Source organism: Chryseobacterium sp. SORGH_AS_0447 (assembly GCF_030818695.1).
Classification (GTDB): Bacteria; Bacteroidota; Bacteroidia; order Flavobacteriales; family Weeksellaceae; genus Chryseobacterium.
Window position 1 is genome coordinate 3,515,390 of record NZ_JAUTAR010000001.1, and the last position, 115,343, is coordinate 3,630,732.

The window sequence follows — 115,343 nt, forward strand, 5'->3', positions numbered from 1 at the left end:
AATTGTCGTAGTAATTCGTCTGGCTTCCGGCATAGCTGCCCCAATCTGAATCGGTAGCTGTACTGTTCCATGCGTAATTGTTCCATGCGTCATATTTTCCTTCTCTGGAATTCATTTCTGCATTCTGAACCACATTGGTATCATCCTGATAATAGTTATAATCTTCCCCTACCCTGTTTCCTCTGTCATTGATAATTACGCCTTCAGGAAGCGTGTCTTTATTCGGGTCGTAGTAAACGCCGTCGGTCTCGCTGTAGCCTCCCATCTGGGCGCCGCAGGACATGAGAATCAATCCGCCGGCAATGCTAAGAATCCCTTTGGATTTTAGCACGCCAAGCAAATTTTTATGTATATTTTTTTTCATGATAACGTAAAGATTTTTAATTTAAATTATATTTGCAATCTGTACCAAAAATGTACCATGAGCACCGGTACAAAAATCTATCAAAAATAGATTTTTATTTTTAGATAACAATAATTGGAATAAGTTAAAAATATTAAAAAAAAATTAATGGCAAAATTAACCTCAAGAAGCGAAGATTACAGCAAATGGTATAATGAGTTGGTGGTAAAAGCCGACTTAGCTGAAAACTCAGGAGTGCGAGGGTGTATGGTGATTAAACCGTACGGCTATGCAATCTGGGAGAAAATGCGTGACGAAATGGATAAGAAATTCAAAGAAACAGGTCACGTAAATGCTTATTTCCCGCTGTTTGTGCCCAAAAGCTTGTTTGAGGCTGAAGAAAAAAATGCAGAAGGTTTTGCCAAAGAATGCGCCGTAGTTACCCACTACCGTTTAAAAACCGACCCGGATAATCCGTCTAAATTAATCGTGGACCCGGATGCAAAACTGGAGGAGGAACTTATTGTACGTCCTACTTCTGAAGCGATCATCTGGAATACCTATAAAAACTGGATTCAATCATACAGGGATCTTCCCATCCTGATCAACCAATGGGCCAATGTGGTGCGTTGGGAAATGAGGACCCGTCTTTTCCTGAGAACTGCAGAATTTTTATGGCAGGAAGGCCATACGGCACACGCTACGAAGGATGAGGCCGTAGAAGAAGCCGAGAAGATGAATAAGGTATATGCCGATTTTGCCGAAAACTTTATGGCGATGCCGGTAATCCAGGGATTGAAAACCCCTTCGGAAAGATTTGCAGGAGCTGATGAAACATATTGTATTGAAGCTTTGATGCAGGACGGGAAAGCTTTACAGGCGGGAACTTCCCACTTCCTCGGACAGAATTTCGCAAAGGCCTTCGACGTTAAATTCACCAACAAAGAAGGAAAAATCGAGCATGCGTGGGCTACATCATGGGGAACCTCAACCCGTCTGATGGGGGCTTTGATTATGACCCATTCCGATGATTTTGGATTGGTACTTCCTCCAACGCTGGCTCCGATCCAGGTAGTGATTGTTCCTATTTTCAAAGGCGAAGAGCAGCTGGCACAGATCAGCGAGGTAGCACTGGATATCCAGGCCAAATTGAGAGCAAAAGGAATTTCCGTGAAATTTGATGACGACACCCAGAACAAACCGGGATGGAAGTTTGCAGAATATGAACTGAAAGGGGTACCGGTAAGAATTGCGATGGGTCCTAGAGACCTGGAGAACAAATCTGTGGAAATTGCCAGAAGGGATAATTTAACGAAAGAAGTACGCGCGATTGAAGGTATTGATTCCTATATTGAAGAATTACTTCAAACCATCCAGAAAGATATTTATACCAAAGCTTTTGAATTCAGAAAAAACAACATTACCAAAGTAGATACCTACGAAGAATTCAAAAAGGTACTGGAAGAAAAAGGCGGGTTTATCTATGCCCACTGGGACGGAACTGCTGAAGAAGAAGAGCAGATTAAAGATGAAACCAAAGCAACCATAAGATGTATCCCTCTGGATGATGATATTGAAGAAGGCATCTCCCTGATTTCCGGAAAGCCATCCCAGAGAAGGGTTTTGTTTGCAAAAGCTTACTAATAATAATGATTGATGATCGATAAATGATGATTGATAAATTATCATGACAAAAAAACCAGCGTTTACTAATTAAACTGCTTAAATAATGAATCTGCAAAAATTCCGGGAATTTTTGCAGATTTTTTTTGTGGGAGGTATTTGGACTATTTTTTGTTACCATTACTACCAACATTAATCTCAAAATATTTTATTATGTCTTTAAACGTTATTGATCTAATTAAAGGGCAGTTGGGCCCGGCACTGGTATCCCAGACGGCCGCTCAGCTCGGAGAAAGTGAAAGCTCAGTCTCCAAAGCAATCCAGGGTCTCTTACCGGCAGTAGTCGGCGGTTTGGCAAACAATGCCGATAATCCTGAAGTATTGGATACGATTTCAAATGCATCTTCCAGCGGGATCTTAGGAAACCTTTTGGGAGGCTCGTCCAACGATTCTGCTATTTCGCGGTTGTTATCGGTTCTTTTTGGCGACAGACTGAATGGACTGATCGAAACCATCGCCGGATATGCAGGAATCAGCAATAATTCATCCAGCTCACTGCTGAATATGGTTACCGGTGCTACGGTAGGATCTTTAGGAAAGTATGCCGCAGACAATAATCTCGATCATGCCGGAATTTCAAACTTGCTGAATGACCAGAAAGGAATTGTTTCCACCTTACTGCCTGCCGGTCTTTCTTTAGCCGCATTAAATGAAAGCGGAGACTGGGATGCCAGATATAAATTTGACAATGACAAAGATGCGATAAAGATGCCGGCTCAGGAAGAACCGAAATCCGTAGAACCTAAAATTGAGGTAACGAGAAGTACGGCTCCCGAAGGGACATTCCCGGACAGGCCAACCCATACCGACAGCGGTTCCATCTGGAAATGGCTGCTACCTCTTCTTCTTTTACTAGCTGTAGGGTTTTTCGTTTGGAAACAATGCGATAAAAAAGAAACCACTACCACAACCACAGTAAACGATTCAGGAAATGTCGTAACTGATACCACCGTTGCAACCACTGCAGTAACAACCGATACGGCAGGAATGGCAGCAACTACAAAGGTTGATGAAGACATTGACCTTAACGGTACTGCATTAAAAGGCTACAAAGGCGGAATGGAAGACCAGATGATTGCCTTCCTTAAATCCGGAGGCTATCAAAGTGCTGCAGATGATAATGCCCTGAAGAATCAATGGTATAATTTTGACCATGTGAATTTCAAATTGGGAAGCGCTACCGAATTGGAAGCCGGTTCAGAAGGTCAGCTGCAAAACCTGGTAGCTATTCTTAAAGCTTATCCTGAAGCAAAAATAAAGATCGGAGGTTATACCGACAAAACAGGAAATGAAGCAACAAATTTAAAATTATCTGCCGACCGGGCCAATTTTATCAAGTCATGGCTTGGGAAAAACGGTGTAGGTTCACAGGTAACCGGAGCGGATGGATACGGAAGCCAGTTTGCGACCGTAGATGCCAAAGCTTCGGATGCAGAAAGAGCAATCGACAGAAAAATGGCAGTAAGATTCTCAAAATAATCTCTTATTCAATATGATATAAAATCCCGGAATATTTCGGGATTTTCTTTTGTTCTTTGTAGTATTCATTAATTTAATTATATTTGTTAGTCATTCCTAACATTTTTATGAGCTCGAATTTAAAAAACGCCTGGCGAAAAGATAAAACATCCCATTCCCTGTCAGAAGCCTATTCTTCGGTAAAAATCCCCAAAAATGCGAGTTTCTGGCGGAAATACCTTGCTTTTGCAGGACCTGGTCTAATGGTGGCCGTAGGATATATGGATCCCGGAAACTGGGCAACGGATATTGCAGGAGGGGCACAATTCGGCTATACATTATTATCCGTTATCCTGATTTCCAACATTTTTGCAATGGTATTGCAGCATCTCTCCGTAAAATTAGGCATTGTAGCGGAAAGAGATCTGGCACAGGCCTGCAGGGACCATTTCAGTCCAACAACGAATTTTATCCTCTGGATATTTTGTGAGATTGCTATTGCAGCCTGCGACCTTGCGGAAGTCATCGGATCTGCCATTGCCCTGAATCTCCTTTTTCATATTCCGCTGACCTGGGGAATCGTGATTACCACAGTGGATGTACTGTTCATACTTCTTCTTCAGTCGAAAGGTTTCCGCTGGATCGAAAGTATTGTCGGCGGATTGATCTTTATTATTCTTGCCTGTTTCATTTATGAACTGGTCATTTCTAAACCGGCCATTAATGAAATTCTGGGAGGCCTAGTTCCGCAAAAAGAGATTATTCAGAATCCGGCAATGCTGTATATAGCCATTGGAATCCTGGGAGCTACGGTGATGCCCCATAATTTATACCTTCACAGCAGCATTGTCCAGACAAGGGATTATTCGCGTGATACGGAAGGAAAAAAAGAAGCCATTAAATTCGCTACTCTGGACAGTACCGTTTCTCTGATGCTGGCCTTTTTTATAAACGGAGCAATACTAATCCTGGCAGCCGCCACCTTTCACATTACCGGAAATAAACACGTTGCCGATATTCATGACGCTTACAAGATGCTGACGCCAATTTTGGGAGCCTCAATGGCAAGTATTGTATTCGCCGTGGCTTTGCTGGCTTCCGGACAGAATTCTACCCTTACCGGAACCCTTGCCGGACAGATCGTCATGGAAGGATTTTTAAATATTAAATTGAAACCCTGGCTCAGACGTTTGATTACCCGATTGATTGCGGTAATCCCGGCCTTGATTGTTTCAATTCTATATGGTGAAAATGGTACTACGGAACTGCTGGTTCTGAGCCAGGTTATTCTATCGATGCAGCTGAGCTTTGCGGTAGTTCCCCTGGTGATGTTTACAAGCGATAAAGCCAAAATGGGTGAATTCGTCAACAAGCCTTTTTTAAAAATCTGTGTCTGGATCATTTCATTTATTATCATTATTCTGAACCTTTATCTTTTGTATCAGACGTTTTTCGGGGAAGGAGTTTAATGAGGATTGATAACTGCTGGTTGATGGTTGATTGTTAATAGTTATTGGTTTATGGTTGTTAGATAATCATTGAGAGTTTTTGGTTGAATTTATTTTGTTGACAGTTTTAATTTTTTTGAAATTAAATGGTGGATGTCACGAATCAATCATGATATTATGATCTCTATAGGAGTATGAATAATTGTTGTTTCTTATGTATCAAACCCGTCTAAATTTCCTTCGAAAATTATCCATCTTTCCAAAGAAGAAAAGTTCAAGAGATTGAATTCATTAAATTATTTCACTACTCACTATTAACCATTAACTACAAGCCATCAACTAAAATCATCATCTACCACCCTCTTCACCATAATCTGACGAAATGTCACGCTTTTTTCTTTGGCAGAATGTTTGCGAATAAAAAGGAAAATAAAGATTGAATTATGGAAAACCAGGATATTAACGAAGAAAGCATCAACAATCAGGAAGATACGACTGTTCAGAATGAAGCGGCAAATGAAGAAAATGTGACAGCAAAACCGACGGCAGAGGAACTTTTGGCAGAAGAAAAAGACCGTTACATCAGATTGTACGCTGAATTCGAAAACTATAAAAAAAGAACATCCAAAGAAAAAATGGAGTTCTTCCAATACGCTAATCAGGACATGATGATCTCTATGCTGGGGGTTTTAGACGATTTCGAAAGAGCCATCAAGGAAATTGCAAAAAATGGGAATCCGGCAGATTTACAGGGCGTTGAACTGATCTACAACAAATTCAAAAACAAACTTACCGAAAAAGGACTGAAAGCGATGGAAGTAAAAGCCGGGGACAGCTTTAATGTGGATTTCCATGAAGCGATCACCCAGATTCCTGCGCCATCCGAAGACCTTAAGGGGAAAATCGTAGATGTTATCGAAACGGGATATACGTTAGGAGAGAAAGTGATCCGTTTCGCAAAAGTAGTAACCGGAAATTAAAACATAAGCAATAAGTAATGGGTAATAAGCAATTGAATATTACTCATTATTCATTACTAATTACTCATATATAAAGATGTCAAAAAGAGATTATTACGAGGTTCTTGAGATCAGCAAATCTGCCTCAGCCGACGAAATAAAAAAAGCATACCGTAAAATGGCGATTAAATATCACCCGGACAAGAACCCGGGAGATAAGGATGCCGAGGAAAAATTTAAAGAAGCTGCAGAAGCTTATGAAGTGCTGAGCGATGAGCAGAAGCGCGCAAGATACGACCAATTCGGCCACGCAGGGATGGGTGGAAACGGAGGATTCGGCGGCGGCGGTTTCGGCGGCGGAATGAATATGGAAGATATTTTCAGCCAGTTCGGCGATATCTTCGGTGGCGGTTTCGGAGGATTCGGAGGCGGTGGCGGCGGAGGCCGTCAGCAGATAAAAGGTTCCAACTTGAGAATCAGGATCAAGCTGAACCTTGAGGAAATGGTGAACGGTACCCAGAAAACCATTAAGGTAAAAAAAATGAAGCTGGCTGAAGGTGCCACTTCAAAAACCTGTCCTACCTGTAACGGTACCGGTGTTCAGCTGAAGGTAATGAACACCATGTTCGGCCAGATGCAAACGCAGACGACCTGCGGAACGTGCCAGGGAATCGGTAAAGTAGCAGATAAGATCCCTGCAGGAGCCAATGCACAGGGTCTTGTGAAAGATGAAGAGGAAGTAACCATTAATATTCCGGCAGGAGCCAGAGACGGCATCCAGCTAAATGTAAGAGGAAAAGGAAACGATGCACCTTTCGGGGGTATTCCGGGAGATCTATTGGTGATTATTGAAGAAGAAGTCGACAAAGTCATTAAAAGAGAAGGCGACAATCTTCATCAGGAACTGTATATTTCTTTTGCAGAGGCAGCGCTGGGAACAAAAAAAGAAGTCCCGACCGTCGGCGGAAAAGTAAAGATAACGATCGATGCAGGAACCCAATCGGGGAAAATCCTCCGACTGGCCGGAAAAGGGTTGCCAAGCATCGACAGCTATGGAAAAGGCGATATGTTTATCCACATCAATGTCTGGACGCCGCAGAAGCTTACCAAAGAACAGAAAGATTTCTTTGAGCAGCAGATGAATAGCGGTGAAATGGTCGCCGAACCGTCCGGAAAGGAGAAGACATTTTTCGATAAAGTAAAAGATTTATTCAATTAAGAAAAATTATTTGAAAGAGGCTTATTTTTTGTAGGTCTCTTTTTTCACATTATCTACTGAGTAACAATAAGACCCAATCATTAAATTAAAAATACATGCGTTTTATACGCTAATGCAAATTTCACATGAATTACAAGCTTCAACTCCGTACACCAGATTCAACTCCAAATCTTGTTTTTAACACGATTTTTTTCGATGCATTTAAGATAAATATCGTAGAGCGATATTTCGGCCGTGTGCCAAAATCATGTGAGGTTTTATTTAAAGTAAGAACCTTGGATGATGTACTTGTTCAGAGAAAAGACGGGAATACCAGAGTAAAAATTAAAGATGCAGATCTTGAAACGTATATGAGACTGATCAAAGTATTAGGATCATACGAATACCGTAACCATCTGATCAACCGTAATGAGGCAGAGCAGGATCTGGTTCACTTTATTCTGAGACTGGTGATTATGAATTATGATTTGAATTAATCATATATTGATAACAGGATTAAAAGAGGCTTAATATTAAGTCTCTTTTTGTTTTTATATAAGATTTTTAATTCTATACAGCCTATTTACAGGACGTATTTCAGCTTCCGGTTCAGGAATACCAAAAGAAGGCTCGCAGCCAGTAAAATACCGATAAAAATCACATCCTTAAAAGATGTAAAGTAGTTAGATTTATATACCAGTTCCATGACCAACGGATGAATAAGATAAATCGCCGTTGAAATGCTTGCCAGGATCTTGGAATCCGTTTTTACCTGTATACTTTTGCAGTACAGAAAAATCAGCGGACAGGCGATCAGCAGTGAAAACAGAAGGTCGATGCTTTCTTTTTTGTGCAGATGCAGTACTTTTTCATTTAGAAACGCTTCTGCCACTACCAATCCGGCAGAAAGGATGACTATCCAGAGCGGAGGTTTCCGCTTTACCTCTACTTCCAGTTTTTTTATTAAAAATCCTATTCCCAAAAACGGAAAGCAGACAAACAGGAAATTCCGGTACAGAGGGAAAAGATTCAGTATAACATCGGTTTCGCCTCTAAAATAATGCGCGTTGCCCAAATACTGAAGGACATACCCGCAGCCGAAACCTATCAGTAGAACAGCAAGTAGCTTCTTAGGAGAAAGATTTCTTAAACAATACAGAAGCAGCCCGGCAAAGAGGGTTCCAATAAGATACCATAAATGATGGTAGCCGAAAAGAATATTCAGCATATAGCGATCATCTTCCTTCCAAAACGGAATATAAATAACCGACCAGATAATGTACAACAGAAACAGCCTGAAAGACCATTTTTTAAGCCGTGAAAGATCATTCACAAAGAAAAAGAAATAGCCTGAGATCATCAGGAATACCGGGACACCGATCCTGAAAAGCCCATTCACCAACACATAGCTCAGGGAAGGATAAGAATCCCTTAGAAAGTGCATGTGCAGGCCAACTACAAAAAATGCCAGTACAATTTTTAAAATATCGATCGATAAACTTCTCATGAATGATCAAAAAAAGCTTACGGTGTTACTCATAAGCTTGATATTTTCAAAGGTAAGATTAAATTATTTACTTTTTACCAGCGATACGATTCCTTTTCCCATAGTAAAAAGAATTACCGCCAGGATTCCACCTGCAAGTCCGAGAATGACCTCTTTCAGAATGGTAAGAATTTCACTGGATGACCAGCCGGGTAAAAAGTGGTGAAAATAATCGATCCGGTGGGCAAAAATTCCTCCGGCTACCATAATCAGAGCAATGGTCCCGATAACGCCTAATGCTTTAATCACGATCGGCAATGCTTTTACAAGCAAGTGCCCAAGCGTTCCGAAAAATCCTTTATCGTTACTTTTTTTGATGAGTTTAAATCCGGCATCGTCCATTCTTACGATCAGGGCAACAATTCCATATACCCCAACCGTAGCAATAAATGCAACAAGGGTAGTTACCAGAATCTGGGTAATGAATGGATGGCTTTCTTCCAATACGGTGCCCAATGCAATGATAACAATCTCGATCGACAGGATAAAATCCGTGGTAACGGCCGATTTTATTTTTGCCTTCTCTACTTCTTCGGGGCTCTGTTCCTGAGTTGCCTCAATTTCCTCCTCTACTTCGTGCCCTTTCTTATCCCGGTGAAAAAGAAATTCTATAATTTTCTCTACACCTTCAAAAGCAAGGTAAAGCCCACCCAATATCAATACATAATTGATGGCCGGCGCGTACAGCCAGTTGAGCAGGAATACAACAGGCAGGATAATCAGCTTGTTGATGAAAGAACCTTTTGTAATCGCCCACAGCACGGGAAGTTCTCTTGAGGAAAGGAAGCCCGTTGCCTTTTCAGCATTTACTGCCAAATCGTCTCCCAGGATGCCCGCTGTCTTCTGAGTTGCTATTTTACTCGTCACTGCCACATCATCCATCAGTGCTCCGATATCGTCCAAAATCGCGAAAAAACCAGATGCCATAGTGTTTTAATATTTTTTTAATAATTGTTAAAGCGCAAAATTAATTATTTAATTCGGTTTTCCGTATGAGCCGGTATTAATTTCCTGCATAAAGTTTACAAAGAATACACCATTTATAAAGCAGTGTGGGTAAGTATAAAATTTATTCTGAAAAAGAAAGAATTTTTTCTGAAATCATTAGCGAAAATAGGCTAGATTTATATACCTTACATTATATCGAATATCGGCTTTTATTGAACAAAATATTTAAAATTAATTTCATTTTACAGGATAAAACTTATCTCTCAGCAATGCTTAATTTGCTTTAATTTCCATACCTTTATTCTATGAAAAAGCTGATTCTTAATTACCATTTCTTCGTTTTAGGACTGATTGGCTTGGTACTGAATTCATGCAACACGCGAAAATTTAAAGTCTGGGTGGGAACGGATAACGAACAAAAAATATATAATCTTAAGTACGGTGAGCACAAAAGGCAGAAAATGGATGTTTTTCTTCCGTCCGGTTACGCTTCAGGCAGTCCGGTTGTTTTGCTGATCCATGGCGGAGGCTGGACCTTGGGTAAAAAGGAGCACATGATCCAAATCCAGAAGATGCTTTTTAAGAATCATATTCCGACCATCAATATGAACTACAGGCTTGTTTCGAAGTCGAAAAAAATTACCTACCGGGAACAGCTGGAAGATATTGGGTCTGCCATTACAAAATTCAATTCACTGGCTGAAAAAGCAGAGCTTCAACCGGATAATTATATACTTCTCGGGGAAAGTGCAGGCGGCCATCTGGCATTGCTCTATGGTTATCAACATCCGGATCATGTGAAAAAGATTATTTCCTTGAGCGGACCTACCGATTTTTACTCCCCGGAATATCTGCATTCATTTTATTCAAAATATTCATCACCAACCATTCAGAAGGTGGTAGGTACGAAATTCGACCGAAAAAACCTATCTGAAGAATTCAGAAAAGCAAGTCCGATCGCCAATATTTCCCATGTTCCTACCCTTCTCTTTCAGGGAAACCAGGATTTTCTTGTCAACCAAAAACAGGGAATGGCACTGGATTCAGCACTGACGGCGCAAAATGTGCCCCATAAATTAATCTATATGGAAAGAACCGGACACGTTCCGAGATTTTTCAACAGACAAAAAAGAGACAGCCTGATCTACCCGAATATCCTGGAGTGGATCAAAGACTGATTTCTCCGGTTGGAATGAAATAGCAAAATAGATTACTGCAACATCAGGATAAACTCTACTTCTTCACTGTCGAAAAAAGCGGACTCAAGTCCGCTCGTGTTAAGTTTTGATGTCTATATATGTGTCTTACACCTAATATGCAGTATCAACATTTGATATAATTTCCGCTATAAAATCTTTTTGAATTTATAGCGGACTCTTATTACCTGATCCTCCCTGAAATCAAAAACAAGGTAATATTTCATTTTCTGACGGGTTTCTATATAATAACTCCAGCGACAGGCAAGAAGCTTCCCGGATTCATCCGCTCCGAAAAACGATTCTATTTCATATCTGCTTTTGCCCAGCCAGTTGTTGTTTTTGATCAGCTTATGAACGTAATATTTTCTTAATTTAGGATGATGTTTCCAATTGATATCCTGTAAGCTATTACGAAACAGAAACTTTATCATTTTAAATAGCAATATTAAAAATATGATTTCCTGATAAGAATGACTCAAATTAGAGAAAGAGCTTTTTCCACTTGGTTACGGTATTGCGGCTCAGTTTAAAATGTCCTGCCAGCTGGGTGTTGTTCAGCCTGTGCTTTTTTTGGTAGTCCAGAATCTGTAAAATCGTTCTCTTGTCATAGGATTTGAGCTTCTGGTTTTCCTGGCTTCTTTCCCTGTCCGGCTGCCCTGCAATAAGGGTATTGAGCCGGATAATGTCCAGAAAACCAATTTCGCTTTTGTCCAGAATCCGGCTGCAGACCGCTTCTTTGTCGGGATATTTGATCCGGATCATATCTCGGTATATTTTAAGGTAATCAGGCGTTCTCATATTCGTTCGGGTTTGCGGTCGTTTCTTTGGTGATCCATTTGTAAAGCGTTGTTTTGGGAATACGGTATTCGCGGATGATTTCCGCCTTTGTTTTTACTCCTTTATGCAGCAGGTCCATCATAAAATCAATGATTTCCTTGGTGTAGATGTTCTTGCGGAATACAGGAAGCTGGGATTTCTTTTCCGTTTCCTTATTGTGCTGATTCATGCTGCCGGGCGGGGCATAAAGGATCAGATGCTGGGTATAGAGCCTGAAAAAATCGTACTCAAGAAGTTTGCTCCACCGCAGGAGATGGTTGGTGGAAAGGTCATGAGATCGGTACATGATGTTCACCTGGTCTTCATTGCATTTCATAAAGTTGCAGATGCGGGAGATTTCGATCCCGCTTTCTGCTGCTTTTTTTTCAATGAGGCTTCCGATATGGATGTTTTTGAAATTCATGGGTAATGTAATGTTATTGAGAGTTCGTGTAACCAGTTTACATTTGAAAATAAAATAAATCGGATGCTAGCTATCAGTTTACCGGTAATCCATACATTTGGTTTTCTCCTGCATTACCTCCAAACTTGTAGATATCTCCTGTGTACCCGTTATTATCTACATCTCCGGCCCAGTAATAATAGGTTTTAGCATTGGATGATGTATTATTGATAGTTACAGTACCTGAAACAAGTGCATATTTTGCGGATGGGCACCATGATCCACTCATTAATGTTGACCCTACAATATCAGGCGATGTAGAAAATGATGTTGAGCTGTCAGAAAAAGAACTCCTCAACCAGATAGCCTGCCCGGTTGGCATAGCATTGTTATTAGCAGCTGTCATTAATTGAGTCGTATTAATAAGATATTTGCTGTTTGCAGGCAAAGTAATGTAAGTTCCGGTATAATTGAAATTTCCCCAATTGGAACTGGTAAGCGTAACCCCAGATGTGGAAAGAGTGGCAAGAATAACAGGTGCAGAAGCCGTAGGCAGGGCCTGTTTCCTGATTACCCCGTCATTATCTGCGGTAAGCATAACCGTCCCTCCTGATGAAGGAATAGTACGCAGCCGGGCAGTGCCGCTCACATCCAACTGCTGTGTTGGAGAGGAGGTGCCAATACCAATTCTGCTATTGTCTGCATCTACACTTAGGGTATTGCTGCCAAAGTTAATCGCATCCACACCAGAACCGGTAAATGTCAGTTTATTATTAGCTGATATACCCGAGATAGATGTGGTCTTGGTTATAGCTCCACCCAGTTGAATGTTATTGCCAGTTTTGGTAAGACCATTGTTAGCCGTCGCAGCAGCTATTCTCTGCCAAATGTTTCCATCAAAATAATAGTAGCCTTCCTCCGTGATAGCGGCTGTTTTGGTACTGGCTGAACCGACAGCAGCAGTAGCATAGATGACCGTACTTTTCTGATCGGAGGTGTACTGCAAATCGGCAGATTTAATCTGATCTCCCGTAAGACGCGGAATGATAATTCCCTCTGGTTTACTACCGTCTGTTGTTTTTGCCGTAATGTCTAAAGTGGCTTTAGGACTTTGGTTGTTGATACCCACCTGGGAATACATCACCGCTGAAAATAAGAGTAAAGCTGCGGCAGATAAGTGTTTTTCCATACCTGTAATTTTTTTGTATTTGTTAAATTAAATTAAGCCTGAAATTTTTTATTTCGGACTATCTTATCATATTAGTCTTTCATAGACTAATGTGAATTTTATTGATCTTTAAATGAATATTTTACAAAAAAAACTTTCTTACAAAATACATAACACTGACCCTACGTGAACACTTCTTATTATTTATATTTTCACCTATTTTATTTAACATAATATTGCAATTGATTAAAATGCAATATTTTACATATATATATTTGAACATTAAAAATTAAATATTATCTTTGCAACATTAGTCTATGAAAGACTAATATTTGAACTAATTTTGGGGGAAGTTTTAATCATTTTTAATCTCTCACCTATGACCTTATCATATATTTTATCCCATAAAACTTCTGGTTCTAAACATCAAATCTGTTTTATTCTTTCTTCGAATATTTTTGAAAAGCCGGTTAAAAAGTTCTGCCTGCCTTTTTTTATTTCTAAAGAAGACTGGGATTTTCAAAAAAATAGACCATTAAGTATTTACTGCAAACCATACAAAAAACTTAACACTATTTTGAATGCTATTAAAGTCAAAATCGCTGAAGTTATCGCAGAAAATCCTCATGTTTCTATAAAAGCCATTTCGGCAGTGATCAGAAAAACCTTTTCTGATGAAAGTCCGGCATTTGTTGAAGGCTCATTTCTTTCTCTGATGAAAGATTATCTAGAGGATAAAAAAAAGTTGGTTTGCCTCTCTACCTACCGCCGTTACCAGGTTTTTATGCGGCTGATGGAAAAGTTTGAAGGCTTTCTCTGTCGGCGCATTTTCCCGGAAGAGATCGACAGTACCTTTATTGCTGACTTTTACGCATTCGGAAGACAGGAAGAATATACCGAAAGCACCCTCAACCGATCGGCAGAATTCATCAAAACCATCCTGAATTTCGCCGAAAAAAAGGGAATACGAACCCAGGTGCGGCAACTGGAAATACCTAAATACAGGGAAGTACGAAAAGTAATGATCTTAGAGGAAAAGGAAATTAAAAAAATTAAAAAATCGAGGGTTCCCAAAGACTTACAACAGGCCAAAGACTGGCTGATTATCAGCTGCTATACCGGACAGCGCATCTCGGATTTCATGAGGTTCAATATCAATCAATTGCTTACCATAGACGGGAAACAATGTATTTCTTTTGTTCAGCAGAAAACAAGGAAAGAGATCGTTTTGCCGCTTCATCCTGTCGTGCTTAAAATCATGAACCGGTATGGGAATGCTTTTCCTGAACCGCTGGATCAGGGTCTCTACAACGAACAGATTAAAAAGATAGCAGCGCTTTCCAAAATCGATACTCCTGTAAAGATCAGAAAGAGAGTTGGATTCCGCGGCAAAGAGATGGATGCAGAGAAGTGGCAGAATATTAGCAGCCACATCGGGAGACGGAGCTTTGCTTCGAATTTTTACGGTAAAATCCCAACGCCTTTACTCATGCAGGCTACCGGGCACAGCACCGAGCAGATGTTTTTAAACTATATCAATCCGGTAAACCACGCACGGGTTATCAGCCTGGGAAATTATTTTGAAAAGATCTATGCGGAAGGTGCTTAATGATTTCGTGACGGCTTCATGCTGATGATTTTCTGGATGGCTAATGCATAGATCAGGTTTGGGCTAAATTCCCTATTGCTAAAAAAGTGGACCAAAGTCCGCTCCTATTGATCTGTTGTTACTTTGAACTGACAAACAGATGGGAGAAGGTAGGTCCAGAAATATTTATATTCAGAATTTCGATATCAGGTTTGTACGGTCAGCATGATCTGTGCGATATTATCTGTTGAAAATTTTAAATCCGCTCAAAAAAATAACCCGCTCAGATGAGCAGGTTATCCTGTATTTAAAAAGTAAATTCTTATTTTTCGTCGTCATCGAAATTATGGTTTTCATATTTCGAAAAATCCTGTTTTTTTCCGAACAGAAATTTAATGATAATCGGCACGGTTGTTATTAAAACAATCACGATGATAATCAGCTCCAGCTTTTTCTTCAGGTCGATGCCGAACTGATCGATGAACAGCTTATCCAGATAATGCCCGGCGAAAATCAATAAAAATGACCAGAGCACCGCACCAATAACGTTGTCTCTTAAAAAGTCTTTTTTATCCATCTTTACGATCCCGGCAACGATTGGGGTAAACGTTCTCACCACCGGTAAAAATCTTGCCATAATAATCGCCAATGCCCCATTTTTCTCAAAAAAATCGTGCGCCTGGTACAGGTATTTCTTTTTGAACAGCCAATTGTCCTGCTTCTTATACAAGGTAGAACCTGCTCTTCTTCCGAAATAGTAACCTACTTCATTACCGATAATTGCCGCAAAGGCTACCGATGAAGCCAGAATGAAAGTATCGAAAAAATCGCTTCCTGTAGAACCGAAAGTCGCCTGGATAATGTCTATCGAATAAATTCCCGAAACGAAAAGCAAAGAGTCTCCCGGTAAAAAAAATCCTACAAAAAGACCGGTCTCGGCAAAAATAATAAACAGGATCAACCAGAATCCGCCAAGCTTGATGTAGAACTCGGGATTTAGTAAATCTTTCCAGTTAGTGAAATCTTCCATACGTTTTGATAAGCAACAAAAATAGGATTAATAAACGTCAAAAGGAAATATATTATAAGATTTTAACGAAATTTAAAAATGACTTTTATAAGTCCATATCATCGTCCGAAACGGCCGTTCCATCCGCCATCAGAAAGGCTTTCAGGAATGGCGTGAGGTTTCCGTTCATTACAGAATCCACATCCGATGTTTCGTAGCCGGAACGTACATCTTTTACAAGCTTGTACGGGTGCATTACGTAGTTTCTGATCTGGCTGCCCCACTCGATTTTCATTTTGTTGGCTTCAATTTCGTTACGGGCTTTCATACGCTCCTCCAATTCCATTTCATACAATCTGGAACGAAGCAACTGCATGGCTTTCTCTTTATTCTGAAGCTGGGAACGGGATTCGGAGTTTTCAATGATGATTCCCGTTGGGGCGTGGCGCAGACGGACTGCCGTCTCCACCTTGTTTACGTTCTGCCCTCCTGCTCCGGAAGACCTCATCGTTTCAAATGAAATATCAGCCGGGTTGATGTTAATCTCAATAGTATCATCCACCAACGGATAAACATATACCGACACAAAACTCGTATGACGCTTGGCATTGGAATCGAAAGGAGAAATCCTTACCAGTCGGTGAACACCGTTCTCCCCTCTCAGATATCCGAAAGCAAATTCACCTTCAATTTCCAGGGTTACGGTTTTCACCCCGGCTACATCGCCTTCCTGAAAGTTCAGTTCGCGGATTTTGTAGCCCTGTTTTTCAGCCCACATGGTATACATCCTCATCAGCATCGAAGCCCAGTCGCAGCTCTCCGTTCCTCCGGCTCCGGCGGTAATCTGAAGCACTGCCGAAAGCTCGTCTCCTTCGTTGGAAAGCATATTTTTGAATTCCAGATCTTCAATCTTTTCTACCAGCTGGGGAAAAGAGGCATCCAGCTCTTTTTCGGAATCCGGGTCTTCCCTGGCAAATTCCACCAATACCTGAAGGTCTTCAAACTGGGTATTGATTTCATCATAAGCTTCCACCCACTTTTTCTTGGACCGGAGCTGTTTCAGGAATGCTTCCGCTGTTTTGGGATTGTCCCAGAATTCGGGAGCAGCTGTCTTTTCATCGTCATTGGCAATTTCAATCTTCTTTTTATCGATCTGAAGATATTTATGGAGGTCATCAATCCGTGATTGGATTTCTTTTATCTGGTCGTTGTTGATCACGATTTTTTATTTCTTGCAAAAATAAGAAATTTTTATTCCGTTATCGTTGGATCAAGTGTGTTTGAAGATTATCATAGATAAAATCCTTTATTTTTCTGATACCTTTTTTGCATCAAGGAGTTGCTCAAGAAATCTTTTCGACTTCTTAGTTTCTGCTTTGAAACTCAGAATGGCTGTAAGATAAGTAGCCAGCAACATCCCAAACGGAATAAGCACACTGGGATAGCTTCGATCTGAACTTGCTATATTAACGATTAGAAAAACTAAGACTGCAAAACACCAGAATGCTGAAAAACACAATATAAAAGTATTTAACTGCATTTTCACTTCGACCCTCGTTCCGGTAGCATGTTGCTGAACCGTTCCGATAATTTGAGGCTGAAAAGCATTTCTTTTAAAGATGATCCTGCTGATGTTAAAATGGTTACCATTAACTAAACCTCTGTATTCCTTTGTAGAACCGCTTCCGAAAACATGCACTTTTTGCCACTCAACGGAACCGGAAAGGTTAGCCATCACTTCTTCCTGAGAAAGATGCGATGTATAAATAATATACTCAAAAGGCAAATATTTCATTCACTTTAAATTTACTTAAATAAATACGTTTGACAAATTACCATTCACCATAAAAGCTATCCCTGGCTTCCCCCTTCTTCATTGTGATGGAAACCGATGATGCGGCGCGGTTCTTCTACGGCTTTGTAAGAATCCAGTTCTTTTTTCAGTTCTTTGATCCGGGTTTGAAACTGGTCGAAATTATTGACCACCACATCCTTTAAAAATACGGAAATCTGGTCCAGGTATTCTTCCGTCAGTTTTCCGGCCGCATCCCTTAAGGCTCCGTTCAGCAGATTCTGATCTATTTTCAGGTTTTCATTACGGGTTTTCTGATAAAGGTTTTTGATCCTCTTTTTTAAGCTTTGGGTAAAATCGATCAGCATGGTGTTGCTGAATACTTTCATTTTTGCCGAAACCCCGTTCCAGAAAGGAATTTTATCGGCTTTGTTATTTTTCAGGATTTTATAAAGCAGTGAATCTTTTTCCAGGTTTTTCGTCATGGCATACAGAATAATTTCGGAACGTTCTGCCAGGTTGGGCGGGAAAACAGGAATTACAACGTCAAATCTTCCGGGGGCGAGGATTTCTTCATCGATTTCGGAAACGGATTTTGCAGAACCTACCATCAGAACTTCTTCCTGCTCAAATCTGGAAATATGGTGAAGAATAATTTCCTGCGTCTCAAGGTTGCAGGAAGCCACATTGTTTTCCGCTTTCCTCGACATCATGATCTCGTCGAAATCATCCATAAACAGCAACATTTTGTCTTCTTTCATCATCGTAACCAGGAAATCGTTGAAGTTGGTCTGGCTGCCATCTACAAAAGAGGTACCCAGATAATGCTTTTTCACTTCCTTAAACTGGTAGCCGATAATTTCCGCAATTTTATTGGCCCAGAAAATTTTACCGCTTCCGGGAGGACCGTACAGGATAATGCCCGCCGGCTTATTGATACCCCAATCTTTGATCTGCTGTGGATTTAAAAATGGCTCTAAAATACCGGAAATGTAGAAGAAGAGATCCCGGTACCCAATGAAATCCCTTTTCTGAAGACTTGTTTTATGCCCGAAATAATCGTAGACAAACTGATAGTTTCCGCCTAACTGATTATCAATCCCATAGCTTGAAACGGACGATTTGAAAAACCCGTTGTCAAAAATATTGGGATCTTTATCTTTAATTGCCTTTTCTATTTTGTCTTTCGGTTGTCTGATGGTTTCAGCGATCTGCTCCAGGGTTTTGGTCTTATCCAGATCTTTTTCATAAAGCCTTAAAAACTCAGCATTTTCGCGGGCAAATTTTTCAAAATCTTTTTTTACTTCAAAATTGGTATGGATGCATTGTGTAAGCTCGAGATCAAAATCCTGAATAAACTGCTTGATCGCTTCGGCCGAAACATTAAGTTCTTTTGCCAGTTCAATTAACTTCATAATTACCGATTAATACTACCAAATGTAAGATTTTTTAGAATTAAATTTCAGTGATTTCCGATAATATTTGTAACAAATTATCAGTTCCATGTACTACTTAAGGGTAAAACAAATTACATGGAAAAAATTTTATCAGTAAAGAATCTGACGAAAAAATTCAAAAGAACAGTAGTGAACAATATTTCCTTTGATGTGGAAAGAGGAAATGTTTATGGATTGCTGGGTCCCAACGGAAGCGGAAAGTCCACAACCTTCGGGATGCTTCTTTCTACGATCAACCCGACCAGCGGAGAATGGTACTGGTTCGGAAAAAAAGGTACCGATCCGGATACATTGAAGAAAATCGGGGCCATTATCGAACAGCCGAATTTTTACCCTTACCTGAATGCAGAGACCAACCTGAAAATTGTTGCCGAGATTAAAGGAACTCCTTATTCGAGGATTGATGAAGTTTTGAAAACAGTTAAACTGCTGGAACGGAAAAAAGACCTGTTCCGTACCTATTCGCTGGGGATGAAGCAGCGTCTGGCTATTGCCTCCGCTATGCTGAACAATCCCGAAGTGATGATCCTGGATGAACCGACAAACGGGCTTGATCCGGAAGGAATTATCCAGATCCGTGAAATCATCAGCAACATTGCCAAACAGGGCATTACGATTATTATTGCCAGCCATTTGCTGGATGAAATCGAAAAGATATGCAGCCACGTGATCGTTCTTAAAGAAGGAACTTCGCTGTATTGCGGACGAGTGGATGAAATGACCGCTAACAATGGCTATTTTGAACTGAAGGCAGACAACAATGCATTGCTTTTGAATGCGTTAAACGAACTTCAGTGGTTTACAGCCATTAATCATGACGGCGACCTGCTGAAAGCACAGATCCGCGATGATGCATCGATTTCCGCTTCAGCACTGAACCAAAAGTTGGCCGAAAAAGGAATTTTTCTTTCACACCTTACGAAGAAAAAGCTGTCTCTTGAATCCCAATTCCTTGAACTTGTAAAAAATACAAAGTAACTATGACCAAATTATTAAAACTAGAATATTACAAAAACCTGAACTACCGACCGTTTAAGGTTTTTACCATCCTGTATTTCGCCATCCTGATCGCTTTGCTTTTTGTCGGACTGGTAGATTTCGACCTTTTTGGAGGAACAATAAATCTCAAGGAACAAGGCATCTATAATTTTCCGGAGATCTGGAATTTCACGACTTATATTGTTGGATTACTAAAGATTTTCCTGGGACTGATCATTGTATTTTCAATCTCACAGGAGTTCAGCAACCGCATGTTTAAGCAGAATACCATCGACGGGTTGAGCAGAAAAGAATTCATCACTTCAAAACTGTTAACCATCAGTGTTTTCACCATCGTTTCCACCGTTCTTGTATTTGCAATTACGATGTTTCTGGGCTATCAATATTCCAACACAACGGAATCGGCTAAAGTGTTCGAGGAAATATTTTTTATCGGCAATTATTTTGTGAAGCTGTTTACTTTTTTCTGCTTCCTGATGTTCCTTTCGGTACTGCTTAGAAAATCAATATTTGTTTTCCTTGCACTCTTTGTATTCTGGGTGGGCGAAGGTATTATATCAGCCGTTGAAGTATTTACGAAAGTGCGAGGACTGCAGGGTGAGCAGAGAAACCAAGTGCTGCAGAACGACTTTTTCGTTACCCATCTTTTACCGCTGGAAAGCATGTCGAGCCTGATCCCGAACCCGATGATGCGTCTGAATATGGCCAAAATGATGGGGATGAAATACGAATTCCACTATCCTACGGAAAGCCTTATCGCCTGTCTTTTCTGGTGTGCGATTTTTATTTTCGGATCCTACTGGATTCTTAGAAAAAGGGACTGGTAAGGAATACCATTCATTTTAAACATTCAACACAATATATTCAGATTATTTTTTAGCAGCCCGTTTTCCGGGCTGTTTTTTATTTCTATATCCTGAAATTTTTATTAAATTCCGGTCAAATTAACAGTCATGAAAAAAATATTCTATGTTCCGGGAATGATCAGTGCTTTGCTGATACCGGTTTTGGTTTGGTTTTACATCACTCCATATATTGATCAAACGGTTTATAATATAATAGATATTGGACTTCCCGCAAAAGTGGCAAAGAATAAAAGTAATATAAATTCTACTTTTGAGCCTTTCAGAAACTGGCATTATAAGAAAATAAATGTTTATCCTTCAACAGCCAAAAAAAATTCTTTGTCTTTTGTTTCGGAATTAAAATCCCTTCAGAAAAAAAATCAAAAAGAAACTGGAATTGAATTTGTTTTAGGTAAAAATAACACTTACGGAGATTTTATTTCTTTACTGAATGATATGGCCATTGCACAGCAAAACACTTACGCTTTAGACCTGGAAAAGACAGGCCATTTATTTGCTGTAGTTAACTATAGTGATCCGAAACGCGAAAAATTTGAATATGAATGTTTACTTTGTCATGACATAATTTATGAAGTCAGTGAACCTTCTTTCTGGGATAAATTTTCAGGTATGAGATATTATTATCAGACCGTCTTTGAGAATTTATCTAAACTTCCGAAAGGCGCATATTACATCATTTCCGGATTTTTATTATTTCTAAACATCTCGATGTTCAGCATTAAAGCAAATCTTCAAGTGAGAAGAAAAGTAGTTTAAAGATGCAAAAATAAGCTTTTGAAGCTTTAATTATTGACTTATTTAAAATTTAAAACAAAAAAAGGACTGCCTTACGGCAGCCCCTTACAATCACTTCTTCACTTTAAAACACTTTATTTTTTATCCAGCAGGGAGATATATTCTCCGTAGCCTTTTGCTTTCATTTCCGCTTTAGGGACAAACTTCAGCGAAGCACTGTTAATACAGTAACGAAGTCCTCCTTTATCTGCCGGCCCGTCATTGAAAACGTGCCCCAAATGCGCATTACCTGTTTTGCTTCTCACTTCTACCCTGGTCATCCCGTGGGAACGGTCCAGCTTTTCCTCGATCAGCTTTCTCGTAATCGGCTTCGAAAAGCTTGGCCAGCCGCATCCGGATTCAAATTTATCGGTAGAAATAAACAGTGGTTCTCCCGTTGTAATATCCACATAAATTCCTTCCCGGGTTTCGTCCCAATATTCATTCTGGAACGCCATTTCAGTACCATTTTCCTGGGTTACGTTATACTGTTCGGCAGTCAGTTTTTCTTTTAAAACCTTTCTGTCCTGTCTCTGGTACTGGTTTTCCTTTTTCGGCGGGTTGGCATTTCTCGCCATTTCAAACAATCCCGGTTCGATGTGGCAGTATCCTCCCGGATTTTTATCCAAATAATCCTGATGATAATCTTCCGCTCTGTAGAAATTTTTCAGAGGAATAGTTTCCACAACCACCGGCTTGCTGTAATTTTTTGCCAGTTTGGCCACCTCAGCTTTTATAATGGCTTCGGTTTCCTTATCTGTAGAATAAATTCCTGTCCGGTACTGGTTTCCTCTGTCATTTCCCTGCTGATCAATACTTGTAGGATCTATGGTTTTAAAATACAGATCGATCAACAATTTTACATCTACCACTTCAGGATCATACTTTACTTTTACGGTTTCCGCAAAACCTGTCGTATGGCTTACCACTTCTTCATAGGTTGGGTTTTTGGTATTTCCGTTGGCATATCCTACTTCTGTACCGGTTACCCCTCTTACCTGTTGAAAAAAATGTTCGGTTCCCCAGAAACATCCTCCTGCAAAATAAATTTCTTTTACATTTTTATTATCCATAATGGTCTCATTTTCTTTCTTGGCTTCTGTCGACTTTGGCTTGGCATCTCCACAGCTTGTCGCAAAAACCGCGATACCCAGAACAACGCTGAGCAATATTAATAGGTTCTTCATTTTTATTTTTATATCCATTTCAAATCTTTCTTTTCTTCATTAAAAATCGGCATATATTTAGTTGCAAATTTCGAACTAATTTTCATGTGATTTCAAAGATAATCTCTATCTCGATGATAGCACGTCTGCAAGATTTCCTTACACTATCATTTACGAAAAATATCAGTAAACGGATTTGATAATACGGAAAAATTATCTATTCAGCCGGATTTAAATTTATCTATTTTCTTAAAACGCGATGAGTTGCAAAGATGTTGTGGATATTGGTATATTTCTCGTTCGCAAAGGCGTTCCACTCAGCAAATGAACATTATTTCGTAAAGAGCTATCATATATACCTGTATGTAAAATTAATCTGAATCGGGTTAGCTTTTTATTTACACCAGGAAAATAAGAGATTGTTATTAATTTTACGAGGTAAAACAGTAAATTTGCATCTTATCAAAATTTGTAAAAAAGCAAAGCAATATAGATCATGACATCACAAGAGATCCGTCAGAAATTTTTAGATTATTTTAAAAGTAAAGACCACCTGATTGTTCCTTCTGCACCGATTGTGCTGAAAGACGACCCTACTTTAATGTTTTCCAATTCAGGGATGACGCAGTTCAAAGATTATTTTTTAGGCTATAAAGAGCCTAAAGCCCCGAGAATTGCCGATACCCAAAAATGTTTGAGGGTTTCCGGAAAACATAACGATCTGGATGATGTGGGAAGAGATACCTACCATCACACTATGTTTGAAATGTTGGGGAACTGGTCTTTCGGAAATTATTTTAAAAAGGATGCGATTGCTTTTGCCTGGGAATTACTAACGGAAGTTTACGGAATTCCGAAAGAAAACCTGTATGTAACGATTTTTGAAGGAGATGCTTCTGAAAACCTGGAAAGGGATCAGGATGCTTATGATTTCTGGAAATCCCACATTTCCGAAGACAGAATTATCAACGGAAACAAAAAAGACAACTTCTGGGAAATGGGTGAAAGCGGGCCGTGCGGGCCATGTTCCGAAATCCATGTCGATTTAAGAAGTGAGGAAGAAAAAGCCAGCGTTTCCGGATTGGAACTGGTAAACAACGATCATCCGCAGGTTGTGGAAGTATGGAACCTGGTTTTCATGGAATTCAACAGAAAAGCGGATAAGTCTCTGGAAAAGCTTCCTGCACAGCATGTGGATACAGGAATGGGCTTTGAACGTCTGTGTATGGCGCTTCAGGGAAAATCTTCCAATTATGATACGGATGTTTTCACTCCTTTAATTGCTAAGGTGGAGGAACTTTCCGGTAAAAAATACACCGGGATTTTAGAAGACGAAAAAGATATTGCCATCCGGGTGGTAGTAGATCATATCCGGGCGGTTTCTTTTGCAATCGCAGACGGGCAACTGCCTTCCAACGGAGGGGCAGGTTATGTGATCCGAAGAATTTTAAGAAGGGGGATTTCCTACTCTTACCGTTTTCTGGATATGAAAGAACCGTTCTTATTCCAACTGGTTGCTGTTCTTCAGGAGCAGATGGGCCCATTCTTCCCGGAACTGGAAAAGCAGGGAACGCTGGTAACCGAAGTGATTAAAAGTGAAGAGGAATCTTTCTTAAAAACCATTGAGAACGGACTGATCCGGGTAGAAAGATTAATTCAGCAGACGATTGCCAACAACCAGAAAGTATTGCCTACTGATGAAGTTTTTGAACTTTTCGATACCTATGGTTTTCCGGATGACCTTACGCGGATTATTGCGGAAGAAAAAGGACTGACCATTGATGAAGAAGGTTTTAAAGCAAAGAAAAAAGAACAGCAGGAACGTTCAAAAGCAGATTCCGCCCAGAAAGTTTACGATTGGGTAACGCTGGAAGAAAGAGACGAAAATTTCGTAGGTTACGATAAATTTGAATCTGAAACCTATATTACAAGATACCGAAAAATAGAAAACAAAGACGGCGAATTTTATCAGGTAGTTCTTAGCGAATCACCATTCTACCCGCAGGGTGGTGGCCAGGTAGGTGATAAAGGCGTCCTTGAAAATGCGACGGAAAGCTTTGAAGTGCTGCAGACCGAAAAAGAAAACGGACTGATCATTTCATTGATCAACGGTCTTCCAAAAGATGCCGGAGCGCTTTTCTACGCAAAAGTAAACGCGGGTGAAAGAAAAAATTCCCAGGCCAACCACTCGGTAACCCATTTGCTGCACGAGGCATTAAGAGAAGTACTCGGAACCCACGTGGAGCAGAAAGGTTCGTTTGTAGGACCGGACTATCTTCGTTTCGACTTTTCCCACTTCAATAAAATGACGGAGGAAGAACTGGAACTGGTAGAAAACAAAGTGAATGCAAAAATCAAAGAAAGCATCGCTTTACAGGAATTCAGGAACATCCCGATCCAGGAAGCTTTGGATAAGGGAGCTATGGCCCTGTTCGGCGAGAAATACGGCGACAGTGTACGAATGATCCAGTTCGGAAGCTCTAAGGAATTGTGCGGAGGAACCCACGTAAAAAACACCATTGAGATCGGCCATTTCAAAATTGTTTCCGAAAATTCGGCTGCGGCAGGAATCAGAAGAATTGAAGCCATTTCGGGAGATAAGGCGGAGGAATATTTCAAAAACCTTGAAAAACAGATTACTGAGCTTTCCCAGTTATTGAAATCCAAAGATGTCGTACGTTCTATTGAAAAGCTAATGGAAGAAAACGCATCGCTGAAATCGGAAATCGATGCCCTGAAAAAAGAAAAGGCAAAAGGAGAAATCGGCGAATGGAAAGGAGCTTATGAGCAAAAAGGTGATAAATTACTTCTGGTAAAGAGAACTTCTCTGGATGCAGGCTCGGTAAAAGATATTGTCTTCCAGCTGAAGAAAGAAATCCCGACTTCCATAACGGTTATTTTGTCCGACGCAGACGGAAAACCAATGATTACCGTGGGCGTTTCAGATGATTTGGCAGGAATTTACCAGGCTGGAGCGCTTATTAAGGAATTAGCGAAAGAAATCCAGGGCGGCGGCGGCGGAAATCCGGGCTTTGCCACAGCAGGAGGAAAAAACCTTGATGGACTGGAAAACGCCTATCAGAAAGCATTGAATCTTTAATCTGATCAAGAATAACTTTACAGCTTTGCAATAATCTGCAAAGACTTTATGATAAATAAATCCCGTTCAGTTTTTTGAACGGGATTCGTTTTGTGAACGAAATAATCCTCCCATTACTTTAGGTTATATTTTACAAATAGCCTTTATAAGTTTAAGACTTATCAATTAAAGTCCGTTCACAAGTTCTCAACACATCTTTCTCTACTATGCTGAAAAAATAATCAAACGAACAGAATGGATGCTTACACCTGATCAGAAGGAAAAAAATTATTAGATCGGTGTTTATTTATGATCATGTGGAACTCCATAAATCTGAAAATCTTCAGATTTTTTTTGGTTTAACTCCACTTTGGAACGATTCATGATTAGACAAAAAAAGATAAAATTAACTTTATCTAATATGTAAATTATTTTAAAATATAATATCATAACACAACTTAATGAATTAATATACAAAATATGTGGTACCAAAAACCACTTTTTATTGAAAAAATTATACTTACACACATTAATACAAACTACAAAAATTAACATTATGAAACCGACACATTTTCTTTCAAAAATTCAGATTGCCGTACTTACATTAATGACCAACTTTGCCGTAGTATGGGCAAACGCACAGGAAAAAGCAGCAGACTTAAAAGTTGATGTTGATATGGATAAAGGGGGCAGTTCAGATGGTTTGATGTCCAATCCTATAGTATGGGTTGCAATAGCGCTGATCCTGATCCTTATCGTTGCTTTGGCAGCAAGAGGAAACGGAAGCAGCAGAGCTTAAAATAGGCAGATCTTATTATTTTTCGCCAGCATCTTCTTGCAGCGTTGTAAAAATAACAGATCGATCGTCATTAATCAAATTAATTATAAAGAGGCTGTCTAAAATCTAGACAGCCTCATATTTTGAGTACTCGCCAGAAAATTATGCTGAGCCTGAATAAATTCTCTGTTCCCAAAACATACGTCATCAGACTTTCTTCTTCCAGATAGTGCATTTGATTCATATTTCAATCAAACTCTTGTCAGGGCGAAAACCATAAATTGTACTATTGGTAAAAACATCCGGCCTCCAGCTTTCCTCTTCCAGCCTGTTAAACTGATCTCTAACCCGGGTTTCTGCTATTTATTTTAACAAAAGATTATATTTTCTGCTATGGTATTGTAACCTTCTTATCAATAGTTTTGTCTTCTCTATAAAGCAAACTAATGACAAAATTCTTAACTCCATTATTTTTATTTTTTACGGTATTGTTTTTCGGGCAGAATCAGCTGAAAGTTTTCAGTAAGGCAGACAAACGCCCCATTTCCAATGCAGCAGTATATTGTGAGGATGAACTCCTGGGAAAAACCGATCTCAACGGTATTCTATCTTTTAAAACAAAATGTAAAAAGGTGGAAATCCTGGCCAGTAATTTTCAGGACATAACGGCCGACGTAAAAAAATCAATGGAAGTAATGATGCAGCCTCTATCTGAAAAAATGGGCAACATCGACAAAGTAATCATTCAGGATAAAAGCGATCCGAAAGCTTTGAGAATTTTGGATGAAGTCAACAAAAGGGCCAAAGAAAATTCACCTAAATCCCTGGATTCCTACAATTTTAAATCCTACGCCAAATTTTCCATTGATGTCGACAAAGATTCGGTGGAGATCTATAAAAATTTCCTGGCGGTAAGAAAAGATTCCCTTTCAAAAGTGGGTAAAAAAGATCTTAAGCAGACGAAAAAAGATGAAAAAGATTCTCTGACGGCAGAAGATTTTATCCAGGCTTCGTCTGAAGGACAGATGTTCCTATGGGAAAAGGCATCCGAGTACAAATATTCCAAAAGCTTTGGCGAAAAAACCAATATTATCGACAACCGGATGTCCGGTTTCAAAAATCCGATTTATGAGGCGCTGGCCATCAACATTTCCAACCTGGACCGCGTTCCGCGACAGCTGCGGCCCGAAAACAGGAAGCTTTATAATTTTTATCTTTCCGATACCTTACAGCTTGACGGAAGAAAAACCTATGTAATCAAATTCAAGGAAATCACCGACAAAAAGAAGCAGAATCCCCGAAAGTTCAACGGGAAAATCTATGTAGATTCCGAAACCTATGCGTTGAAAAAGTTTGAAAGCGCGAGTAAGAAGAAAAACGAAGGAGAAATCGTTTCGGTCTGGAAGCCCATTGGCGGAAAATGGTTTCTCGATCATGAAGACATAAAGGTTAAAATGGGAAACCAGAGTTTTGAAACCTCTAAGAAAGACAGCCTGAAACCGGGAGAAACGACAAAGTACAACGAAAAGGAATTCGGAAATTATCTCTATGTGAAAAACCGATTTTTTGATTTTGAGCTGAATAAAGAACAAAAAGCTTCCGACTTTAAAGGATATTCGCTCGAAGTGAAGAATTCCGACGGAAGCCTGCTGAACCAATACAGAACCGACAGCCTTACGGCGAGGGAACAAGCCACCTACACCAAAATCGACAGCTTCGTACAGAAATACGATTTTGAAAAAAAGCTGAATACTTTAACCCAGCTGGTCCGCGGAAACCTGCGGTATAAAATTATTGATTTTGACATTACCAGACTTTTCAACTATGATGAATACCAGGGAGTACGACTCGGAGCAGGCATCAAGCTGAACGAAAAATTCAGTAAAACCTTTTCACCGGACGGGTATTTCGGATACGGATTCAAGGATCACCGCTGGAAGTACGGGTTAGGGCTGGACGTAAAACTATCGCAGAAAAGAACTTCAGTCTTCCGGGTGGAATATATCGATGATGTTTTTGCCGCAGGAAGGTTCAGCAATAATATGTGGGATATGATGACGAAAATTTCAGATCTCCGTCTTGACCTTCACAATTCCACTTTTTATAAAAACCAAAAATGGGGCGCTTCTTTCCTTTATGATATTTCCAATTCGTTAAGTATGAAAATCGCACTGAATAAAGAGAAACAGCAGGCCCTTTTCGATTATCAATATAAAAATCTCGGCAATGCGTTCGACAATACCAGCGCTACCCTCTCCCTGAAATTTTCTCCTAATGATAAAAACATTATGACGCCGACCGGAAAATATACCTACGAAAAAGGCTACCCACAAATATTCATGAATTATGAACAGGGATTCCGGACGCTGGGAGGAGACTTGGATTACCATAGAATAGATGCTTTAATCATTCATCAGTTCAGGTCTAAACTCGGCTATACCAACATCAAACTTTTCGGAGGACTCTCTTCCGGAACCGCGCCGATCTGGAAAAACTTTGAAATTGCCGGACAAAGAGACTTGAATTCCAATCAGTGGAGCTCTGCGATCAGCACGCCAACCAATCTCGGATTTGCCACCATGCCCGCCGGAACTTTCTTTGCCGATAGATTCGCTGCCTTTAAAGTCTCACAATATCTGCCTTTCCGGTTCAAGACTTTAGGAAAAAGATATTCTAATATCGAGCTTGAATATCAGGCGGCCATCGGAAATCTGAAAAATCAGGAAGATCACCGATTCATATTCCGGGTGTTGGACCATTATTACCAGGAAGCCGGCGTGATGTGGAACAGCTTTTTGGGAAGCCGCTACAGTGTCGGGTTTTCCTACCGTCTCGGATATTACCAAACCTCAACATTTAAAGATAACTTCGGGATTAAGTTCAGGCTGAATTTGCTGAATTAATTTCATTATAGAACTTCATTGATGAAAAACAATTGTTTCGACCGAAGCGGACTTTTAGTCCGCTTTTTTTGTTTCCCGCAGATTTCATAGATAATGGCGCATACTTATAGTGTTTAAAACTTTCACATAATGACACAAAGCTTGTCTATCCCGTAGTGATCTAAACTAGTATTAGAGAATTGTCCGAGTTAAAAACTTAAATCTCATGTTTCTCATGGGTCGGATTTTTTTCAGTTTAAATTCCTTCAGATTAACCCCCATTATTTTGATCCATTCTAATTATTGAAACTCCCGTAACATTCCATTCCTTTTAATAAGGAAAATTTAATTTCCCTACCACAACTATTAAAATTCAGTTCATACCGGAATCCTAGTTTTGCACCATCGAAATAAAGCAATTATGAAAATCCACAAAACAATGGGAGTTCTGTTTTTAGCAGCAGCACTTTTCCAGAACTGTAATGATGAAACAACGGATCCTAATGAAAATCCGGTAAACCAGAACATCAAAATTGAGAACTTCTCTAAAGAACCAGCCTTCGCCTACGGAATGAGCGGTTTCGAAAACCTGAACATCACCACTTTACTTTCCAGCTCCGATGTGCTTGCCGGAAGCCCGAACTTCGTGTTTGCAGGACAGCCGGACGGAATGGGCATCATGAAAGATCCGAATTCAGAAGGATACCTGATGATCACTAACCATGAAATTACGAAATCCGTTTCACGAGTTTACCTGGATAAAACTTTCAAGCCGGTAAAAGGGGAATATATCCTGAACGGGATTGGAGGAATGACCAGATTATGTTCTGCAACATTGGCTACCGTAGCCGAGCACGGTTTCAGCGCTTTCCTTACAGCCGGGGAATCCGGGGAAGAAAGTATGGTGCACGCACTTAATCCGCTGGCGGCAGTTGCTCAGGCAGCAGACCAGTCAAGAGTGAAGCCGGCTTTGGGAAAAGCATCAATGGAAAATGCCGTTCCGCTTCCTAAAGATGTTTCCAACGGGAAAACCTATATCGTCATCGGTGAAGACCAGTCTTTCAGCTCTTCCCACCAGTCGGCTGGACAGCTGATCATGTACGTATCCGATACCCAGGGTGACCTGAATAACGGAAAATTATATGCATTGAAAAGAACCAACAACAATTATACGGAAACCAACATGACGAAAGGAAACCAGTATGATGTTGAATTCGTGGAAATCTCCAATGCGAAAAACCTTACCGGAGCACAGATCAACCAGAAGAATATCGATAACAACGCAATCCGTTTTTCCAGAGTTGAAGATGTAGATTACAGAAAAGGAGCCGGAAAAGGAAGAGAAATCTACTTTACCGCTACCGGAGAATCTTCAGATGGGGTAAATCCTAAGGCAGGACTTACGATGTGGGGAAGAGTATACAAGCTTGTCCTGAACGAAAGCAACATGCTTAGCGGAAAACTTGAAGTAGTAGCAGAAGGAGATTCCAGCCCGGGAAGCAACCTGATCAACCCGGATAACCTTTGTGTAACGGAAAATTTTGTATACATCCAGGAAGATGGTGATTCTTACTATCCTGCTGCGACTCACGATTCTTACATCTGGCAGCTGAACATCAGCACGAAGCAGTACAAGCCGTGGCTGAACATGAAGCATAACAGAAACGATGCAGCATGGCAGACGGCCTACAACCAATCGGGACAGCTTACGAAATGGGGATCTTGGGAATACGGTGCGATGATCGACATTTCAGACATCATCGGGGTTCCTAATACTTTTGCGGTAAATATCCACTCGCACACTTGGCAGAAAGATGCATTTGCCAACGCAGACGGTGCCGGAGTAAATACCAACAAAGAAGGCGGACAGACCCTGATCATCAGAAACGTTCAAAAATAATTTTACTAATCATTCTTAACCGGTATCAATAGGAGAAATTCTATTGATACTTTTTCATATCCCATGAAAATTATTCTTAAATATCCTTTCGTTGCTTTTCTTTTCATCACCTTCGCGGTATTCGGGGCTTTACAGTGTACCCAAAGCCACCAGCCATTGCAGGATGACCTTTCCGAAGTAAAAAAAGACCTGTTCATTACCAATACCGATTTTCTGAACCGGACCAATGAACTGATGAAAATGGTTTCCGGAGATCCGGAGCAGGCTGTTCTTCAGAGTAAATTTGAAGAGTTGAGAATTTCGTACAAAAAAATGGAATGGGCCGTGGAATATTTCCTTCCGCAGACCGCACGCTTCATCAATGGTCCTGCCCTGCCTGAAATCGAAATGCAGGAACACACGGAAATTGAACCGGAAGGCCTTCAGGTTTTAGAAGAAATGCTGTACCCTTACGATCCGGCCAATAAGGCGGAAGTGATCCGAATGCTTAAAAACCTGACCAATAAAAGCAATACGATTAAAACAAACTTCCAGGCCATCACCATTTCCCGAGACCAGGTCTTTGATGCGCTGAGACAGGAAGTTTTCCGGATTTCCAGCTTAGGGATTGCCGGATTCGACACGCCGGTTTCAGGAACCTCCCTGAAGGAAATCCCATATGCTTTAGGTGCTGTTCAGAAGGCACTTCAAAAGATCGCCACCGAAAAATCACAAGAGAACGCTCTTGCAAAAATTAATACGGCAATTAAAGCTTCCAGGGCGTACCTGAAAAAGAATACAAACAAAAACACATTCGATTACATCCAATTTATTCCTGAACATCTGAACACCATCACTTCCCTGATGATCGATTTTCAGAAGCAGGAGGAAATTCCGGCCGTAGAAGTAACTTCGGCCCTTAATAAAAACGTCCGGACATTCTATTCCAAAAATGCCTTCAACCCAAATGCCTTTGTTCCGGGCAAACAGTTTGAGATGTCACCGGAAAAAGTAAAGCTCGGGAAACAGCTTTTTAACGATAATATTTTATCCGACAACAATTCCAGAAGCTGTGCCACCTGCCATGTCGCGGAAAAAGCATTTACTGACGGAAGAGAAAAATCCATGTCGCTTACCGACTCGCCTTTGCAGAGAAACACACCTTCTCTGAGTTATTCGGCTTTCCAGCACGGCCAGTTTTGGGATATGCGGAAGGACGACCTTGAAGGGCAGAGTTCTGCAGTGATTACCAATAAGGAGGAAATGCACGGCGACCTCAGCAAAATTATTGCGAAGATCAATACGAATCCGGAATACCGTATGGCATTCAGGAATATCTACAAAGGAAAAAATGCCGAAATCTGGCAGCTGCAGAATGTTCTGGCCAGCTACATCCGTTCACTGGCTTCTTTCAGTTCGGACTTTGATGATTATATGAGAGGAAATAAAAAGGCCATGACGGAAAGTCAGAAAAACGGCTTTAACCTGTTTATGGGAAAAGCCCAGTGTGCCATCTGCCACTTTTTACCGCTTTTCAACGGTACGGTACCGCCAAACTATACGAAAACCGAACAGGAAGTGCTGGGAATCGCAGAGAATTCATCCAACCGGACGGCAGATAAAGATCCGGGGAGAGGGAAATTCCACGAAACGGTAGCCTTTCTACAGCATTCCTTTAAAACCCCTACTCTTCGGAATATTGCTAAAACTGCACCTTATATGCACAATGGCGGATATAAAACGCTGATGGAAGTCATGGAATTCTACAACATAGGCGGAGGAAAAGGACTCGGACTGAAAGCCGATAACCAGACCCTCTCCGATGCTCCGCTGAACTTATCGGAAAAGGAAATGAATGAAATTATCGATTTTCTAAATGCGCTAAACGATCATTAAACCACAGTCCCGGAAATTCCGGGATTTTTTTTCCTTTACCATTAAGAAATTAAGGTATTTTTAGCTTAAAAAAAATATTGGTTATTCAACGTCTATCGAGCTTGTCAGGCTGAATGCTTAATCGTAATAAAGTGAAGTTTAAACGAAGTTTATTTTAATTCAGAAAATGAAGAGCGATCGCGGAAAACTTCTATAAACATCAGCGGCTTGTGAAATATATAAAGCATTTATTAATCCTCCCGATTTCAATGGAGTTTATATTTCAATGAAGGCTACTGATCGTCAATTAATTCTCATTAAATATAAATTTTGTTAACAGATTAAAACCAGGCGCTAAAAACTTTTCTGTGCGGAGAAATATTATTAATTTTGAAAGGTTTTTATGAAAAGGATTTTATTGTTTTTAGGTCTTTTACTCTGGAGTTTTGGTTTTTCACAATCGAAAGTCACCGCTATTGAAGGAGTCACCATCGAAGACAAAAGTGATCCCAGAGCACTGGAAATCCTGAAAAACGTGAACCGGATGTTTACCGAGAATTCTCCGAAAACACTGGATTCCTATTCTTATAAATCTTACGAAAAAATTTCCCTTGATATTGATGAAGACAGCATTTCGCAGTACAATAAATTTTTCGAGGAAACCGGAATGTTCCGGGAAAAACGAAGAAAAGATTCATTAAACAACATTTCCGCAAGAAAAATATTTTCGAAAAGCAAGCTGTTTCTCTGGGAAAGGGCGCAGGAATTTTTATACTCCAGGCAATACGGTGAAAAGATCAATATCCTGGACAACAGGATCTCCGGACTGAAGCAGCCGATCTATGAAATGATTGCTCTCCAGCAGAGCAACCGTGACAAGCTTCCCGATCAGCTGAAGCAGGAAAATAGAGGATTGTACCGGTTTTTCCTCACCGACACCATTGAAATGGACGGCCGGAAAAACTTCGTCATCCGTTTCCGGGAAGTCAATTACAAAAATCCCGACAAGAAACGGAAATATAACGGGGCCATTTATGTGGATACCGAAACCTACGGCGTAAAGAAAATCGAAAATTTCAGCAAAAATAAAAACGACGGAATTATTACCAGCACCTGGATTTTATTTCACAACAAATGGTTCCTGGCTCACGAAACCGTTAAACTGAAGATGAGCAACATGCAGATGGAAGAGGAAGACCCGCAGCATCCCGATGAAACCCCGGAAAGAAAAAAGAAGCAGACCTTCGGAACCTATGCTTTCCTGACGTCCCGGTACTTCGATTTTAAATCCCCGGCCGACAACAGTGCGGAAGATTTCAAAGGATATACGTTTTCGGTGAAAAATATCTATGGCAAAACCCTGGACCAATACCGCACCGATCCCCTTACGGAACGGGAAAAAAATACCTACAAAATTATCGACAGCCTCGGGCGGAAATACAACATCGACAACAAAGCGCAGATTTTGAGCGGTCTGCTAAACGGGCAGATCCGGGTTGGTGTGGTGGATTTCGCGGTAGATGAAATCGTCAATTACAACTTGTATGAAGGATTCCGGGTCGGACTGAAAGCCAAGCTGAATGAAAATTTCAGTCCTTATTTTTCGCCGGATTACACTTTTGCATATGGCTTTAAAGATGACAAATGGAAGTACCGGATCGGGCTGGACATGAAGACGACCCTTCAGAAAGACTCCTATTTCCGGGTGGAATATTATGATGATGTAACGGCTTCCGGGGAATTTTACCGAAGGCTGTGGAACTTTAAGATGCGTATGGCCAATTATGGAAACAACCTCAACAACGACCGGTATTACCATTACAGAGGGGCTTCCGTTTCTTATTTAAATGATATCACCAATGGCCTGACGCTGGTTTTCGCAGCGAGAAGAAACCTGGAGGAAGCTCTGTTTGATTACTCTTTCAGAGGACAAGGTTCCTCTTTTGAAAATTTCAATACGCTGTTTACGCTCAAGTATTCCCCAAACTCCACGAATATCATGACACCGCAGGGAAAATCCCTGATCGACCAGAAATACCCGGAACTGTATTTCAACTATGAGCAGAGCTATAAAATCTTTGGCGGCGATCTGAGTTACATCCGCTTTGATGCCCTTTTTGTTCACAATTTCAAAACGATGCTCGGAACCACGGGTTTCAGGCTGTACGGAGGAATGGTGTTCGGTGGTGCCCCAATCTGGAAGAATTTTACGATGAACGGGTTGGCTTCGCCGAGAAGGGATTTTAATTTTAACCTTACTTCTTTCCTCGGTTTTGCGACACTGGAAGGTGGAAAATATTACAATGACCGGTTTGTGGCCTATTATTTTACGCACAAGCTGCCGTGGTACTTTAAGAGCTTTGGGCAGAACATTTCGAGCTTCGATTTTGTATTGCGTGGAACGATCGGAGATATGGAAAAAGCCGAATACCACCAGTTCAGATTCCGGCCGCTGAACCACCTCTACCAGGAAGTCGGCCTGGAATGGAACAATTTCCTATCCACTTATTTCAATCTGGGATTGTTTTACCGGGTCGGATATTATACCACCAGAAACTTCAAGCAGAACTTTGCCGTTCAGTTCAAATTAAAATTATTAGAATTCTAAAATATGCCGGATCATTAAGTTTTGAGAGAAATTTAAATAAACGGTTAAAAAAATAAACAAGAAATTACCATGCAGAAAATCGAAATAAAAGCAGACCAGTTTTTCGAATTATTAAAATTAAAAGACACTTCCATATGGGAAATTTTTGCCCAGATGATCGACGGAAACGAAAAGGAAATCATCTTCCTGGATCATGAGGAAAAAATCCTATTCAACTATATCCTTCCTTCCAATCAGGAAAAACTGGAAGAAGACCGGGCTGAATTTTCAAAGCAGTTTTCGGATAAGCTGGCGAATTTGACTTGAGGATGTTTGAGGGTTTTTAGGGTATGGGGTTTGAGGGCATGAGAGTCTGAGTGTTTGAGAGTTTGAGAGTTTGAGAGAGGGAGTATTGTTGTGGTTAAAAAGTATAAGAGTGGGTGATATAAAGGATATTTTATTGAAAACCGCTGATCTATCTATGTAATAAGATTGAAATTGGGAATGTTTGAGGGTTTGAGAGTGGGTTGTAGTGGTTAAAAGTATAAGAGTTGGTGACGTAAAAGATATTTTATTGAAAACCGCTGATCTATCTATGTAATAAGATTGAAATTGGGAATGTTTGAGGGTTTGAGAGAGTGGGTGTTGTAGTGGTTAAAAAGTATAAGAGTGGGTGATGTAAAAGATATTTTATTGAAAACCGCTGATCTATCTATGTAACAAGATTTAAATTGGGGGTGTTTGAGAGTCTGAGTGTTTGAGAGAGTGTGTGTTGTAATGGTTAAAAGTATAAGAGTGGGTGATGTAAAAGATATTTTATTGAAAACCGACGATTTTACCTATTTAATAAAAATAATAATCTCCAAACACAATGTATCATTACTTTAAACATTCTACTCTAACACACTATCATTCTATAAACTCAATAACTCTATCACACTCAAACACTGCCCTTCAAAAACAGATCTACCGTCTTTTTCGCTTCCGCAACATCATGCACCCTCAGGATTTTTGCGCCTTGCTGCAGGACCTTCAGGTGAAGCTTCTGCGTTTCTTCGTTAATGTCTCCCGGGGCTTTTCCAAGCGGTTTGTAGATAAATGATTTTCTGGAAATTCCGATCAGCAGGGGAAATCTTTCGAAACCGAGATACTTTACTTCATCAATCATCTTCATCTGGTCTGCTACTGTTTTGCCAAAGCCGAATCCCGGATCCAGTATAATATCCTGAACACCTTTCGCCAGCAGTTCAGCCGACTTTTCCGAGAAATACCGGTTGACAGAAACAATAATATCTTCGAACTTTATTTTGTCGTGCATGGTTTCATAGGAAGGGTTTACATGCATCAGGATGTATGGCAGCCTTGTTTCTGCAGCCGTTTCAAACATCTTTTCATCATACTGCCCGCCGGAAATATCATTAATCAGATCAATCCCTTCATTGAAGCCGAACCTTACTGTTTCCGAGTAAAAGGTATCGAGGGAGATCAAAGCTTCTGGAAATTCTTTTTTAATTAAAGAAATCATATTCCCGATCCGGTTTATTTCTTCTCCGGCAGTCATAAATTCCGCATTGGGCCGCGTAGACTGGGGACCGATATCAATGATCTCCGCCCCTTCTTTCAGCATTTTCTCGGTATGCAAAAGAGCTGAGCTTTCGTTATTGAATTTACCGCCATCGGAAAAAGAATCCGGCGTCAGGTTCAGGATTCCCATGATTTTCGGACGGGATAAATCCACCAGCTTTCCGTTGCAGTTTAACGTGTGATATTCGAGAGATAATCCTTGATGTTGCATGCTGCAAAAATACGACTTCCGCCTTCCAACTCCAACATCCCGGTAAAAAACTAGGCCCTGATTTCCGCTACCTAAAACCGAATTCGTATATTTGGAAGATTAAGAGAATTTATGTCAGAAACTTCAGTACAGTTCGGGAAAATTATTAGTCAGTGCCGCGAATTATTCAGCAAAAAATTACAGGATTACGGGGCAGCATGGAGGGTTTTGAGACCAAGTTCGATTACGGACCAGATTTACATCAAAGTAAACAGGATCCGTACCCTGCAGATGACCGATAAAAAAATGGTGGACGAAAGTGAGGAAGATGAATTCATCGCCATCGTCAATTACTCGATCATCGGACTGATCCAGCTTGAAAAAGGCTTTTCTAACGATTTTAACGAAAATAAGGAAGAAATCATGCGGCTGTACGATCGCTACGCAACGGAAGCCCAGCAGCTGATGGAGCGGAAAAACCATGATTATGGTGAAGCATGGAGGGATATGAGAATTTCTTCCATTACCGATCTGATCTATCAGAAAGTACTGAGAACGAAGCAAATTGAAGACAACCAGGGAGTAACGATCGTTTCGGAAGGCCTGGATGCCAATTATTTTGACATGCTGAATTACGCCGTTTTCTGCCTGATTAAATTTTCTGAAAAAGCAAACCCCTTAGAATAAAAAACAATCTGTTATGCTTAAAGGTTTATTACGTTTCGTTATTGCCGTCATCTTCATCCTTTCCGGTTTTGTAAAGGCGGTGGATCTGGTAGGGTTTTCCTTCAAAATGGAAGAATACTTCTCCCCTACGGTCTTTGATATGCCGTTTTTCGAAAAATTTGCCCTGCCGCTTTCCATTATCGTTGTGGTGCTGGAACTTCTTTTGGGCTTTATGCTGCTGATTAAATTAAAGCTTAAATTCACCCTTTCCGCATTAATTGCGCTTTGCATTTTCTTCGGCTTCCTGACGTTCTATTCTGCTTATTATAATGTAGTTACGGACTGCGGATGTTTTGGGGATGCTATTAAATTTACCCCTTGGCAAAGTTTTATCAAGGATGTTGTACTGCTGATCGGCTTAGTTATCGTATTCATTCTGTACGGCAAAGATTTTAAAAAGAAAGACGCGTACAGCTACAATCCTAAAAAAGAATCGGGAAATAAATTTAAATATATCTTATTGGGTATTTTTACAGTAGCCATGATCTTGGTGGGCGCGCACGGAATTGTGCATGAACCGCTCATCGATTTCCGTGACTATAAGATTGGGACGGACATTAAAGCCGAAAAAGCGAAAATCAGTAAAAATCCTTCCGAATACAAGACTTTTTATTCCCTTAAAAATTCTAAGACGGGAGAAACGGTAAAAGTAAACCAGGACGATTATATCAAGGAAACGAAATACTGGGCGGAAGGCTCACCGTGGAAAATTGAAGAAGGAAAAAACGAATCTGTGCTGATCAAAGAAGGATATAAATCAGAGATCGTAAAATTCAAGATCGAAGATCCGAACGGACAGGAATTAACGGAAGAAATCATCAATGCACCAAAAGCAGTGCTCATTTTTTCTTATCATCCGCAATCGGTTTCCCCCGAACTTCTGAAACAGCTTGAAGCGAAAGTAAAAACCCAGGGCGCTACCGTAGTCTATGGCGTTTCAACCCTTCCGAACACCTTTAAAACCGTTAAAAATGCCATGATGGACGGAACTGCCATTAAAACCATTGCCAGAAGCAACCCGTTCGTCCTGATCCTGGAAAACGGAAAAATTGTCGATAAACAGCCGGCGACGGACTATTTGAAATAATGTAAGGTGAATCGTGAATAGTCAATTTTGCTGCTCAAGTGAATTTTAAAAGGGAATAGTGAATTTTGATAACAATATTGACCATTGACTCGAAGAAATTGACTATTGACAATGTACAATGTAAATTTTACTACTCAAGTGAATTTTAAAAAGGAATAATAAATTTTGAACAACAACATTGACTATTGACTCGAAGAAATTGACTATTGACAGAAACACCGACAAATCATGAAACAACACAACAGAGTTGAATCCCACGACAACCTTGAATCTTAAACTTTAAACCTTAAACTATACAATTATCATAATGCAAAAATCCAATAAGCCGATTGCCGGTTACCACCTGCTGATGATCCTTTCCTCTGTGGACGGAGAATTTGCTCCGGAAGAAGGAATGCTGGTACAGCAGTATCTAGCGGAGGAATTTCCTTTTAAAATGAACCTCGACAACGAGCTTGAAACCATCGCTCTGCTACAGCCGGAAGAATGGAAAGACCATTTTGAGTTCCACGCCCGTTGTTTCTATGAAGATTCTACGGAACAGGAGCGTACCAATTTTATCCAATTTGCGAAAACGCTTATTAAAGCAGATAACGTTGTTACGGATGAAGAACATACTTTTTATACGCTTTTGAAAAACCTTTGGAATATTAACAGAACAGAAAATTAACAGGTAGTCTTCTACTGCCTAAACTTTAAAATAGAATCTATGAGAAGAAAAATAGTTGCAGGAAACTGGAAAATGAACAAAAATGTAATTGATGCCCAACAGTTGATGGTTCAGTTGCTAAGCTATAAAAACAACCATACGGCAAACTGTGAGGTTTGGATCGCTCCTCCGGCTTTATACCTGATGATGGCGAAAGATATTTTTGAAAAGGATGAAATCGGCGTTTTTGCACAGGACATCAGCGAACATGAAAGCGGGGCGTATACCGGGGAAATTTCTGCAGACATGCTGGAATCCATCGATGCTACCGGTTCACTAATCGGGCATTCCGAAAGAAGACAATACCACGGTGAAACAGATTCTCACTGCAACAGAAAAGTAAAATTGGCTTTAGACAAAGGCCTGATTCCTGTTTACTGTAACGGAGAAACCCTGGAGCAGAGAAAAGCGGGACAGCACTTTGAAGTGGTAAAAAACCAGACGGAAGTTGCTCTTTTCACCCTTTCTGCAGAAGAAATTAAAAAAGTAGTGATTGCCTACGAACCGGTTTGGGCTATCGGTACGGGCGAAACAGCCACTCCTGAACAGGCACAGGAAATCCACGCTCACATCAGAAACATTATTGCTGCAAAATACGGACAGGAAGTAGCGGATGAAGTTTCCATTTTGTATGGAGGTTCCGTAAAGCCGGATAACGCGAAGGAAATTTTTTCCCAGCCGGATATTGACGGCGGACTGATCGGCGGAGCTGCTCTGAAATTAGAGGATTTCTCCAAAATCATCGAAGCCTTCAATTCGTAAAAACAATCAAATAAATACACATCAAAACCACCGGATCCGGTGGTTTTTTACGTTCATCCCAAATAGAAAAAAGTTAGGGAATCAGAATTTTAAATAAAGTTTCTTTTAATAACTACAAATAAGGTTGCTTCAGGTTCAGATTGGCTAACAGATCATATTATTTTCCTGTTGAAAATAAAATGGTGTACTTTATAATCGACGACATGCCCGGATATAAAATACACGTATAATTTTTTCTCATAAATTCCGAAAAAAGAGCGGGAAAGTAGATAAACAAGTTTATTTTCTTGCGTTTGTTCAGGAATGGTGACTCCGTAAGTTTCCTCAATTTCAGCAACAATAATATACCGATAGTTTTCCTTGGATAAAGACATATGGCGTTTATTATAATGCGGTTGATGTAAAAATTATATACGCGCAAATGCAAATTTTGGATTTCAAATAAAGACAATTCATATAATATATGGTATTAAAACAGTAACAAAACTAAGTCTTATAAATTATTTCAAATATTTTCTACCATACACATTTTAGATCTCTAGAATCTGTAAAATCAATAAGTGATCAACGTTTATTGGTTTAATTAAAATTTCAAGAAATATAGCTGTAAAAGATTGATTTGTCCAGGCATAGTAAAAGATAAGACATCTAAAAGAAGAATGTTAAAAAGCTCAATAAAAAAAGTCTCCCGGTTTGGGAGACTCAGAATATTTTGAAACTATTTAATATCGACAACGTACATTGTACCTTTGTCGACTTTTCCTGTTTTCGGAAGAATTTTCGCTTTAGGATTTCCGTTTCCGTCGTCCACGATTCCAAAGTCATCGTCATTGAAAACAGCCAACTTGTTGTTTCCGAGGTAGACAATTCCTTCAAATTTATCATGCTCATATCCCAGTTTTGCCACCAGGTCAACGGCAAGGGTTTTAGAAACCGCCTGGATCCCCGCTGCGGAAATCTCGCTCCAGGTACACTGCTCCAACGCTTTTCCGTTAATTTTCATTCCATCCACTGCAGTAAGATCGGATCCGTTTACATCCGAAGCTCCGGAAAGATTGATCCGGTATACTTTTTTGATTCCTCCCTGGGAACCGAAGTTTCCGTCTCTTTCAATAACAAGAAACTCCGTACTGCTCAGTGCGGTAATGTCGCATACCGAATCGGAAGCGCCACCGTCCTGCTGGTATAAAAACTGCTTGGTCTGCCCGGTAGCAATATCGAAAGTTATGATTCTCGTTAAGGTCTTATTGGTAGCCAGACTTTTGCTTGGCACATACATCATCGACTGGATGGTTCCTACCAACGTTCTTCCGTCCGGTGTAATGCACAATCCTTCCATCCCTCTGTTCGCCCTTCTTTTGGCCAATACTGCCGGCAATTTGCGTGTTCCTGTATTTACCCCGATCGGGCTGATTCTTTCCATCTCTACCCCTTCTGCGCTGTAATGTACAATATGAGGCCCGTATTCATCCGATACCCAGAAAGTACCGTCTGCAGCAGCGACAATACTTTCACTGTCCAGTCCGTAATTATCCGTTCCCAGTACATTTCCGTTGGCATCATAGGCTATTTCTCCCGTGCTACCCATTCCCGCAGGATTCGGTAGTCCCGTGATCGGCTGTCCTGACGGATTTTTAAGCTTGATATATTTGATGACTTCAATATTCCCTTCTGCATTGATTTTGAAATGCATGATGGTAGGTGTAAAAGAAGGAGCCAGGAATTTCTTGCCATTCAGGTAATCCGTATTGGGACCACGGTCCGTAATTACATAAAACTCCCCTTTTCTTGTAGGATGTGCCGCTGCACCGGATCCGAAGCCTCCGTTGATCACGTCAACGCCATTAATGGTTGCAAGCTTGCTGAAAGGAAATTCCTGTGGCAGCTTTGAATAATTGATATCCTGATTGTTATCGACCATTTCATAATCTTTACAGGCCACTAAGGAAGTAAGCACCCATGCAGAAAGCAGTATTTTTTTCATGTCTTTTTATTGTGACGCGAAAGTAATGATGCTATATGAACTGATGTTTACGGGAATACTAAGGGAAAATTAAATAAAGCCTGCGTGGTATTAAATTTTTATAAATTAAATCTAAGCTCCTTCCGCATAAATTTTATCAAAATAATTGCCCAGGTTGATGACTCTTGCATGGTTTACCGGGTTGATGTAATTAAGAAACATCTGCTCGGTACTGTGGCCGGTAGCCTGCATCAGCAATGGAGTCGGGATTTTGCCGTAAAAGTTTGAGGCAAAGCTCCTTCTTCCGATATGGCTGCTGATATTCTGCCATTTCTCCGTATCCGTTTCTTTTCCCCGAAACCCCATCCTTTTTCGTATGGTAACTTTGTCGTTGATTTTCGCCAGTGCTGCAATTTTTTTAATCTGCTCGTTATAGATGCCGGGATTTAGAGGTTTCGGGAAACTGTTTCCATAGCGCGCCATGACCTTAAGCACCACGGGATGAAGCGGAAGCACAACCTCTTTCCCTGTCTTTTGCTGAACGAAAGAAATACATGGCCTGCCCTCAATGTTTAAAAGCTGGCTTGGATTAAACCTCATGAAATCCGAGATCCGCTGGCCCGTATAGCAGCTGATAATCAGCCAGTCTTTGGCATGCTGCAGACTTTTGGGAACCTTCAGCTTCTTGATTCGTACAATTTCCTTCTCATCCAGGATCATTACTTTTCTGGAAACCTTACATTTGGGAATTTCCAGCTGCCTTACATTCGTTCTTATTCCCTTTGTTTCAGCGAAATTCAGGATGGTTTTGATGAATTCTGCCGATCGGTTAATGGTGCTTTCGGTATATTCTTCCTGTCTTCCGAATGCATAAAAGTCTGCAATAAAGGAACGGTCTATTCCTTCCGGGAAAATACGCTGATATCGAAAACCTTCAAATTTTTCCATCAGACGCATAAAAACCTGGTAACGGCGGTAAGTGGAAAGGCAGACTGCATTCTTCTTCTGTTCCAGATACTCTCCCATCAGAGAAAGGAATGAACCTGTAGTATACACAGGATGCTCTTCAGAACAGATGTTTTTGATAACTGTAGAAATGGTTTTTACAGAAACATGGGGATTTTCTCTGAGAAGTTCTGAAATCCTGATCTTCAGACTATTTAATACAGCATTAAGCTTTTTATATGGTTTGCAGTAAATATTTAATGGCCTCTGCTTTTCAGAATCCCAATCTCCTCCGGAAATAAAAAGCGGCAAACAGAACTTATGATTCCGATTTCCTGAAATACCGGAAGACAAAACTAGGTGAATCTGATGTTTTAAACCATAAGGTTTTCGGGATAAAAAGTAAGAAAAAATCATGGGATAGGGATTAAATATTATTTAAGTTTAACCCAAAAATAGTTCAAATAATTAGTCTTTTATAGACTAACATTGCAAAGATATAGATTTATTTTTATAGTCCATATATATATGTGTAAAATATTGTAATGTAGATTATTATCACTTTTCATTGATTTATTTACAATTCATTAATATTCTTAATTAAATGCTCATGATTGTATCTGAATAAATTTTTTACAATCTATTCTTAATCTAAAATATTCATTTATAATTGAATAAAATTTCATATTAGTCTATAAAAGACTAATGTGGAAACTAATATGAAATGAAAAATCTTCAGGTTCGATCTTAATTCAATAAACATAAAATTTTACAGGTATGAAAAAAAACTTATCTGCTGCAGCTGTACTCTTATTTTCAGCTGTGATGTATTCCCAGGTGGGTATCAATAACCAAAGCCCGAAAGCAACCTTGGATATTACAGCCAAAACCACAGACGGCAGCAAACCGGAAGGCATCATTGCCCCGAGACTGACGGGTGACCAGATTAAAGCGGCAGACGGGCAGTATGGCTCCGATCAGAAGGGAGCTGTCGTTTATGCAACGGCTGCAGTTTCCTCATCAAGTACAAAAACAGCTAATATTACAGCAGAAGGATATTACTTCTTCGACGGGAGTGTGTGGCAAAAGGTAGGCTCAGGAGCTGATACAAGCATTTACAAAGGTAGCGGAAGTCTATCCGGAAATACGGTAGTAGCACAAAATGCCAGTACCCTGGCTTTTACAGGAACCTCAGCCAACGCTTTTTCAGTAGATGGAAATACGCTTTCTGTAGATGCTGCCAATCACAGACTTGGGCTTGGAACTAAAATACCACGGGTAAGGCTTGAAATTGTTGGAACAGGTTCGGAGGATGACGATGTGAATATTGAATCCCATGCCATCAGCACAGACAGTGGAATGCTGAACCTGATGAAATCCGGAGGAACCGCAAACTCTATGACTGCCGTATCAGCCAATAACCTGTTGGGAGCAATACAATTTGCAGGGTACGACGGCAGTAATTATGTATCCGGCAGTAAGCTTAAAGCTGTAGTAGACGGAACAGTAAATTCGCTGTCTGTTCCCACAGCCCTTACATTTTCTACCGGAGTTAATGAAACCAATTCATTTGAAAGAATGAGAATAACTTCCGCAGGAAATATAGGAATCGGAACGACTGCTCCGGCTGCAAAATTAGAAGTTAATAACGGATCTACCGCAGGTGCGATTAAAATCGTCGACGGGACGCAGGGTGCGGGCAAAGTACTCACTTCAGATACTAATGGATTGGGGATGTGGAAGGATGTTTCAGCAAATATGGTAATTCCTGCTTTGGTTTCTTCAACGACTACTTCTCCAGCCAACGATAACGCGTTCAGGTATACCGGCCAATCAATCACACTATCTACTGGAAGATGGATGATATGGGTGTCGGGATATTGGGATTATACTGCTGGAGTAACAACCAGTTGTAATGGTTATTTAAGATGGGATACAGCTTCTTCGTCAAACAGTCCTATTACCGGTACATCTAATCGTATTACAGCCTATAATCAGGGTTGGAACTATGTTTATACACAGGGATGGGTGGGACCTATTACAATTTCCAGCAGTTCCCAGACTTTATACCTAAAAAGTGCAGGAGATGGATCACAAAACAACAGTATGTCTTTTCAAGCTGACTCGAATACATATAATGTTTTTGCCGTTCAGGTTAAATAATTCTATTGAAATATTTCACAACAATATCCTCATTAAATGACGGAAGGTATAAAAATCTTTAGTCAGGTTTAATCAAAATTTAATAATTTAAAAATCAATAAATATGAAAAAAAACTTATCTGCTGCAGCTGTACTTTTATTTTCAGCTGTGATGTATTCCCAGGTGGGTATCAACAACCAAAGTCCGAAAGCCACTTTAGACATTACGGCAAAAACAACGGACGGTAGTAAACCGGAAGGCATCATTGCTCCGAGACTTACCGGCGATCAGATCAAAGCGGCAGACGGGCAGTATGGCTCCGATCAGAAGGGAACGATAGTCTATGCAACTTCCCCTGTGAATTCCGCAAGTACTAAAACCGCCAATATTAATGTAGAAGGCTATTATTATTTTGACGGAAGCCTTTGGCAGAAAGTAGGTAATACAGCAGCGGCCAATAGCTGGAGCCTCATAGGGAATGCAGGTACAGATCCTACTGTAAACTTTATAGGTACTACGAATCTTCATCCGTTGTTGATAAAGACCAACAGCAACTTAGCAGGTTATATAGGGACGGCTGCTTCCGATAACCTTACCCTGGGGGTCAATGCCGGAAAAGCCAATACTACAGGTAACCTGAACGTATTTGTTGGTAATAATGCTGGTTTCGCTAATACACAGGGAAATTCAAACATATTTATGGGATCTTATTCAGGGACTGCCAATACCACCGGAAACTCTAATGTTTTTATGGGCTACAACTCCGGAAGCAGCAGCACAACAGGAGATGCCAATGCTTTTGTAGGAACATGGGCAGGGAATGCGAATACCACCGGAGGTTATAATGCTTTTATGGGCTACCAGGCAGGAAACAGCAATACGACCGGAAGCGACAATACTTTTCTGGGCTACAGCTCAGGAAGGAACAATACTACAGCAAACAATAACGTTGCTGTAGGAACGCTGGCAGGACAGACCATTACAACGGGCGGTAACAATACATTTATAGGAACCGGTGCAGATGCGGATACCAATAATCTTACCAATGCCACGGCAATAGGTTATGGCGCTAAGGTAAGCACCAGCAACAGCCTTGTTTTAGGCGGTACGGGATCTTCAGCAGTGAATGTGGGAATAGGAACATCTGCACCGGGAGCCAGGCTGGAAGTTAACAATGGTTCTACCGCAGGTGCAATCAAAATTATAGACGGTACTCAAGGTGCAAATAAGGTACTTACTTCTGATGCTAACGGGGTTGGAACCTGGAAGAAAAGTTCTGCAACGATATCCACAATTTTAGGAACGCTTCCATCTTCTACTGTAAATGATTTATCTACAAATAAATACCTTGGGGCTTATATTACATTATCACCGGGAAAATGGCTGATTTACTTAAACGTTCAGGTAAATGATGTTAATACAATTCCATCCGGACAATATGCTTGGGTTCGATATACATTATCTTCTTCTAACAGTTCAGGTAATGGTTCTGATCATACAGGATTAAACTTTCTACAGTCAAGTGTTGTTTCTTCAAATTTAACATATACAGGAGCCTATTGGCCATGCCAGGGTGTACTTCCTGTTGAGGTCACGACAGGTGGAACATTTTATATTTGGGCAGTTAACTGTAACGGAGCAGTTTCCGGCCTTAGCATTGGAAATAATCCTGAGAACTACATTTTTGCTATTCCAATTTTATAAATATTATAAAAAATAAGAATCATTTACATTCTTTAGCATACACGTCTTCAGAATAATGAACTCATATAAAAATAGTTAATATTTAATATAAAGCAGATAAGCTATTTCATTCAATGCCTGAAATTAAAGAATAACATCATCATATTGTTGAAAAAACAAATAGCTTTAAGACTTTAACTACTACTATTTAACCTCAATTTATCAAACCCATGAATTTCAAAAACATCCATATCGGCAGTCTCATTGAAAAAAAAGCAGCGGAAAGCGGGATCGAAATCTCCCGCATCTGCAACTTTATGAAATGCGATGAAGACCAGGTGAACATCATGTACCAATCTCATGACCTTTCCACCGACCATCTCCTGCGGTGGAGCAAACTTCTTGAGTACGATTTTTTCAGGCTCTATACCCAGCATCTGATCCTTTATGCCCCGCCCGGCAGCATGAATCAGCACAATAAGGAAACGGAAAAGAAATCCCAGCTTCCTGTATTCCGCAAGAACATCTACACCAAGGAAATCATTGATTTTATGATGGACCTGCTGCACAAAGGAGTAAAAACAAAGGCGGAAATCATCCGCGAGTACCGTATTCCCAAAACAACGCTTTACAAATGGATCACCAAAGAAACGACCGCAAACCCGAACGAATATGAGAACGCCTGATTACCTTAAAATATACCGAGATATGATCCGGATCAAATATCCCGACAAAGAAGCGGTCTGCAGCAAGATTCTGGACAAAAGCGAAATTGGTTTTCTGGACATTATCCGGCTCAATACCCTTATTGCAGGGCAGCCGGACAGGGAAAGAAGCCAGGAAAACCAGAAGCTCAAATCCTACGACAAGAGAACGATTTTACAGATTCTGGACTACCAGAAAAAGCACAGGCTGAACAACACCCAGCTGGCAGGACATTTTAAGCTGAGCCGCAATACCGTAACCAAGTGGAAAAAGCTGTTTCTCTAATTTGAGTCATTCTTATCAGGAAATCATATTTTTAATATTGCTATTTAAAATGATAAAGTTTCTGTTTCGTAATAGCTTACAGGATATCAATTGGAAACATCATCCTAAATTAAGAAAATATTACGTTCATAAGCTGATCAAAAACAACAATTGGCTGGGCAAAAGCAGATATGAAATAGAATCGTTTTTCGGAGCGGATGAATCCGGGAAGCGTCTTGCCTGTCGCTGGAGCTATTATATAGAAACCCGTCAGAAAATGAAATATTACCTTGTTTTTGATTTCAGGGAAGACCGGGTTGTAAGGGTTCGTTATAAGATCAAAAAGATTTTATAGCGGAAATCTTCATTATTAAATTCTAATAGTTCAGAATAAAAGAAAAGACAGGTACATGATGCATCCAAAAGAGCGGACTAAAGTCCGCTCTGTCTTTTCCAGGAATATTGCTTTGGTTCAATAGATTACATACAAAATAGACCCAGATTTTATTTCCAATTGCATATGACTACATTTGAATTTTATTTAGATCCGGATAAAATCAATAGACAATAAGGCCTCCGATTAAAATAAAAATTCACAATCTAAAAGCACGTTCAAATTTAAATTCAGAAAACTTTTCATCATTTATCTTAATTTCCTGAATCATAATAACTTTGTTTTTTCTTCATTTAGTCATTTTGAAATCTTTTGAATGATAAATCCATTTTAATGAATAAAGGGAATGAATTGAGCACTAATACATTGTTTTTTTAAGCTAAATACTTTAACTTATCAGAGCCTGTTAAGTTTTATCTGATAAATTTTCTATAGCTTTTTCTTAATTTTCTAAATTAAAATAAACTTTGTTTATTTTTAACCTTAACACTTAGATTTTCAATGAATTAATCCAAATATGATTAAAGAATAATTAATTTTAATAACCTTTTAAGCTAAATAGTCTTAATTTCTTAATGTTGAAATGAATTATAAATTTAAACACGCTCCTAATAGTGAAAATTAAACTCTAAATTTAAAACGGGCTCTCAATAAATGATCTATTAATAATTGCACGAGACATCTCATAAACGAAAGGCCTATTATTCCATCCTGAACATAAGTTTCATTCATCTTTAAATCACATGCTCAACATAACAGTGTTACAATCTACTATTTTACAACATTTTACCTATATCTATTTGGTCATGAAAATTTAATTATTATATTTGCAGCACAAGTCTTTCGGGGATTTGTAACACAATGGCTAAAAATTTTAAAATTTAAACATGAAAAAAAATGTATGTAATGCAGCTTTCTTATATTCTTTAGCTGTTGCGTATGCCCAGGTAGCCATTACTAATAATTCACAAACACCTGCACTCTATATTATCATAAAAACCAAAGTCCGCAATAATCTTTCTGGAAGTCAAATCAGTACTTACAGAGCGGTTAAAAGAAGTCCTCATCTACATGGCTGCCGCAGTTTACCACCCAACACAAAATTCCGATATTAATTTAAATTTTACTAATATAAACGATCTCCTGACATAAATTTACATTGAATAAACATGGGCTTTAAAAACATCCATATAGGAAATTTTATTGAGAAAAGAGTGACAGAAAGTGGAATAGAATTGTCTCGCATCTGCAATTTCATGAAGTGTACCGAAGAGGAAATTTATGATACCTATACCTCCAAAGAAATCGGTACTGAAAAACTTCTGAAATGGAGTAAGCTGCTCGATTATGATTTTTTCAGACTGTATACTCAACATCTGATCCTGTACTCACCCCCTGTTAATATTAAAGAAGAAGCCGAAACGAAAACTCAGCTTCCCGTATTCCGGAAAAACATATATACGCGGGAAATTATTGACTTTATGCTTGAACTTATCAATACCGGCGTGAAGACAAAAGCGGAAATTATAAAGGAATACCGCATCCCGAAAACAACCCTTTATAAATGGATCAGTAAAAAACCTGCAAAATCCTCCAATGAAAATGAAGACGCCTGATTACAGGAAAATTTACCAGGATATGATCCGAATGAAGTATCCTGAAAAAGAAGAGTTGTGCCAAAGTATTTTAAGTAAAAAAAGAATTGAGCCGCTGGATATTATCCGCCTGAATGCTGTTATTGCAGGCAACAGCTATAAAGAAAGGGCAAGGGATAACCAGAAACTCAAATCATATGATAAGAAAACAATTCTTCAGATCTTACATTACCAGAAAAAAAACCAGCTGAACAATACAGAACTGGCCAAACATTTTGACCTTAGCAGAAATACCGTTGCCAAATGGAGAAAAATTTTTTTTTCTCTTGAACCGCCACTGGATGAGCCTTGTTAAATATCCTCACAGCTATATTTAACAGATATTAAATTTATCACCTTGTTGTGGTTTATGATTATAGTCATAAGAATATACCTTGCCTTTTTAGTATATGACCTATTAATTTTTATATTTTTGCCAAAAAAAATATATGAAAAGGATAATTTCGATACTTTCCGTTTTAGCTATTTCACACATAAACGGGCAAGTAGGTATTAACACCAATACCCCAAAAGCAACACTAGATCTTAATAAAACAGCTGCTTCTACTCCGGATGGAATGCTTACTGTACGGATGACCGGGACGGAACTTGCTGCCAAGGACAACCTCTACGGTGCCGATCAGAATTCCACCGTGGTTTATGTAACCGCTGTACCCGGAACTTCAACCTCAAAAACATCGAATATTACAACACCGGGCTTTTATTTTTATAATAACAGCATTTCGAAATGGGTGGGCCTGAGGATACCTAAATTTTTCTACATGCCTTCTATTTTGTTTGATACAACTACATTAGGAGCAAAGACCAAAGATCTGTACCAGCTGTATTATAACCAGTTTACAGCGCCGCAGGTATCGAGCACCGGTGCATTGGGAAAAATTCCTGTATTGGGTAAAAATGATCTTGAATATTACATTACCTATTATGACACCAATGTATTTACCAATGTAACGATTGATGCCAATGGGTTCATGAATTATACCGTGAGCAACAATGCGACGGATGCAAGCTTTATGAATATCGTATTTGTGGTAAAATAAAAACTCAGGTATGAATCATAAATATACATTGAAATTATTAACGGCTGCCTTTTCCCTGTCTCTGCTTTCAGTATCCGGACAGTTTACGATCACCAATCCTCTTACAACAAAGGATATGACCGGAATAAGAGTTGGAGACAATGCCTACCTTACGGCAGCTAACGGAGTAGATCCCAACGGAGCGGGCTGGCTGAGACTTACCGAAGCAAAAACAAACCAAAAAGGTTTTATGTACGTACTCCAGGGATTTCCGACCACATTGGGCGTAATTGCAGATTTCGAATATAAGGACTGGCGGAATATCGATGACGGTTATTTCGGAGCAGACGGATTTTCCGTTTATTTATTTGATGCTACCGTGACAGACGCTAACTTCAAACTGGGAGGTTACGGTGGATCTTTAGGATATGCTACCTACAGCAATCCTGCCAACACAACAGGGTTATCCGGTGGATATCTCGGGGTCGGGCTTGATGCTTATGGAAACTATGCCAACAATGGAGAGAACAGAAACGGATCTGCCCCGGCCAACACCCTGACTTCAGGGATGCTTCCTAATGCGTTCGTATTAAGAGGACCGACAAGTGCGACTTATAACAATTCAAACGTTTATCTTGCAAGTGCCCCATTGGGTGACCGGACTGGAACTGTAGAAGCCATCAGACAACGCAATGAAATCGATTACAATACACTGACGGCAACAAGACCTGCCGACAATATTTTCTACCGGAGGGTTCAGGTAATTATTACCAAGCCGGGTAATGACTATGTGGTAACCATCAAATGGAGAAAGGAGAATCAGACTACTTTTACACAAGTGCTTTCGTATACGTTAAGTTCAACGACTTATCCTATTCCCACTAATCTTAAACTGGGCTTTGCAGCTTCCACAGGAGGAGGATTTAATTTTCAGGAGATCAGAAATATTATCCTGACCACGCCGGGGAACCTGAGGGTAGACAGCCGTTCGGACAGCTATTTTACCTGTAACGACAATACCAGCAATATTACCTTTAAAGTGGAAGTAAGCAACGATACCGATGCGGCACTTAACAGTATCGATTTTAACGGGAAAGTAATGGATGACAACAATAATGTCCTGGATATGTCCAAATTCTCCATCACCAGTCTTTCCACCACAGGATTTACCAATTCCAACCTGCCGACTTCAGGATTCACGTCCAATAATATCAGCGGTACGATAGGACTGAATGCGAAATCTTCGGGCATCATTACCGTTACCGGAAAATATTATAAGAAAGGAATCGGAACAAATCATAATTTTAAGATGGTATCCACTGTAGCTTCCAGTCAAATTACTGATACCGATACTACCAACAATACGGCAACTACAGCAATTGAGGTAAGAAGATGTTCGGTGATCAGCAACCCGATGCTGCCGGCCTATTCAAAATAAAATTACAAATACCCAAACCAAAGATCATTTGTTGATCTCGGTTTTAAATAACAAAAGCGCACCGATAATGGTGCGCTTTTTTAATAACAGCTTGTGCTGATTATGCTTTTTTAGCTCTCTGCAAAACTTCGTCTACCATGCCATAACCTTTTGCTTCCTCGGAAGTCATCCAGTAGTCACGGTCTGACGCTTTTTCCACCCATTCGTACGTTTGTCCGGAATGTTCGGAAATAATTTCGTAAAGCTCTTTTTTAAGTTTTAACATCTCTCTCAGATTGATCTCCATATCTGAAGCTACCCCCTGAGCACCTCCTGACGGCTGGTGGATCATCACCCTAGAGTGTTTCAGTGCAGAACGCTTACCTTTCTCCCCTGCTACCAGTAAAACTGCTCCCATGGAAGCGGCAATTCCGGTACAGATCGTAGCTACGTCCGGCTTAATGATCTGCATCGTATCGTAAATTCCCAATCCGGCGTATACACTTCCCCCCGGAGAGTTGATGTAAATCTGAATGTCTTTTGAAGGGTCAGCACTTTCCAGGAACAAAAGCTGTGCGGTTACGATATTGGCTACCTGATCATCGATTCCTGTTCCCAGGAAAATAATGCGGTCCATCATCAGACGGGAGAAAACGTCCATCTGCGCTACGTTCAGTCTTCTTTCCTCCATAATGTAGGGAGTAAGATTCGTAGGGCCGTACATATTCATATATTGATCGGTAACCAGACCGTTGTTTCCTAAATGTTTCGTAGAGAAATCTCTGAATTCTTTTTTAATGTCCATATTTCTGTTTGTATTATTATATGTTACGAAATTGAAGTTACAACTTTTATTCCTAAAATTTTATAGGACTTTTTGTCATAGAAGTGGATCGATGAATCATCAGTTTGTCTGAAACTATTTTTTTCTGTTGACATAAATCCCTTTGATAGGCGAATACTCGATCATTTCGCTTAATCTAATGGAAGCCTGTTTCATCAGCATAATTTTCTGTAAAAGTTCAAAATACTTCGTCTGGTCAGAATCCCGGAATTGTTCCAGGTCTTTAGCCGTCTGTGCAATCAGGTAATCAATATACCTGTATTTGTGAAGCAGGACATCCCCCCTCACCTGATCGGCAATCTTATCTCCGTAATTGGGAGGAAATATATTTCTCGACGCCCAGTTTTCCAGTTCATTCACCGGCAGCAGCGCATCTACAACTTTTGTCGTAATTTCTTCGTCCATGAAAGTAATGAAAAAGTTCCCGCTCCTCAGCTCCTCATTACGGATGCCTTCTTTTACGTGCTCAATGATCACCTCGTTTCCTTTGGCTAAAAACCGGTATTCTTCTTCATCGAAATGATAAAGGATTTCCTCGATCACGGTAATCTGATATTCTTCCTCTTTTTCGTTTCTCCTTTTCAGTACAATATCGCCAAACATCAGCATGTGATCGATCAGCTTATTTTCCATAAATAAAACCTCGAACAAAAACGGGTCGGATTTTTCTTCATCCAGAGGAACGACCTCCATCTTTGCCGGTGGAGCTTCCTTTTGCGGCTGTGCATGATGGGGCTGGTTCTGCTGCGTGATCTGCTTCTGTACATTCAGCTCATTAAATAAGCTCTGCTCCGACAGGCCAAACTTGCTGGAAACCTGCTTCAGGTAAATCTCCCGTTTTAAGGCATTCTGTACGAAAGAAACCGATTTTACGATATCACGGATCGCCTCCGCTTTTTTAATGGGATCGTCCCCCACTTCTTTTAAAAGGATTTCAGCCTTAAAATCGATAAAATCCATCGCTTCATTTTCGATGAATTTTTCCACGTATTCCTGCGGATGCTTCCGGGCGAACGAATCGGGATCATCACCATCGGGAAAAAGCAGCACACGGATGTTCATTCCTTCGGTCAGCAACATATCGATGCTTCGGAAGCTGGCTTTTATTCCGGCATTATCCCCGTCAAAAAGAATGGTAACATTTTCCGTCAGCCTTTTAATTAATTTAATCTGCTCCGTCGTCAGGGAAGTTCCGGAACTCGCCACCACATTTTCGATACCCGACATGTGAAGGGAGATCACATCCATATATCCTTCCACCAACAGGCAGACATTCTTTCTGGATATAGCCTGCTTGCTTTGGTTCAGGCCATACAGGACATTGGATTTATGATAAATTTCCGTCTCCGGAGAGTTGAGGTATTTTGCGGTTTTTACATTATTCTTCAGGATTCTTGCCCCGAATCCCAGTACCCTTCCGGAAAAACTGTGGATCGGGAACATTACCCTTTCCCTGAAACGGTCGATGCCGCCCGGTGAATTTTCGGGGAAAATGGAAAGTCCCGACTTCTCCAAGAGATCTTTGGAATATCCTTTCTCCAGCGCATACTCGGTGAAAGCATTTTTCTTTTCGGGAGAATACCCCAGCTGGAATTTTTTGATGATGTCATCGCGAAGCTCACGCTCTTTGAAATAAGAAAGACCGACCGCCTTCCCTTCTTCCACTTCCCAAAGGAAATTCTGAAAGAAATCATTGGCAACTTCGTGTATTTTATACAGCTTATCCCGTTCCGATTGTGCCATTTTTGCTTCCTCGGAAAAATCTTTCTTGTCTTCCTCGATCTCAATGCCATATTTCTTCGCGGCGTGGCGAAGGGCCTCAGGATAAGTAAAATTTTCAATTTCCATTAAAAAGGAGATGGCAGTCCCCCCTTTTCCTGTTGAAAAATCCTTCCAGATCTGCTTGCTGGCAGATACTACTAAACTCGGTGTTTTCTCATCATGGAATGGACTGAGCCCCTTGAAATTAGACCCTGCCCTTTTCAGCTGCACATATTCGCCAACGATTTCTTCTACTCTTATAGTAGAGAATATTTTGTCTATTGTTTGCTTGGAGATCATATTTCCTGAAAACTGTTTAAAACATTAACCCCATAAATTAAGGAAATGCTTACAAAGATAGCAGAAAAAAACAAATCATTCAGCTAAGCTATTTGATTACAAAGTACTGGTTTACAATACATTTAAAATCAACATTAAATATAACAAACTGATTTATTATTATTTATAAAGTATGGGTCAAATATTCAATTGATATTACTTTATCAATTACAGATTACTTTTTTTCTATGAAAATTTAATAAATAATTATCTTTGTTTTAAAAATATGCAATTCACGATTCATCATATGGAAGACTGGCAGTCTGTTGCGGAAACAGTCATTTCAAACTTACAACACAATATTTTACTGTTAAAAGGAAATTTAGGCGCCGGAAAGACTACTTTCACGCAATTTCTGCTTAAAAACCTCGGAAGTACCGATGAAGTGAATTCACCCACCTACTCCATCGTAAACGAATACCGGACGCCGAAAGGAAAAGTTTACCACTTCGATCTGTACCGTTTGAAAAATATTGAAGAAGCCTACGATATCGGTATTGAAGAATACCTGGACAATGCCTTCCTCTGCATCATCGAATGGCCCGAAGTCTATGAAGAAGACCTCTACGGACTTAAGTACCACGAAATGAGCATCATCAATACCGGAGAAAACAGAGAAATTACATTCGGGTAAATCGTTTAAATATTATGTATCTTTGCTCCTGAATTTGAATGTAAAATAACGATCTGTAAGAACCTAATTATTTTAAAGGATGAGTACTACAAACATTTTTACTCCTTTTACCGAAGAGGAACTGATGCCGAAAGAAGAGAAACTGGAGGTCATTAAAAAAGGAAAGCAATTCAGCATCGGGATTCCCAAAGAAACCTCGCTGAATGAAAGAAGAACCTGTATAACCCCCGATGCCGTGCAGGTTTTAGTAGAAAGTGGTCATGAAATTATCATTGAAGCCGGGGCCGGGGAAGGTTCATTTTTTACAGATTTACAATATTCGGAATCCGGTGCAAGGATTACCAATGATCCTAAAGAGGCATTCTCCCAGGATCTGATTCTGAAAATCAACCCGCCTACTGAAGAGGAAATTGATTATATGCGCCCGAATACCTATCTGGTTTCAGCACTGCAGATCAACCTGCGCGACAAAGCTTATTTCCTAAAGCTGGCAGAAAAAAAGGTCAATGCGATCGCTTTTGAATTTATTGTCGACGAATACAAGCAATTGTCACTGGTAAGGCTGGTCGGAGAAATCGCAGGAACGGTGTCCATTCTTTATGCTTCAGAACTTCTGGCGCTTTCCAACGGACTGATGCTTGGCGGAATTACCGGCGTAAGACCCGCAGAAGTAGTGATCATCGGGGCTGGAATCGTAGGCGAATTTGCTACAAAAGCCGCTATCGGTTTGGGAGCCAGTGTTCGCGTATTCGACAATTCCCTTTCCAAGCTCAGAAGGCTTCACACGTTGGTCGACAGCAGGGTTCCTACCTCCATCATTGATCCTAAAGAACTTAAAAAAGCCCTGAGAAGAGCCGACGTTGTGATCGGAGCTCTTCCCAGACTGAATATGACACCGATCGTAACGGAAGACATGGTGATGAAAATGAAGAAAGGCAGCGTGATCATCGATATTACCATTGATAACGGTAAGGTGATCGAAACTTCCGAACTTACAACCATGGAAGACCCTTACATCATCAAGCACGGCGTAATCCATTGCGGACTTCCGAACCTTACTTCCCGGATGCCGCGGACAACTACCAAAGCTATCTCGAATTTCTTCCTTTCCTATATCTTAAATTACGATGAAGAAGGCGGTTTTGAAAATATGCTGGTTCGCAAAAACGAAATGAAACAGAGCCTTTATATGTACAAAGGCAGGCATACGAAAAAAATAATCTGCGACCGTTTTGGGCTTACCTATCACGATATCAATCTTTTAATTTTCTAATGAAGAAACTCAAGTTTTACATGATCGGCCTTATTCCGGGGCTTATCATCGTATTTTTTATATTAAACAAAAAAGGCGCAAGCTGCAGCGGATATCTTCCGAACAGCAGGGTGATTGCAGAAACACTTTCTAAAGATTTTAAATATTCGGATGCTTTCAAAGCGGAAATGGCGACGTTGAAAATTGATGAAAAATTTTTAAAAGACAGCATCATCACCAAAGGAAAGGTTGATTTCGACAAAAGCCACGCGCAAAAAAAGCCCTGCCCGGATTATCTGCTGACCTATCCTGAGGACAAGCCAAAGTACGAAATCACTTTTGAAAAATGTGAGGAACAGGCAACCATGAATTCTCTGAAAAAGTTGAGATAAACAGCAGACGTAAAACAGCAATGATTTACTAATGTTCGGAATATAAACCAGCAAAAACTTTAGATTAATGGACGGCAATTATTATATGATCTATGATTACCTGATCTTTATCGGAGTATTTGCCATTTTCTTTTTTTTGACGGTCGGTATTTATCTCTTCATTGAAAATCAGAAAATTAAAATTAAGAATACCAGGCTTTCCGAAGCCAACAAAATCATTCAGCAGCGGCTGAACGAAGTTCAACTTGAGCAGATCGGCACCAAACTGAATCCGCATCTATTTAAAAATATCCTGAATTCCGTGCAGTCGCATGCTTACCAGACTTATATGTCGCTGGATAAACTGGCCAATGTGCTGGATTATATCCTCTACGAAAGCAACAATAAATTTGTAAGCCCGAAAGAAGAACTGGATTTTGCCCTGAGCCTCATCGAGATTAATAAAATCAAGGTCAATCCCCTTTTTGATTTTAGGATTAAATCCAAAGTCAACAAATCCGATGAAATTTACGAAGAGAAAGTTTTTGCCCCGCTGCTTTCGGTAGACCTCATCGAAAATGCTTTCAAGCATACCGATTTCCTGGCACAGGATTCTTTCATTTCCATTTACCTGGAGCTTGAAGACCGTACTTTTACGATGAAAGTAAGCAACAAGGCGTCTCTGAAAAACGTCCTTGAAAAAGAGAAGAGTGGTTTCGGCAGCCAGTCACTGGACAAAAGGCTGAAAATGATTTACAACGATTTTTATACCCTTCAGAAAAATTCGAAAAACGGTATCTTCACCGCGGAATTAACAATCAATTTAGGAGCATTCTATGATAAAATGCGTTATTCTTGATGACGAACTGCTGGCGATCAGCTATTTGAAATTGCTCTGCGAACAGATGGAGGAGGTCGAGGTGGTAAAAGCCTTCAACGATCCTAAAATTTTCCTGAATGAAATCGGAGAAATCGATTGCAATGTCTGCATCTTAGACATTGAAATGCCCGGAATAAACGGTCTTCAGGTAGCAGAACGTATCTCCGGTTCAAAGAAAATCATCTTTACGACAGCGTATAAAGAATATGCCGCCGAAGCTTTTGATCTGAATGTCGTCGACTATGTGCGAAAGCCCATTAAAAAAGAAAGGCTTGCCCAGGCTTTTGAAAAGGCCGCCGAACTGATCCGGAAATCCCATAAAAAAGACTTCATCGAATGGAATACCAATATCGGGAGAACGGTGATTTTTACAGACCAGATCGCTTACATCAAAACTTCAGAAATCGACAGCCGAGACAAAGATATCCTCCTGAATGACGGTACCGGTATCGTCCTGAAAAACCTGAATTTCAAAAATCTCCTGGAAATGCTTCCTGCAAAAGATTTCGCCCAGGTAAATAAAAAAGAGGTTATTGCCCTGCCTTCGATCAAGGTATTTTCAACCAACGAAATTATCACGACCATTCCTTCCGGGGAAGGCAGTTTTCTGAAACTTCACATCGGGGAAGCCTATAAAAACACTTTACTGGAGAGGCTGGGAAAATAAATTCTTCCAAAGGTTTTCGATTTCCACATAACTTTAGACCTAATTGCAGGCAGGTACAGATCTAGGCTAATCTTTCCGGAAAGCTTTTATTACATTATTTGTGACATTTGTTACATTTAAAAAATTTTACTGTTTGCCAATCATATATTCTTTAGAAATTTACATCTGATAAAACAAAGGAACTATGAACTTGGGAAAATATAAGAACCTTATTTTCTACATCAGTACCATCGCATTTTTTTCATGCCTGATGTACTGGTTTTTTGTGGAAGGAAAAACCTTGGAAATTGGGGGAAATATCGCACCGGCCAAAACAACCGGCGATACCATGTGGGAGAATTTTACCGATTCTTTTCTTGCAAATCTTCACCATCCTTTAGCACTCCTGCTCACCCAGATCGTTACCATCATTATGGTGGCCAAGCTTTTCGGATGGATTTGTATAAAGCTGAAACAGCCGTCGGTCATCGGTGAAATGATTGCCGGGATCGTATTGGGACCTTCCCTTTTCGGGCTTTATTTTCCGGAACTTTCGGCATTTCTTTTCCCGAAGGAATCTTTACCTAATTTGCAGTTTTTAAGCCAGATCGGTTTGATCCTATTTATGTATATTGTTGGGATGGAGCTTGATCTCAGTGTACTGAGAAAAAAAGCGCACGATGCAGTGGTCATCAGTCATGCCAGCATCATTATTCCCTTTGCTCTTGGCGTTGGGCTCTCCTATTTTATTTATAAGGAATTTGCACCGGAGGGCATCCAGTTCAGTTCATTTGCCCTGTTTATTGCCATTGCCATGAGCATCACGGCATTTCCGGTGCTCGCAAGAATCGTCCAGGAAAGAAATCTCCATAAAACCAAAATAGGAACGGTAGTCATCACCTGCGCCGCCGCCGACGATATTACGGCATGGTGCATCCTGGCAGCCGTTATTGCCATTGTAAAGGCGGGATCATTCTCAGGATCGGTCTTTGTTATTCTGATGGCCGTTCTTTATGTCTTTATTATGATCAAAGCGGTTAGGCCGTTTCTATTAAGAATTGCCGAGGCGCAAAAAGGAAAAGGATTCATCAGCAAAGGGCTGGTGGCCGTCTTTTTCCTGATCCTGATCATTTCGTCGTATGCTACTGAAGTAATCGGCATTCATGCGCTTTTCGGAGCATTTATGGCTGGCGCGATCATGCCCGAAAATGTAAAATTCAGAAGCCTGTTCGTAGAAAAGGTTGAAGATGTGGCGCTGGTGCTGCTGCTTCCGCTGTTCTTCGTATTTACAGGATTAAGAACACAGATCGGATTACTAAATGACCCACATCTCTGGAAAATCGGAGGGTTTATAATCCTAACAGCCGTTGTCGGAAAATTTGTAGGAAGTGCCCTGACCGCAAAATTCCTAAGCCTGAGCTGGAAGGACAGCCTCACCATTGGCGCCCTGATGAACACGCGCGGGTTAACCGAACTTATCGTCTTAAATATCGGCTACGATCTCGGCGTTTTGGGACCAGAACTTTTTGCGATGCTTGTCATCATGGCGTTATTTACCACTTTTATGACCGGCCCTTCTCTGGACCTGATCAATTACCTGTTCAGAGGAAAAAAATCTTCCCTGGAGGACGAGGATGAAAATAAAGATGACGACGCCAAATATAGAGTCCTGCTGTCTTTTGAAACCTCAAGATCAGGAAGCACCCTGTTGAAGCTTGCCGACAATTTCACCCGCAAAATGAACGGAAATAAAAGTGTAACCGCCATGAACATTGCTCCTGTTGATGAACTTCATGCCTTCGACATCAATCATTTTGAAAAAGAGCAGTTTAAAAACGTCATTGAGACGTCCAATGAGCTCGATCTGGAAATCACAACTCTTTTTAAAGCGTCAACCGATGTTGAAAATGATCTTGTAAATATTACCAATCGTGGCAATTATGACCTTCTCCTGATGATGCTCGGAAAATCGATGTACGAAGGCAGTTTGCTGGGAAGGCTGCTTGGTTTCACTACGAAAATCATCAATCCTGAAAAATTATTGAATACGGTAAAAGGCAAAGGAAATATATTCAACAACTCCCCTTTCAACGATTTTACCCTGCAAATCCTGGATAAAACCAATATTCCCGTAGGCATCCTGCTGGAAAAAGACTTCACTTCTGCGGACCGGGTGTTTGTCCCGATTTTTAATTTAAGCGATTTCTACCTGTTGGAATATGCCAAACGGCTCATCAACAACAACAATTCTCAGATCATCATTCTGGATGCGGCAGGACAGATCCGCAATAATATTGAAGTAAAAGAGCTTATCCGGAGTATTGAGCAGGTCGCACCCAATCACATCACTTTATATAACGAGAAAAAGATCGAGAAAGAATTCCTGGATGCCCAGGACTTAATGCTGGTCAGCAGCCGGAGCTGGAAAAGCCTGATCGACACCAAAAGCCTCTGGCTGTCGGATATTCCCTCTACATTGATCATCTCAAACCCCTGATCAGTGAATGGTGAGTTTTAAAAGTGAATCGCTGCGCTGTGAATTTCTTCGAGGCAATTGTCAATTTTGTGCTGACCGGAAAAATTCACTTGCAAAGCAAAATTCACCTTTCACCATTCACTTTTTTAATTTTCAATTAAAAAAAATTACTTATCTTCGTTTTGTGATTATGAATAACAGAACATATTATTACGGAATTTTTGCCTCAGTCTTGGGATAAGGATTTCGTATATCAATACCATCAACCTCGTCCTTGGGCGGGGTTTTTTATTTAAAATTTAAACGATGAAAATAAGCATTATAGGAGTCGGGCTGATCGGAGGATCAATGGCACTGAAATTAAGAGAAAAGGGAATCGCCGACTTTATTTACGGAATTGACAACAGCGACAAGCACTTGAGCGAAGCGTTGGATTTACATATAATCGACGAAAGGGCTGATCTGGAGGAAGGAATTAAAAATGCCGATCTGATCATTCTTGCCATTCCCGTAGATGCCGCCAGGAAACTCCTGCCCAAGATACTCGACCTGATCTCTGAAAACCAGACGGTAATGGACGCCGGTTCTACAAAAGCAGGCATTGTACATGCAGTACAAAACCATCCTAAAAGATCCCGATTTATAGCTTTCCACCCGATGTGGGGAACCGAAAACAACGGACCTGCATCAGCCGTATCAGACAGCTTTACCGGAAAAGCAGGCGTCATCTGCAATAAGGAAGAATCTGCTGAAGACGCATTGCAGCTGGTAAAAAAAGTCGCGGAGAGCCTGGAGATGCACCTGATTTATATGAGTGCAGAAAGCCACGACGTCCATACGGCGTACATTTCCCATATTTCCCATATTACTTCTTATGCTTTGGCCAACACCGTTTTGGAAAAGGAACGGGAAGAAGAAACCATCTTCCAGCTGGCAAGTTCCGGGTTTTCCAGCACCGTACGTCTGGCAAAATCCCATCCTGAAATGTGGGTCCCGATCTTCAAGCAGAATAAAGAGAATGTCTTGGATGTACTGAACGAACATATTTCCCAATTACGAAAGTTTAAATCGGCCCTGGAAAAAGAAAATTTCGAATATTTAGGTGAACTGATTTCCAATGCCAACAAAATCCGTGGGATTTTGGAAAAGTAGCGGAGAGCCGTTCTCAAACCAATTCTACAAATTTCAAGCTATGAATTATCGATAAAAAATTTTTAATAAAATTATAACCTTATTACGATTAACATTCCGGAACATTTACCGCGATGGCCAGTCCACCTTCGGAAGTCTCCTTAAAACGGTCGTTCATCGACAATGCTGTTTCCCACATTGTTTGGATCACTTCATCCAAGGTTACTTTTGCTTTTGAAGGATCACTTTCCAAAGCAATATTGGCAGCGGTGATTGCTTTGATGGCCCCCATCGTATTTCTTTCGATACACGGAATCTGCACCAGTCCTCTGATCGGGTCGCAGGTTAAGCCCAGGTGATGTTCCATCGCAATTTCGGCAGCCATTAAAACCTGCCCGATGTTTCCGCCGAGAATTTCCGTAAGGCCGGCCGCAGCCATTGCCGACGAAACCCCGACTTCCGCCTGGCAGCCGCCCATCGCTGCAGAAATGGTCGCATTTTTCTTGAATAATGTACCGATTTCCCCAGCCACAAGCAGGAACCGGACAATATCATCATCACTGGTAAAATTCGTGAATGCCTGAGCATACATCAGCACAGCCGGAATAACGCCGCTTGCCCCATTGGTAGGAGCGGTGATGATTCTTCCGAAACTCGCGTTTTCTTCGTTTACCGCCAATGCAAAACAGGAAATCCATTTGTTGATATTGGTAAAGTTTTCTTCAGCATCCACAACCTGCTGAAACCACTCGTCTTTATTTTTATAAATTTTATCGCCCAGTAATTTCCGGTTGATGCCGGCTGCTCTCCGGGAAACATTTAGCCCGCCGGGAAGTGTGCCTTCTTTATTGACGCCCTTATAGATGCATTCTTTGATCTGCTGCCAGATATAGAGGGCTTCTGCTCTCGTTTCCTCCTGGGATCTCCAGCTTTCCTCGTTCATCAGGATCAGGTCGGAAATCCTGCTTAGGCCCAGCTTTTCGCAATACTTCACAATATCCGAGGATTTATGACATGGATATAAGGTACGGACACAATGCTTGTCGATTGATTTTTTTTCCTGGCTCATGATAAAGCCTCCGCCTACCGAATAAAAATCCTGTACCAGCTCGTTTCCGTCTTCAAAAACAGCCCTGAAAATCATTCCGTTCGGATGATAGTCCAGCGATTTCTGCATATTGAGCACCAAATGATGACCGTAAATAAAAGTGATTTCTTTTTCGCCGCCCAGATTCAGGATATGGGTAGTTTTGATCTGCTCTACTTTTGCATCGATCTTCGTGGTATCAATGGTTCTGAAATCTTCGCCATTCAGACCCAGCATTCCGGCGATATCGGTTCCGTGTCCAATCCCCGTTTTGGCCAGTGACCCGAAAAATTCCAGGAAAACTTCTTTTACTTCGTCTATTGACCTTTCTCTTTTTATAATCCTGATAAATGCTGAAGCGGCATTCCATGGTCCCATGGTGTGCGAACTGGACGGGCCTATGCCTACTTTGATAATCTCAAAAACCGATATTGATTCCATATAGAAAATGCATCATTTTTCCTGAGCACAAAGATACACGATAAATTGAGATGCAAAAGCCGGAGGTGAAAAATCACTTCCGGCTTTTTAAAAACTATATGAACACTGATTTTTTTTCAGATTATGTGTGATAGCGAATTGTCAATGGTGAATAGTCAATTCGCTTTCGCGGTCAATGGTCAATTTTGAATGACTGAAAAAATTCACTTGCAAAGCAAAATTCACCATTCACCCTTCACCTTTTCAGCAAAGTCTTTCTTCATGCTGGGAAATGTCAAGTCCCATATTTTCCGATTCTTCTGAAACCCTTAGTGTGATGATGCTGTCGGTGATCTTATACAGAAGCAACGAACCGAAAAATGCGAACAGCGATACCAGAAGCAGCGCCATCATGTGATGGGCAAACACTCCGAGTCCTCCATGAAGTAGACTGGCATTTTCGCCGTGCGCAAAAATTGCCGTTAAGATCATCCCCATGATTCCGCCAACACCGTGGCAGGCAAAAACATCCAGCGTATCGTCTATTTTCTTTAATGCTTTCCAGTTCACCATGATATTGGAAACAATGGCAGAGATAAACCCGATGAAAAGGCTTTCCGAAACCGAAACGAAACCGCAGGCCGGTGTAATGGCAACCAGTCCTACGACTGCTCCGATACACGCTCCCATTGCGGAAACTTTTCTTTTATTGATCCTGTCGAAAAATATCCAGGTCATCATCGCGGAAGCCGAAGCAATGGTTGTTGTCCCGAAAGCCGTAGCTGCTGTGGCATTGGCACTTAGAGCCGAGCCCGCATTGAACCCAAACCAACCGAACCAAAGCATTCCTGTTCCCAGCATCACATACGAGATGTTTGAAGGGTCGTGGTGAGGCCTTTTTCTGTTTCCTACGACCATCGCTCCCGCCAAGGCAGCAAAACCGGCGCTCATGTGAACCACCGTTCCTCCGGCAAAGTCCTTTACGCCGAAATATTTATTCAGAAGACCGTCCGGATGCCAAACCATGTGGCAAAGCGGAGTATAGATAAAGATGCTGAAAAGCACCATGAATAAAAGATAAGAAATAAAACGTACCCGTTCTGCAAAAGAACCCGTGATCAAAGCCGGTGTAATAACCGCAAACTTCATCTGGAAAAGGGCAAAAAGAATAAAAGGAATTGTGGAAGCCATAGCTTTATGAGGTAAGACACCTACCCTGCTGAAAAAAGGATAGCTTAAAGGATTCCCGATGATGCCGTAATGTTCTCCGTTGATCGTAAATCCTATTGAATCTCCGAAAGACAGGGAAAAACCGACTACTACCCACAGCATGGAAATCACTCCGAGTGCAATAAAGCTTTGCAGCATGGTGGAAATAACGTTTTTCTTACCCACCATTCCGCCATAAAAAAAGGAAAGGCCTGGCGTCATCAGCAAAACAAGGCCGGCAGCCGCTAAAATCCAGGCAACATCCGCCCCTACGATTTTGTCTTCACTTAAAAATTCTCCCGTATTCGGAAAATCCACAATGGGGCTCCAGAACAATCCTCCTATTGCAACCAAGGCAATAAGGATGAATGAAACGATCCATTTTAAACCTACTGTCATAAAAATTTATGTTTTACCCCGTCAAAATTAAGTATAAATTTTCAAAAACAGTGTAAAAATAAAACCAACCCCTAAATTTTAATATAAATTTAAAATTAAATTCAAATTATTATTCCAATACCCCCTCTAAAATATTAGCTACTTCTTTGAATTTTGTAATCGGGAAAAGATGGGTACCGCCTTTGATAATATAATCCGGTTTGGAATTCTTTATCGGGAATACGATGTCCTTGTCGCCCATAATCTGAACCACTTCCGGATTTTCGTCGAATTTCCAGTCGGAGATCTTTTCGACCGACCATTTTAAATAATAAGGGTCTCTCACCCTGAAATATTGCAGCACTTTCGGATTTCGCGGGTCAAAAAATTTCCTGACCACCGAATACATATTGGTGGTTTTCTCATTGAAAAATGTTACCGGAAGCAGTTTGGGAATCTTGGTGATCTGTCCGGTGCGTATCAGCCGGGATTTCTCCTTATCGGATTTGATGCTTCCGAGGATCACAACTTTCTTTGCAGGTTTGAGCTTATTAATTTCCTGAACCATCAGACCGCCAAAGGAATATCCTACCAGATAAAACGGTTCCGAATCATCGATTTTTTCAGCCATTCTTTCAACATAGCCGGCAAAGTCTTCGTTAAGATGAGGAATCAGCCATTCGATAAAAACCACCTCATGGCGTTTCGGAAACTGAATTTTTTCCAATACCTTGAAATCTGCGCCTAATCCGCTTACTACATATATTTTCATCCTACTAAAATAAAGAATTCGAACAAAAAAATGAGCGGCTTTCTGAAAAACCGCTCATTCTTATTCATTAAAAGACCAAGGTCTTATTTTTTCTTTTTTACAGGTGTTCTGTTTTCGTTATCCAATACCGCTGTGGAAAGCTTAAACTGGATATCCATTTCGTTTTTGATGAAATAATCTTTCAGTGAAGACTGGTAGAATACCTTGAAATCTCTTCTGTTCAGAGAGAACTTTGCAGATTCGATCACTACGGTAAACTGGGTAATGTATACGTTTGCAGGGAAAGTGATGGTTTTTCTCACGCCTTTGATCGTTACGTCTCCGTAAACAGTAGAGTTATAGTCGCTGTTTGCCAGAGGGATAATCTTTGTTAAATGGAATTTCGCAAGCGGAAACTTTTTAACGTCAAAGAAATTAGAGCTTTTAAGATCGTTGGTAAGTTTCACCATATCTTCGTCCTGGCTTGAAACATCACCGGCCATGATCGACTTCATATCGATTACAAATTCACCGTCTACCAAAACTGTTTTATCGAAAGTGAACTTTCCACTTTTCAGCTTTATGGTTCCGGAATGGGTTGTAGGAACCGTTTTTACCACTTTATATCCCCACCATCTGATTTCCGATGAGGTTACTTTTACCACTTTATCTCCTTTCTTCTGCCCGAAAACAAATGACATACTTATGCACATCATCGCAAACAATAGTAATCTTTTCATTCTTTTTTATTTACAATTCAACAAAAATAAAAAAAAGTGTAGAACTTCTACACTTTTAACAATCTTTTTTTGATTAAATTATTTAGCTGTTACTTTTACCTGCAAATCCATGTCATCTTTCACAAGAACATCCTGCATGGTAGACTTATAAGCTACGTCGAATTTCTGTCTGTCGATGGAGAATTTGTTTGATACTAAGCTTACGGTTCCGTTAGCATAACTGATCTTAGCAGGGAAAGAGATCGCGTTCGTTTTTCCTTTTACCGTTAAATTACCGGTTACTAAAGAATTGTATACTTTATCGTTGTTTTTCTTTACGCCTGTAATTTTGAAGGTAGCGGTAGGAAACTTTTCAACTTCAAAGAAATCGCCGTTTTTCAAGTGTCCGTTAAGCTTCTGCTGATATTCTCCGGAAAGGTCTGTCGCGTTGATGGAAGTCATATCCAAAACGAAAGTACCGCCAACCAGTTGGTTTCCTTTCATTACCATTTCTCCTGACTTCACCTTTACAGTTCCGTTGTGAGAGCTGGCCTCAGATTTTGCGATTTTGTATCCCCACCACTGCACATCGGAGCTTACTACTTTTTTTGCCTGTCCGAATGCTAAACCACTCGCCAATACTGCTAATAAAAATATTTTTTTCATTTGAATAAAAGTTATTTACTTGTTCTTTATTACGGATGCAAATGTAGTTAACTGTAACGATAGATTCCGTTGATGTACATCAATAAATGCAATTATTTTTATAAATAACCTTACTCCATAAAAAAAGCTCCGGAAAATCCGGAGCCTGTTTTATTCTTGATAGTATGCGGTGTACAATGCTGCACCATTCAGTGCGGTATTTTCGTTTTTGTTCAGATAGATCGGGATGTTTCTCAGCATCTCTTCCATCTTGTCGCTGATCTTGAACTTTTCGTAGAATTTATCTTTATTGATATACGATGCAATCGCCTGCGGAATATCCCCAGAAATCAGCAAACCTCCTGTTGCTTTTAATTTCAGCGTTAAGTTATTTGCTTCTCTGGCTAAGAACTCAAGGAATGTATCTAAGGCAATTTTACAAATCAGCACATCTTCTTCCACGGCTGCTTTATACAATTCTTCTACAAAGTTTCCGTTGGCCAGACGATCGGCAAGCCATTCCGGCTCAGGATGTCTTTTCACGTCTCTCAGGAATCGGTAAATATTGAATAGACCTCCTTTGGACAGTACATTTTCCCAGCTTACGATACCATACAGGTTGTTCAGGAACTGGTAGAATTCCACCTCAACATTGGTTCTCGGAGAGAATTCGGAGTGTCCGCCTTCTGTTGCAAACGGCCTGATGTATTTTCCGTCAAAGAAATATCCGGCTTCTCCCAGTCCGTTCCCCGGTGCAAGGATCGCCACGTTTCCTTTTTCCAGATGCCCGCTGGTGTAAATTGGATCCAGATCGCTGTCTTCCAACAGTCCCATACCGTAAGCGGAAGCCTCCTGGTCGTTCAGCATGTCTACTTTTTCGAAATTAAAATCGTTTTTGAAATCTTCGACATCCAGGTTCCAGCCCAGCCTTTCAGGAGAACTTTTCCCGTACAATACAGGTCCCGGAACGGCAATTCCGAGTCTTTTTACATTTTCCAGCCCGTTATCCTGAACAAACTTCTTCAGAATTTCTGTAAAGGAAGCATATTCTTTGGTAAGATAATTATTTTGGATTTTAATCTCAAGACCTCCGTTGCCGGAAACAAAATAGCCTAAAGTTGTAATATCTTCACGAAGGTTTGCGCCAATGATAGAAACATTGTCGTTGCTAGCATTTTTTACCCCCGGTAAATAAAGTGGAAATTTCGGATTTAAAATCATAACCTCAAATTTTATCAAATATAATAATAACTTTCGTAAATTTTCGTTAGAAATAAAAAACCTTCTCAAAAATTCGAAAAGGTTTGGTTAATAATTGCTTATATAAAAATCTAACTATTTTCCTAAAGGGATATTGTAGGAAAATCCTACTCCTATATTGCCTACATTGTAGTCCTGATTCGGCAAATCGCCGTTGTTTCCTACAAATACTTTCTGATACTGTACAAAGAAATTCCAGTCCTGGTTGTGGTAACCGATCTCAGGCTTTAAATAGAAACCGCCGTTCGGTCTGTCTAACGTCGTATTGGAAGCTACCTTATCATCTCCTACAAGGAATCCGTATCCTAAGTCGGTACCGAAATAAAATCCTGTTTGCTTCGGATAAATTCTGATCAGGGCAGCTACAGGAACTACGCCTACATCGTTGTTATTGTATCCGTTGTTATCTTTTCCAAAATAATGAGTGTATCCTGTTGCGATACCCAATCCGAATCCCGGAGTGATGAGATTCTGATAAGCTACATCTAACCCTACCGCCATGGAAGTATTATCGGCTGGAACTGCTAAACCAACATTTGCTCCTACCTTGATCATATTATTCATCTGTGCACTTTGTGCGCTTAATGCTCCTGCAGTCAATATTCCGGCAAATAAAATTGCTTGTTTAAACATTTTCATAACTCTGATTATTTTAAATTTTACTAAGCTGAAAACTGTAAAAATCATGCCAAGCAAAAGGTTTCACAGGACTTTAACGCTTTACAGGAGCGCAATACAATGAATTCCAGCCGGTTATTTTTTAAAAAAAATTAAATACTTGTTTAAAAAAATTTGAGGATGCCCTCAAATAACGGCTTCAATATTAACGAATCTTAATCGTTATTAATTTTAACCTTGTATTTGCAGTACAATCAAAATGTAAACAACGCTTATGGATTCTCCTTCACTACTTAATAACAAGCACCTTCTGTGGCGTGCCGGTTTCGGACCCGGAATCGCCCAGTTTGAAGATCTCGGCAAAAAAGATACAAAAAACCTCCTCGAAGATCTTTTGCGTGAAGAAACCTTTCAGTACATCAATTATGAAACGCCGGATATTGCTGAAGCAGCAGATACGATGAATGTAATGAGCGATACTTTCCCAGCCGAAAGGAAAAAAGAAATGCAGAAAATCTACCGGCAGCAGAACGAAGAGCTGAACCTGAACTTTCTCGGTAAAATGGTCACCAGCAAAGAGCAGATGAGGGAGAAGATGGCTTTTTTCTGGCACGGGCATTTTGCCAGCAGGGTTCAGAATCCGAAATTCAACCGGCAGATCCTTAATGTTATCCGGAAAAATGCGCTCGGAAATTTCAAAGACTTGCTCTTTGAAGTTAGCCAGGCTCCGGCCATGCTGAACTTTCTGAACAACCAGCAGAATAAAAAAGACCATCCGAATGAAAACTTTGCCCGCGAAGTAATGGAGCTATTCACCATGGGTCGCGGAAATTACACCGAAAAAGACATCCGGGAAGCAGCCCGGGCCTTTACCGGATGGAGCTATGATAAAGAAGGAAATTTTGTTGAAAAAGCGAAAATTCATGACGAAGGATCCAAGACCTTTTTGGGAAAGACAGGCAATTTTACCGGTTCGGACGTGTTGAATATCATCCTGGAACAGAAAGCGACGGCAAAATTCATCACGGCAAAAATTTACCGTTTTTTCGTGAATGAAAACGCAGATGAGGCCATCGTGAATACTTTGAGCGAAAATTTTTACCGGTCCGGCTATGATATTAAAAAATTGATGAAAGATATATTTTCGAGCTCGTGGTTTTACGACAGGAAAAATATCGGTACCCATATTAAATCACCGATTGAGCTGATGGCCGGAATGATGCGGGCACTTCCCATGAATATTCAGAATCCTGAAAACCTGATTGTTTACCAAAAACTGTTGGGCCAAATGCTGCTGTACCCACCGAATGTTGCCGGCTGGCCAAACGGGAAATCGTGGATCGACAGCTCAACCCTGATGCTGAGACTGCAGATTCCGCAAATCTGGTCAGGATTGCGGCCACTGGACTACCGGCCGAAGGAAGACGATGATCTGGATATGGGATTGAAAAACAACACCAATACGCTGGCCAAAAGCTTCAAAAACCCGAACATCACCATCGACTGGGCAAGGGTAGAGACCATCTTCAACGGAAAAAACACCGAAGACTATCTGATCCAGAACAGCCGTTCGCTGGATGTAAGTACGGTGAAAACTTTCTCGGACAACTCCGTTAAAATGAATGTCATCAATCTGATGTCCACTCCCGAATATCAATTAATGTAATAACAACGCTGAGATCCGGATAATCTATCATTTAAAATTAATCCTATGCAGATCAAAAGAAGAGAATTTCTCAAAATAAGCTCGTTGGCTACCGCTTCACTGCTGATGCCGAATTTTCTGAAAGCTATGACGTTTGACGATGCGCTGGAACCCCGTCAGAAAATCCTGGTTGTCCTGCAGTTTACCGGTGGTAACGACGGTTTGAATACGATTATTCCTACCCGAAACGACATTTATTTCCGCGAAAGAAACAAAATTGCGATCCGGAATTCGCTGCAGCTGACCGATGAAGCCGGAATTAATCCTGCCCTCTCCTATTTTAAAGAGCTCTATGACAACGGCGAACTGTCGGTGATGAACAACGTAGGTTATCCAAATCCCGATAAATCCCACTTCCGGAGCATGGACATCTGGCACTCTGCAAGCAAAAGCACCGAATACCTGGAAACCGGCTGGCTCGGACGATTCCTGGACGAAGAGTGCTACCGCTGCGAACATCCCACCCAGGCGCTGGAAGTGGATGATATGCTGAGCCTGGCCCTGAAAGGAGAAAACAATAAGGCTTTCGCTTTTAAAGATCCGAAGAGACTGTACCAGACCAGCCAGGAAAAATATTTTAAGTCGCTGTACGATCACCACCACGATGATGAGACGGTATCCTATCTGTATCAGACCTTAGGTTCAACCATCAACAATGCAGGCTATATTTTTGAAAAAAGCAAAGCAAAAAAAACCGACGAAGCCTATCCGAATTCACAGTTGGGGAAAGATTTCAAAACCGTAGCGTCTTTAATAAAGTCTGATATCAACACCCGGGTATATTATCTTTCGATCGGCAGTTTTGATACCCATGTCAATCAAAATGAAAGACAGCAGAAACTTTTTACGGATATCAATGACGCTGTAAAATCTTTCGTAGCCGATATGAAAAACAACGGTCTTTTCGATGATATTCTGCTGATGACCTTCTCCGAATTCGGAAGACGGGTTGCCCAGAATGCCAGCAACGGAACCGATCATGGAACAGCTAACCAGATGTTCTTCATCAGCGGCGGCCTGAAGAAAAAAGGATTACTAAACGCCCTCCCCGATTTGCAGCATCTCAACGAGGGAGATTTAATCTATTCTGAAGATTTCAGGAAAGTGTATGCAACCATCCTAAAGAATTGGCTGCATGCGGATTCGTCCAAAGTTTTGGGCTGGAAAAACGGAGTTTATGATTTTGTGTAAAGGTGGCTTTGATGGCCTCAATATATATTTGCTAGTGTAAAGTTTAACGCTACCGACGCTAAAAAGAATTTAGATTTCCAGCCGCAGATTTTCGTTCATAAGTGTATTTCATTCAGCAAATGATCATTGTGGATATTTGAATTATCCTACTGTGCAGATTAGCCGAATTTTACTAAAACGAAAAAGAGGCTTTCGTCAATTGAAAGCCTCTTTTTTATAATTTTAAATAAAACTACTTCTGATTAATGGGTTGGTGCCGGCAGTTTTTTCGGTTCTTTCGGCTGACTTTTCTGGTCAATCTTTTCCGATATTTTTTTAACGATAAACTCAATAACCAAAGGGGCTACCATTGCGACAACTGCTTTTAATATTCTGGATCTCATAATGTTTATTTTTATTGGATCAAGCAATACAATTTCTGAGCCATTATCATCCGTTGTGGTACAAGATTCTACAGAACAATGCAGGATGAATTCTTGCGCAGGATTAGGTATCATCAAAAGTTTACCTTTCTCCTTGCAGCTATTGTGTCTTTAACGCAAAGTTTGATTATTATTCCTGCATTAACAGAAGAGCCAAAGAAATGATCAGCAAGCTGATCTGACGAAGCATGCGTAATAATCCTGTTGCTTTAACTTGCTTCTTTAAAAACGAACAGAATGACGATCAGACTTTACGTTAAATTTACTAATTAAGCTTTTAGTCCGACCACCTCAATCTTCATCCGGAATGATGAGTTCCTTATAGTTTTTCAGGCCGGCCTTAAATTTTTCTTCAAGCCGCAGCCTCAGCTTTCTGGGCTTATGAACAACCAGGCATTCCCCAAAACCCAACAACAGGCGCTCCAGTTCGAAATTTAGCTGGACGCAGATTTTAAAGACGGTTCCTTTTTCAGTTTCGTTTACGATTTCCTGGCTGCTGTGGAATGGTTTAGTCTTTACGTAAGGCGCATTGGAAGAATCTACGAAAAACACGACATTCCTCGGAGCCATGGTCGGAGAAACGCTTACGCCGACGATATCTTTGAAGTATTCATCGCCATCGAGATTCAGATCAATATACTCGACTTTTTCTTCCACCTGAATATCCTCCATCCTGTCCAGAGCGAGGTTGTATTCTTTTCCCTTATGAAGGCAGATCATGAACCACCGGTTATTAAACTCTTTTAGCAGCTGCGGGTGCGCCACATAAGAATCGGATTCCCTTGCCTTAAAGCTTCTGTAGGTAATCCTCAGTACTTTTTTATGAAGAATAGCGTCATACAGCGCATCAATATATTCCAGTCCTTTCAGCTGTTCGTTTTTATCAAGATGAATGATCGATTTCTGGTTGGTCGAATGAATAGAATCCTCCAGCTTCTGGATTACCCCGTTCATTTCCTTGAACATCGAAAAATCCTTGAACTGCTTCAGGATCTGCACCGCATTGTTCATCGCCTTCAGGTCGCTTTCATTTACCGAAATATTATGGATGCTGTAGTCGGGATCGCTGTACCGGTAGTATTTCCGTTCATAGACTTCAATCGGGGCTTCATAACCGAATTTCTCGCTCCGCATGTTCTGCAGGTCGAGCTGCACGGTCCGTCTGCTGACAAAAGATTCTTTGCCTTCAAATTCAAAAAGCGCTTCCGAACACTCGTCAATAAGATCATCAAGGGTATATTTCCGGTATTTGTTTTTGAGGCATTTATCGAGCGTTTTGTAGCGGATCAGGGCATTTTTATTAGATGACATGGTTTTAATTTTTAATGATTGGGGCGTGTCCCGGAAGCCTTGACAGAAGCCAGCGCTTTTCCGGGCCGGGCTGCTCCAGGCTCCACTTTGTTCCGGTCTCAGGCGCGGCGCAAGCGCCGCGCCTGAGACCCCTCCTTCCAGTCGGGCCCTGCACATCCCTCACGCGGGGGTGTAATAACAGAGTATCTCCTCCAAACCTCATAGGTTTTGAAAACCTATGAGGTTTAATTCTCCTTAAAATTATTTTCGCTCTAAAGCCTTTCCTTCAAAAGCAATTCCTTCCCAGCCGTATTCCATGAAATTCCGGATGTTCTGGTGATCGGTACCTTCAGGGTTTTTCAGGACATCTTCCCGGTAGAATTCTCCGAAAAGATCAAGGGTTTCCTGCTTGGAAAGACCGTTCAGTTGGGCAAAACTGAATACTTTGCACGAACCGTTGTTCTGGTTGGCTTCGTTTACCGTATTGCCGTTGGTAAATTGGGTCGGGGTGAAATCGTAATGAGCATCAATAAAAGCAATCACCTCTTTAAAAGAAATTTCTCCTGCGGATTTTTCTAACTGTTCAAATAACATCGTTTATAATTTTTTCAAAAATAATTAAAAAAATCCGATCTGCGCAAAAAGATTGCATACTTGTGCCGTTACTTTGCATCAACAAAATGAAAGAACTCATGGAATTTAACGGAAACAACTTAATCGAATTAGGATACAGACCGGCCAAATGGTTTAAAGAATCCATTGAATTCATCAACGAAAATCGACTGGACGAGGGCCAGATCAAAATATATCTGGAACAGTTCAGACAGCCCGAACTGGTTCCGCTGCATGAAACGGCAAAAGATTTTGTCATCAACATCCGGGCAGAACACGAAAGCGAGAACGACAATGTGGAAAAGGTGATCAACACCATGAAAGTGCTGATGAAAACCCCGACCCTGATCGAAGGAGCCATTATGCCGGATGCCTGCCCGACCGGTCCTGCAGGAAATATTCCGGTGGGAGGTGTCGTGGTTGCGAAAAACGCTATCCACCCTGGATTCCATAGCGCGGATATCTGCTGTTCGGTAATGCTGACAGATTTTGGAAAAGCCGATCCCAAAGCTGTGCTGGATACCGCCCATTCGGTGACGCATTTCGGGTACGGAGGAAGACCAAGAGGGGAACAGATGCCGATGTCGCAGGAACTAATGGATGCCTTTAGGGAAAACAATTTCCTGAATGACGAAAAACTGATCAGCATTGCCCGTTCGCATATGGGAACCCAGGGCGACGGAAACCACTTCCTGTTCGTTGGGATCTCCAGAAATACCGGAAATACGATGCTGGTAACCCACCACGGATCAAGAGCGCCGGGTGCTGCCCTGTACGATAAAGGAATGAAGGTGGCCAACAAATTCAGGATGGAGATCTCCCCGGAAACCTTAAGGGAAAATGCCTGGATGCCGTACGATACCGAAGAAGGAAAATCGTACTGGGAAGCCCTGCAGCTGATCAGAACATGGACCAAAGAAAACCATACTTCAATTCACGATGCCGTTTTGCATAAAATGGAAATTGAAAAAGAAGACCGCTACTGGAACGAACATAATTTCGTCTTCAAAGACGGCGATCTGTTCTACCACGCGAAAGGAGCCACTCCGCTGGATGATAAGTTCCTGCCGGATATTACGGGACCAAGGCTGATTCCTTTAAACATGTCGGAACCCGTTCTGATCGTGAAAGGAACGACCAACGAAAGAAACCTCGGTTTTGCCCCGCACGGAGCCGGAAGAAACTTCAGCAGGACGCAGCATAAAAAATCATTGGCTCATAAAACCATCGAAGAAGTCTTTGCTGAAGAAACCCAGGGACTGGATGTCCGTTTCTTTACGAATGAAATCGATATTTCCGAGCTGCCGACCGCTTATAAAAGCGCGAAGAACGTGAGAGCGCAGATTGAAGAATACGGACTTTGCGAAGTGCTGGATGAAGTGATGCCGTACGGATGTATCATGGCGGGCGATGTGCAGAAAAATGCGCCGTGGAAGAAAAAGAAGAAATTCAGAAAAGCGTAAATAAACATAAACTAATAACCCGGCCTTGTAGATGTGAAAGTCTGCAGGGCTCATGAAAACTTTTTATACGTTCAGGCTTTTGCATTGAAAAACTTTCCACGAACAAAAATCTGCGGCATCTGCAAAATCCGCGTGAGTTTTTTAACGCAAAGATTTATTCTAAAACTGCATATGCTAAGGAAGCAAAGATGAATCAGCAAGCTGATTTGATGAAGCGTACGTGCACGCTTCGCGCAGCAAATTTATTTGCCTTTGCCTTCTAAGATTTCCTGAATCAAAATTGATCTTTGCATTGAAAAAATTCCAACAAACAAAAATCTGCGGCATCTGCAAAATCCGCGTGAGTTTTTTAACGCAAAGATTTATTCTAAAACTGCATATTTTAAGGAAGCAAAGATGAATCAGCAAGCTGATTGATGAAGCATACGTTTAGGCTTCGCTTAGCAAATTTATTTGCCTTTGCATTCTAAGATTTCCTAAATCAAAAATTGATCTTTGCATTGAAAAAATTCCAACAAACAAAAATCTGCGGCATCTGCAAAATCAGCGTGAGTTTTTTAACGCAAAGATTTATTCTAAAAATGCATATTTTAAGAGAGCAAAGAAGAATCAGCAAGCTGATTTGATGAAGCATATGTTTAGGCTTCGCTTAGCAAATTTATTTGCTTTTGCATTATAAGATTTCCTGAATCAAAAATTGATCTTTGCATTGAAAAAATTCCAACAAACAAAAATCTGCGGCATCTGCAACATCCGCGTGAGTTTTTTGACGCAAAGATTTATTCTAAAACTGCATATTTTAAGGAAGCAAAGATGAATCAGCAAGCTGATTGATGAAGCATACGTTTAGGCTTCGCTTAGCAAATTTATTTGCCTTTGCATTCTAAGATTTCCTAAATCAAAAATTGATCTTTGCATTGAAAAAATTCCAACAAACAAAAATCTGCAGCATCCGCAATATCCGTATGAGTTTTTTAACGCAAAGATCTTATCACTAAATTAAATAGACCAAGCTCTTAAAAACATAAAAACCCTAAAAGTCCGAACTTTCAGGGTTTTTTCTTTAATTATTTTTCCGGCATTTTATTTCGGCATTTTATTTCGGTGTACCATTATTCATCGTTCCGCTGGTGTTTAAGGTACCGGTAGTTCCGTATTTCAAAGGACTGCTGTTGGTTCCTGTTTTTAACGGTCCGACCCCATTATTCAGCGTACCGTTAGTGTTTAATGTACCGTTCGTTCCGGTATTAAGGGTACTGTTGCCGTTAAGGGTTCCTGTGGTACCGGTATTGAGCGTACCATTAGTGCCGGTATTCAATGTTCCCACCCCGGTATTTAGAGAACCATTGGTATTCAGGGTTCCGGTGGTGCCGTTATTAAGCAGACCGTTTCCGTTTAACGTGTTGTTGGTTCCGTTATTCATTACTCCGGTGCCGCTCTTTACCTTTCCGGTGGTGGTATTGGTGGTGGTCTGCGCAGAGACCGTGATAAAACAGCCTGCGATAAATGCTGCTGCTACAATTAAATTTTTCATTTTATTATTATTTTAGATTGGTGATGTCAGGGTAAATACAATTATCGTACAAATGTTGAGATGTCCTGAATCTTTTCTCTTGATTGATAAGTAATTAAATTAAATGGTTGAAAGAGGGAGGCTGGAGGCCGGAAGCTTTTTCGGTTAAATAACGGCTGGCCATCCTTACTATCAAACAGTAAGGGGTTTAGCAATCAACAATAGCTGTCATACCTTTTAGAATAAGCAAACTTTTTCAAAATAATGATTATTCTTTGAAGGGTGACATTTTATTTACTAAATTTATAAAGCTGAAAATCTTTTTACAAAAATGCCATCATGGATGAAAATATTTTGCTATATCAAGTACGTCCCGGAGATACCCTTGACAAAATCGGGGGTAAAATCGGAATGACAGGAAGTCAGCTGAAGGATTTTCATAATACCTATTGCGGAAAGATGGAAAGGTTATGGTTTAATAATCTGGCAGGGGTAAGGCAGCTTATTATTCCGAAAGAATACAAAAGTCCCGAACAGATCAGGGAGGAAAAAGAAACAGAACTTCCACCCTCCAGGGTCACAAGAGATTTTTATGCTACAGATTACACCGTAAAAGAAATGTTTTCAGATCTGTCAGGTGATCCTTTGGAAATAGAATACAAAATCGATGTTTCGTTTAAGAAAGAACAGGAAATCAATAGTCCTGATGAGATTGTCGACGTAAAATGTTATGATTTCAAAAAAAACGGAACAACACCGGATGATAAGATGAGCGAGATCTCCTTAGCCTGCATGGAAAGCATCTATCCCATTTCTTTTATAATTTCTTTTTCAGGCAAGATCTGCGGAATTTTTGAATTTGAGAAACTGAAACAGAGATTTCAGGAAAAAAGACCCGATCTGGATGCCTTTTTTATCGGTGAGATTTATAAGGCCTATCTGGATAAATTTCAGGCAGTCCTGGAAAAGCAGGAATATATGCTGAAACAATTTTCTTCTGTTCTCCTTTATAAGATATTGTTTCCCCAAATGGAATGCTTCCGTAAGACCGGTAAGTGGACACAGGAATTCTGTCTTTTGCAAAATTCTTTTTCGGTAAAATGCTTAATGAACGCGGAATACCATCATACGGAACCCAAAACAGCAGAAACTCTGATTAAAGGTTATATTGAAGAACCTCTTAGTATACAGGAAATACTGCGCGGGGTACGGTTTACCGAAGAACCTGAGAAACCGGCAGACGGCGAAATAGAATTCCGTTACCGCACCGATAAGAAAACAAAAAAAATGCTTCAGGCAGAGGCTTCCGTTATTTTAAACAGTGAGGATGAACTTTACCGGAAACAAACAATAAAACTGATCTCCAATGAAAAAATATCCTGACGAAAATAATAAATCCGGAAAAGACCCGGCTTTTTTTCAATCCGGCTTTTCAAATTTTCTGAATGATCATGATTTGGTTGACGGTGATGTGAACGGTTTTGATGAAGAGGTTAATGAAGAACAGGATGCCGCAGATGAAAAACACACGGAGCCGATTGAAAAAAATGGAAATCCAAAAGAAGAAAATAAAAAAACTGAAAGCAGTTCCGGCGAACACGACGGGAAATATTTTGTCGTCCAAAAAGGAATGGCCTGCTGCGACAAAGGCAGCAAGTTCCCGAACTTTAAAGTAACCAGTCAACAAAAACACTATTGGAATGATGAGAAAGGCGAAGCTGATTATCTCGCGGTAACGGAAGATGATCTCACCTTTAATCCTCCGGCAACCCCATTCGGGACCTGCAGTATAAAGAACGGGAATCCATGCGCTTATTCCCCTGCCGGGAAATGGATAAAAACATATGACAAAGTAAAGGTGATGGGCAAAAGTGTGGTTACGGAGTACTCTGAACTCATGTGCACAACAGGTGGAAAAATTACCGTAATGAAGCACGGACAGCAAAGTGAAGCCGGAAAAAGCCATGTGAACAACGCAGATTTCCGGGAACAGCAGACGTATAATCCTGTCATGGATTTTGAAGAGTTTAAGGAAGAAATCAATGAGTCGGATCAATTGTATTACGAATAAATATGGGAACGATTACAGGCAATCAAAATCCAATCGTCGGAGAGACTAATTCTTATGCAATCAATCTGGTGGGTGCTATCCCTTTCGTCAGCACCAATGCAAGCTATGAATGGTATCTTTTCAAAAAACAGAAAAACGGCAGCTGGATCGATATTACAAAAAACGGCGTTCCGAAAAAAGGAACCAACGTAGATTATAAATTCTTTGAACCCGTAGCCGGAGATCTGTTCGAGATACGGGTTTTCGAGATTGTACAGGGACTATTACCCAGTGTGGAATCCTCGAAAAAGTTATTCGGCAAACTGGAAGTAACGCCTACTGCCAGCAGAAACGCCCAGATCGATAAAGTGGTTCTCTTCAACAGAGGGAAAAAAGATGTCAACAAAGCAAGTTACACGGATACGCTGGTGGCTCAGGCTTTTTGTACAGGCTTATTTGGTAAGGAGATCGAATTCCAGCTTTGGGAAGATGATGCTCCCGGTAAAGGGCACGATGCAGCGGTTAATAAAAACAATAAAATTCCGCATATCTTTAAAGCAACGGTTAATGAAAAAGGGATCGCAGAAGTAAAAATCCCCCTAAGTGCAGATGAAAAGATTATGCGCCAGATCGCCAATAAATTCCTGATGAGAGGCGATAAGGACGAAGGGGCGAACCACGAATATTACGTCACGGCAACCTATCTTGGGAAAGGCGAGAAAGCAAGCCAGGTAAATGTACTCGTGGCCAATCCCGATTATAAGCCCAGACCCAAAACAGATTCCCCGAAATTCCCGGCCACTTCTACCGACCAAGCACCGAAACAACCCGATGCAAAAGGCAAAATTCTGGATGCTTATTTTGCAGATGCCAGTGGCAGCAAGCTAACGAATGTTCAGGTTGGAAAAAAAGTTCATGTGAAAATCAATACGATCGGAATGATGGGCAAACATATCCAGTACAAAGTCTGGGAATATGATCTGGGCAATAATGACCTGATATACGAAAGCGGAAAAATTAAAGTCGTAAGCGATCTGATTCTTACCGGTGGCTTCACCATCAATCCGGCAATATTTGGTAAAGGAATAGATTTTGGGAGTATGGATTCCGATGCGGGAAAGCAGAATTATTTCCTCGAGGTAATTCCTATTGATATATCCGCCGAATCTCAGAAATTCGGTGTTACTTCGGATGGTCTTATGGAGGTGGAAAATGTAAAGAGTCCAACGATAGTTAATTCTACACCTAAAAAGAATGATAAAAAAACTGATTGCTGCATAATTGATGAAGAATTTTTTCTTAGAAATTACGAGTTAGAATTTCCTAAAAAAAATAAACAGGGAAAATTAATCCCTCTCTCAAATTCTGTTAAAAATAGTCTCCGAAGAATGTTCAGAAGCATTTCCGAATATTATTCTAATGAAAAAAGATGCTGCAATAAATATCATATTGCTTATCTACTAGCTACTGCCAAACTGGAAACCGGGCATACATTTGACCCTGTGGAAGAAGCAAACTGGCTAAGCGCAAATGTCAGAAAGAAATATTTTCAGGAAATGTATGATCCTGTTTTAGGGAAAAATGACAAACGTAAAAAGATGGCTAAAGATAATGAAAATACCAAAAAAGGCGACGGTGAAAAATACTATGGGCGAGGTTATGTACAGCTTACGTGGAAAAAGAATTACCGAAAAATGCAGGAGAAATTTGGTGTAAATCTTGTTGATAACAGAGAAAATGCTCTTAATCACGAATTAGCAGTGAAGATTATGATTTATGGTAGTGAAAAAGGTATTTTCACAGGAAAAAAACTTTCCGATTACATTACCAATAATAGTAAAGACTATTATAATGCAAGAAAGGTTATTAATGGTGTAGATCAAGCCTCAAAAATACAGGGATATACTGAAAAGATAGAAAAATGCCTCAAAGTCAAAGAATGCAACTGTAAGGAAAACTCTAGTGCATCAAAACCACAAACCAAGGAAAAATATAATATTGAGTCTGCTGTAAATTATATTAATAAAAATGCCTTGCCCAAATCAGAAGGTGCCTGTGCAAAGTATGTCAGAAAAGCGATAAATGCCGGAGGAATAGAAAATATTTTCGGACACGCCACAGAATATTACGATATGGACAAACTAGTAAAATATGGATTCACAAAGGTAGGCACCGATATAAATTCAATAACTCTAAAAAAAGGGGATATTGTAGCTTTCGGTTCTGTGAAAGGACATCCTTATGGCCATGTCGCTATGTGGAACGGCACACAATGGGTCTCTGATTTTAAACAGAAATCATTCTGGGTTGCAAACCAATATTCAATAGATAAAAAATATGCTATATACCGCTGGAACAATTAATTATAAAAACAAAACTATATGAAAAGAATATCATTTTTAATTATCTCTTTTTTCTTTATATATTGTAAGCAGGAAACGAAAAATCCTCATTTAGTAGTAAATATGGTACAGAAAAATATACATTCTGAAGAAGCTATTAAGATGCTCAAGGATTTTTATCTTAATTTTTACAGTTCAGACGAACCTCTGGACAAAACAAAATCAATAAAAGATTTTGTTTCGAGCAGGGTTTTAAAAAGAATTGACAGTTTAACTAAAAATCCAGAAAATTTAATTATTGATTATGATCCCTTCATTAAAGGACAGGATTATAATGGCGAGAGCATCAAAAAATCCTTGGAAATAAAACCTTTAAAAAATAATGATGAGTATAGAGTAAGTTTTTTACAGTTTGGTGAGAAAGATGAAGCAAAAACAAATATTGATGTTTTAGTAAAAAAAGATAATTCAGGAAAATTTCTGATCTACAGCATAATAAATGATGAGCATTTAAATTTTAAATAAGTACTTATGACAAAACATTTTTTATTAACATTAATATTCAGCTTTTTTATAAGTTCTTGTGCAAAGCCATCAGAACACCAGGAAAAAGTCAATGACCGTATTGATCATAAGTCCAAACCTCAGGATTCTGACGAGGATGATCAGACACCTAAGGTGACCATAGAAGGTGATGATTTAATATTGGTCTATAAAAATAAAAAAGAGGTTTATAAGAATCTTATCGTCAATGAGATGTCTGTTTCTACAGAGCTTATTCAAAATAATGACCGCGGTTTTTCATTACTCTATGACCAAAATGCTTCTTCAACAAAAATCAAAGAAAAATATGATTTTATTTATTCAGAGAAGGGAATCTTTTTAATTGATAAGGAAGTTATAAAATTCGGACAAGATGGATTAATGATCAATAGATTATATGTTGACAATTTCAATTTATCAAATAAAACATTTGAAGATCTACAGTCATTAGGTGCAGAACTTCCGGATAACTTTGAGCAGGGCAGTTCATCAATGTCTATTTACGATTCTGAAAATGTACTTTTTGCGACACAAAATTTCCGGGACTTTACAGAAGATCTCTTTATCAGCTATCCTGATGTAAAAGATGGTGACATTAAGATTAGTAATGTGGAATCAGCGAACAATCAGGCTTTCAATTTAGAAAAAATAGGAGCGAATCTACAATCAAAGATCCTGTTAGAGCAAATCATTCGTCAATTTCCAGACCGGATTGTTGCTTATCTTAATCTGGCAGATGTGCTTTGGAAAATTCAGGATCAGGATCAGGCGAAAATACATTATGCAAAATATTTGTCATTAATGAAATCCCAGAATAAAAATCTATCGAAAGTACCGCAACGGGTTTATGATCGGATTAAATAATAGGATTGGATTTATTTTGTTAGAAATAGTATAGTAAAATAAAACAATACTATTTTTATAAAAGTACACAGAAGAAACCATAATTTTCACTTTGTCAGAAGGAAGCTGCTGAATGAAAACGGCTGTTATCATTTAGAAGTAAACTAATAAATTAATTATGAAAAACCTTCTTTTAACGGTACTTATTACCTTTTTTTCTGTTGCCTGTAATAAATCCCAGGAAAAAACAACTTCTGCTTCTTTAAAATCGGACACCCTTGTTCTGAATGACCAGGATATCGTTTTCGTTTCACCAGGTGATCAGACGATTGCAGCCCTTAAAAAGAAAAACGGTGAAGATTTCTACACCATCGCAGACGATGCCAACAACTATTTTTCTGAAGCATCAACCTATCTCGACTCGCTGAAAGTATCCTATAAAAACGCTGATGATACGAAAGTGTTTGTCTATAAGAAAGATAACAAAACCACAGCCATTCCAAAACATAAAAGCCCTTGGTATGCCGTATTTTATAAAGACGGAAAATATGAGACTGTGGATCTGATCAACGTTAGGGAAGAATATTCGAAGTTTTTTGGAAATACGGTTGCTAAAAGTTCAGCAGCCCTTGATTCCAAAACGGTCATCGCTTCTGTTGCCGGGGATCAGTATTCTGTTGTAGAAGAAAAAGACTGTGACCTGAACAATGATTATTTTACCGACAAAATTGTCGTTCTGGCCAATAACCGCGACCTCGATCCGCAGGATCCCGATACCAAAATAGCGCCTGTATTAATTTTACTGAATGATCAGAATAAAAAATACGATGTTCTGAAAAACGAAAAAATCTACCCAAACAGTTTCGGGGATTCCTTCCGAAAGCTGGTGGTGAAAGACCGGTTCTTTACGGTTGAACTGTTTAATGAAGTGCCGGACGAATACACTTCGGAAAAATACATCACCTTCAGATTCAGCGAACCGTCAAAAGAGATCGTCCTTTCGAGATATGGGGAGAATACCGTCTGGAATGATGGGAGAAAGACAAACACCTTATGTTCCGATAAAAATTTCGGTAAGATCCTGTTCCGGAATTATAATTCCGATGATATCCGCGCCAAATGTCCGAAATGACGCTGGAAACATCTTTTGCTTTTCACAGGTAAAATCTCCCAAGATTGCGCAGATTTTTACAGATGATAACAAGGCTTCGAGAACCTCAGCCTGACAGTGTATATATAGTTTAGCTTGGATTAAAATAACTCTTTATTTAAGCAGAATATAAGTTCAGACTAATATTGACGTTATGTCATCCTGAGGCTCTCGAAGGATTTCTTATAACGATGGTAAGGGCTTTGAGGGTTGCAGGCACCGAAGGCGCATAATTTCAGTATTCCGTTTGTCATCCTGGAAAGATCCATACTTAGTATTAGAAATCGCATGGAAAGATTTGAAACTGGATTTCTATAGCCCAACGAAAAATTTTCCGACAGATTTTCACGAATGATAGTATGGCTTCGAGAGCCTCAGCCTGACAGTGTATGTATAGCTTAGTTTGGATTAAAATAACTCTTTATTTAAGCAGAATATAAGTTCATACTGATGTTGCCGTTATGTCATCCTGAGGCTCTCGAAGGATTTTCTTATAACGCTGGTAAAGGCTCCGAGGCCCTGACAGTATGTATAAACAATTTAGTTTGGATAAAAATAACTCTTTATTTAAGCAGAATATAAGTTTAGACTGATGTTGGCGTTATGTCATCCTGAGGCTCTCGAAGGATTTTCTTAAGACGCTGGTCAGGGCTTTGAGGGTTTCAGCCACCAAATGCGCATAATTTTAACATTCGTTTGTCATCCCGGAGGGATCTCAACTTAGTATTAGAGAATCGTTTGGAAAGATTCAGGATTTCTACGGTATATAAACCTCAACATCCTGTGGCTGAGGTTGCAAAAGTTCTTTTCTCCTGTTCTTCCGTTCCGTGATCAGCCACGCCGCGTCCAGCATCTTCATCAGATGAAGATACGGCCCTACGATATCACGCTCCGGTACGTTATGTAATGTCCCGAGGGAGAAATACACGATGTCCGAAAGGAAGTCCTCCAGTTCCTCAATACGGTATTTCTTAAAGGCTTTGCAGAACACCAGTACCGGATCGCGGTATTCTTCCTCCGAAAGCGAACCGTACAGCAACGGATTACCGGTCTCCGGAACGGCCTCCCCTTTCCATTTCCCGGATTTCTTCCGGAGGCACCATCCGGCCCGGATCAGCGACCGCAGCGACTGGTGGAAGTGAAAGACCACCGAAGGGTCTTCCGGGATCCGCGTTTTCCCCTGTACCGCATACTGCATCATCAGGTTGAGCCGCTCCTTCGCCGTGGCCAGGTCATGGAACTGAAAAAATACGTCCCCTAAAGCGACGGGTGAAAGCTTGCTCCGGCCGGACCAAAACCGGGATTCAAAGTCTATGGTGTTCTTTTTCATACAAAGAAGGTTTTGTGTTTTGTTTTTCTTTTGGTTAGCTTCGTTGTCAAAACCGTTATAATCGTTAGCAGTTGTTTCTTTGACAAGATAAACTGCAAGCGTCGGCCTCTGAAAAGGCCGAGCCTGCAGAGTTTCATCATTTGAATGCTTTTACCGCATACTTTTCCCTTTCTGCTGCACAGTATTTTGCTGGCAGAATTGTTATTATCATATATTCTTTTGAAAGCAGCTTAGAAATGCTATAGAATCATACTGCATAAATAAAACGGCATGGAACTCTACATATCCGACTTGAGGTACTGGTATACCGTGCAACAGATAAGAGAGCCCACGCCTAGGTCGTGAGCTTCCTGCTTATCGTCTCGTTGCTTTTAAAGTACCAGTTTTCAAGTCGAGATTTCTAAGCAATAGCTTCTATATTTCTTTGAAGTATCGCAAAGTTAACAAGTTTTATATTATTAACAATAATTTCAAATATACAAAAATTATCGGTACGCCATAACGTAACGATATATTTTTTTTGAAGTTGTTAATTGCAGTTGTGAATACTGAAGAACATGTTTACAAGATTAAAATAATTCTATCCTTAAAAAAGCTTTTGGAGAAAGGTAAAAACTTACAGAAGGAATTTAAGGATAATAAAATAGTGTACAGTTACCATGGAGTTGCTTCAAATGCACTATTAAGAAAAGCCACAGTTAACGATACTTTAAATGGAAACACAATACCTAAGGCTACAACTTTAATTAGTATAGTTGAAGGAATGGGGTTTACTATGACTGATTTTAGTAAGGAATTTGACAATATTACAGAAGTAGACATAAAGACATATCTGAATCAAAATAAATAAGATATAATAATAAAATGTTTTAATATAACTAATTATTGTATTTAAATTTAATTATTACGTGTATTTGTATTTTCAAGTATTCCAATTAACATTTTTTCTCGACATAGCTTCCGAAAATTAAAAATTTAAGTTTATTTTATCGTTTCTAATAACCTTTCCACGTATAAAAACATTCAAATATTAATAACCTATAAATTATATATTTTAATTTATAAAGTATATGTATAAAAGTTTGCTAAATTTGCTAAAACTATAAGTAGCATTGGAAATAAAAGATACATCAGATTATTTACTACCACCTTTTTTTGAAAGCCTTCACAGACCATTTCATCAACCCTTGAAATCAACAAGATGGGTTTGTGAATTTATGAACTCATCAAAAAAAGTCTTAAGGGCAAGTGAAGTAAATATTGAATTTTATCTTTTTTTAGTAAATAAATTACACTCTGAATATAATAGAAATACAAATTTTGAACTGTCTGGTTTAAGCAGTAGAAGCGCAATATTTGCTGTATTCAATTATTTGCACGAACAAAAAAGTAAACAGGAAAAAATAAATTTGATAATAGATACATTAAGATGTAATAATAGAAATGATGTTCAAAAGCAAATTTACTCTTCTTATAAAGCAGCATCATACTATGTTAATTTAGCTAAAGAAAAGCTTAATCTTGTAAACTCTACAAGTAAATTAACTCAATATGGGAAGGAACTTGTATTAATCAGAACTCAAAGACATTCCACAAATCTTACTAAAGCCGAGAAAGTTTTATACTTTAAGTTGCTTGTCAAAAATGATTTTTTACTTTTTATATCATTATGTCTCTTTAAAAAATTGGAATTTAAGTTTAATGTTGAAAATATCGAAAATCTGTATTTTGATTTTATAGATCATTTTTATGGAATAAAACATTTTAATTATAATAGAAGAAGCTTATCCAATTATAATATAGTAAGAGAAGCCTGGATTAGTCAAATACAAATTCTAACTAAAACTAATCAAATCAAGTCAGAATTTGTAAAAATTTTAAAAAGTGATCCTGTAACATCCAAGTGGTTTAATGATTTACACTTAAATTTTACAACTTATATTAATGAGAATTTTAAAAATGATAGAAGTTTTGAAAGTAAAAAATTAGATTTTATAAGATTTTATGAAAAGTGTATAGATGAAAAAAAGGATGTTAAAGGATTTGTAAATTTATATGATATCAAAGAAAACATTCGTATATCATATGTTAAATTTAATGAGTTTGTAAGTAAATTCTATGAAGATGAAAAATCAAAAAGGCATATTTTTTTTAGTAATATTGTTTCTTCAATTGATGGTAGGAAAAGATTTATTGTAAGAGGACGCCCTGTGTTGAAAATAAAATTTAAACATGAAATAAAATAACTCAATGGAGATAAATAATCTTTGGCAGGATCTCGTAATAAAAGCTAACACAAAAGTAACTTTACAAAAAGACTTATCGGAAGGAAAAGTACCACAATTACCATATTTTGTAATTGGTATTCCAGATGTAAAAGAAGAAATTGGTAAAAAGTTAGAAAAAATTGATGATCCCAAGGAACTTAGAATGACAACTAGCTTGATTATAGCTAAATATGGAAATGGCAAAACGAATCTTTTAAAATATCTAGAACTATTTTTTGAGAACCATCCTAATATTAAAATCATATACAACAAAGCAAACATAGATCAGCCTGATTTAGGTTTATTTTTGCTTAAACAAATACAGAATCATTTCACAGAAACATTAATAAATCTAATTATAGATATGCGACAAAATTATAATTTTGATTTATTAACAAACAATAATCCAGTAGATTTTGCATCTATTAAAGAATATTCAGATACTCTTTTTGATAATTCTAAAACGAAAGAGGAAATTAAAAAATTAATTTATTTAGGAACTGGGAGATTATATACAAAAAATGAATTCTTAAATTTTGGGCTGGAACAATTATCTAATTATGAAAGAAAAGAAGTACTTATATTATTTCTTAATATTCTAGCACTAGGTAAAACATTTATTATATTCCAAATCGATGAAATTGAAAAAATATTAGAAAAATCCAAGCTTAGGCTAAATACATTTTTAACATCTTACAGAGAATTGTATGATATGTTTAGTTATATTAAAGGACATTATCTTCAATGTTGTATAACAGATGCAGGTGGAGATGGAGCTTATCTAGAAGGTATAAACCAAGCGTTTTATTCCAGAATTGAGCCCCACATACTTCTCTTAGATATAATGAATGGTAAAAATGATATGTATGAACTAGTTAGTAAATTAAATGTACTTTTTAATATCAATAAAGAAAAAAGAGATATTGACAAAATAGTTAAAGAATTACTAAAAGAAAACCATGGACAAAATAGAGAATTAGTAAGAAGTGCAGTTGCTCATTTGACTTCGAAAGAACAAAAATTATCCTTATCGGATCTCCTTATAAAATACAAGTTAAATGATCTTTATGAATCTACTTATACAGAATTAGAGTATGAGGGGTTTTTCAAATCACTAAAAGACAAATTTTTCGATCCACTTGAAGCTTATTTAGAAGGAAACTTTATGCTTGAAAGAGGAAGCGTAAAAGTTCGAGATCTACAATCTTTTATTGATGATGACCTTGAAAAAATTCACTATTTCATATTAAATCAAAATGTTAGCTTAGAAACTATACAAAGTAAAATTGATGAAATTTCAATAAAGTATAATTATGATATTATCATTTATTCTCCTGAAAAATTAGAGCTCAGAAATGGTGAAATTAATTCTAATTTAAATATTGAAATAGTTGATTATGATCCCGTAGAGCTTTTCGTTCTGTTAAATATGTACAGAGATAATTTTGAATATCAATTTGAACTTACAAAAATCATTAGGGATTATACAAACAACAACTTATAACCATGCTTAAAAGCCATTGTATCGTAGAATATTATAAATATGATATAAACTTAATCAAACCTATTAAGTATATCTGTCAGTTAACTTACGATATACTTTCTATTTCGACGGATGAACCTAATATAAATAATTTATTTAAAGCGGATTTTATTGCGGATGCAAATATAGATCTAACAAACTTACCTGAAGATATAAATGGAAAGGACTCAGTTAGCTGGCTATCAGATCAATTAGCATTATTCTTTGTTAAGGATATTTTAAATAAGGTTGATTTAAAAAAAACATCTATTTTACTAATACATCAAACTTCTAAAATTTTATATGCTTTAAATAAAAGTAATAGAAGCATTGATAAGAAGGAAGAAAGTAATAGTGATAAAAAACAAAGTATTAAAAATGCTTTAGTACGATTAATTAAAGAACAAAAATTAATAAAACTGTTTGCAGAAAAAATTTCTGATGAAAAAATTCGTAATTGCATAAAAGATTCATCAATATTAGATGTAGATGAATTGTATCTTGATTGCGTTACAGTTGAAGATACTGATGTGCCTTTTGATGTTCCTTATTTTGAATATTCCCTACTCGATGAAGACTTAATTAATACTGACTTCACAGAAGCTTCTGATGTATGGATCAACAAAGATAAATTGAAAACAGAATTAAAAATTGAGGTTGGTAGTAATAACGATGTCTCAATTATAAGAGACTTAAAAATAAAAAAAGAAATTGGGCTTAAATTTAACAGCTTTATTTTTCCTCTGCAATCTAATCTTGACAGTTATATAAGATCAAATAGAAAAGTTGATTTTTATTGGATACAAGTAAAAGATGTATTTAAAAGTTGATGAAAATAAAAGGCAATATAGTTCCACATTAATAAATAGTTTTAAAAATGAAATAAAAAAGAAAAATTTCACAAATCTTCTTTCATATTTAAAGCAAAATCTTTATATAGATCACGAACTATTAACAAAAGAAGAATATATACCTTTTAGAATATACTTTACACCTTCACTTAAAATTCAAGATGTAAAATATTTAAAAAAACTAAATTTTTTTATTAATGATGCTGAATCCTCAACTTCTTTTGGGATATACTCTTCAGAAAAACTTGCAGAAGATTCAAACCACTTTAATTTAATTCATTGGTATGATCGCACTAATGAAGGAAAGGATCTTAAATATCGTGATAACTTAGGACCAAAAGGAACAAAAGATGTACATAAAGTAAATACTTTAAAACCAGAAATTGCTTTCTATTTTATTACAAAATATTTCGAAGATTACATTGAGAATTTACTTAATGAGATAAGTAATAATACCATTAGTAATTTTCATCTTTTTAATGGAATTGATGATTTAGGTGAATTCGATTTTCTCGTAAAAGGATTAGAAACTTTTTATTTTATTGAGGTCAAAACTACTTTGACCAAATACTATATCACAGAATATATTGAAAAGTGTCAAAAAGTTATGAATGCTTTTAAAGATATTGCTGTAAAAATAGAATTTATCATTATTGGTGCCTATAGTCATTCGAATTTAGAGGATTTGAAACATCATATACTAACGTCTCACAGAGGTAATAAAAGATATAATAATAGAATTAATAACTTGGATACTATTCCATATAATTTTAAAATTCCAATTGAAAAAGGTGATAAAAATTTGCTTTGCATTGCAGAATCAAATTATACACTTTTAAAAACATTACTTAAAAAATGTCTAAAATAAAATTACCCGTTACACGGTATTATGGTTCAAAAAGAAAACTGGTCGAAAGAATTTGGAATGGAATAGAAATAAAAGAATTAAAATTTGATTCCGTTTTAGATATCTTTGGCGGAACTGGTCTATTTTCATATTATGCTAAATGTAAAAGTAAGCAAGTAATTTATAATGACATTTTTAGATTTAATTCAATAATTGGTAAAAAGCTTATACAACAAAGCTCTAATGAACTTACATTGGAAAGAGCTAAAAATATGTTACTTCCGATTGAAGGTATTATTTATCAAAATATAATCGCAAAAAATTTTTCAGGAATATATTTTACTGATGAAGAAAATTATCAAATAGATATCTTTGTTCAAAACATTGATTTTTTAGAAAACGAAAATTTAAAGGCAAGTGCCTATTATATACTTTTTCAGTCATGCATTATAAAAAGACCATATAATTTGTTTCATAGAAATAATTTAAATATGAGATTAAATTATAAAAATGGAAATTTTGGTAATAAGAAAACTTGGGAAAGATCATTTTCAGAGCTATTTGAAAGATTTATAAATGAATTAAATGAATTTTGCTTTGATAATGATGAAGAAAATATTTCTCTAAATTCAAGTGCTATTCAATGTAAAGCTCAAGCAGATTTGCTATATATTGATCCCCCTTACTTCACGTCTGGTTCAAATACAACTTACCATAGTAAATATCATTTTTTAGAAGGTTTGGCCCACTATTCTGAAATCGAAAATAATATCGATCATAATAAAAAAAATAAAGAAATTACTATTAATAAATCTTTAGAATTTGAAAACAAATCGACATTTTTAAATGATTTGGAACAACTTCTTTTAAATCATATTAATTCTCACATAGTCATTTCTTATAGAAATAATGGCGTTCCAAATATTGAAGAAATGGCTGAATTAATTAGAAATGTTAATAATAATTTTGAGGTCTCAATTACAGATCTTGGTAATTATGGATATGCATTAAATAGAAATAATATTAATAATAATGAAATATTAATAATTGCTAAAAATATACTATTGTAAAAAACTTTTTTTTAATATGACATGTTTAAGTTTCTAATATTTCAATAAAAAATCCCGGCCAAAACCGGGATTTAACTTTTCAAATTCAAACTTACTTAACTTCCACAGGAACAGAGATTTTATCCCAATCCATGGTGAAACCGTTTTTGTTGATTTTGTAGACTAAGGCTTCCTGGGTGGTTGGTAAAGCTTTTGTTTTTACGTCTACCCGTAGCGCGTCTTTGGACTGCTCGTATTTGTAGGCGCCCCATTGTTTGGCTTCTTTGTTGAAGATGGCGGTCCAAGTTCCGCTGGCTTTCGGGATCAGGAAGAAGCTGTATTTCCCAGCCGGCAGTTTTTTGCCCTGAACGGTAATATCTTTATCCGTTTCAAACGTGGTGGCTTCGTTGGCTCCTGCTCTCCATACTTTGTCATAGGCTTCCAGGCCGCCCCAGATGGTACGCCCTTTCACGGATGGGCTGCTGTAAGCGATGGTGATGTTGGCATCTTTGATTTTTCCGGTGGCCGTCATCGGTGGGCTAGCCGGTTTTTTGGTTTCCTGCGCGAAGGCATTTACAGAGATCGTCATGGCCGCAACGAGGACGGTCGCCGATTTTAGGATGGATTTCATACTATTTTTATTTACTTGTTTGTTATTTTGTTAATCGTTTACGAATGTACTGCTTTCTTCTTATATCTGCTTCAACTTTTTTATTGAACCGTAAAAGTCACAAAAGATATTTTAAGTGGATGGATAATGAGCCTTTGAAGTTCTTAACACATAAGTCACAGAGAAGATTTGAATAGCTTGAAAATATTTTTAGAACACATCAGATTAAAAATCAAAGATTTTTTTAAAACTTTTATCAGAATTTGAACACAAAGCCCACAGAGAAGATTTGAATAGCTTGAAAACATTTTAGAACACATCAGATTAAAAATCAAAGATTTTTAAAAACTTTTGTGCGCTTTGTCAGCAGATATTCAACTTTATTCAACGGTATGAATATCTTTTGTTCCTTTTGTGGTTAAAGAATCTACAGATTTTCACAGATGATTACGCTTATTTTAACACATAAGTCACAAAGAAGATTTGAATGGCTTGAAAATATTTTTAGAACACATGAGATTAAAAATCTTTGATTTTTAAAAAACTTTTGTGCGCTTTTAACAGCATCTTATTCAACTTTATTCAACAGCATGAAGATCTTTTGTGAATTTTGCGGTTAAAATTCTCCTCAGATTTTCATAGATCATAATGTGATCTCGGCTCCGCTCAGCCACCAAATCGGAAGTAAGCTTAACCGATAAGAAAATCTTTGATTTTGCCTCAGGTATTCTTAATAAATGAATCGGCGAACCTCTTCGAGGTTTCACTCTAATGTGCTCTAAAATAGGCACAATACGAGCCTCTTTAATCTCATGTGGCTTATGTGTCAAAGCTTCTTTTGAGTCTTTTGCGGTTTCATTTAAACAAGCTTCCTGTTAAACAACAACCCGATGGCAGAAAACAGAATCACCGCCGCGGCCCCGATCACGTTAAGCCAAAGGAAGGAAACGATATCGAACTGATAAATGGCAATCACCGTGATTTCCGATAAAATGGCCGAAACAAAGACATTGGCCCCGTTGATCTTTTTAAAGTAAAAGGCGACCAGGAAAATGCCCAGGATCGGACCGTAGAATAAGGAACCCAATACATTCACCGCTTCGATGAGGGAGCCCATCTGCGTGGCAAACATGGCGATGCCGATGGAGAAAATCCCCCAGGCCAAAGTATGCAGTCGGCTGTACTTCAGTTCGGTCTGCTCATCAGGCATTTCTTTGCTGAAGATCAGGTGGACATCTTTTAACGAACAGGCGGCCAGGGAATTCAGCGCGGCCGAAATGGAACCCCAGCTGGCGAGGAAAATGACGGCAAACAGAAGACCGGTCATCCCGATCGGCAACGTATTCTTTACGAAATACAGGAAAATATAATTGGTATCGGTTTTTTCTGCATTGGAGTTGGATTGGTTGATGGCCTCCTCTACCCTTCCGTGAAGTTCTTTGACCTCAGTCTGGGTGTCTTTAAAATCCTGAACTGCTTGGTTAAGATGTGGAGAGTTGGTTTCTTTAAGCTTTAAAATTTCTTTCGATTCTGCATTGAACTTTGCCTGTAAATCCCGGTGCTCTTTCTCAAATGCCGCCGCCTGTTGAGGCTGGGTGTCCTTCAGATTCTGGTAAGAACGCTCGTTGAAGTAGACCGGCGCCGGTTTCAGGGAAAAGAAGGCGAAAAGCAAAGCGCCGATCAGGAGAATGGCAAACTGCATCGGAATCTTCACCAACCCGTTCAGCAGCAGGCCCATTTTGGCGTTGGTGTTGTCTTTGGCGGTAATATACCTCCCGACCTGACTCTGGTCCGTCCCGAAGTAAGAAAGGGCCAGGAAAAACCCACCGATCAGTCCGCTCCAGAGGTTGTACTTGTCTTTCCAGTCGAATTCGGTGGTGATGACATTGAGCTTTCCGGATTTCCCGGCCAGATACAGCGCATCCTTAAAACCGATACCGCCCGGCATATCCTGAATCAGCAGATACCCTGCAAAAGCCATAGTTCCCAAGATAATCAGGAACTGTAATTTCTGAGTGTGGGCAATGGCTTTGGCTCCGCCGACGTAGGTATAAATCAGCAGGATTCCGCCCGTTAAAACATTCGTGAGATAAATATTCCAATTAAGAACGCTTGCGAGGATAATACTCGGCGCATAAATGCTGATTCCCGTAGATAACCCTCTTGAAAAAAGGAACAGCAACGAAGTAAGTACCCTTGTCTTTTTATCGAAACGGTTTTCCAGGTATTCATAGGCGGTATAGACATTCAGCCGCTGGAAAATCGGGATGAAGGTGATGCAGATCACGATCATCGCCAGAGGCAGCCCGAAGTAATACTGGACGAAGCGCATCCCGTCGGTATACGCCTGGCCCGGCGCCGAAAGAAAGGTAATGGCACTGGCCTGCGTCGCCATAATCCCCAAAAGCACAATGTACCACGGCATTTTGCTGTCCGCTTTCAGGTAGGAAGCGTTGCTTTTCTGGCCGCGGCCGATCCATACGCCGTAAACCACCACGGCCACTAAGGTAAAAATGAGAACGGCCCAATCGATACTGCTCATGCCCAGAATTTAGTGAATAAGTAATACAATATAATCTGTACGATCAGCGCGACGGCCAATAGCAGGTACCAGATGTTCCAGTTTGCAGGTTGTTTGCCCATCAGTTTTTTTGTGCGGATAAAAAGTTCATAAACAAACGCGCCGCCCCGGCATTTCCCGCAGGAAGCTGTCTAAAAAAAGCCAAAGGCGTATAAATAAAATTCCCCTTTCCATATTTTGCATACAGCGTGGATCCCTGCAGCGGCTCTTCACCGGTGTCGTGCATTTCGAAAAGCGGTTCATAAGCCGCATCCCATTGGTCCGGGAAGTAGGCCCCGCGCTCCTGCACCCAGCCTTTGAAATCATCAGCCGTAATTTTGTTCGGGAAGTTCAGCAGTTGATGATTGGGATTTAAAAAGGTAACAGCTGCATTCTCTTCAGTTACCCGCTTATTGACAATATTGAATTTATACATTCCCAATTGATCAACGGTTTTATCCTGATTGGTGTTGTACTGCATAACCAGATTTCCCCCGGCTTTTACATAAGCCCATAAAAAAGGCATCCAGCGGCCCAGCTTTTTCTCCGTATTGTTGGCACGGATCCCCAGCACGATGGCATCGTATTGCGATAACTTGTTCGGGCTGCCGCCGGCTGCATCGATGTTGCCATAAAAATCTTCGTCCTTTAGGACATCCACCTGAATCCCTGCGATACGAAGGAACTCCGGAATAAAATCGCCCGCTCCCTGGATATACCCTACTTTCTTAACCGTCGACCGGATCTCGCCTTTCATCACAGCCACCGTTGCCGGCGCAAAATATTGCAAAGAAGGCAGATGCGGATATTGGATCAATACCTGTTTTTTATTATAGGTGATTCCGTCTGTAACATAATCGGCATCCAGCTGCAAACGGTTGGATTGGATTGAAGCAAGTTTGGTTTTCGGGATAAGGCAGTCGACAGTAATATCTTTTCCGTTGAGCGAACTGACCTCCGCGCCGCCCAAACGTTCGCCGTTGTACATCAGATTTATCTTACCGTTGCCCAATGCTTTGTCAGAATTGATTTTAATATTTAAGCTTACCTTTAAATCTTCATTTTCTTTGACCAAATAAAGCGGTTGGGTAAATTTCAGTTCCAGGACCGGAACAATGCGGAGGGCTTCCACCACATCACCGCGCACCGGGTCTAATTTCTTGAACGATAAAGGAAGCTTCACCTGAAACTTTTCTGTACCGATTTTTAAATCAAGCTGAACATTCAACGGTGATTTTGTTTCGGGCAAACCAATCAAGGTATCATTCGGAACGGAGAAAGTGGCCGCATTTACCGCCGGTTTAGCTAGCCAATAAGGTTCCGTAAGCGCTGCATCTGCCGGAATCTGAATTTTATGTTCAACGGTAATTAAAGAATCTTTAGCCAGTTTTCTGTTGAGATTTTCCGACTGGTTCAGCCATTTTACATTTTCCAGAACCACCGGATTTTCAACTCTTGCAATCAGATTTAATTTAAAATTATACGGATCTCCGGCCACGGCTTCAGGCTGATTGGTTACCGCTTCGCCCATAAATCCGGCACAGCTCAGAATGATTTGGTCAAGGGATTTGATTTTATCTTTTTTAAGTTCCGGATCCTGTATCCCCATCACCTTTTTCCGCAAAGCCAACAAAGCTGGCAAACTACGGTCCGGATTGTTGAAATTGAAAGCTGCAATAATTTTATCTAAAGCTTGATCGATATCTGCATTTCCTTTGGAGGTCCAGGTTTTCACGACCCCATCCAAAAGGGTTGTTTTGGCCGGTTCACCAGCCACATGCGTAAAATATTCGGTTTTGATCCCGGCCACCGACTGTGTTCCCGCGCCCTGGCTTTTATGCAGGCTTCTGCTTAATCCGGCCAGTTCGCCATAGCCCATTCCGAGCTGCGCATCGTATTGTCCGACGGTGATTTTCAGTTGATTTTCAGCCGTCGTATTCACCGAACCGAACCGGAAGGTATTCCACAACAAGCGTTTCGGCTGCCATACATTGACATATTTGAGCTGATCTGAGAAAGCCGTTTTATCCCCTGCGAGCTTAAAGGCTTTTTCCGCCACTACCGCCGAAGCTGCATGCTGTCCGTGGCCTGCCGCCGCCGTAGGCGGAAAACGGCAGATGATCACATCCGGACGGAATCTACGGATAACCCAAACCACATCTGCGGTGATGCTGTTTTCATCCCATTGTTTAAAAGTATCGGTGGTATTTTTCGAAAATCCAAAATCAATCGCCCGGGTAAAAAACTGTTGGGCACCATCTAATTTTCTGGCCTCCAGAAGCTCATGCGTTCTGATTAAGCCCAAAGCAGCTCCCTGCTCTGTTCCCAGTAAATTCTGCCCGCCGTCACCTCTGGTTAAGGACAGGTAGCCCGTTTCCAGGTTCTGATCGTTGACCAGCCAGGAGAGCAGGCCTGTATTTTCATCATCCGGATGCGCCGCCAGGTACAAGACTTTCGGAAGTTGCTTCAGGGTTTTGAGTTCGCGGTAAATTTCTGATGATTTGGAAGGCCGGACCTGTTGGGCCCAGCAAAAAGCCGTTAAAAAGCTAAGGAGAAGTACAGTTATTCCTTTTTTGAACATTTGAATTTGCTTTGCGCGGCAAATATAGGTAAATCGTTCTTTTCCCGGCAGGAAATGAGAAAATTCATTACCTTATCATCAAGCTTGTTCGGCGGATCGTGGTTTTTGAAGTATATGGTATCAATAGCATCGGGCTTCATTGTAGTAATGTAAGAGCCGGCTTTAGCCAAAAATTATTTTAACGCAAAGTTTGATTTTCCTGATGCATAAATTATAAGGAGGCAAAGAAGGATCAGCAGGCTGATCTGATGAAGCGTACGGCTGACTCGTGAAGCAGATTCATCTGCCTTTATTTGCTTACGATTATACACAGTCATTATATCTTTGCGTTTACATCTTTATGCATTCATATTGTGCATATCAATAGCGTCGGACTTGAGCCCAATATTATTATAACAATGTAAGATCCGGCTTTAGGCAAAACTTATTTTAACGCAAGTTTAATTTTCCTGATGCATAAATTCTAAGGAGGCAAAGAAGGATCAGCAGGCTGATCTCATGAAGAGGGTGGCTGCTTCGCGAAGCAGATTCATCTGCCTTTGCTTGCTTACGATTATAGACAGTCATTATATCTTTGCGTTTACATCTTTATGCATTCATATCGTACAAGTATCAATAGCATTGGGCTTCAGTCCTATACTATTGTAGCAATACAAGATCCGGGTTTAGCCAAAACTTATTTTAACGCAAAGCCTGATTTTCCTGTTGCATAAATTTTAAGGAAGCAAAGAAGGATCAGCAGGCTGATCTGACAAAGCGTACAGCTGCTTCGCGAAGCAGATTCATCTGCCTTTGCTCACTTATGATTATGCGCAGTCATTATATTATACCTTTGCGTTTAAAGCTTTCACAGTTCATGATCCTGATTAACAACTGGAAGTCGGAAACCTGTATTTTACAGACAAAAACCAATTATACTTTTTTAACACTATCCCGTGTGAGATAAATATAATTAAACATACAGAATGCAGCGATCGCCCCGAACGTATGCCATAAAAAGTGGGTCCCAAAACTGAGCCATTCCCATTTGTCAGCAACACGGAAGGTCAGCGCCAGAACAAAAGATAACAAAGCAAATCCCACCCATTTACCGTCTTTCCAATGGGTGTAAATCAGATACCTCAACACCGAGAACAGGACAAAGGAAGCCATGATGGCATAATTGACGTTGATAAAAAGAGAAGGATGATCAATCAGGATCCAGTTTCTCAAAGCAAACAGGAGTATTCCATAAATAAGAACCATTGAAACCGCATAATACCACCGGGTGCTTCGGGCGACAAAATAAAATCCGGCGGATAAGCAGAGCAGCATGATCGGCAGCCAGTCCATCATAATGAATACCGGCCATTGCCTGAAAGAATGGTAAACCGTTCCGCCTATCGCACCGATATACAATAACACCAGGCAGTAGGTTAAAAAAGGATTCTCTTTAAAATGTCCTTTGATCTTAAGGGTCCAGAAAATGGCCAGGGCGAGAAAAAATACAGCCGTGGCTGCATTTAACGGCTCGGGAAACAACTGAGCCATATCGGTTTCTTTATAGAGCATTCCTCCGTCCGGAGGTAACTGGTTGATCGGCATGTTTCTTTTTTATTATTACAGGCATTTATGGAATGCACAATTCATAACTAGTCCTTTTTGTTTAAATATTCGTACTTACATCACAACTACGGAAATTATTTCTTTAAATATAATGAATTGATTAAAGGTTTTAAATAATCTTCGATGAATTTAATGAAATATTCACATCAGTTAAGACAGACCTGTTCAAGTTTCTGATGATTCCCCTGATTCTCTTTTTTCTCTGCTGCAGTCATTGGTATACTCCCGGATTCACATTCAATTTGCAGAGACAATCTGTTTCAGGAGCAACATCTCGAACAAAAATCAGCCTGCGTAAAAACATTGCGCAGACCGCCTTTTATTTTGTACCATAAATTAAAACAATGACAACTAAAATACTGGAAAAGCTAAAGGAAATAGAAGAGAAACGCGGCATAGAAATCCTTCTGGCCGTAGAATCCGGGAGCCGGGCCTGGGGGTTTGCCTCACCCGACAGCGATTACGACATCCGCTTTATCTACCGTCACGAAAAAGACTGGTACCTCTCGCCCTGGGACAAAGATGAAACCGTTGAATTCATGACGGAAGATGACCTGGACGGTTCCGGATGGGATTTGCGGAAGACCTTTCATTTGCTGTTGAAGTCGAATGCTGCTTTGCTCAGCTGGTTTTACTCGCCTATGGTTTATGTAAAGAATGAAAAATTTTATGATCTCTTTAAATCTTTAGCGGATGAATGCTTTTCGCCAATAGCGGTTTCGTACCATTACCTCAGCATGAGCAAAAAGTACCTGGAAGCCTGCCGCGGTGATGAAGTCAAGCTGAAATCTTATTTTTATCTCCTCCGCACGGCACTCACCGGAAAATGGATTCTGGAAAAAGGAACCGTTCCGCCGGTACTGTTCAGTGAACTGCTCGTATTGGTTGATGATTCTACCCGGGAGAAAATAGAAAATTTAATAACTTTAAAAGCCACCAAAGGGGAATCTTATCACTACCCGAACGACCATGAGCTTTTCGGGTTCCTGGAAAGCATGATCAAAGATACCGATGAAAAAGCAAAAAGCCTGAAAGGGGGAAATGCGGATAAGACTAAGATGGAAAAAGTCTTCCGGGAAATAGTAGCTTTATAAATGAAACCCAAAAATATGAAACCGCTGTCTGAACCCGCATTGCAGTTTATTAAAAAAGTTGGCAAAAATAAAGATTTCGCGATAGATCTCGATTTACTGGAAGACCATTTAAGAATATATCATCTTGAAGATTCCTCCGAAATCCTGAGATTTCAGAAAAATTTTGCCGGCCTGCATTTTCAGGATACCGTTATCTATATTTTTACGCCTGAGCAGATCAGGGAAAGGAAGACTGTAAAAACCCACGAATGGAATGGCCAGACTTTATTTCCGATCAATAACGGATTATACATGGCTGAAAACGGAGAAATTGCTGTCAGGGACTGCGGATGCAATTCGCATGACTTTTATTTTTATTTCGAAAGATTCGATATCTTTATCGAGCAGCAGGCTTTTTTTGAAAAACACCGGTATTATAAAAAACTCCCCGCTTACAGCCATGAGATTACCGATTTAAAGGAATTTTCAGCACGGATGTCGGGTTACGGATTTTTACCGGATTGCTCGGACCGGTATAACCTGATGTGGAAAAATGAAGTCAGCCTCGTGCATGCGACCTGCCATGAGAATGCCTGGAGCGTGGGCATTGACAGTATTTCCGAACAAAACCGTTCTAAGTTGATTGAACAATTAAAAGATGTCATCCAATGAAAAAACTCGTCGCCCTCTCTCCAATATACACAGAGGACAGCAATATCCTGAAAAAAGCATGATCGAGGCAAATCCCGCCTTGCATTCCGGGCTATATGTCTGTGATACTGAAAAAGCCTTGGAAGTGATTGTGGAGAGTTGTATTAAAAATTAAAACTAATTTGACAGGCTGGAAGAGGGAAGCTGGATGTTAGAAGTTTCTTTGATCAGTAGTATTAATATTAAAGGTATTAATTAAAAAATCTAATATGATGTAACTCACAGTAAATTATGGAAATGATCATCTTCACCGGGATTCCGGCGAGTGGAAAAAGTTCCTTTTATAAGGAGCTTTTTTTCAATTCGCACCTCAGGATCAGCATGGATCTGCTGAATACCCGGAATAAAGAAAATAAGCTGATGCAATACGGTTTTGAAACCCAATCGAGAATGGTAATCGACAATACGAATGTCACGAGAGAAAGCCGTAAAAAATACATTGAATCAGCAAAACAGAACCAGTATCAAATCATCGGATACTTTTTTGAAAGCCCTGTTCAGGACTGCCTGGAACGGAATAAGAACAGGAAAGATTCCATCAATGAGATCGGGATCAAAGCTAAATACAAGGAACTGGAAAAGCCTGATTACACAGAAGGCTTTGATAAGATCTTTAGCGTAAAAATAATCAATAACACCTTTGAAATCAGCGATTATGAAATTTGAAGAAATAGAAGCGTTAATGCGGAAGAACGAAAGCCTTTCGGAACAGTACATCCTGCCGGAAAATTATATCATCGTACGGCTGGACGGAAAAGGCTTTACGAAACTGACTAAAGAAAAACTTACCCTGGAGAAACCGTTTGATGCAAGATTCGGCAAAGTAATGACTGATACGGTAAAGCATCTTTTTAATACCGGTTTTAAGGTGATCTACGGTTATACCCAAAGCGATGAGATTTCTTTACTGATCGACAAAGGCGACCAGACCTTCAGCAGAAAGACCCGGAAAATCAATTCCGTGCTGGCCGGGGAAGCCAGTGCTTTTTTCAGCCTGCAATTTCAGGAGATTTGTGTTTTCGACTGCCGCACCATAGCCATTCCCAACCGGGAAATGCTGCTAGATTATTTCTGCTGGCGGCAGGAAGATGCCCACCGGAATTCCCTTTCCGCTTATTGCTACTGGACCTTACGGAATAACGGCTTTACCGCAAAACAAGCCACCGGAAAGATCGAAAAATTGACCCAGGCCGAAAAAAACGAACTGCTGTTTCAGTACGGCATCAATTACAATACCCTTCCGTCATGGCAGAAACGTGGCGTTGGCATTTATAATAAAGAAATTATGAAGCAGGGCTTCAATCCGATGACGAGGGAAACGGTGGGCTGTTTGAGGAAGGAGCTGTTTGTAGAGAAGGAATTGGGGATACGTGAGGAATATAGACTATTTTTGAAAGAAATTCTAAAATGTAAAAATTAAAAAACCAGATGAACTATAAAATTATATTTAACGAAGAAAAACTCAAACAGTTTATCGAATGGCTTCCGGATTTACTGCCTAACGAACAATATTATGTGACGCTTCTGGCCAGAAAAAAATACAATCCTGAGACAGGCCTAAAGGCAGACAAAGCACAGCTAAAACGGTTTACTTCAACCAAGGAGAGGCTTTTTCAGAAAATCAGGCAGCTTGAACTTCCTTTAGGGATGTATGAATCCGGAAGTACGATTGTTTCTCAGGATAATCTTGCGGTTTACATTACGCCTAATCCAAGAGACCTGCATAAAGCTTCTTTATTTCTGATGAAGGAAATTTCTGAAAAGCTGATCCGTAACGACCAGGCTATCCATCCGCATACCTTGGCTTTAAACATGATTCAGACTACCGCTTCAAGAAAGATATTTTTTGATCTTGATATCGATTTCAGGATTGAAGACCATCAGCAGGCAATCGAAAAATTCAGATCGGATATTTCAGATTCCATCAATAGTGATTGTCTCACCTTTATCAAAACCAATGGCGGACTGCATTGTTTAATTAATTTGCAAAGGATTGAGAAAGAATACCAGAAAAGCTGGCATCAAAGAATATCTCAACTTACATGTACTGAGTATGAAGTGACGATGAACGGCGATAATGTTTTGCCAATTATCGGATGTATCCAGGGAATTGATTTTTCACCTCATTTATTAGATTGAATTATGTGCACACCAAATACAGAACTGAAGTTCTGCACCTGTATTGAAGGAGATATTGCAGAGATCAAGAATATTTACATCTGGACTCTCTACCGGTATTACGGCTCCCGGGAATCATTGATACGCGGAAAGGTGATGATGCCTGTAACTAATTTTCAAAACGGAATCTCGGCAGAAGACATAAGTTCAAAATTAAATGAAGGAAACATTTTCGATTTTGATTATATTCCTCAGGAGAGAGATACTCTTTCTATCCGTTTCAATGCTGAGAACAGAACTGAATATAAATATCTGTCATTAATATTCCGGAATGGAACCTGGCAACAAGGACAAAATTATCTTTTTACAAGCATTGAAAAAAATATTGCTAAAGGGGAAGTGAAAGTAATATATCAGGAAGAAAATGAGTTCCTTAAACACTGTGAAAATTTAAAAATTCAAAACGGAATTGAAATCCCAGAATCAGTTAAAGTCCGGTGCGCTAATTTAAAAAATGATTCCCGGGATCCCATTTATTTGGCCATAAAAAATTTCAAGGAATATAAAGTATTCTATCACCCGGATTTTATTAAATCTGTTACCGATCAGTATTTTAATGAATTTCCAGAGTCAGAAGATTTAAGTAGGTTCCAGTCTCTTCTAGACGAAGCACAGACCAAATTTTCTTTGAAAGAAAAAAAATTCGTTTCGGAAAAAACAGATTTTTCCTTTATTAATCAGTGCTTAGAAAAATCAGACAATAACGTTCAGTACGTATTTGTTGCGATTCATATAAAAGGTGAAGAATATATGATTATTAATGGAAGGTTTTACGCTAAACCGATTTTTTCGAAAGGTAAACGTAAAACATACTTCATCAGCAAAACGAAAAAAATAAATTATGAAATATTTAAACTTTCAAAAGATTATTAAATGACGATCCCATCCCTCAAAACCAAAAACCTCATCCTCCTCGAAGCCATCTCCGGCAGCCGGGCTTTCGGGCTGGCAACGGAAAATTCCGATACGGACATCCGGGGCGTGTATTATCTGCCGAAAGAAGACTTTTTCGGACTGAATTACGTGCCGCAGGTTTCTAATGAAACGAATGATATTACTTATTACGAGATCGGGAGGCTGGTAGAATTACTGCAGAAAAACAATCCGAACATTCTGGAAGTCCTGGCGAGTCCGGCAGACTGTATTCTCCAGAAACATCCGCTGATGGACCTGCTGAAACCGGAAGATTTCCTGTCGAAGCTCTGCAAAGATACATTTGCGGGGTATGCCGTTTCTCAGATTAAAAAAGCCAAAGGACTTAACAAAAAGATCCTGAATCCGATGGATAAGGAAAGAAAGTCGATTCTGGATTTCTGCTATGTTTTGCAGGATCAGGGTTCGGTTCCGCTTCAACAATGGCTAGGGGAATTTTCCTACAATGGGCAGCGCGGTCTCGCACAGGAAAAATGTGGACTGGCAAGCATCGAACATACGAAAGGGATGTTTGCGCTGTTTTATGATGAGTTGGGAAGCTTGGGATATAAAGGAATCATTCAGCACGAAGAAGCCAATCAGGTATCCGTTTCATCGGTTCCGAAAGGGGAAAAGCCGTTGGCTTACCTGTTCTGCAATCTGGACGCCTACTCCACCTACTGTAAAGATTACCGGGAATACTGGAAGTGGGTTTCGGAACGGAACGAAAACCGCTACAACGTGAATCAGAACCACGGACAAAATTACGACAGCAAAAATATGATGCACACGATCCGCCTGCTGCAGTCATGCGAACAGATCTTCAAAACCGGTTCCCTGAACATCAGGGTTGAAAACCGGGATGAACTGCTGGACATTAAAGCCGGAAACCGGCCATATGAAGCCGTGATGAAGAAAGCAGAAGACCTCATCCGCTCTATCGACTTCCATCATTCGGTTTCTCCCCTTCCTGAATTTCCGGATACGGCAAAAACCACGAAGCTATTGGTTGAGATAAGAGAGGAGCTGTATAAAAACAAATAAAGCTTCTTGCGAAGCTTTATTTTATTTTGATTAGCGTATTATTTTACAAGTCTGATCTCCGTTGCAGAAAATCCTTTTGGAGATTTTTCTTTTTCGAAAGATACTTTGTTTCCTTTTTTAATCTGGTCGATACAGTTGTTGTTGTGGAAGAAGATATTTTCTTTCGTTTTATCTTCGGTAATGAAACCATATCCTTTTTCGCTCAGGAACGTTACGATTCCTTTTTTCACGGTCTCTTCCGCTTCAATAGGAGCTGCTCCCAATTGGATGTTGTTGATATCGATTTCCTCCCTTTCAGCGTGGTCAGGAGGTGTGGAAGTAAGCTGCCCGTTGGCATCCACATACATAATCATATCGTCAAAGCTTTTGCCTTTGTCGTTGTTTTCTTTACGCTCTTCACGACGTAAAGCTTTTTCTTTTTGTTTTTGCTGTTTTTTCTTGAAATTTTCTTTTTTAGAGAAAGAATCTGCCATATATTGTACTAAATTTTATATTACGATTTAATTTTAACGTTCATGACAAAGATAATTGTCTCCCTGCTATTCTTCAATGCCAGGTCATGATCGCATACTATTAAAGGTTTTCTGAGTGCTTTTATTAATGTGAGTGCCTTTCCGAAAGGCAGATGTGAAACGGAAGTGAATAAATATTCTAAACGGTCACAGAAGTAAAGACAGAGATTTCTTTTAATAAGTAAACAAATGTACGAAAAAAAAACGTACCATGCAAGGGGTTGCGATTTCAAATCCCTGAAATTCAATTTATTTTAAGTTTTCAGAAAATCAAGCCATTCCTGCAGCAAATCTTTAATATCAGCCAGAGGAAAGGCATAAGGCAATTTGTCAATTCTGAAATCCGGATATTCTATATCGAGATCAACATGCTCCAGCACCGTCGATTCATAAATTGACCTGTTAGGATCATCTGTATTCAGAAATGTATTGACTTCCTGTAAAAGAAATTCTGTTCTGGTATGATCCAAGTAACATAAAAACTGTAAACTGTTATTTTGGTCCACAATACCGTCTCTGCGACGACAATTATCATATGATAGTTTTTGATCTCCAAATAAAAGGATGTATTTTAAAAAATATAAAATTGCGATGGATAAATTTTGCCCAGCGTTCTCAACTTTGTACAACGAAAAAGAGTCAGTTACATATTTTGGCTAAAGCCGATCATCACACTCTACAGCATAATCAGGCATCCTTCGACAGGCTCAGGATGACATTCCCGTTGTTATTAATATTCATTGGAATTACGTTATTTGACATTATAGTCCATATCTACCGCCACTTTCATAAAAAAACCACCGGAATCGGATCCCGGTGGTTTTAATATTATTGATAACAATGAATCTTATTCTTCAGAAGAAGCATTCTGATCTCCTGCCGGCTGATCACCTTCAGGTCTTCTTTCTCTTTCCTGTCTTCTATCTCCGTCATTTCTTCTTTCGCCATCATGCCTTCTTTCTCTGTCGCCTTCAGGCCTTCTTTGTCCTTCCGGTCTTCTCTGGCCTTCAGATCGGTTCGGTCTGTCAGAACGCTCAGGACGATCAGAACGTTCAGGTCTTCCCTGTCCTTCTGCTTTAGGAGGTCTTGGCAACAATACTTTTCTGGAAAGCTTCATTTTCTTACGGTCATCATAACCCATGAATTTCACTTCCACTTCATCGCCTTCTGCATAAGGTACTTTATCAAGACGCGACCATTCGATCTCAGAAATGTGAAGCAATCCTTCCGTTCCTTTCGCAATGGCTACGAAAGCACCGAAATCCATTACTTTTACCACTTTTCCTTTATATACTTCGCCTACCACCGGTACGAAAGTAATCTCGTTGATTTTTGCAATCGCCTCGTTGATCTTTTCTCTGCTAACCCCGGAAATTTCGATTCTTCCGATCTCGCCGATCTCTTCAATAGCAATAACGGTATCGGTATCTTTCTGCATCTGCTGAATGATTTTTCCACCAGGCCCGATTACGGCACCGATGAAATCTTTAGGGATTTCCATCATCACCATTTTCGGAGCGTGAGGTTTCACATCTTCTCTCGGCTGAGCAATTGTTTCAGTAATTTTATTCAGGATGTGGATTCTTCCGTCTTTAGCCTGTAAAAGGGCTTTCTCCATGATGTCCATGGAAAGTCCCTGGATTTTAATGTCCATCTGGCAGGCAGTGATCCCGTCTGCTGTTCCGGTTACTTTAAAGTCCATATCCCCTAAGTGATCTTCATCCCCAAGGATATCAGACAATACGGTGAATTTACCCGATTTTACGTCCGTTACCAATCCCATAGCAATTCCGGAAACCGGTTTTGCAATCTGGATACCTGCATCCATCAATGCTAAAGTTCCTGCACAAACGGTAGCCATCGAAGAAGAACCGTTGGATTCCAAAATATCGGAAACGATACGGATCGTGTATGGATTTTCTTCAGGAATCATGTTGGCCAAAGCTCTCTGGGCAAGATTTCCGTGTCCTACTTCTCTTCTGGAAGTTCCTCTCAAAGGTCTTGCTTCACCAGTGGAGAACGGAGGGAAATTATAGTGTAAGAAAAATCTCTCGTCGTAATTTACCATTACGCTGTCCACCATGTTGGCATCTTTAACGGAACCTAAAGTTACTGCAGTTAAAGACTGGGTTTCCCCTCTGGTAAAGATCGCGGAACCGTGGGCTCCAGGAAGATAGTCGATTTCACTCCAGATCGGTCTGATGGTTTCAGGATCACGACCGTCCAGACGGATTTTATCATTCAGGATCATGTTACGCATCGCCTCTTTTTCCACATCGTGGTAATATACTTTGGCGAAAGGCGTTACTCTTTCCAGCTCTTCAGGATTATCTACATACTGAGAAAGGAATTCGTCCAGAACAGCTTTGAATTTTTCTCCTCTTTCTTCTTTTCCTGACGGAGTTTTTGCTACTTCGTATACTTTATCATACGTTTCTTTCCACACTTTCTCACGGATGGCTTCATCGTGGTTTTCGTGGTTGTATTCTCTTTTCGGGAAAGATTTACCTACTTTTTCGGCAAGTCTCTCCTGTGCTTCCACCTGCTTCTTAATTTCTGCGTGAGCGAAAGTAATGGCTTCCAGCATTTCCTGCTCGGAAATTTCTTTCATCTCCCCTTCCACCATAACGATAGAATCTTTAGTTGCTCCAACCATGATATCAAGATCGGAATCTTTAAGATCGGCATAGTTCGGGTTAATGGAAAGCTCACCATTGATTCTTACTACTCTTACTTCAGACATCGGCCCGTTGAAAGGGATGTCGGTAATAGCGATTGCCGAAGATGCGGCAAGACCTGCCAAATCATCAGGAATCGACTGCCCGTCATAAGAGATCAATGAGATCATCACCTGCACTTCCGCGTGGAAATCTTCAGGGAATAACGGTCTCAATACACGGTCTACCAAACGCATCGTCAGGATTTCCTGATCAGAAGGACGCGCTTCTCTTCTAAAAAAGTTTCCGGGAATTTTACCTCCCGCATAGAACTTTTCTCTGTAATCTACCGTTAACGGCAAAAAATCTACGCCCGGATTGGCTTCTTTGTTGGCGACAACCGTTGCTAAAAGCATGGTTCCGCCCATTTTAACGACAACAGATCCGTCAGCCTGTTTTGCTAATTTCCCTGTTTCAATAGTGATTTCTCTGCCGTCTGCAAGAGTAATCAGCTCTGTAATTGCTTGAGGTACACTCATAAATTGTTTTGTGTTGCACTCCGTATTGAGTGCTTTTAATGATTATATTTCGTCTAAAATTCAGCTGCAAATTTACTGTAATTATTTGGAAAAAAGTAGCTGCAGCAATTAAAATCCACAGCGAAGAGGCTGATACCTTATCATTTTATTAAACTTTATGCCGATTACATTGGTGCACTGCCTGTTTTTATGCCTAAGATGTAAAACAACAGGTAACCCTAGATATTGCCAATAAAAAAAGCAACCTCTTCCGAAGTTGCTTTATTTTTAAATCTCTGTAGATTATTTTCTTAAACCTAATTCAGCAATAATTGCTCTATATCTTGCGATATCTTTGTTTTTAAGGTAATCTAGCAAACTTTTTCTCTTACCTACCAATTTCACCAAAGATCTTTCTGTGTTGAAATCGTGACGGTTAGCCTTTAAGTGCTGAGATAAGTGGTTGATTCTGAAAGTGAAAAGTGCAATTTGTCCTTCAGCACTTCCTGTGTCCTGTGCAGATTTTCCGTGTTTTGCGAAAATTTCCTGCTTTTTTTCTGTAGTTAAGTACATTCCAATATTGTTTAATGATTATTATGTAACGGGTGCAAAAGTACAACTTATTTTTGAAACTGCCAACATTATCGATTTCATTTATCAGCAATCATAGAGAAAAATGTTAAAAAATTCTTAAAAAAATTATGTGATGCAGACAAAAGGCAGTAATTTTGCATGGTAATTAGTGATGGGAAAAAAAATAACTTTTATTGTTCTTACAGGTCTTCTTTTTGCCGGTGCATCTCTGCTGAAAGCGCAGCAGTTATCCGGCGACAGGATCAGCAGGGTTTTGTACTTCAATCCTGTGGTGGAACCTGATATCGAGGAGATTAAAGAACCTACGAATACCGCTTTCTTCAGCGCTGTTTCCGATAATTTAAGCGAAAGAAAAAACAAAATGCTTAAAACGGAAACCCAGATTTCTTTCGACAGCATCGATCAGAAGACCATTGCAGATTATTGCTTGAATAATGATGCCGACTTTGCCGTGGTTCCCAAAGTAAAATACTTTAAAGTGGGATTAGGGAAATATGTATTTTCCAACCAGGTTGTGGTAAGCATGAAGCTTTTCGATGCGAAAGGCAATCTTGTTACGGAAACCGATTACGATACCTATAAGAAGAACATGCGTCTTTTGGGTTCTACTACCAATTCAGTAAAGATCGGTACCAATGGAGCGATCAAGGGAATGCTGAAACAGTTCAGGAAAATGAGAAGTTCCGCAGAAATCGGATTGTAGCCACAAATACTTTTCATCAATCCCATCAGGATCCGATCCACTACTCTTCTTCTATTTATTAAGCCACATTTATTCATTCATATTATCTTTTAAAGATATATTATGCATCTCATTGAATTTCATTAAATTAAATTCATAAAATAGTGAATAATTTAAAATATTTTTATTACTTTAGAGGTAAACAATTCATTAAAACTATCTCAATTGAAATTTCTTAAGCACCGGTATTTACTGCCGGTGCTTTTTAGATTTTTTCTATACGCAACTCTCGAATATATCAGATAAACAACATTTTACGTATACTATTTTTTTCATTTTATGGTGAATAATTTAAAAATTTCATGTATATTTAGTCACACTAAATCTAACCCTATGAAAAATAAGAACTTAAAGAAACTTACCCGGAAAGAACAGGGAAAAATTAACGGAGGAGCTCTTCAGAAATGCCGTGAACATTACGAATGCCCAGGCGGTTCGTGTTGTCAGAATGTCTGTGTCCTTTACAACTGTCCTGAAGTATAACTAAATCATTTAAAATACGACTATGAAAAATCTGAAAAAACTCACAAGAAAAGAACAGGAAAAAATCAACGGTGCCGCATCTGCCAGATGTACCAGTCATGGGCAGTGTTTCGGTGGATGGTGTTGCAATATGACATGCGTGCCTTATGCCTGCATCGAAGAATAAGTTTTATTCATCAATCTCAATTTCACAAGCATCCGCATCCGCATGCTTTTTTTTGAGCAGGTAAAAGTTTAATTAATCCTTAAATTTTCCACTTCACTCGTCAATTTTAAAAATTTGGGTTATTTTTGCATTACCCTAAAAAATGACGTTTTGAATTCTAAAGACGAACTTGTATTCAACCCCGCCGATATTGCCGAAACCCTCAGCGAACTTCACGCTGACGAGAGGCTTTTGGCGTTTCTGAAAGTTCCGAAAGAATACAAAGCAGAAGTTTTTTCGCACCTCGATCCCGATTTCCAGGAAGAAACCATCCGAAGCATCGGCAGCGATGAAGTTTCGGAAATCCTGAATGCCATGACTCCGGATGACCGGACGGCGCTCTTTGAAGATTTCCCGGACGAGCTTATTAAATATTCCATCAACCACCTCAACCCGCAGGAACGGAGGATTGCCCTGAAGCTTCTTGGCTACGATTCCGATTCCATTGCCCGTCTGATGACGCCCTACTACATCCAGATCCGTAAGGAATGGACCATCAAAAGATGCCTTCAGCAGATCAAAAAAGTAGGAAGTAAGGTTGAAACGATGAACTACCTGTATGTAGTGGATGAAAGAAATCGGCTGATTGATGATATTGCCTTGGGAAGTTTGTTGTTGGCAGAAGAAGATACGATGGTTGCTGAAATTACCGACAATCATTTTGTAGCGATTACTACTACGACTACAAAAGAAGACGCCGTACAATATTTTGAGAAGTATGACCGTGCTGCCCTTCCGATTATTACCGAAGCCGGAGTATTGGTAGGCATCGTAACGATTGACGATATTCTTGACCAGATCGAACAGCAGAATACCGAAGATATCCAGAAATTCGGGGGATTGGAAGCCCTTGATCTTCCCTATACCCAGACTTCTCTTATAGAAATGGTTAAAAAAAGAGGCATGTGGCTAATTATCCTCTTCTTTTCCGAAATGCTGACCGCCTCGGCAATGGGTTATTTTGAGGACGAAATTCAGAAAGCGGTGGTGTTGGCATTGTTTGTTCCGCTGATCATTTCCAGCGGCGGAAATTCCGGTTCCCAGGCGGCAACCCTTATTATCCGGGCGATGGCCCTCCAGGAGATCGGGCTGAAAGACTGGTGGTATGTGATGCGGAAAGAGATTTTCACCGGGCTGCTTCTTGGAGGAATTCTGGGAGTAATCGGCTTCCTGAGAATTATGATCTGGCATAAGGCCGGCTTTTTCAATTACGGAATGCACTGGGCCTATGTAGGACTGAGTGTCGGAGTTTCACTGGTGATGATCGTGCTTTGGGGTACCCTTTCCGGATCGATGGTTCCTTTTATCCTTAAAAAATTAAAACTCGATCCCGCTACTTCTTCTGCTCCATTTGTAGCCACTTTGGTGGATGTTACGGGGCTCATTATTTATTTTTCGGTAGCAGGGCTTTTCTTAACAGGCAAACTTTTGTAATTTTAGGCCACCTCTAAAATATCAACATGAAAATAGTTTCTTTGGTTCCTTCCATTACGGAGGCTTTATTTGATTTGGGTCTTACCGAAAATGAAGTCGTCGGAAGAACGAAGTTCTGCATCCACCCGGCAGAAAAAGTAAAAAACGTACCGGTAATCGGCGGAACGAAAAATATCAACATCAATAAAATCAGATCCTTACAGCCCGACCTTATCCTGGCCAACAAAGAAGAAAATGTAAAAGAGCAGGTGCAAGCTTTAATGGATGACTTTAAAGTAACCGTTACCAACGTTGAAAATATCGAAGACAATTATTACCTGTTGAAAAATCTCGGACAACTGCTTAGTAAGGAAGACCGCGCGCAATTATTCAACCTGAAAATTTATGATGTCCTCAACCAGGCAAAAACACAGTCAAAAATAAAAACGGCCTATCTGATCTGGAAAAATCCTTATATGACCATTGGTTCCGATACCTTCATTCATAAAATCCTGGCCGAAATCGGGTTTGAGAATATTTTTGGAAACCGAAAACGTTATCCCGAGATCACCACCGAAGACCTTGCCGGTGCTGATCTTATCATGCTGTCTTCCGAACCTTTTCCTTTCAAAGAGAAACATCTCGAAGAACTGCAAGCTTTTTATCCCAATAAAAAAATCATGATCGTGGACGGAGAAGCCTTTTCTTGGTACGGAACGCATATTGCGAAGTGCGGCGAGTATTTTAAAGAGCTAATCCAGGAAGTGAATTCTGAAGTACCTCAATAAAGGTTTGAAATTTTAAGCACAAAGATAGTAATGCTGATTATTAAGTTGAATGCTTTATAAGTTTACAAATTTTTGAAAATTAGAGATTCTCAGCTGTGTCGTGAATGGCTATTGTATTTGTCATTCCGGAGGAATCCGGACATCGTAAATTATGTATTATCATGAATGAAGATATGTGTAATGTATCTGAAAAGACAATAATGCATTTGATGATTTTCTTTAAAGTTAGGCTAAAGCCTTTTCTGAATGTCTGCATAAGCGGACTAAATGATCAACGACATGCTATCTGTGTACCTAATGCACTTTATATTTTAATATACACAATCATCCGTGAAAATTTGTGAAAATCTGTGGTTCAAAATCTCGCCCCTTCAGGGCTGAAATGATCTACGTTGCCGTTATTACACCGGCCTGCACCCGGTGCTATTGCTGTAACACCCTTTCAGGGCTTAAAATTATTCCGCAATTAAAACTCACTTTGAAAAGAGCGATAATATGCACTATTATCCTGAAAAATCTGTGGTCAAAAATCTTGTCCCCTTCAGGACAAAAATGATCTACATTGCCGTTATTTTACCGGGCTGCACCCGGTGCTATTGC

The 115,343-nt window shown here is 39.7% G+C and carries 101 protein-coding genes (1 of these 101 cut by a window edge); 64 read left to right on the forward strand and 37 right to left on the reverse strand.

Features of this window, described 5'->3' with window-relative positions:
* Positions 1-364 carry the start of a prolyl-tRNA synthetase gene (locus tag QE422_RS15950; protein WP_307460522.1) on the reverse strand. The gene continues 716 nt to the left of window position 1, outside the view, so only the first 364 of its 1,080 coding nucleotides appear in the window; it begins with the start codon at positions 362-364; its stop codon lies beyond the left edge, outside the window.
* A 147-nt stretch (positions 365-511) separates the two neighbouring features.
* Here QE422_RS15950 and proS point away from each other — a divergent pair, with 147 nt between their 5' ends.
* From proS to QE422_RS15980, 6 genes are all read left to right on the forward strand, one after another.
* Positions 512-1,987, forward strand: coding sequence for a proline--tRNA ligase (gene proS, locus QE422_RS15955; RefSeq protein WP_307460525.1), 1,476 nt, complete (start codon positions 512-514; stop codon positions 1,985-1,987).
* Between the two features lie 192 nt (positions 1,988-2,179).
* Complete coding sequence (locus tag QE422_RS15960; RefSeq protein WP_307460528.1) at positions 2,180-3,505, forward strand: OmpA family protein; 1,326 nt, start codon at positions 2,180-2,182, stop codon at positions 3,503-3,505.
* Positions 3,506-3,612: 107 nt separating this feature from the next.
* Positions 3,613-4,953 carry an Nramp family divalent metal transporter gene (locus QE422_RS15965; protein WP_307460531.1) on the forward strand — a complete coding sequence of 447 codons (1,341 nt, stop codon included), beginning with the start codon at positions 3,613-3,615 and terminating at the stop codon, positions 4,951-4,953.
* Positions 4,954-5,375: 422 nt separating this feature from the next.
* Complete coding sequence (locus tag QE422_RS15970; RefSeq protein ID WP_307460534.1) at positions 5,376-5,912, forward strand: nucleotide exchange factor GrpE; 537 nt, start codon at positions 5,376-5,378, stop codon at positions 5,910-5,912.
* A gap of 76 nt (positions 5,913-5,988) precedes the next feature.
* A complete protein-coding gene (gene dnaJ / locus QE422_RS15975) occupies positions 5,989-7,110 on the forward strand; it encodes a molecular chaperone DnaJ (RefSeq protein WP_307460536.1) in 1,122 nt (373 codons plus the stop codon).
* A 125-nt stretch (positions 7,111-7,235) separates the two neighbouring features.
* Positions 7,236-7,586, forward strand: a complete 351-nt coding sequence (locus QE422_RS15980; RefSeq protein WP_307460539.1) for a prevent-host-death protein — start codon at positions 7,236-7,238, stop codon at positions 7,584-7,586.
* A gap of 86 nt (positions 7,587-7,672) precedes the next feature.
* Here the strand turns inward: QE422_RS15980 and QE422_RS15985 are convergent, their stop codons facing one another.
* The gene (locus QE422_RS15985) at positions 7,673-8,596 is read right to left on the reverse strand and encodes an acyltransferase (protein ID WP_307460542.1); all 924 of its coding nucleotides are present in this window, start codon (positions 8,594-8,596) and stop codon (positions 7,673-7,675) included.
* A gap of 63 nt (positions 8,597-8,659) precedes the next feature.
* Positions 8,660-9,562, reverse strand: coding sequence for a DUF808 domain-containing protein (locus QE422_RS15990; protein ID WP_307460545.1), 903 nt, complete (start codon positions 9,560-9,562; stop codon positions 8,660-8,662).
* A 326-nt stretch (positions 9,563-9,888) separates the two neighbouring features.
* Here QE422_RS15990 and QE422_RS15995 point away from each other — a divergent pair, with 326 nt between their 5' ends.
* Entirely contained in the window at positions 9,889-10,761 is an 873-nt protein-coding gene (locus tag QE422_RS15995; RefSeq protein ID WP_307460548.1) for an alpha/beta hydrolase, read from the forward strand.
* Between the two features lie 167 nt (positions 10,762-10,928).
* Here QE422_RS15995 and QE422_RS16000 read toward each other — a convergent pair whose 3' ends face one another.
* The 4 genes from QE422_RS16000 to QE422_RS16015 form a co-directional block, all read right to left on the reverse strand.
* Complete coding sequence (locus QE422_RS16000; RefSeq protein ID WP_307460549.1) at positions 10,929-11,213, reverse strand: hypothetical protein; 285 nt, start codon at positions 11,211-11,213, stop codon at positions 10,929-10,931.
* Between the two features lie 49 nt (positions 11,214-11,262).
* Positions 11,263-11,544, reverse strand: coding sequence for a helix-turn-helix domain-containing protein (locus QE422_RS16005; protein WP_307460551.1), 282 nt, complete (start codon positions 11,542-11,544; stop codon positions 11,263-11,265).
* A gap of 22 nt (positions 11,545-11,566) precedes the next feature.
* Positions 11,567-12,022 carry a transposase gene (locus QE422_RS16010; protein WP_307460554.1) on the reverse strand — a complete coding sequence of 152 codons (456 nt, stop codon included), beginning with the start codon at positions 12,020-12,022 and terminating at the stop codon, positions 11,567-11,569.
* 73 nt (positions 12,023-12,095) lie between these two features.
* On the reverse strand, positions 12,096-13,190 hold the full coding sequence (locus tag QE422_RS16015; RefSeq protein ID WP_307460557.1) for a hypothetical protein: 1,095 nt from the start codon (positions 13,188-13,190) through the stop codon (positions 12,096-12,098).
* Between the two features lie 556 nt (positions 13,191-13,746).
* Here QE422_RS16015 and QE422_RS16020 point away from each other — a divergent pair.
* The gene (locus QE422_RS16020) at positions 13,747-14,778 is read left to right on the forward strand and encodes a phage integrase SAM-like domain-containing protein (RefSeq protein ID WP_307460558.1); all 1,032 of its coding nucleotides are present in this window, start codon (positions 13,747-13,749) and stop codon (positions 14,776-14,778) included.
* A 301-nt stretch (positions 14,779-15,079) separates the two neighbouring features.
* On the opposite strand, the gene QE422_RS16025 is transcribed toward QE422_RS16020, so the two are convergent.
* From QE422_RS16025 to QE422_RS16040, 4 genes are all read right to left on the reverse strand, one after another.
* Positions 15,080-15,787, reverse strand: coding sequence for a DedA family protein (locus QE422_RS16025; protein ID WP_307460562.1), 708 nt, complete (start codon positions 15,785-15,787; stop codon positions 15,080-15,082).
* An 85-nt stretch (positions 15,788-15,872) separates the two neighbouring features.
* Entirely contained in the window at positions 15,873-16,985 is a 1,113-nt protein-coding gene (prfB, locus tag QE422_RS16030; RefSeq protein WP_307460563.1) for a peptide chain release factor 2, read from the reverse strand.
* 87 nt (positions 16,986-17,072) lie between these two features.
* Positions 17,073-17,561 (reverse strand): hypothetical protein, encoded by a 489-nt coding sequence (locus QE422_RS16035; protein WP_307460565.1) that lies wholly within the window; start codon positions 17,559-17,561, stop codon positions 17,073-17,075.
* Between the two features lie 56 nt (positions 17,562-17,617).
* Entirely contained in the window at positions 17,618-18,973 is a 1,356-nt protein-coding gene (locus QE422_RS16040; protein ID WP_307460568.1) for an ATP-binding protein, read from the reverse strand.
* Between the two features lie 117 nt (positions 18,974-19,090).
* On the opposite strand from QE422_RS16040, the gene QE422_RS16045 reads away from it, so the two are divergent.
* The 3 genes from QE422_RS16045 (at position 19,091) to QE422_RS16055 (ending at position 21,636) form a co-directional block, all read left to right on the forward strand.
* Complete coding sequence (locus tag QE422_RS16045) at positions 19,091-19,993, forward strand: ABC transporter ATP-binding protein (protein ID WP_307460571.1); 903 nt, start codon at positions 19,091-19,093, stop codon at positions 19,991-19,993.
* A 2-nt stretch (positions 19,994-19,995) separates the two neighbouring features.
* Positions 19,996-20,841, forward strand: coding sequence for an ABC transporter permease (locus tag QE422_RS16050; RefSeq protein ID WP_307460574.1), 846 nt, complete (start codon positions 19,996-19,998; stop codon positions 20,839-20,841).
* A 126-nt stretch (positions 20,842-20,967) separates the two neighbouring features.
* Positions 20,968-21,636, forward strand: coding sequence for a hypothetical protein (locus tag QE422_RS16055; RefSeq protein ID WP_307460577.1), 669 nt, complete (start codon positions 20,968-20,970; stop codon positions 21,634-21,636).
* 113 nt (positions 21,637-21,749) lie between these two features.
* Here QE422_RS16055 and msrB read toward each other — a convergent pair whose 3' ends face one another.
* A complete protein-coding gene (gene msrB / locus QE422_RS16060) occupies positions 21,750-22,841 on the reverse strand; it encodes a peptide-methionine (R)-S-oxide reductase MsrB (protein ID WP_307460582.1) in 1,092 nt (363 codons plus the stop codon).
* A gap of 475 nt (positions 22,842-23,316) precedes the next feature.
* Between msrB and alaS the strand changes: the two genes are divergently transcribed.
* From alaS to QE422_RS16095, 7 genes are all read left to right on the forward strand, one after another.
* The gene (gene alaS / locus QE422_RS16065) at positions 23,317-25,920 is read left to right on the forward strand and encodes an alanine--tRNA ligase (RefSeq protein ID WP_307460584.1); all 2,604 of its coding nucleotides are present in this window, start codon (positions 23,317-23,319) and stop codon (positions 25,918-25,920) included.
* A gap of 535 nt (positions 25,921-26,455) precedes the next feature.
* Positions 26,456-26,698, forward strand: a complete 243-nt coding sequence (locus QE422_RS16070; protein WP_307460587.1) for a hypothetical protein — start codon at positions 26,456-26,458, stop codon at positions 26,696-26,698.
* Between the two features lie 425 nt (positions 26,699-27,123).
* Positions 27,124-29,580, forward strand: a complete 2,457-nt coding sequence (locus QE422_RS16075) for a DUF5686 family protein (protein ID WP_307460589.1) — start codon at positions 27,124-27,126, stop codon at positions 29,578-29,580.
* 400 nt (positions 29,581-29,980) lie between these two features.
* Positions 29,981-31,459, forward strand: coding sequence for a hypothetical protein (locus QE422_RS16080; protein ID WP_307460592.1), 1,479 nt, complete (start codon positions 29,981-29,983; stop codon positions 31,457-31,459).
* Positions 31,460-31,522: 63 nt separating this feature from the next.
* Entirely contained in the window at positions 31,523-33,334 is a 1,812-nt protein-coding gene (locus QE422_RS16085) for a cytochrome-c peroxidase (RefSeq protein ID WP_307460593.1), read from the forward strand.
* A gap of 382 nt (positions 33,335-33,716) precedes the next feature.
* Positions 33,717-35,921: a hypothetical protein gene (locus QE422_RS16090; RefSeq protein ID WP_307460595.1), complete on the forward strand. Its 2,205-nt coding sequence runs from the start codon at positions 33,717-33,719 to the stop codon at positions 35,919-35,921.
* Positions 35,922-35,990: 69 nt separating this feature from the next.
* Positions 35,991-36,227 carry a hypothetical protein gene (locus tag QE422_RS16095; protein WP_307460597.1) on the forward strand — a complete coding sequence of 79 codons (237 nt, stop codon included), beginning with the start codon at positions 35,991-35,993 and terminating at the stop codon, positions 36,225-36,227.
* Positions 36,228-36,840: 613 nt separating this feature from the next.
* Here QE422_RS16095 and folP read toward each other — a convergent pair.
* A complete protein-coding gene (gene folP, locus QE422_RS16100) occupies positions 36,841-37,695 on the reverse strand; it encodes a dihydropteroate synthase (protein ID WP_373463406.1) in 855 nt (284 codons plus the stop codon).
* Positions 37,696-37,806: 111 nt separating this feature from the next.
* Here folP and QE422_RS16105 point away from each other — a divergent pair, with 111 nt between their 5' ends.
* From QE422_RS16105 to tpiA, 4 genes are all read left to right on the forward strand, one after another.
* On the forward strand, positions 37,807-38,361 hold the full coding sequence (locus tag QE422_RS16105; protein WP_307460600.1) for a DUF1599 domain-containing protein: 555 nt from the start codon (positions 37,807-37,809) through the stop codon (positions 38,359-38,361).
* Between the two features lie 13 nt (positions 38,362-38,374).
* Entirely contained in the window at positions 38,375-39,487 is a 1,113-nt protein-coding gene (locus tag QE422_RS16110) for a BT_3928 family protein (protein ID WP_307460602.1), read from the forward strand.
* A gap of 307 nt (positions 39,488-39,794) precedes the next feature.
* A complete protein-coding gene (locus QE422_RS16115) occupies positions 39,795-40,157 on the forward strand; it encodes a TerB family tellurite resistance protein (RefSeq protein ID WP_307460605.1) in 363 nt (120 codons plus the stop codon).
* A 39-nt stretch (positions 40,158-40,196) separates the two neighbouring features.
* The gene (gene tpiA, locus QE422_RS16120; protein WP_307460608.1) at positions 40,197-40,958 is read left to right on the forward strand and encodes a triose-phosphate isomerase; all 762 of its coding nucleotides are present in this window, start codon (positions 40,197-40,199) and stop codon (positions 40,956-40,958) included.
* 718 nt (positions 40,959-41,676) lie between these two features.
* Here the strand turns inward: tpiA and QE422_RS16125 are convergent.
* Complete coding sequence (locus QE422_RS16125; protein ID WP_307460613.1) at positions 41,677-42,942, reverse strand: esterase-like activity of phytase family protein; 1,266 nt, start codon at positions 42,940-42,942, stop codon at positions 41,677-41,679.
* 111 nt (positions 42,943-43,053) lie between these two features.
* Positions 43,054-44,178: a site-specific integrase gene (locus QE422_RS16130; RefSeq protein WP_307460616.1), complete on the reverse strand. Its 1,125-nt coding sequence runs from the start codon at positions 44,176-44,178 to the stop codon at positions 43,054-43,056.
* A gap of 465 nt (positions 44,179-44,643) precedes the next feature.
* On the opposite strand from QE422_RS16130, the gene QE422_RS16135 reads away from it, so the two are divergent.
* From QE422_RS16135 to QE422_RS16175, 9 genes are all read left to right on the forward strand, one after another.
* Positions 44,644-46,029 (forward strand): hypothetical protein, encoded by a 1,386-nt coding sequence (locus QE422_RS16135; protein ID WP_307460619.1) that lies wholly within the window; start codon positions 44,644-44,646, stop codon positions 46,027-46,029.
* 103 nt (positions 46,030-46,132) lie between these two features.
* A complete protein-coding gene (locus tag QE422_RS16140) occupies positions 46,133-47,713 on the forward strand; it encodes a hypothetical protein (protein ID WP_307460621.1) in 1,581 nt (526 codons plus the stop codon).
* A gap of 209 nt (positions 47,714-47,922) precedes the next feature.
* Positions 47,923-48,378: a transposase gene (locus QE422_RS16145; protein ID WP_307460624.1), complete on the forward strand. Its 456-nt coding sequence runs from the start codon at positions 47,923-47,925 to the stop codon at positions 48,376-48,378.
* A 22-nt stretch (positions 48,379-48,400) separates the two neighbouring features.
* Positions 48,401-48,682: a helix-turn-helix domain-containing protein gene (locus QE422_RS16150; RefSeq protein ID WP_307460627.1), complete on the forward strand. Its 282-nt coding sequence runs from the start codon at positions 48,401-48,403 to the stop codon at positions 48,680-48,682.
* Positions 48,683-48,731: 49 nt separating this feature from the next.
* Positions 48,732-49,016, forward strand: coding sequence for a hypothetical protein (locus QE422_RS16155; RefSeq protein WP_307460629.1), 285 nt, complete (start codon positions 48,732-48,734; stop codon positions 49,014-49,016).
* 1,295 nt (positions 49,017-50,311) lie between these two features.
* On the forward strand, positions 50,312-50,671 hold the full coding sequence (locus QE422_RS16160) for a hypothetical protein (protein ID WP_307460632.1): 360 nt from the start codon (positions 50,312-50,314) through the stop codon (positions 50,669-50,671).
* Complete coding sequence (locus tag QE422_RS16165; protein WP_307460635.1) at positions 50,658-51,005, forward strand: helix-turn-helix domain-containing protein; 348 nt, start codon at positions 50,658-50,660, stop codon at positions 51,003-51,005. The genes QE422_RS16160 and QE422_RS16165 overlap by 14 nt, the downstream gene beginning before the upstream one ends.
* 133 nt (positions 51,006-51,138) lie before the next feature.
* Positions 51,139-51,750, forward strand: a complete 612-nt coding sequence (locus QE422_RS16170; protein WP_307460638.1) for a hypothetical protein — start codon at positions 51,139-51,141, stop codon at positions 51,748-51,750.
* Positions 51,751-51,760: 10 nt separating this feature from the next.
* Entirely contained in the window at positions 51,761-53,167 is a 1,407-nt protein-coding gene (locus QE422_RS16175; protein ID WP_307460641.1) for a hypothetical protein, read from the forward strand.
* Between the two features lie 100 nt (positions 53,168-53,267).
* On the opposite strand, the gene clpP is transcribed toward QE422_RS16175, so the two are convergent.
* Positions 53,268-53,951, reverse strand: a complete 684-nt coding sequence (gene clpP, locus QE422_RS16180) for an ATP-dependent Clp endopeptidase proteolytic subunit ClpP (RefSeq protein WP_307460642.1) — start codon at positions 53,949-53,951, stop codon at positions 53,268-53,270.
* Between the two features lie 114 nt (positions 53,952-54,065).
* Positions 54,066-56,051 carry a DNA primase gene (dnaG, locus tag QE422_RS16185; RefSeq protein ID WP_307460644.1) on the reverse strand — a complete coding sequence of 662 codons (1,986 nt, stop codon included), beginning with the start codon at positions 56,049-56,051 and terminating at the stop codon, positions 54,066-54,068.
* A gap of 265 nt (positions 56,052-56,316) precedes the next feature.
* Here dnaG and tsaE point away from each other — a divergent pair, with 265 nt between their 5' ends.
* The 7 genes from tsaE (at position 56,317) to QE422_RS16220 (ending at position 63,501) form a co-directional block, all read left to right on the forward strand.
* The gene (gene tsaE, locus QE422_RS16190) at positions 56,317-56,724 is read left to right on the forward strand and encodes a tRNA (adenosine(37)-N6)-threonylcarbamoyltransferase complex ATPase subunit type 1 TsaE (protein WP_307460645.1); all 408 of its coding nucleotides are present in this window, start codon (positions 56,317-56,319) and stop codon (positions 56,722-56,724) included.
* Between the two features lie 79 nt (positions 56,725-56,803).
* Positions 56,804-57,997, forward strand: coding sequence for an alanine dehydrogenase (locus tag QE422_RS16195; RefSeq protein WP_307460646.1), 1,194 nt, complete (start codon positions 56,804-56,806; stop codon positions 57,995-57,997).
* Entirely contained in the window at positions 57,997-58,368 is a 372-nt protein-coding gene (locus QE422_RS16200) for a hypothetical protein (protein ID WP_307460648.1), read from the forward strand. Before QE422_RS16195 ends, QE422_RS16200 begins: the two co-directional genes overlap by 1 nt.
* Before the next feature lie 67 nt (positions 58,369-58,435).
* Positions 58,436-59,206, forward strand: coding sequence for a sensor histidine kinase (locus tag QE422_RS16205; protein WP_307460651.1), 771 nt, complete (start codon positions 58,436-58,438; stop codon positions 59,204-59,206).
* Entirely contained in the window at positions 59,184-59,894 is a 711-nt protein-coding gene (locus tag QE422_RS16210; RefSeq protein WP_307460654.1) for a LytTR family DNA-binding domain-containing protein, read from the forward strand. Before QE422_RS16205 ends, QE422_RS16210 begins: the two co-directional genes overlap by 23 nt.
* A gap of 184 nt (positions 59,895-60,078) precedes the next feature.
* Positions 60,079-62,370 carry a cation:proton antiporter gene (locus tag QE422_RS16215; protein WP_307460656.1) on the forward strand — a complete coding sequence of 764 codons (2,292 nt, stop codon included), beginning with the start codon at positions 60,079-60,081 and terminating at the stop codon, positions 62,368-62,370.
* A gap of 285 nt (positions 62,371-62,655) precedes the next feature.
* Positions 62,656-63,501 (forward strand): prephenate dehydrogenase, encoded by an 846-nt coding sequence (locus tag QE422_RS16220; RefSeq protein ID WP_307460659.1) that lies wholly within the window; start codon positions 62,656-62,658, stop codon positions 63,499-63,501.
* 88 nt (positions 63,502-63,589) lie between these two features.
* Here QE422_RS16220 and QE422_RS16225 read toward each other — a convergent pair whose 3' ends face one another.
* The 7 genes from QE422_RS16225 to QE422_RS16255 all read right to left on the reverse strand — a co-directional run bounded on the left by QE422_RS16225 (position 63,590) and on the right by QE422_RS16255 (position 70,588).
* A complete protein-coding gene (locus tag QE422_RS16225; RefSeq protein WP_307460662.1) occupies positions 63,590-65,008 on the reverse strand; it encodes an L-serine ammonia-lyase in 1,419 nt (472 codons plus the stop codon).
* A 243-nt stretch (positions 65,009-65,251) separates the two neighbouring features.
* Positions 65,252-66,595 (reverse strand): ammonium transporter, encoded by a 1,344-nt coding sequence (locus QE422_RS16230; RefSeq protein WP_307460665.1) that lies wholly within the window; start codon positions 66,593-66,595, stop codon positions 65,252-65,254.
* 109 nt (positions 66,596-66,704) lie between these two features.
* Positions 66,705-67,346 carry an alpha/beta hydrolase gene (locus QE422_RS16235; protein ID WP_307460668.1) on the reverse strand — a complete coding sequence of 214 codons (642 nt, stop codon included), beginning with the start codon at positions 67,344-67,346 and terminating at the stop codon, positions 66,705-66,707.
* An 83-nt stretch (positions 67,347-67,429) separates the two neighbouring features.
* On the reverse strand, positions 67,430-68,065 hold the full coding sequence (locus QE422_RS16240) for a YceI family protein (RefSeq protein ID WP_307460669.1): 636 nt from the start codon (positions 68,063-68,065) through the stop codon (positions 67,430-67,432).
* Positions 68,066-68,143: 78 nt separating this feature from the next.
* Positions 68,144-68,710 (reverse strand): YceI family protein, encoded by a 567-nt coding sequence (locus QE422_RS16245; RefSeq protein WP_307460671.1) that lies wholly within the window; start codon positions 68,708-68,710, stop codon positions 68,144-68,146.
* 150 nt (positions 68,711-68,860) lie between these two features.
* Positions 68,861-69,910 (reverse strand): glucokinase, encoded by a 1,050-nt coding sequence (locus QE422_RS16250; RefSeq protein ID WP_307460675.1) that lies wholly within the window; start codon positions 69,908-69,910, stop codon positions 68,861-68,863.
* Positions 69,911-70,024: 114 nt separating this feature from the next.
* Positions 70,025-70,588: a hypothetical protein gene (locus QE422_RS16255; protein ID WP_307460678.1), complete on the reverse strand. Its 564-nt coding sequence runs from the start codon at positions 70,586-70,588 to the stop codon at positions 70,025-70,027.
* 253 nt (positions 70,589-70,841) lie between these two features.
* Here QE422_RS16255 and QE422_RS16260 point away from each other — a divergent pair, with 253 nt between their 5' ends.
* Together QE422_RS16260 and QE422_RS16265 are read left to right on the forward strand one after the other, a co-directional pair.
* Positions 70,842-72,233, forward strand: coding sequence for a DUF1800 family protein (locus tag QE422_RS16260; RefSeq protein ID WP_307460680.1), 1,392 nt, complete (start codon positions 70,842-70,844; stop codon positions 72,231-72,233).
* A gap of 45 nt (positions 72,234-72,278) precedes the next feature.
* On the forward strand, positions 72,279-73,463 hold the full coding sequence (locus QE422_RS16265) for a DUF1501 domain-containing protein (RefSeq protein WP_307460682.1): 1,185 nt from the start codon (positions 72,279-72,281) through the stop codon (positions 73,461-73,463).
* 242 nt (positions 73,464-73,705) lie between these two features.
* Here QE422_RS16265 and QE422_RS16270 read toward each other — a convergent pair whose 3' ends face one another.
* The 3 genes from QE422_RS16270 to QE422_RS16280 form a co-directional block, all read right to left on the reverse strand.
* Positions 73,706-73,846 (reverse strand): hypothetical protein, encoded by a 141-nt coding sequence (locus QE422_RS16270; protein WP_307460684.1) that lies wholly within the window; start codon positions 73,844-73,846, stop codon positions 73,706-73,708.
* A 330-nt stretch (positions 73,847-74,176) separates the two neighbouring features.
* Positions 74,177-75,196 (reverse strand): YafY family protein, encoded by a 1,020-nt coding sequence (locus QE422_RS16275; protein WP_307460687.1) that lies wholly within the window; start codon positions 75,194-75,196, stop codon positions 74,177-74,179.
* A gap of 240 nt (positions 75,197-75,436) precedes the next feature.
* On the reverse strand, positions 75,437-75,769 hold the full coding sequence (locus QE422_RS16280; protein WP_307460690.1) for a HopJ type III effector protein: 333 nt from the start codon (positions 75,767-75,769) through the stop codon (positions 75,437-75,439).
* Between the two features lie 98 nt (positions 75,770-75,867).
* On the opposite strand from QE422_RS16280, the gene QE422_RS16285 reads away from it, so the two are divergent.
* A complete protein-coding gene (locus QE422_RS16285) occupies positions 75,868-77,250 on the forward strand; it encodes an RtcB family protein (protein WP_307462393.1) in 1,383 nt (460 codons plus the stop codon).
* Positions 77,251-78,346: 1,096 nt separating this feature from the next.
* Here QE422_RS16285 and QE422_RS16290 read toward each other — a convergent pair.
* A complete protein-coding gene (locus QE422_RS16290) occupies positions 78,347-78,784 on the reverse strand; it encodes a hypothetical protein (RefSeq protein WP_307460693.1) in 438 nt (145 codons plus the stop codon).
* 318 nt (positions 78,785-79,102) lie between these two features.
* On the opposite strand from QE422_RS16290, the gene QE422_RS16295 reads away from it, so the two are divergent.
* The 6 genes from QE422_RS16295 (at position 79,103) to QE422_RS16320 (ending at position 85,673) form a co-directional block, all read left to right on the forward strand.
* Positions 79,103-80,146: a hypothetical protein gene (locus QE422_RS16295; RefSeq protein ID WP_307460696.1), complete on the forward strand. Its 1,044-nt coding sequence runs from the start codon at positions 79,103-79,105 to the stop codon at positions 80,144-80,146.
* Positions 80,130-80,834: a DUF4280 domain-containing protein gene (locus QE422_RS16300; RefSeq protein WP_307460698.1), complete on the forward strand. Its 705-nt coding sequence runs from the start codon at positions 80,130-80,132 to the stop codon at positions 80,832-80,834. Before QE422_RS16295 ends, QE422_RS16300 begins: the two co-directional genes overlap by 17 nt.
* 2 nt (positions 80,835-80,836) lie before the next feature.
* On the forward strand, positions 80,837-83,176 hold the full coding sequence (locus tag QE422_RS16305) for a hypothetical protein (protein WP_307460700.1): 2,340 nt from the start codon (positions 80,837-80,839) through the stop codon (positions 83,174-83,176).
* A gap of 18 nt (positions 83,177-83,194) precedes the next feature.
* Positions 83,195-83,680, forward strand: coding sequence for a DUF3828 domain-containing protein (locus QE422_RS16310; RefSeq protein WP_307460703.1), 486 nt, complete (start codon positions 83,195-83,197; stop codon positions 83,678-83,680).
* Positions 83,681-83,686: 6 nt separating this feature from the next.
* The gene (locus QE422_RS16315; protein ID WP_307460705.1) at positions 83,687-84,562 is read left to right on the forward strand and encodes a tetratricopeptide repeat protein; all 876 of its coding nucleotides are present in this window, start codon (positions 83,687-83,689) and stop codon (positions 84,560-84,562) included.
* Positions 84,563-84,719: 157 nt separating this feature from the next.
* Positions 84,720-85,673, forward strand: coding sequence for a hypothetical protein (locus tag QE422_RS16320; RefSeq protein ID WP_307460708.1), 954 nt, complete (start codon positions 84,720-84,722; stop codon positions 85,671-85,673).
* Positions 85,674-86,448: 775 nt separating this feature from the next.
* On the opposite strand, the gene QE422_RS16325 is transcribed toward QE422_RS16320, so the two are convergent.
* Positions 86,449-87,021: a hypothetical protein gene (locus QE422_RS16325; protein WP_307460710.1), complete on the reverse strand. Its 573-nt coding sequence runs from the start codon at positions 87,019-87,021 to the stop codon at positions 86,449-86,451.
* 541 nt (positions 87,022-87,562) lie between these two features.
* Here QE422_RS16325 and QE422_RS16330 point away from each other — a divergent pair.
* The 6 genes from QE422_RS16330 (at position 87,563) to QE422_RS16355 (ending at position 93,578) form a co-directional block, all read left to right on the forward strand.
* Positions 87,563-87,871 carry a hypothetical protein gene (locus QE422_RS16330; protein WP_307460713.1) on the forward strand — a complete coding sequence of 103 codons (309 nt, stop codon included), beginning with the start codon at positions 87,563-87,565 and terminating at the stop codon, positions 87,869-87,871.
* A gap of 262 nt (positions 87,872-88,133) precedes the next feature.
* Positions 88,134-89,267, forward strand: a complete 1,134-nt coding sequence (locus tag QE422_RS16335; RefSeq protein ID WP_307460716.1) for a hypothetical protein — start codon at positions 88,134-88,136, stop codon at positions 89,265-89,267.
* Between the two features lie 4 nt (positions 89,268-89,271).
* Positions 89,272-90,792: a hypothetical protein gene (locus QE422_RS16340; protein ID WP_307460718.1), complete on the forward strand. Its 1,521-nt coding sequence runs from the start codon at positions 89,272-89,274 to the stop codon at positions 90,790-90,792.
* 2 nt (positions 90,793-90,794) lie between these two features.
* On the forward strand, positions 90,795-91,640 hold the full coding sequence (locus tag QE422_RS16345; RefSeq protein ID WP_307460720.1) for a hypothetical protein: 846 nt from the start codon (positions 90,795-90,797) through the stop codon (positions 91,638-91,640).
* A complete protein-coding gene (locus tag QE422_RS16350; RefSeq protein ID WP_307460723.1) occupies positions 91,624-92,529 on the forward strand; it encodes a hypothetical protein in 906 nt (301 codons plus the stop codon). Before QE422_RS16345 ends, QE422_RS16350 begins: the two co-directional genes overlap by 17 nt.
* Positions 92,517-93,578 (forward strand): DNA adenine methylase, encoded by a 1,062-nt coding sequence (locus QE422_RS16355; protein WP_307460726.1) that lies wholly within the window; start codon positions 92,517-92,519, stop codon positions 93,576-93,578. The genes QE422_RS16350 and QE422_RS16355 overlap by 13 nt, the downstream gene beginning before the upstream one ends.
* Positions 93,579-93,669: 91 nt before the next feature.
* On the opposite strand, the gene QE422_RS16360 is transcribed toward QE422_RS16355, so the two are convergent.
* The 4 genes from QE422_RS16360 to QE422_RS16375 form a co-directional block, all read right to left on the reverse strand.
* Positions 93,670-94,188, reverse strand: a complete 519-nt coding sequence (locus QE422_RS16360) for a DUF2911 domain-containing protein (protein WP_294198118.1) — start codon at positions 94,186-94,188, stop codon at positions 93,670-93,672.
* An 838-nt stretch (positions 94,189-95,026) separates the two neighbouring features.
* Positions 95,027-96,709, reverse strand: coding sequence for a sodium:solute symporter (locus tag QE422_RS16365; protein WP_307460729.1), 1,683 nt, complete (start codon positions 96,707-96,709; stop codon positions 95,027-95,029).
* Between the two features lie 100 nt (positions 96,710-96,809).
* Complete coding sequence (locus tag QE422_RS16370) at positions 96,810-99,308, reverse strand: PIG-L family deacetylase (protein ID WP_307460731.1); 2,499 nt, start codon at positions 99,306-99,308, stop codon at positions 96,810-96,812.
* A 912-nt stretch (positions 99,309-100,220) separates the two neighbouring features.
* Positions 100,221-100,892 carry a hypothetical protein gene (locus QE422_RS16375; RefSeq protein WP_307460733.1) on the reverse strand — a complete coding sequence of 224 codons (672 nt, stop codon included), beginning with the start codon at positions 100,890-100,892 and terminating at the stop codon, positions 100,221-100,223.
* Between the two features lie 365 nt (positions 100,893-101,257).
* On the opposite strand from QE422_RS16375, the gene QE422_RS16380 reads away from it, so the two are divergent.
* From QE422_RS16380 to QE422_RS16410, 7 genes are all read left to right on the forward strand, one after another.
* Positions 101,258-102,007 carry a nucleotidyltransferase domain-containing protein gene (locus QE422_RS16380; RefSeq protein WP_307460735.1) on the forward strand — a complete coding sequence of 250 codons (750 nt, stop codon included), beginning with the start codon at positions 101,258-101,260 and terminating at the stop codon, positions 102,005-102,007.
* A gap of 15 nt (positions 102,008-102,022) precedes the next feature.
* Positions 102,023-102,658 carry a hypothetical protein gene (locus QE422_RS16385; RefSeq protein ID WP_307460737.1) on the forward strand — a complete coding sequence of 212 codons (636 nt, stop codon included), beginning with the start codon at positions 102,023-102,025 and terminating at the stop codon, positions 102,656-102,658.
* A gap of 270 nt (positions 102,659-102,928) precedes the next feature.
* Complete coding sequence (locus tag QE422_RS16390; protein ID WP_307460740.1) at positions 102,929-103,363, forward strand: AAA family ATPase; 435 nt, start codon at positions 102,929-102,931, stop codon at positions 103,361-103,363.
* Positions 103,353-104,117, forward strand: coding sequence for a tRNA(His) guanylyltransferase Thg1 family protein (locus tag QE422_RS16395; RefSeq protein WP_307460743.1), 765 nt, complete (start codon positions 103,353-103,355; stop codon positions 104,115-104,117). Before QE422_RS16390 ends, QE422_RS16395 begins: the two co-directional genes overlap by 11 nt.
* A gap of 8 nt (positions 104,118-104,125) precedes the next feature.
* Positions 104,126-104,836: a hypothetical protein gene (locus QE422_RS16400; protein ID WP_307460746.1), complete on the forward strand. Its 711-nt coding sequence runs from the start codon at positions 104,126-104,128 to the stop codon at positions 104,834-104,836.
* 3 nt (positions 104,837-104,839) lie between these two features.
* Positions 104,840-105,748 (forward strand): hypothetical protein, encoded by a 909-nt coding sequence (locus tag QE422_RS16405; RefSeq protein WP_307460748.1) that lies wholly within the window; start codon positions 104,840-104,842, stop codon positions 105,746-105,748.
* A complete protein-coding gene (locus QE422_RS16410) occupies positions 105,749-106,831 on the forward strand; it encodes a DNA polymerase beta superfamily protein (RefSeq protein WP_307460751.1) in 1,083 nt (360 codons plus the stop codon).
* Between the two features lie 38 nt (positions 106,832-106,869).
* On the opposite strand, the gene QE422_RS16415 is transcribed toward QE422_RS16410, so the two are convergent.
* The 4 genes from QE422_RS16415 to rpsO all read right to left on the reverse strand — a co-directional run bounded on the left by QE422_RS16415 (position 106,870) and on the right by rpsO (position 111,091).
* Entirely contained in the window at positions 106,870-107,304 is a 435-nt protein-coding gene (locus QE422_RS16415) for a cold shock domain-containing protein (RefSeq protein ID WP_307460754.1), read from the reverse strand.
* A gap of 293 nt (positions 107,305-107,597) precedes the next feature.
* Positions 107,598-107,813: a hypothetical protein gene (locus QE422_RS16420; protein ID WP_307460757.1), complete on the reverse strand. Its 216-nt coding sequence runs from the start codon at positions 107,811-107,813 to the stop codon at positions 107,598-107,600.
* 377 nt (positions 107,814-108,190) lie between these two features.
* Complete coding sequence (locus QE422_RS16425) at positions 108,191-110,539, reverse strand: polyribonucleotide nucleotidyltransferase (protein ID WP_307460760.1); 2,349 nt, start codon at positions 110,537-110,539, stop codon at positions 108,191-108,193.
* A gap of 282 nt (positions 110,540-110,821) precedes the next feature.
* Complete coding sequence (gene rpsO / locus QE422_RS16430) at positions 110,822-111,091, reverse strand: 30S ribosomal protein S15 (RefSeq protein WP_100377935.1); 270 nt, start codon at positions 111,089-111,091, stop codon at positions 110,822-110,824.
* A gap of 172 nt (positions 111,092-111,263) precedes the next feature.
* Between rpsO and QE422_RS16435 the strand changes: the two genes are divergently transcribed.
* The 4 genes from QE422_RS16435 (at position 111,264) to QE422_RS16450 (ending at position 114,743) form a co-directional block, all read left to right on the forward strand.
* The gene (locus QE422_RS16435) at positions 111,264-111,815 is read left to right on the forward strand and encodes a pyruvate decarboxylase (protein WP_307460777.1); all 552 of its coding nucleotides are present in this window, start codon (positions 111,264-111,266) and stop codon (positions 111,813-111,815) included.
* A 372-nt stretch (positions 111,816-112,187) separates the two neighbouring features.
* A complete protein-coding gene (locus QE422_RS16440) occupies positions 112,188-112,337 on the forward strand; it encodes a hypothetical protein (RefSeq protein WP_307460780.1) in 150 nt (49 codons plus the stop codon).
* A gap of 316 nt (positions 112,338-112,653) precedes the next feature.
* A complete protein-coding gene (mgtE, locus tag QE422_RS16445; RefSeq protein ID WP_307460783.1) occupies positions 112,654-113,976 on the forward strand; it encodes a magnesium transporter in 1,323 nt (440 codons plus the stop codon).
* A gap of 26 nt (positions 113,977-114,002) precedes the next feature.
* Positions 114,003-114,743: an ABC transporter substrate-binding protein gene (locus QE422_RS16450; protein WP_307460786.1), complete on the forward strand. Its 741-nt coding sequence runs from the start codon at positions 114,003-114,005 to the stop codon at positions 114,741-114,743.
* The last annotated feature ends 600 nt before the right edge of the window (positions 114,744-115,343 follow it).

What these genes read in the sequence shown, in the direction of transcription:
- proS (WP_307460525.1), top strand. Translation starts at nt 512, where the DNA reads ATGGCAAAATTAACCTCAAGAAGCGAAGATTACAGCAAATGGTATAAT.
- QE422_RS15960 (WP_307460528.1), top strand. Translation starts at nt 2,180, where the DNA reads ATGTCTTTAAACGTTATTGATCTAATTAAAGGGCAGTTGGGCCCGGCA.
- QE422_RS15965 (WP_307460531.1), top strand. Translation starts at nt 3,613, where the DNA reads ATGAGCTCGAATTTAAAAAACGCCTGGCGAAAAGATAAAACATCCCAT.
- QE422_RS15970 (WP_307460534.1), top strand. Translation starts at nt 5,376, where the DNA reads ATGGAAAACCAGGATATTAACGAAGAAAGCATCAACAATCAGGAAGAT.
- dnaJ (WP_307460536.1), top strand. Translation starts at nt 5,989, where the DNA reads ATGTCAAAAAGAGATTATTACGAGGTTCTTGAGATCAGCAAATCTGCC.
- QE422_RS15980 (WP_307460539.1), top strand. Translation starts at nt 7,236, where the DNA reads ATGAATTACAAGCTTCAACTCCGTACACCAGATTCAACTCCAAATCTT.
- QE422_RS15985 (WP_307460542.1), bottom strand. Translation starts at nt 8,596, where the DNA reads ATGAGAAGTTTATCGATCGATATTTTAAAAATTGTACTGGCATTTTTT.
- QE422_RS15990 (WP_307460545.1), bottom strand. Translation starts at nt 9,562, where the DNA reads ATGGCATCTGGTTTTTTCGCGATTTTGGACGATATCGGAGCACTGATG.
- QE422_RS15995 (WP_307460548.1), top strand. Translation starts at nt 9,889, where the DNA reads ATGAAAAAGCTGATTCTTAATTACCATTTCTTCGTTTTAGGACTGATT.
- QE422_RS16000 (WP_307460549.1), bottom strand. Translation starts at nt 11,213, where the DNA reads ATGATAAAGTTTCTGTTTCGTAATAGCTTACAGGATATCAATTGGAAA.
- QE422_RS16005 (WP_307460551.1), bottom strand. Translation starts at nt 11,544, where the DNA reads ATGATCCGGATCAAATATCCCGACAAAGAAGCGGTCTGCAGCCGGATT.
- QE422_RS16010 (WP_307460554.1), bottom strand. Translation starts at nt 12,022, where the DNA reads ATGAATTTCAAAAACATCCATATCGGAAGCCTCATTGAAAAAAAAGCA.
- QE422_RS16015 (WP_307460557.1), bottom strand. Translation starts at nt 13,190, where the DNA reads ATGGAAAAACACTTATCTGCCGCAGCTTTACTCTTATTTTCAGCGGTG.
- QE422_RS16025 (WP_307460562.1), bottom strand. Translation starts at nt 15,787, where the DNA reads ATGGAAGATTTCACTAACTGGAAAGATTTACTAAATCCCGAGTTCTAC.
- QE422_RS16035 (WP_307460565.1), bottom strand. Translation starts at nt 17,561, where the DNA reads ATGAAATATTTGCCTTTTGAGTATATTATTTATACATCGCATCTTTCT.
- QE422_RS16040 (WP_307460568.1), bottom strand. Translation starts at nt 18,973, where the DNA reads ATGAAGTTAATTGAACTGGCAAAAGAACTTAATGTTTCGGCCGAAGCG.
- QE422_RS16045 (WP_307460571.1), top strand. Translation starts at nt 19,091, where the DNA reads ATGGAAAAAATTTTATCAGTAAAGAATCTGACGAAAAAATTCAAAAGA.
- QE422_RS16050 (WP_307460574.1), top strand. Translation starts at nt 19,996, where the DNA reads ATGACCAAATTATTAAAACTAGAATATTACAAAAACCTGAACTACCGA.
- QE422_RS16055 (WP_307460577.1), top strand. Translation starts at nt 20,968, where the DNA reads ATGAAAAAAATATTCTATGTTCCGGGAATGATCAGTGCTTTGCTGATA.
- msrB (WP_307460582.1), bottom strand. Translation starts at nt 22,841, where the DNA reads ATGAAGAACCTATTAATATTGCTCAGCGTTGTTCTGGGTATCGCGGTT.
- alaS (WP_307460584.1), top strand. Translation starts at nt 23,317, where the DNA reads ATGACATCACAAGAGATCCGTCAGAAATTTTTAGATTATTTTAAAAGT.
- QE422_RS16070 (WP_307460587.1), top strand. Translation starts at nt 26,456, where the DNA reads ATGAAACCGACACATTTTCTTTCAAAAATTCAGATTGCCGTACTTACA.
- QE422_RS16075 (WP_307460589.1), top strand. Translation starts at nt 27,124, where the DNA reads ATGACAAAATTCTTAACTCCATTATTTTTATTTTTTACGGTATTGTTT.
- QE422_RS16080 (WP_307460592.1), top strand. Translation starts at nt 29,981, where the DNA reads ATGAAAATCCACAAAACAATGGGAGTTCTGTTTTTAGCAGCAGCACTT.
- QE422_RS16085 (WP_307460593.1), top strand. Translation starts at nt 31,523, where the DNA reads ATGAAAATTATTCTTAAATATCCTTTCGTTGCTTTTCTTTTCATCACC.
- QE422_RS16090 (WP_307460595.1), top strand. Translation starts at nt 33,717, where the DNA reads ATGAAAAGGATTTTATTGTTTTTAGGTCTTTTACTCTGGAGTTTTGGT.
- QE422_RS16095 (WP_307460597.1), top strand. Translation starts at nt 35,991, where the DNA reads ATGCAGAAAATCGAAATAAAAGCAGACCAGTTTTTCGAATTATTAAAA.
- folP (WP_373463406.1), bottom strand. Translation starts at nt 37,695, where the DNA reads ATGCAACATCAAGGATTATCTCTCGAATATCACACGTTAAACTGCAAC.
- QE422_RS16105 (WP_307460600.1), top strand. Translation starts at nt 37,807, where the DNA reads ATGTCAGAAACTTCAGTACAGTTCGGGAAAATTATTAGTCAGTGCCGC.
- QE422_RS16110 (WP_307460602.1), top strand. Translation starts at nt 38,375, where the DNA reads ATGCTTAAAGGTTTATTACGTTTCGTTATTGCCGTCATCTTCATCCTT.
- QE422_RS16115 (WP_307460605.1), top strand. Translation starts at nt 39,795, where the DNA reads ATGCAAAAATCCAATAAGCCGATTGCCGGTTACCACCTGCTGATGATC.
- tpiA (WP_307460608.1), top strand. Translation starts at nt 40,197, where the DNA reads ATGAGAAGAAAAATAGTTGCAGGAAACTGGAAAATGAACAAAAATGTA.
- QE422_RS16125 (WP_307460613.1), bottom strand. Translation starts at nt 42,942, where the DNA reads ATGAAAAAAATACTGCTTTCTGCATGGGTGCTTACTTCCTTAGTGGCC.
- QE422_RS16135 (WP_307460619.1), top strand. Translation starts at nt 44,644, where the DNA reads ATGAAAAAAAACTTATCTGCTGCAGCTGTACTCTTATTTTCAGCTGTG.
- QE422_RS16140 (WP_307460621.1), top strand. Translation starts at nt 46,133, where the DNA reads ATGAAAAAAAACTTATCTGCTGCAGCTGTACTTTTATTTTCAGCTGTG.
- QE422_RS16145 (WP_307460624.1), top strand. Translation starts at nt 47,923, where the DNA reads ATGAATTTCAAAAACATCCATATCGGCAGTCTCATTGAAAAAAAAGCA.
- QE422_RS16150 (WP_307460627.1), top strand. Translation starts at nt 48,401, where the DNA reads ATGATCCGGATCAAATATCCCGACAAAGAAGCGGTCTGCAGCAAGATT.
- QE422_RS16155 (WP_307460629.1), top strand. Translation starts at nt 48,732, where the DNA reads ATGATAAAGTTTCTGTTTCGTAATAGCTTACAGGATATCAATTGGAAA.
- QE422_RS16160 (WP_307460632.1), top strand. Translation starts at nt 50,312, where the DNA reads ATGAAGTGTACCGAAGAGGAAATTTATGATACCTATACCTCCAAAGAA.
- QE422_RS16165 (WP_307460635.1), top strand. Translation starts at nt 50,658, where the DNA reads ATGAAGACGCCTGATTACAGGAAAATTTACCAGGATATGATCCGAATG.
- QE422_RS16170 (WP_307460638.1), top strand. Translation starts at nt 51,139, where the DNA reads ATGAAAAGGATAATTTCGATACTTTCCGTTTTAGCTATTTCACACATA.
- QE422_RS16175 (WP_307460641.1), top strand. Translation starts at nt 51,761, where the DNA reads ATGAATCATAAATATACATTGAAATTATTAACGGCTGCCTTTTCCCTG.
- clpP (WP_307460642.1), bottom strand. Translation starts at nt 53,951, where the DNA reads ATGGACATTAAAAAAGAATTCAGAGATTTCTCTACGAAACATTTAGGA.
- dnaG (WP_307460644.1), bottom strand. Translation starts at nt 56,051, where the DNA reads ATGATCTCCAAGCAAACAATAGACAAAATATTCTCTACTATAAGAGTA.
- tsaE (WP_307460645.1), top strand. Translation starts at nt 56,317, where the DNA reads ATGCAATTCACGATTCATCATATGGAAGACTGGCAGTCTGTTGCGGAA.
- QE422_RS16195 (WP_307460646.1), top strand. Translation starts at nt 56,804, where the DNA reads ATGAGTACTACAAACATTTTTACTCCTTTTACCGAAGAGGAACTGATG.
- QE422_RS16200 (WP_307460648.1), top strand. Translation starts at nt 57,997, where the DNA reads ATGAAGAAACTCAAGTTTTACATGATCGGCCTTATTCCGGGGCTTATC.
- QE422_RS16205 (WP_307460651.1), top strand. Translation starts at nt 58,436, where the DNA reads ATGGACGGCAATTATTATATGATCTATGATTACCTGATCTTTATCGGA.
- QE422_RS16210 (WP_307460654.1), top strand. Translation starts at nt 59,184, where the DNA reads ATGATAAAATGCGTTATTCTTGATGACGAACTGCTGGCGATCAGCTAT.
- QE422_RS16215 (WP_307460656.1), top strand. Translation starts at nt 60,079, where the DNA reads ATGAACTTGGGAAAATATAAGAACCTTATTTTCTACATCAGTACCATC.
- QE422_RS16220 (WP_307460659.1), top strand. Translation starts at nt 62,656, where the DNA reads ATGAAAATAAGCATTATAGGAGTCGGGCTGATCGGAGGATCAATGGCA.
- QE422_RS16225 (WP_307460662.1), bottom strand. Translation starts at nt 65,008, where the DNA reads ATGGAATCAATATCGGTTTTTGAGATTATCAAAGTAGGCATAGGCCCG.
- QE422_RS16230 (WP_307460665.1), bottom strand. Translation starts at nt 66,595, where the DNA reads ATGACAGTAGGTTTAAAATGGATCGTTTCATTCATCCTTATTGCCTTG.
- QE422_RS16235 (WP_307460668.1), bottom strand. Translation starts at nt 67,346, where the DNA reads ATGAAAATATATGTAGTAAGCGGATTAGGCGCAGATTTCAAGGTATTG.
- QE422_RS16240 (WP_307460669.1), bottom strand. Translation starts at nt 68,065, where the DNA reads ATGAAAAGATTACTATTGTTTGCGATGATGTGCATAAGTATGTCATTT.
- QE422_RS16245 (WP_307460671.1), bottom strand. Translation starts at nt 68,710, where the DNA reads ATGAAAAAAATATTTTTATTAGCAGTATTGGCGAGTGGTTTAGCATTC.
- QE422_RS16250 (WP_307460675.1), bottom strand. Translation starts at nt 69,910, where the DNA reads ATGATTTTAAATCCGAAATTTCCACTTTATTTACCGGGGGTAAAAAAT.
- QE422_RS16255 (WP_307460678.1), bottom strand. Translation starts at nt 70,588, where the DNA reads ATGAAAATGTTTAAACAAGCAATTTTATTTGCCGGAATATTGACTGCA.
- QE422_RS16260 (WP_307460680.1), top strand. Translation starts at nt 70,842, where the DNA reads ATGGATTCTCCTTCACTACTTAATAACAAGCACCTTCTGTGGCGTGCC.
- QE422_RS16265 (WP_307460682.1), top strand. Translation starts at nt 72,279, where the DNA reads ATGCAGATCAAAAGAAGAGAATTTCTCAAAATAAGCTCGTTGGCTACC.
- QE422_RS16270 (WP_307460684.1), bottom strand. Translation starts at nt 73,846, where the DNA reads ATGAGATCCAGAATATTAAAAGCAGTTGTCGCAATGGTAGCCCCTTTG.
- QE422_RS16275 (WP_307460687.1), bottom strand. Translation starts at nt 75,196, where the DNA reads ATGTCATCTAATAAAAATGCCCTGATCCGCTACAAAACGCTCGATAAA.
- QE422_RS16280 (WP_307460690.1), bottom strand. Translation starts at nt 75,769, where the DNA reads ATGTTATTTGAACAGTTAGAAAAATCCGCAGGAGAAATTTCTTTTAAA.
- QE422_RS16285 (WP_307462393.1), top strand. Translation starts at nt 75,868, where the DNA reads ATGGAATTTAACGGAAACAACTTAATCGAATTAGGATACAGACCGGCC.
- QE422_RS16290 (WP_307460693.1), bottom strand. Translation starts at nt 78,784, where the DNA reads ATGAAAAATTTAATTGTAGCAGCAGCATTTATCGCAGGCTGTTTTATC.
- QE422_RS16295 (WP_307460696.1), top strand. Translation starts at nt 79,103, where the DNA reads ATGGATGAAAATATTTTGCTATATCAAGTACGTCCCGGAGATACCCTT.
- QE422_RS16300 (WP_307460698.1), top strand. Translation starts at nt 80,130, where the DNA reads ATGAAAAAATATCCTGACGAAAATAATAAATCCGGAAAAGACCCGGCT.
- QE422_RS16305 (WP_307460700.1), top strand. Translation starts at nt 80,837, where the DNA reads ATGGGAACGATTACAGGCAATCAAAATCCAATCGTCGGAGAGACTAAT.
- QE422_RS16310 (WP_307460703.1), top strand. Translation starts at nt 83,195, where the DNA reads ATGAAAAGAATATCATTTTTAATTATCTCTTTTTTCTTTATATATTGT.
- QE422_RS16315 (WP_307460705.1), top strand. Translation starts at nt 83,687, where the DNA reads ATGACAAAACATTTTTTATTAACATTAATATTCAGCTTTTTTATAAGT.
- QE422_RS16320 (WP_307460708.1), top strand. Translation starts at nt 84,720, where the DNA reads ATGAAAAACCTTCTTTTAACGGTACTTATTACCTTTTTTTCTGTTGCC.
- QE422_RS16325 (WP_307460710.1), bottom strand. Translation starts at nt 87,021, where the DNA reads ATGAAAAAGAACACCATAGACTTTGAATCCCGGTTTTGGTCCGGCCGG.
- QE422_RS16340 (WP_307460718.1), top strand. Translation starts at nt 89,272, where the DNA reads ATGGAGATAAATAATCTTTGGCAGGATCTCGTAATAAAAGCTAACACA.
- QE422_RS16345 (WP_307460720.1), top strand. Translation starts at nt 90,795, where the DNA reads ATGCTTAAAAGCCATTGTATCGTAGAATATTATAAATATGATATAAAC.
- QE422_RS16350 (WP_307460723.1), top strand. Translation starts at nt 91,624, where the DNA reads ATGTATTTAAAAGTTGATGAAAATAAAAGGCAATATAGTTCCACATTA.
- QE422_RS16355 (WP_307460726.1), top strand. Translation starts at nt 92,517, where the DNA reads ATGTCTAAAATAAAATTACCCGTTACACGGTATTATGGTTCAAAAAGA.
- QE422_RS16360 (WP_294198118.1), bottom strand. Translation starts at nt 94,188, where the DNA reads ATGAAATCCATCCTAAAATCGGCGACCGTCCTCGTTGCGGCCATGACG.
- QE422_RS16365 (WP_307460729.1), bottom strand. Translation starts at nt 96,709, where the DNA reads ATGAGCAGTATCGATTGGGCCGTTCTCATTTTTACCTTAGTGGCCGTG.
- QE422_RS16370 (WP_307460731.1), bottom strand. Translation starts at nt 99,308, where the DNA reads ATGTTCAAAAAAGGAATAACTGTACTTCTCCTTAGCTTTTTAACGGCT.
- QE422_RS16375 (WP_307460733.1), bottom strand. Translation starts at nt 100,892, where the DNA reads ATGCCGATCAACCAGTTACCTCCGGACGGAGGAATGCTCTATAAAGAA.
- QE422_RS16380 (WP_307460735.1), top strand. Translation starts at nt 101,258, where the DNA reads ATGACAACTAAAATACTGGAAAAGCTAAAGGAAATAGAAGAGAAACGC.
- QE422_RS16385 (WP_307460737.1), top strand. Translation starts at nt 102,023, where the DNA reads ATGAAACCGCTGTCTGAACCCGCATTGCAGTTTATTAAAAAAGTTGGC.
- QE422_RS16390 (WP_307460740.1), top strand. Translation starts at nt 102,929, where the DNA reads ATGGAAATGATCATCTTCACCGGGATTCCGGCGAGTGGAAAAAGTTCC.
- QE422_RS16395 (WP_307460743.1), top strand. Translation starts at nt 103,353, where the DNA reads ATGAAATTTGAAGAAATAGAAGCGTTAATGCGGAAGAACGAAAGCCTT.
- QE422_RS16400 (WP_307460746.1), top strand. Translation starts at nt 104,126, where the DNA reads ATGAACTATAAAATTATATTTAACGAAGAAAAACTCAAACAGTTTATC.
- QE422_RS16405 (WP_307460748.1), top strand. Translation starts at nt 104,840, where the DNA reads ATGTGCACACCAAATACAGAACTGAAGTTCTGCACCTGTATTGAAGGA.
- QE422_RS16410 (WP_307460751.1), top strand. Translation starts at nt 105,749, where the DNA reads ATGACGATCCCATCCCTCAAAACCAAAAACCTCATCCTCCTCGAAGCC.
- QE422_RS16415 (WP_307460754.1), bottom strand. Translation starts at nt 107,304, where the DNA reads ATGGCAGATTCTTTCTCTAAAAAAGAAAATTTCAAGAAAAAACAGCAA.
- QE422_RS16425 (WP_307460760.1), bottom strand. Translation starts at nt 110,539, where the DNA reads ATGAGTGTACCTCAAGCAATTACAGAGCTGATTACTCTTGCAGACGGC.
- rpsO (WP_100377935.1), bottom strand. Translation starts at nt 111,091, where the DNA reads ATGTACTTAACTACAGAAAAAAAGCAGGAAATTTTCGCAAAACACGGA.
- QE422_RS16435 (WP_307460777.1), top strand. Translation starts at nt 111,264, where the DNA reads ATGGGAAAAAAAATAACTTTTATTGTTCTTACAGGTCTTCTTTTTGCC.
- QE422_RS16440 (WP_307460780.1), top strand. Translation starts at nt 112,188, where the DNA reads ATGAAAAATAAGAACTTAAAGAAACTTACCCGGAAAGAACAGGGAAAA.
- QE422_RS16450 (WP_307460786.1), top strand. Translation starts at nt 114,003, where the DNA reads ATGAAAATAGTTTCTTTGGTTCCTTCCATTACGGAGGCTTTATTTGAT.